We start from the raw sequence: 115343 nt of genomic DNA, 5'->3' as shown, positions 1-115343 counted from the left end.
CGCTATGGATGGGTCTGGCTGCAGCGATCCCGGTCGGCTGGCCGCCTTTGCGCACCTATTTTGTCATTACTCTGATCGTTTCGCTGCTCGGTTGGACAAACCTTGCCCGTGAGGTGCGCGGCAAGTTTCTGTCGATGCGGGATGAGGACTTTGTGACTGCCGCCCGCCTCGATGGGATGAGCGAGATCGGCATCATCTTTCATCATCTAGTGCCGTCCTTTATGAGCCACATCATCGCCACGGTGACGCTCGCCATCCCGACGATGATCCTTGCCGAAACTGCACTATCCTTCCTAGGCGTCGGGCTGCAGCCGCCGATCATCTCATGGGGTGTGCTTTTGCAGGAAGCGCAAAACATCCGCGCTGTTGCGCAGGCACCTTGGCTTTTGTTCACACCAGCGGCGGCGATCGTAATCGCGGTCCTTTCTCTAAATTTCCTCGGGGACGGACTGCGCGACGCGGCCGACCCGTACGAGACGGTGTAATGAGCATGACAAACGGCACCATACTCAAGGTCGAAGACCTGAAAACCTATTTCAAAACCCGCACCGGCACCTTCAAGGCTGTCGATGGCGTGTCCTTTGAACTTCAGCGCGGAAAGACATTGTGCGTTGTCGGCGAAAGCGGCTCCGGTAAGTCGGTCACCGCCCGCTCGATCCTGCAGATCGTTGACAAGCCTGGCCAGATCGAAGGCGGCTCGATCCTGCTCACGCAGCAGGACGGTCGCCAGGTTGATCTCGCCAAACTCAATCCGCGTGGAGAGGAAATCCGCCGGGTTCGCGGCCGTGAGATCGCGATGATCTTTCAAGAGCCCATGAGTTCTCTTTCTCCGGTCCACCGGATCGGTGAGCAGATCGGTGAAGCGCTGCGTATCCATTTCGGCACGCCCAAGGCGAAGCGCCGCGAACGGGTGATTGAACTGCTGAAGCAGGTGGAAATTCCGCGTCCGGAAACCGCGATCGACCGCTATACATTCGAGTTTTCCGGCGGTATGCGCCAGCGTGTGATGATCGCCATGGCGCTTGCCTGCAATCCGCAGGTACTGATTGCCGATGAGCCGACCACGGCACTCGACGTAACGACGCAGGCGGAAATACTCGACCTCATCAAGCGACTGCAACAAAGCCACGGCATGGCAGTGCTTTTCATCACCCACGATATGGGTGTGGTCGCCGAAATCGCTGATGAGGTTCTGGTCATGTACCGCGGCAAGGTGATGGAACACGGCAGCGTCGATGAAGTATTCCATGCACCGAAGGATGATTACACCAAGCGTCTCATCGGCTCGGTGGTGCGGCTTGAGCGCAAAGCCGAGATTCGGCTGAAACGTGCCGAGATTGCCGCCGATGTGACACCGGTGCTTGAGGTTCGCAACATGTCCCTGACGTTTCCGTCTGGGCTGAAGGCGGTGGATGACGTGTCGCTGATCGTGAGGCCAGGAGAGACTCTGGGGATCGTTGGTGAAAGCGGATCCGGCAAGACAACGATGGGCCGTTGCCTCCTGCGCATCTACGATCCGCAGTCAGGCGAGATCAACTATCGTCGCGCCGATGGCAGCACTATCGATCTGCGCACTGCGGACAAGCCACAGCTGAAGGAGCTTCGCCGTGAAGTCAGGATGATCTTTCAAGACCCGGTCGGTTCGCTGAGCCCACGCAAGACTGTCGGACAGATCATCGCCGAACCTTTGAAGCTTGCCGGTATGCAGGGCAAGGAACGCGATGAACGGGTGGCAGAACTGATGCAGCAAGTGGGTCTTGAACCCGCCTGGCGCGAACGCTACCCGCACGCATTTTCCGGCGGCCAGCGCCAGCGCATCGGCATTGCCCGTGCCATCGCCGTCAAGCCGCGGCTGATTGTTGCCGATGAAGCGACCTCCGCGCTCGACGTTTCCTTGCGCTCGCAGATACTCGACCTGATGATGAGGCTTCAGGACGAGTTGGGCCTCTCATACGTCTTCATCTCCCACGATATGTCGGTGATCCGCTACATGTGCGATCGCGTCGCGGTGATGTATCGCGGTCGCATCGTCGAGGCTGGTGATACCGATCAGGTCGTCAATCGGCCGACCCACGATTACACCCGGGCCCTGCTCTCTGCCATCCCCCACCCAGATCCACGCGACCGCCGCATTCACAACCGTTTCCGGTACGTCGCGCCCACAGTTTTAGCAAACGGATAAGTCTATGAAAATCACCGATGTAAAAGTTATCGTCTGCTCTCCCGGCCGTAATTTTGTGACGGTCAAAATCTTTACAGACGAGGGTCTGACGGGAGTCGGCGATGCCACATTGAACGGTCGTGAAAAGGCCGTCGTCGCTTATCTAGAAGATCACCTTACCCCGCTTCTGATCGGTAGGGATCCGAGCCGCATCGAGGATATCTGGCAGTATTTCTACAAGGGTGCCTATTGGCGCCGTGGTCCTGTAACGATGGCCGCAATTGCAGGCATCGACACCGCCCTATGGGACATCAAGGCAAAGGCTGCCAATCTGCCGCTCTACCAGTTGCTGGGCGGTGCCAGCCGGGAAAAGGTATTGTGCTATACGCACGCGCAGGGCACCACCATCCCCGAGGCCGTCGAGGCGGTGGGCCGACGGATCGAGGAAGGATACAAGGCGATCCGCGTGCAGGTCGGAATTCCCGGCTTGCCTGACGTCTACGGTACAGGTGCCAAGACCGTGACCAACAACGCTATCGACGATGCCGTGCCGCATGAGGAAGTGTGGTCCACCTCGAAATACATGAGGCACATCCCTAAGCTGTTCGAGGCGGTGCGCGAGGCGCATGGATGGGACATCGAGCTTCTCCACGACGCACATCACCGGCTGACGCCAATCGAGGCCGCTCGCGTCGGTAAGGATCTGGAATTCGCCCGCCTGTTCTGGCTGGAGGATACGGTTGCTGCGGAACACCAGGAAGGATTTCGCCTGATCCGCAAACACACCACGACCCCACTTGCTGTCGGTGAAGTCTTCAACACGATCTGGGACGCGCGACTTCTAATGGAAGAGCAGCTGATAGATTACATCCGCACCACATGTGTGCATGCCGGTGGTGTCACCGCGCTGCGGCGGATCATGGACTTCGCCAGCGTCTACAATGTTCGCACTGCCTGCCACGGAGCGATGGACATGTCTCCGATTTGCCTCGGTGCCAACCTGCACCTCGACTTGTGGGTGCCCAATTTCGGCATTCAGGAGTATTCGGGCTATCTTCCAGAAATTCTTGAGGTCTTCCCAAGCGCGTGGAGCCTCAAGGATGGTTACCTGCATCCGGGCGATGCCATCGGCCACGGTGTCGATATCGATGAGACGCTTGCTGAGAAATATCCGTACCAGCGAGCCTACCTTCCGGTGAACCGTCTCGAAGACGGCACTCTGTGGCACTGGTAGAAAACTGGAGGGAGCGACATGAAGATCACTGCAATCAAGACCTATGCCGTCAAGGTCGGTATCCGTAACCAGTTGCTTGTCAAAGTCGAGACCGACGAGGGCATTTTCGGCTGGGGTGAAAGCGGCTTGTCCGGGCGTGAAAAGGCAGTCGTCGGCGCGCTTGAACATTATGCCGAGTTCCTGAAAGGACGCGATCCGTTCAAGATTGGTGCGCTGTGGCAGGAAATGTATCGCAGCCAGTATTTTGAAGGCGGACGCGTCTTGCAGGCAGCGATCTCGGCAATCGACATTGCCTTGCATGACATCAAGGGAAAGGCGCTTGGTGTTCCGGTTTATGATCTGCTCGGCGGTAAGCAACGCGATCGTATCCCGACATTCGCCACGACATTCGCGGCACCTGGGCCGGAAATGATCGACCAGGCAAAAATGCTGGTGGAACATGGATGGACGGCAATGCGGCTCTCTCCGGCCGGGCATGAAGAGAAGGAAATCTATGAGCCGCGCGAGCACATAGCGACCACAGCCAAATGGTTGGTTAAAGCGCGCGAGGAGCTTGGTGGAGATGTCGTGCTCGGTATTGATTACCATCATCGGCTCACCGTTGCGGAAGCAGCAAGTTTTTGTCAGAAAATGCCGTCCGGTACGCTCGATTTTCTCGAAGAGCCTATCCGCGACGAGTCCCCTAGCGCCTACGAGGCACTCCGACGGATGACCGACGTTCCCTTTGCCATCGGCGAGGAGTTCGCATCGAAATGGCAGTTCCAGCCCTACATTGAGCGTGACATCCATCAATTCAACCGGCTCGACGTCTGCAATGTCGGTGGTTTGACGGAGTCCATGAAGGTTGCGGCCTGGAGCGAGACGCACTACGTCGACATGATGCCGCATAATCCTCTTGGGCCGATATGCACCGCCGCAACTGTTCACTTCTGCGCCGCAGTGCCGAATTTTTCGTGGCTCGAGACCCGCAGTAGTCCTGCAGAAACGCATTTGGGTTTCGATAATTCCGATTTCTTCCCGGCACAGCCCCGGCTTGAAGGAGCATTCTATCCGGTTTCAGATACACCGGGCCTGGGGGTCGAGGTCAACGAGGAACTGCTGGCGAAACAGAGTTTTGAATTCTGGGAGGCACCGCATTTGAAGCGGCGTGACGGCTCTGTGACCAACTGGTAAGCGGCTGTCGTCGCAGAGATCATTTCGCCTTCCGCCACGCCACGATTTAACGCGGATTTGAGGGCATCAATCTCGGCTATTCGTAGGGCAAGCGGCCTACTTTACTAAGGGTCATCAAGCTGCCGATTGTTGCTTTGCACTTCTGGAGGTTCTGCTTGCGTGGGGATCGGATTCCTCTTCATCGTTTTGTGGAGCTCTACAAGGTAAGCCAGAGTACTTTCAGACCGTTACCGAACTTGGCCGCATGGGCTCACGTGAACTGCAGGACCTCGGCATCAACCGTGGGGACATTTAAAGCGTGGCTCGCTAGTCGGTCGGTTGCTGAAGCCTGTTATCACCACGGTTTTGTCTTTGCTTCGCACTGTAACTGTAAGAGATAATATCACGTGGCATCTGCTTTTAGAGGGAAAGATAATTGTACAGTCGTTCCCGCGCCAAGCCTTGAAAATATCTGCGCCTCTCCACCGCTTTGGCGAACGAAACCATAGACCATGGCAAGGCCAAGACCCGCTCCGCCCTGATCGCCGCGGGTTGTAAAATAGGGCTCGAACGCCTTGTCCATCACCCCCGGCGTCATGCCTGCTCCGTCGTCATCCACCTGTATCAGTAATAGATTTTCTGTTCGTCTGGCGCGAATGACGATCGACCCACCCTGCGGCATCGCTGCTGCTGAATTGAGACAGAGGTTGAGGATGGATTGTTCGAAAAGCGCCGGGTCCAGGGCGATTTTGGGCAGGCCCTCCTCAAGGTCGAGCCTGACGTGGCATTTCGCCCCGACGGCGATTTCCAGAATATCCGCCATCGTCCGCAACAGGTTGGCAACATCCATCGAACCGGGGTGAATAGGATGCTGACTGCCGACGGAGAGCATGCTGCTGGCAAGCGCACGCCCACGGTCTGCCGCCTTGCGGATGCGCGCAAGGTGGCGTTTTTGACGGTCGTTGAAGCCAGCTTCCCGCTCCAGCAGGCCAAGACTGCCCGTGATAATGCCGATCATGTTGCCGACCTCATGACTGACCTGATGCGTCATGCGCATGATGCCATCGAGCCGCTGCGCCTTGGACGCCTCAGCTTCCTGACGGTCCATGGCGGTCACATCCCGCGCCAGAAGCACGATACCCCTGTCTGGCTGACGTGACAGCGAGATCTCGATGACCTGCTGGTCCTCTGCGCGGTGGCGGACAACTGCCCGCTCCTGCAACGTCCCGGAGTGGGCATGGCATGGCAACAGGTCTGGATCGATTTCAGGAATGGCCTGCGCGAATTTTCGGAGTGGCGACTTCCTCGATGCGGCAGATTTTCCGATGAGGTCGATCACACGACGGTTCATCGTGATCGGGTGCCCTGCGGCGTCGAAAAGCGCGATACCCTCATTCATGTTGCGAAACGTCGACCGGATCGTCCGTGCCGCAGCTTCAGCGGTGCGACGCAAGCGCGTGACACGCTCCACGCTATCGTTAAAAGCCTTAAACGCATCCAGAAGCCTGATGAGCTCCGTCTCGTTGCCGCGATAGGACGGCGGACCGACATTCTTGTCGCCTTTGGCGAGGGCGTTCATGCCCTTAGAGAGGGAGACGATGCCGCGCGATACACGCATGACGGAGTGAATAGAGAACACAGCCACGACGAGAACCAGCAGCGAGGCCAGGGCAACGGTGATCAGTAGCCGGTAAAGCGCATTTGATGTCGAAAGCAGGTCGTCATTCAACCCTTGTGCTACGGTATCGCTCTGGGATTCGGTCGCATGTGAAAGGTCACGCGAGACATCATGGAGCTTCGACACCGATGCGCGAATGGCAAACATCCCCAGGAGGTAGTTGGTCTGCGCTTCGAAAACCCGCTCGTAGGGTAAAAGTTGCCCGGACGAAACCCTGAGATCCGGGGCTGCCCTGTTCTGCCGCATCTCGGTTTCTGAAACGTAGCGTCGGCGAAGTTCACCCAATTGGAAAAGACTATCTGATGTCGCCGCCGCCTGCACGATGCCGTTCAACTGGCGCCTCAGTGCGGCGTCTTCCACACCTTCGCCAGTGGCGATCTCACCCAACGCTGCGGCGGCCTTGGCTTTGTGATCCTGCGCTGCATCCGCATCCCGTGCCAGTTCTTGAGTCTGGGTGTGGATAAGGTTGAGCAGTTCCACGATCTGACCGCTTGCAAAACCCCGGATGACAGGGTCCTGCCCATCACGGCCGATCATGCTCAACAGCCCATCGACCTGCGCAACGACAGCGCGGCTTTCGCTGGACACACGGTATGGCGATGCGGCGTTCATCAGAAACGGCGCGCTCGATACCAGATCGGAAACCTGCCGTGAAATCAGCGATGCTTTCGCAAGGCTGGAAAAGGCTTGCAGCCCATAAGCCGCCATTTCGTTGCGCGCGCGCTGCAAGCCGTAGATTGCCGTTGCCGACAGGCTGAACACCAGACAGCAGATGAAGACGATGGCAAATGGCAGGCGGAAAGCGATGGACGAGAGGAACGAGCGACTGATCACGATAAAAGCTCTGACTCATCTGTGTGCAACACATAACCTTTGCCGCGCCGCGTTTTTATGTGCCGAGGCAGGTCGGGATTGAGCTCGATCTTTCTTCTCAGACGCAGCACAAGCACATCGACGTTGCGGTCGATATAGCGCTCACTCTCGGTCCCGAGCCGATCCAGAATCTGGGCTCGGCTGACAGGTTGATTGGGTGTGGCGGCAAGGATTTCCAGCAGTGCGAATTCCGCTGTCGTCAGCGTGCGGCTGCGGTCTGTGAGGCACGTCGCCTGCCGTCCATCGAGATCGACCGCCCAGTCTCCAAGCCGCAGCGAAGACCGCGCATGATCCTTATCGGTCTCCTTGTCATGCTTCAGTGCCGGGATGGTCCGGCGCAGAACCGCCTTCATGCGCGCCGTGAGTTCGATCGGCTCGAAGGGTTTGACCACGTAATCATCTGCCGCAGTTTCCAGCCCCAGAACACGGTCAGCCGCACTTCCAGCGGCGGTGACCATGACGATACCAATATCGGATTGAAGCCGCAGGCGCTGGGCAAATGTCCGGCCAGACGTACCGGGCAGATTATGATCGACCAGCACGAGATGAACCTGTTCCCGCGCCAATATTGCCGACGCCTCTTCCGCTGACCCGGCACAGATCGGTATCCAGTCCTCCGCCTCCACGAGATCGGAGATCAGCTCCGCCATATCTGGATCGTCCTCAACGATCAGAATTCGCACCTTCTGGTTCAGCAATGTGTCGTCCTCCCGGTGACACCATACGATTTTGCCTGTCCATGTTCAAAGACTAGCTGATGATGTGCCTCGACATATATGTAATAAATGTAATGTTCTTCGGCACTGCGGTGCAAAATTGGTAACCATTCTTCGATTGCGCCGACAGGCAAATCTGACATGCTGACTTCGGAGATTGGAACGGGGAAGTTCCAAGAGGGAGGCTCTATTGAAAGCATTGTTGGCGATTGCGGCGGGAATGACGGCATGGCTTTGCGCCGTAGCACCCGGCGTGGCCGACACCGGCCTCAACGTGTTGTGCGGCGCGGACGAAGCCTGGTGCATTCAGATGAGGCAATCCTTCGAAGCCAAAACGGGCATTCCTATTTCCATCACCCGCAAGAGCACGGGCGAAATCCTCGACCAGATCAGGTCGGAAAAATCAGCGCCGACCATAGATGTCTGGTGGGGTGGCACCGGTGACACCCACCTTCAGGCAGCGTCGGAAGGTCTGCTTGACGTTTACGTGCCGAAACATCAGACCGACATTTTGCCCTGGGCGCAGAATTTCTTCAAAATGTCCGGGCAGCACTCATCCGGCATTTACGCAGGCGCCTTGGGTTTTGCCTATAATGCGCAGGTTCTTGCGCAGAAAGGGCTTACGGCACCCACCTGCTGGAAAGATCTTTCCGATAATGCCTATAGGGGTCTTATTCAGGCGGGCAATCCAAACTCGTCTGGCACCGCCTTTACCATGCTCGCGACACTGGTTCAGCTTTTCGGAGAGGACGACGCCTTTCGCTATATCGGTGCGCTGAACCGCAATGTCGTAGAATACACCAAATCCGGCTCAGCGCCGGTCAAGGCTGCGGCCAAAGGCGAGACCTTGATTGGCATCTCCTTCATGCACGATGCGGTGACCCAGAAGGAAGAAGGCTTTCCGCTGGTAATCGTCGCTCCCTGCGAGGGTACAGGCTACGAAATCGGTGCCGTCAGCATCATCAAGGGCACGACGAATATCGAGGCGGCGCAAAGCTTCGTGGAATTTGCGTTGAGCCCCGAGGGACAGGCGACGGGTGCCGCAGCGGGCCAGAACCAGGTCCCCTCGAATGCCAAGGCACCGCTTCCGCCTGCGGCACCCGACATATCCCTGATCAAGATGGTCGATTATGACTTTGCCACCTTCGGCCAACCGGGCGAACGAAGTCGGCTTCTCAGGCGGTTCGATGCGGAAGTGACTGCCACGCAGTAATAGACAGCACGATTTTCGAAACAACTACCCAAAGGCGGCATGGAAGCCCATGCCGCGCAGGCAAAACTGCGCCTTTTTCATTCATATCCATCGCAAGCAACAGGAGGATAACGCATGCGACTTTCAGCTCTTTTCATTCTACTTTTTGCCGGGACATCCCTCGGGGCGGTTTCCGCGCAGGCAGCAGGTGAACTCAACCTCATCTGCTCGGCAGATGTGGTCATTTGCGAACAGATGAAGGGGGATTTTGAAAAGTCCCACGACATCAAGGTCAATATGGTGCGCCTGTCTTCCGGCGAGACCTACGCAAAAATTCGTGCCGAAGCCCGCAATCCCAAGACCGATCTATGGTGGGCCGGTACTGGCGATCCGCATGTGCAGGCGGCATCCGAAAACCTGACCATGGAATACAAATCGCCCATGCTCGACAAGTTGCAGGACTGGGCCAAGAAGCAGGCGGAAAGCACAGGTTACCGGACAGTTGGCGTTTACGCCGGTGCGCTGGGCTGGGGCTACAACACTACGATCTTCAAAGACAAGGGCTACAAGGAGCCACTGTGCTGGGCCGATCTTCTTGCCCCGGAACTGAAGGGCGAAATCCAGATTGCCAACCCCAACTCATCCGGCACGGCCTACACCGCACTGGCGTCACTCGTGCAGATCATGGGCGAAGATCAGGCCATCGACTATCTCAAGAAGCTGAATGCCAATATTTCGCAATATACCAAATCGGGCTCAGCGCCGGTAAAGGCCGCAGCCCGCGGCGAGACAGCACTGGGCATCGTCTTCATGCATGACGCCGTGGCCCAGACCGCCGAAGGCTTCCCCATCAAGTCCATCGCGCCTTGCGAAGGCACGGGCTACGAAATCGGCTCCATGTCCATCATCAAGGGTGCCCGCAATCTGGAAAATGCCAAGGTCTGGTACGATTGGGCGCTGAAGCCTGATGTGCAGTCCAGAATGAAGGATGCCAAGTCCTTCCAGCTGCCATCCAACAAGCAGGCTGAAGTGCCGAAGGAAGCACCGAAGTTCGAGGACATCAAGCTGATCGACTACGACTTCAAAACCTACGGCGACCCGGTCAAGCGCAAGGCGTTGCTGGAGCGCTGGGACCGCGAGGTTGGCGCCGTCGCTAACTGATCCCTTCTGTGCCTGGACCGGTGGGGCTCTGCACCGCCGGTCCATTTCTCCGGTGCCCGTTGCATCCTAATTTTCTATCTTGAAACAAGCGAGGTAAGCCATGAGACGTGGCAATCGCAGGCTGGACATCGTCCTTGCACTCGGGGCAGCGGCCCTCATTCTTCTGCCCTGGTACAGGATTGAACGCGGCTTTTTCGGCTTTGGCTGGCTGTCGGATTTCTTGTCATCCGAAACCTCGGCACCGGCTTTCTTGCAGATCGCCTCGCATGGCAAGCTCTGGCTGATCGGTGTCGTCGCCATGTTTCTGGCGGCGTGCCTGGCAAGAACCATACAGGAACCGATGAAACGCGGTCGGCTCATGTCGATCATCGGCATGGTGGGGTTGTTGTTTCTCTCTCTTCAGGGCCTTGCCATCGGCTTTACGGGCTGGACCTGGACAGTCAGCGAGACGCTCTTCGGACAACTGGCCAACGGCCAGCCCTCCATGGGCGCAGGTGCCGTCGTCATGGCAGTCGTTTTCGTGCTGCTCTTCGCCTTCGGTCTGGCGGAACGGGGCGTCATGAAAGGCGATGCCTTCATCGTGGCCTCCATATCGCTGCTAATATTTCTTGTCGCGATCTTCGTTTTCTATCCCATTGGCAGCATGTTCACCGCCTCGGTTCAGGACCTCGACGGCTCCTTCAACCCTGATGGCGTCATTCGAAACCTGCAAGACCCCGGCATCTGGAGCCTCGGCTGCGTCCCGGGCGAAGAACGATGCGGTGTGGCATGGCGCACCCTTGCACTCGCGCTGATGACGGCATCCGCCTCGACCTTGCTTGGCCTTGGCTTCGCACTTGTGGCAACACGCACGCGTTTTCCCTTCAAGAAAGGTCTGCGTCTTCTCACCGTCTTGCCGATCATCACGCCACCATTCGTGATTGGCCTTGCGCTTACATTGCTGTTCGGTCGTGCGGGAGTCGTTACCGAAGGGCTTTCGAGCCTGTTCGACATCGAGCCAGGACGATGGCTCTATGGCTTGACCGGCATCTGGATTGCGCAGGTCCTGTCATTCACGCCCATTTCCTTCCTCGTTCTCATCGGTGTCGTTGAAGGTGTCAGCCCATCGATGGAAGAAGCATCGCAGACACTGCGTGCAGATCGTTGGCGTACCTTCTGGCGCGTCTCGCTACCCCTGATGAAACCCGGCCTTGCCAATGCATTCCTGATTGGCTTCATCGAAAGCATGGCCGATTTCGGCAACCCGCTCGTGCTCGGCGGTAGCCATGGCGTCCTTTCGACCGAAATTTTCTTTGCGGTCGTCGGCTCCCAGAACGATCCATCCCGTGCGGCTGTTCTTGCCATGGTTCTGCTCTGCTTTACGCTTTCCGCCTTTCTGGCGCAGCGTTTCTGGCTGTCCGGGAAGAATTTCGCGACGGTCACTGGCAAGGGTGACAGCGGTGCGCATATTGCCCTGCCACGTGGCCTTTCCATCGGCGTGCATGCCGCTGTCGTGCCGTGGATGCTGTTTACCATCGTCGTCTACGGCATGATCCTGATCGGTGGCTTCGTCAAAACATGGGGTCTCGACAACTCCCTGACGCTGGACCACTACATCAGGGCTTTCTCCGTCGGCTTCAATAATGGCAGCATTGCCTGGACTGGCGTCGCCTGGAATTCGTTCTGGACGACCATGAAAATCGCGCTGATCTCAGCCCCGCTGACGGCTGCTGTCGGGCTGCTGACAGCCTATATCATCGTGCGCCAGAAATTTACCGGTAAGAACATTTTCGAGTTCGCGCTGATGATGAGCTTTGCCATTCCCGGCACGGTTATCGGTGTCAGCTACATCATGGCGTTCAACCTTCCGCCCATCGAGATGACGGGGTCGGCCCTGATCCTCATCGCCTGCTTCGTTTTCCGTAACATGCCCGTCGGCGTGCGCGGCGGCATTGCGGCCATGAGCCAGCTCGACAAAAGTCTCGACGAGGCATCGCTGACGTTGCGGGCGGACAGTTTTCGCACCATCCGCAAGGTCATCCTGCCGCTTCTCCGTCCAGCAATAACGGCCGCCCTCGTCTACTCATTCGTCAGGGCAATCACGTCGATCAGTGCCGTTATTTTCCTCGTCAGCGCGGAATACAACATGGCCACATCCTATATCGTCGGCCTTGTCGAAAACGGAGAATATGGTGTGGCGATCGCTTACTCGTCCATGCTCATCGTGGTGATGATCACCATTATCACGGGCTTCCAGCTCATTGTCGGGGAACGGCGCCTGAGACGCGAAAACCGCGTCGCCGGTGTCACCACGGCACCTAACGTTCCTCTCGTTCAGGAGAAAGCCGCATGATCAAGGTAAAACCCGGCTCCGTTACCTTTCAAAACGTTCGCAAGACATTCGGTGCCTTTACGGCCATCCCCGACCTGTCCCTTACCATAGAACCGGGAACACTCGTGACCTTGCTCGGGCCTTCCGGCTGCGGCAAGACCACGACGCTTCGCATGCTGGCGGGGCTCGAGCATCCAACCTCTGGCCGCATTCTGATCGGCGATACGGATGTGACGATGTTACCGGCGAATGAGCGTGACGTGTCCATGGTGTTCCAGTCCTATGCCCTTTTTCCGCACATGACGGCCCTCGACAATGTCGCCTATGGCTTGCAGTCTTCAGGTCTTCGCAAAAACGACGCCCGCGAAAAGGCGGAGGAAGGGCTGAAACTCGTAGGCCTCTCAGGCATGGGCCAACGACTTCCAGCAGAACTGTCCGGCGGACAGCAGCAGCGTGTCGCGGTTGCCCGTGCACTTGTGCTCGAACCGCAGGTCCTTCTGCTGGACGAACCGCTGTCCAATCTCGATGCACGCCTGCGCCGTCGCGTCCGCACCGAAATCCGTGAATTGCAGCAGCGCCTTGGTTTCACGGCAGTTTACGTCACCCATGATCAGGATGAGGCCTTGGCCGTTTCTGACCGCATCGTTGTCATGAAGGATGGGGAAATCGCTCAGTCAGGCGCTCCGCGCGAGCTTTACGAAGCCCCTGCATCGCACTTTATCGCCGACTTTATGGGAGAGGCGAACGTCATTCCCTGCGAGGTCATCGGCATCGAAGGTGAGCAGGCACTCATTCGCGTGGCGGGCGTCGATTACTCCGTCAAAGGCCGTGGGGCAAAGCCCGGTTCTGCGAAACTTGCCGTCAGACCCGGCTCCATCACCATCGGCGCGGCGGGCGGCAAGGGGCTGGCAGGACGGGTCTTGCATAGCGCCTATCTCGGCGGTCACATTGAATATGAGGTTGAGACTGGGGTCGGCACACTCTTCATCATAGACCACGCGATGGAAGCAAACCTGCCTGCGGCGAGCGATGTCACGCTGGGATTTAAAAATCGTGGTATCGCGCTGATCAACGGCTGAAACGCCGAACTTGCAATCAAAGGACATGACAATGACGACACATGAAAGCGCCATCGAACTGCGCTTTTCCCTCGCGAAGACTCTGGCGGAAAAAGCTAGCGCGATGGCGCTTGACTATTTTAACAGGCGCGACACGCTTGTGATCGAAACCAAGCGCGATCTTCACGACGTGGTTTCCATCGCAGACCGAAACGTCGAGACACTGTTGCGCGAACACGTGGCCGAAGCGCTGCCCGAAGACGGTTTTTTAGGCGAGGAGTTCGGTTACACCGAGGGACAATCTGGCTTTACCTGGGTCGTGGACCCCATCGACGGCACGGCACCTTTCGTCAACGGCATGCCGACATGGTGCGTGTCCATCGCCGTCCTTCATGACGGCATTCCCGTCGTCGGCGTCATCAAGGTGCCGTGTGAAGACGAACTATACGCCTCTGCCGAAGGCTTCGGTGCGACCCTCAATGGCAAGCCGCTTCGGCTTGATCCCGCACGCAACATTCAAAATGCGCTGACGGGCATTGGCAGCAATAATTACGTGACGCCGGACCGGGTGGGTGCCATCATAGCCTCGCTGCTATTCATCGGCGGGAATTTCATTCGTAACGGTTCCGGCGCGCTGATGCTGGCCTATGTCGCGGCTGGCCGTCTGGTCGGTTATTACGAGCCGCACATGCGGGCCTGGGATTGCATGGCGGGGTTCTGCCTAGTCAAGCAAGCGGGTGGGCAGTACATGCCGTTTCCTTGCGACGGGGAAAACCTGATGCTCGGCAGCCCTGTCCTCGCCAGCAATCCAACCGCTTATGACGAGCTTTTGCACATTCATGCTACAACGGCAGGAAGAGGTTCGTCATAGTCCAGACCTATTCTGCTTTGAAAAAGACGCCACAGGCTGACACGTTGTTTGGTCCCCAGGGTAAACCTTGAACTCAACACCCCTGGTCGCCGCTCTCGCAGCCCCGGGGTTGCCCGGCAGTTTGCCACGGGCCTTCGCCGCCTTGATCCCAGCTCTGGTTCGTTCGGCGATCAAAGCCCGTTCGAGCTGCGCGACAGCTCCGAGGACCTGAAGAGAAAACATGCCCTGTGGGGTGGAGGTATCGATCGGATCGCGGATCGATCGGAAATGAACGCCGCGTTCTTCAAGGTCCTCGATCACCTGCAACAGATGGCTGACCGATCGGGCAAGGCGATCCAGCCGGACAACGACAAGCACGTCGCCGGCAGCGAGCTCGCCCAGCAGTCTCGTCAGAACCGGTCTGGCCCGTGATGCACGGGATCCGTGTTCCTGAAAAATCCGCTCGCAGCCGGCGGCACGCAACTCGTCCATCTGCGCATCATGAACCTGATCGTCGGTCGAGACGCGTGCATAGCCGATAAGACGGTTGGGCGCCGTCCTCGGATTGGCGGCCTGTCGTTTTGCCATGGTTTTCTCACGCGCTTTTCAGGTGCTTTGTACAGATAAATCATGTGTGAGAAAATGACGAGTTGCAAACGTCTTTTAAAGGCCAAATGCAGCCCCACCAGATTCAAAGAATGACGTGGAATGGGCATCGGCTCGTAACCAGCGTCCAGCGCGATCTGGTGGCCATCTGCGGCGGAGATGCCTGAAAATAAGTAGATCGGAAGAGGGGAGCGCCATTGAAGCCGGTTCACGCGTAAAGACGATGGAGCATTCTGGCCCCTGACCATTATAAGGGGCACAGATATACGGTAGCTGGTTGCTCCATCCTGCTATGTTTCGCAGGCCAAGATCTTCAGACTTACGCTTGGTATTGAACATGAATAGCGATTTCACAAGTTATAGCGGAACTTTTTGCGTACTTCCATGCTTTTGCCACAATGATTGATTGCATTCGTTTGAGATTTTGACAGCTGATTGATATTTGTCCCATCCGATCACCGGGGTTCCCCATGACCGACCAGCCTTCGTCCGCCGATTTTATACAAGCTAGCCGTGTTTTGAAGGTCAAGTCGCCGCTCGGCGAAGACCAGTTGTTGCCCGAGCGGATGATCATCAACGAAGGCGTATCGCAACTGTTTGAGATACAACTGAATGTCCGTGCCAAGAAGGAATCCGTGAAGCCGGAAGAACTGATCGGCCGTCTGATCGATGTCTCGGTTGAGGTGCAACAGGGGGATGGCGAGGATGGAAGCGGAGTGCGCCGCCCGTTCAACGGTCTGGTCACCGACCTACACGAGGGACCACCGATTACCCGTGGCCTGCGCTCCTATGCCATGACAATCCGCCCCCAGATGTGGTTGCTATCCCGCCGTTCCGATTGCCGTATCTGGATGGATAAGAACTCGGTGGAGATTGCTGACACGCTATTTTCCGAACACGGCATACCAGCCCCGGATACTTCGGGCATCATCAAACTACCCCCTGTCCAGGGCTATAGCGTACAATGGAACGAAGATGATTTATCCTATCTTCTCAGACGGCTCGAGGAAGATGGGATTTTCTACTGGTTCAGCCACGAGGACGGCTCCCACAAGCTTAACATGGCCGATAATTCTTTTAGTTGGCTTGGGCCATCGCTTTCCGCTCAGGGCGAAGGCAGAGTGAGACTGGCACAGGGGTCGTCGGATCGCAACCACATTAACGACTGGGCCCGTCGCTTTTCCTATGTGCCGGGCCAGCGCGCTGGGGCCGACTGGAATTTCGAGACGCCCGGCATGGTGCCGGGCACGATGACGCCATCGCTGGTACAGATGCCTGACGCGACCAAGCGCGAGCTTTACGAATACCCGGCCCGCATCAAGACAGTGGAAGAGGCAGAGCGTGCCCAGAAGCTGCGGGCACAATCCATCGAAGCCGACCACGACCGCGTCTTTGGTGCCTCCACTTCGCGCATTCTTGAAGCCGGTCGCCGCTTCAAACCCTACGAGGAAGCCCACCCTGAGCACGAATACGAAGAACATGTAATTATCCGGGCGAGCCACACTATCGTGGATCGCTCCTATGAGACCAACAGCAACGAACCGGAATACCGCAACGCCTTCGAGGCTATTCCAGCCCGCGTACCCCTCACCCCGCATCGTACGACCAAGCGCCCGAAGATCGAGGGCACTCAGGTCGCCATTGTCGCGGGGCCAAAGGGCGAAGAAATTCATCCTGACCAATACGGCCGCATAAAGCTATGGTTCCCATGGGACCGCAAGGCCAAGAAGGATGGAACCGATACATGCTGGGTGCGTGTCGCGCAAAGTTGGGCTGGCTCGACTTGGGGCGGGCAGATCATACCGCGAGTGGGCATGGAAGTCATGGTCGCCTTTGTCGATGGCGACCCAGACCGTCCGTTGGTGACAGGTGTCGTGCCCAACCCGGCCAACGGCGTGCCTTACGAGCTTCCTGCCCATAAGACGCGCTCAGTATTTAAAACGCAGACATATAAAGGTAATGGTTTTAATGAGTTAAGATTTGAGGATGCAACTGATCAGGAAGAGATCAGAGTAATAGCACAGAAAGATCTTAATACCCTTGTCCGTCACCATGAATCCAAAATCGTGATGCGGAATTCGGCCGAGATGGTTATGAATAACAAGTTGAGTGAGGTGGTGGGAGATGAAATACGCTCAACTACAGGCTCATTGACCATTTACACTGGTCCTTCTGGCGTTACAGCTCTTTCCCCAAATGCCGTCGGGTCTACTGTCAACATGCTTTCTTCGTCTGCATATTCACTCGATATCGAAGGTATGTTCGCTAGTGATGCGTCTCCAGGCGATCTTAATATAATTTCAGACGGCGGCCACAATGTAATTGTAAGGGGTTCTGCCCAGCATCATGTCGAAAATAACTTCGACATAGCGGTTGCCAAGAACCATTCAGTGAGAGTGGCAGGTAATTACACTCTGAAGGTTGGTGGGAGCCAGGATGCCTATGTAGAGAAGTACCGAACAGAAATGGTGGGAGAAAAGTACATATTGATTTGTGGCGACAGTCGCATTGAGATGCTCAATGATGGCACCATTAATATTTCAGGTAAGACGATCAATATTGACGCAGATACTGAAGTTAATATCAGGTCGGCCAAGGTCAATTTCGAGAAAAAGTAGGAGCTTGAAATGGACGGACCTTCGCAAGGGCGTTTGAAAAACCTCTGTGCAGTTTTTAAAATACCGCTTTCTGATTGCGAAGCAAGTCCAGAGGCAGCTCTAGCCTTGCTTAGCTACCTTTACGCGATGCCGCTCATAAAAAATAAAAATGATCGGCACAATTATGGAAATCAAATCCTGGCGAATACCCAGGGTCACTTCGCTTCCAACTCAAATTTTGTCGGACGCCTGGGCACTCACGTTATCATGATGCAGGAACTTCCAGCCTGGTATCAGAATCTAAATAAATCCACAGATGTGCTCGTTGAACAGTATTTAGATATTGAGCGCACAGTAAATTTTCTGAACAAAGTGGGCTATGGGAGTGCCGGAGGCGCAGCAGCAGCCGGAGCTGCGGAGATGATCAAAAAAGGCAGTGTTAAGGAGGCCGCGAAAAAAACTGCCGAAAGGCTCGTAGGAAAAGGCGCAATTCAGGAGGCAATTGTAGGGCGTATCGGACAGAGAGCTGCAAGCGCAGCACCTTGGGTTGGCGCTGTTATCATCGTTGGCGGAAATCTCGCCTATCATGGAGGTCTCGAGCAAATGGAGGAAATAAAAAACATTTTGAGGGATCGTTTCCAAAAGGGGGACATGACCAACGAGCAATATAAGAAGGTTTTCGGCTCGCAAATCGATCCAGATGATGTAAAAAAATACTGGGAAATGTGACATGAGGAAGAAATTTTTCAAATTAACTCACCGGACGGGCTTTATGATTTTCATACCATTGTCCGCAGCGATATCATTTTTATATTCGTACTTCGCAGGAACCTATACCTTTAATTGGTACTTTTTGCACCTTATCACATTCATACCACTTTTTTACTTTGTCAGAAATAATATCGAGTGGATCGACAAGGAAGACATGTGAGAGGTCAATATAATGCCCCAACCAGTATCTCTTAAAGGTCACCAACATAAGTGTCCCGTTCATAATCATCAGGGCGGACCAATCACGGCAACACAGCAAAGCTTTGTAACCGTGAATGGTGTAGCAATTGCCACGGTCGGTGACGTGTGTGTCTGTACTGGTATTCCGACAGACGACCAAATAGCAGAAGGCTCTGCTTTGGCTTTCATTGAGGGAAAAAAGGTTGCGCGCTTAAATGATAAGTGTGCCCACGGCGGCGAGATTGTCGAAGGGGTCACTTGGATAAAGTTCGACTAGCTGCGAAAATGGACAAATCTGAACCACAAAGCCGACCATTGACCGCAAATGCTGATCGTCTAATCACATGCCATAACAAGGCCATGTACGCGATCAACCGAGTCGATGCGAACCGTCACGGCCAGAATGCCTGGCACGTTAACTTTTCCCGTGGCGGCAAGACGTTTCAGATGACATTCAGTGACGGCACCTATGGCGGGAATGAGCAGGCGCTGACCGTCGCAAAGGCTTACCGAGATGCTGTTTTGAGCGTTGTTTCGCCTCTGACGAACAGCGACATGCGCATGCAGGTTCGCAAGAACCGCTCCGAGGGAAGCAATCTGCCTGGAGTCTATTACGTACAGCCCGGAAATCATTATAAAAAAGGCGCATGGATCGCCCGGATTGAGTTGCAGGTTGAGGGCCACGAAAGTGACCCTGCAACAAAGAGACGCCGCAAAGCGCTCACCCGGACGTTCAACGTTGGCAGATATGGTTACGACGAAGCCAGACGGCTGGCAGAAGAAGAGCGGATCCGCATGGTGCTGGCTGTCGAGAATGGCGACGAACCCGCTCTTCGCAGTCCAGACGCTCTCGCGCTGCATCGAAAATTGAGCAACACTGAAGACTGATATTAGAAGCTCCTATTTCTTGCTCGTCTTGGCGTTCAGGCGTTCGCCATCTGCTCGCAACTCACCTTTCGGTTCGACAAATCGATAAAGCGTCTACGCGGTATACCGAGTTCAGCGCGGATCGGCCACCTTCGTTTCGGACTGTCCCAACGTTCTCCGTCTGATCGCCTACCTGTTCAAACGGTGTTTATAGCTGAAATCCAGCTCTGCCATACTCGAAATCCGGTGTCGAACGGGCATCGGAGGTTATGAATCGGCAGGGGGTCTCTATGCCGATACGCGCGATAACGCCTTGTTATTTTTCACGTTGACGGGGTCATTTCTGTATGGCTAATCGCAAGAAGCGTTACTCATTGGACGCCTTGGTTGATTTTGAAGGGAATGTATTGAATGAAAGGCTTGGACGGATCGAAATTTGTTTGTCTTGGGAACAGCAGACAATAAAGCTTTTTGTGATACACCACTGCCAAGGGATAGCATGCGTCGGCTTTGCTCATTTCGCCAGCATTGCATTTCTGTAAATCTTGCAAAATTTCAGAAGAACGGCACTTATCCTCGCTGCACTCGTATTGAGTGATACGCTCATAGCCGTTGGAATAAAATATCTGGGATTTCTGATAGCTCTCTAAGGATTCAATAGAGTTAGAGAGCGCGTCATACGCCTTATCGACGTCCTCTCTCATTCCAATATTGAAGGTAGAGGGACTATCTGAAGTGAATTCGAATTTCGCCGGATCTACTTCACAGGTTAGCGCGTTTGAAGACGAAGTGGCGGCCGTGAGTGCCGCGCAAGCTGCAGCAAGAGTTTTCATTTTCTGCATAGTCAATTGAGGTCGATCTTTCCGCCGCTGATTACGACGCGCTGATCTCCATTGATTTCAATCTCATCGAAATCAAGAAACAGTTACTACCGTTGATTGCTACCATGTCGTCTTCACGCATAAGGACATTGGCTTTTGCGCAGGTAAGATGGAGCTCTCCGCCGCTATGCACCGTTGTACTGTTTTGAGCGGTGAACGACATGGTATCGTTGCACATAAGATTTACACGATTACGGGCATTGACGCTGTATGACATACCGACGTTTGTCGGCCATCCCGATCCACGCCGCGGCGTCAAGTTTTTCTTCGGCAAGGTTGGCTTGAATGGTGTCTGAATCGAGGTCGTGATATTGGAGAGCTCGGTTGGATTTTAAACGTTAATAATTTCGGCAGCTAGGGTGTCGCAGTTGGAGGAGCTGTCGAAAGGGAACGCGGCGCCACGTTTTCGCCAGCGGTGCGACGCTTCTGCCGCACCGCTTCCGCAAGAAGTCACAGGCGGACATTCAGCCAAAATAAATACGGCAGTTGTGTAACCTCCGTTCTCAATCTGGCGTTTTTGAAAACTCATCAAGCGACCGGATGATATCACGGACTTGTTGGAGCAAAGGATTCAAATCCGAAGTTTGGCCATTGTTGACGTAAGACATAATGCCGATCCGATAGCCTTCAACCAGCGACCAGCCACCCACGGTAGCAGTAGGCGTTTCCGCTCCAGTGGCGATATCAGTCAGAGACGCCACCCAAGCCACATAGATTGCAAGACCATCAGGACCGATGATCTGCTTCTGCCCGATCTTAAGATCGTGCGCGATAAATTGGCGAGTCTTCTGCTTTGCCCGCTCAATGCTTACTGCAGCTTCGGAGCCAGGCGTGTCCATTTTATTAAACGCTTCAGCCCACCGTCCTAAGGCATAGGCGCGTGTGATATTCTCCATGGGACCCTCACCACCATCAGGGGCTCGCTGCAGAATTGCCATTATCCATCGCCGAGGTTCCATGGTCTCGCCACCACGCATCCGTTCAAGATCTTCACAAAGTGTCCACATACCGACCAGCTTGCCAGTGAGGCTGCTCGAAGTAAGCTCATACCATCTGCGCTCGGATTCTGGATCTACCCGGCAAAAACCGTCGGGCGCTTTCATTTTAAGTGTCGTCCGTTGTAAATGAATGGCATCCAAGCGGGGGGCATCGTCAATCACGCGTTCCTGGGCTATTCCCGAATTCGGAAAGAATATCTGCGAAAGCAGCGTTGCCAAAGACATCAGCAGTAAATTACGCACTGTGCTTCCTTTCATCAGAGCGAACATATTTGCGAGTTTTGCACGCGGAATTCGTGAAGTCAGCTTTACCTACCGGCTCCAAGCTTCCCATCAAAGCATCCGTGCTGCGCGACCGCTCCGCCGCGTGGCATTGTTATAATAGCTGGATGCTTGTTGAACAGAGCGATGACGAGATTGCTCCATCGCTTCCGGCAGCGGAATCCCACGGTTGGCAGCCTCGGTCAGATAGCCAGACCTTAGCCCATGAGCGGAAAACTCCCCCGGCTCCAACCCTGCCATCTCCGCTCGCTGTTTGAGTATTGCATTGACCGACTGCGGATCAATCGCCCGCTTGGACACCGTTCGGGCCTGTCGCAAATTTTCGGGCTTAAAGGTATATTGACCATAGGCATGAAATTTGCCGCTCCGAAAATTGGAGCGAGCCATGATTCTGAATACCATTGCCGAGAAGCTGAAGCGCCAGTCGAAGGTTGATTTCAAAGGCAGGCATTTCGAGGCATGGCTGATTGTACAGGCGGTTGCCTGGTACCTGCGCTACCCGCTCAGCTATCGGGACTTGGAAGAGATGTTTCGGGAGCGGGGCTTCGAGGTCGATCATAGCACGGTCAACCGCTGGGTATTGGCTTATGCGCCGATGATCGAGAAACGGCTTCGGCAATTTCGGCGACCCCACTGCGGCTCGGTCCGGATCGATGAGACCTACATCAAGATCCGCGGTAAATGGCGCTATCTGTACCGAGCCATCGACAAGCAAGGAAACCCGGTCGATTTCCTGCTGTCGGCAAAGCGTGATCTTGATGCGGCCAAGCGGTTCTTCCGCAAGATGCTTAAAGATGAACCCTTGTTGTCGCCGAACAGGATTGGGACGGATGGGGCCAACACCTTCCCGTCAACGATCAAAACGTCGGTTGATGATGGGCTTCTACATCCCGATCCCGTCCACTATGTCACCAAACACCTCCAGCAAGGCATCGAAAGTGACCATTTCCGGGTAAAGAAGAACATGCCAAAGATCGGTGGCTTCCAATCCTTCAACACGGCGCGGCGAACCATCGCGGGTTTCGAGGCGATGCTGTGGTTGAGGAAAGGCTTTGGCTTTTCCGGCGGCTGGACTGTCAACGACCAGAACGATTTGCTTGCGCGCCTCTTCGGGCTGCAAAAAGTTAATAAAGCATGAAAATGAAGATGCAGAGGGGGTAATCGCGCCCTCCGAAAATGTTTGCGACAGGCCCTTCTCGATCCCCTTTTCGGTCGCGAACACCGTTGCTTCCGCCGGTGCGCCAGGCTGCTTTTCGACTTTGAGAAGCGTCAGCCCGCTGGCGTTCAGGCTCTTTGTGACCATCACCTCATGCGGTCGGCCTTCGATCGCAAGATAGACACCCGGAAGATTGTTCGCAGCAATATTTGGAAGGTGGTCGAGTGCTGTCAGCAGCGCCTGTGCATGCGCCTCACGGTGGTTGACATCACTCGGATGTTTTGACGATCCGCCGGTTTTTGCTGCGAACGGGCGTGCTTTTCCGATTCCGCTCAGTGTGAAGTGGCGCCGATCTCGAGCCATGCTTTTCTGTTCCTATGCCTTGCAGCGAACGCCTCCGCTCCAGCGATGCCACCACGGCTGAAGTCTCGACGGCGCCCGAATCGAGAATGACAGCGCGGCGCGCCGCGTCTTCAGCAGCCGCGATCACGTCGGCCGTCGACAGGCCATCGGCGCAGCCGGTGATCTGACTCCAATTGATCGCACCGACGTCGAAGCCGTGCAGCCGGCGGCGCATCGCCTTTTCGATCGCGTCCTCGTTAGGCAGATCGTAAGACAGGACCAGATCGAAGCGGCGCAAAACCGCGCGGTCGAGCAGTTCGGGAAGATTTGTGGTCGCGATGATGATCGACGGACCAGTGTCTTCGTCCAGGAACTGCAGGAACGAGTTCAGGACGCGTCTTGCCTCGCCAATATCGTTCTCATTGCCGCGACTTGAGGCCAGCGCATCGATTTCGTCGAAAAGGTAGACGCCGCGCGTCGTCTTGATCGCGTCGAAAACCATGCGAAGCTTCTGGGCAGTTTCGCCCATGAACTTCGTAATTAGCCCGTGCAGAAGAACGGTAAAGAGTGGATAGCGAAGTTCGGCAGAGAGAGCCGCGGCCGTCAAGGTCTTGCCGGTCCCGGGTGGGCCGGCAAGCAGCACCCGCCGCCGCGGCCGCAGGCCGCGCTCTTCGAGTTTTTCGGCATGGTGGATCTCAACGACCAGATGCCGAAGTTCGTCTTCGATAACAGGCGGCACGATCACATCGGCCATCCGAGCCGTCGGATAGCTGGCCCCGAGGAAGCCTGACAGCTCGCCGCGCGGTGCGGCAAGCGGCATCAGGTTGGGTCGCTTCTGCTCGGGCGCGCTGGCGCCTGCCTCTGCCCATTGGCGAAGCTGTTCGGCAAGACGGCTGTGGCCCTTCTGGGATTCGGCGGCGGCCATCTGCATCGCAAGGTCGTAGAAACGATCCTTGTCGCCTTCAGCATGGCTCTTGACGAGCCCTATGATCTGTTGTGCCGATGCCATGGTCTTAACTCTAAGCGTGTTGCCTGATTTAGGAAGCCCCAGAACGATTATATGGGAACTTTCTGAACAGATTTACTCGTATCCTGCCCGAATTGGCTCGCGCGGACCTTACGGTCCGGAAGGAGCCGCAGGCATAACGCTCCGCCCCCGATAGTTGTTCGCAAGCTCATAGCAGTCAGGGTGGGCCGACACCACCCGATTCAGAGAAGAGGCGAAGAAAGGCGGGAAGGAACATGGTCACAGAGCTTCAGCGTCGGCGTCGGTTGCGCTCCCCGATCGCCCTGTGTTTGGGTGTCTGTCTTCGAAGGACTGAAAAGGGAGCAAGAGTGACCTCACCCGTCATTCGGTAATCGGTGCGTCAAGATAAATAAAAATCTTTTTCTTTCAGTTGCTTGGCTGCTCTGGTTGAATACGCCAGCTTATGGGGCAGAGGGTTCGAATCCTGTCAAGAGCTAGCCTTGTGCATGCCTGTTTCGAATCCATAGCTCGCAGTGCAATCAGCGGCAAAGCAGTTCTCGCTGGATCAGTGGATCTAATCACGGAAACGCTGGCGATGTTTGCGGCATCGCCAGCAACTTGTCTTCAAGCCGCCTCCCAAACCTGGTTTAGTATTTTTGCCGCCAGCGCTGCTTTGTCTTGCGGCAAGAAACGACCATAATGTTATTGAGCCATTTCCGGCGTATCCTGAATGGCGTAGCTCGCCTGTTCATATGAGCCGGTGAGTTTCAGAATGTGAGTTGCCAACACGTCCCGAACATTGTGTGGGCCGTGCGGCAGCAAGCCACTGATCGCTCCACGACCGGTGTAGGGGTTATAGATGCCGTAGCGTTGGATGACGAGACGCCAAGCCTCATAAAACGTGGTCTGGTTATAGGCAGCATCAGCGCTCGATAGCTTGACGGTCTTGACGAAGAACGTCCCCGGATCGGTAGCGTGACCGAGTAGAATCTTTCGGTGACGTTCGATGTAGGCGTTGATGTAGTGGTAAAGGTCAAGCAGATCAGGCAGGATCAGCCTGAATGGCTTCGATCCGAAGAAGGACGAGTTGGCATTCTTGAATGCGACCGATGGGATCAATACCTCCCAGCCATTCTCTCTGTCGTTCCACCGAATTTCTCCACGCCGCATTTCTTCAAGTCGTCTTTCAGAAGTTGGGAAGTGGCCGCGTGGGCAAAACAGCAGTTGCCGCAGGTTCTTTTGCCGCAGGCCAAGATGAAGCCCTAGCCGTAGCATGAGAAACGAGCGTACGGATTCTGCTGCAGCTCTCGGGTAGCGGTCTTTATCGGGCATACGGAGAAGGATTTCGTCTGTGATCTTGCGGTATTCGGCAAGAGGGCTCGGTGCCTCAAGCACGCACATGATTGGCTCGAACGGGTCTCGATGGACGCGCATGACCCGCTGGATTTCCCTGATCCGGTTTCTTGCATGGGAATGGAATGCATCGCAGCAAGCGTGCCAATCACGTCGGGCGAAGGCAATCTCTTCCTTTGTAACCAAGCCACTTACCGGCACCACGCGCTCAATGAGTTCAGGATGCTGCCTGATCCAACCGGTTTCCTCACGGGTGAGCGATAACGAGATGCTGAGCATGTCCGCTTCCCAGGCCGTGTAGAAGCCGCGTCGCCGCTCACGCCAGTGTAGATACCAATCCCAGACACCCGGAAAAACCAAGAGGCCGAAGGTCAATGCGCTCAGTGGCACGCCTCTGCCAGCGACTTCGCCCTCAGGTGACGCAGCAAGAGCACCAAACATCAACCCGAGATGTTCGAGCTTCTGAGATGCCGTCTCCTCGCCCCATACTCCATTGCGTTTGAAGCCAACTGCAGTCAGGGTAGTGGTCTTGAACGACATGAGATTAGCCATTTCGAGCGCGAGTTGAACAGGTGCGTCGATTACCCCGGAAAGCATATCGGGGTCTTCCAGCTCGTCTTTACATTCATCGACCACCTTACGGGGTGACGTCATCGGTCTGTGAGAACCGCCGTAGGTTACGCCAGGAAAGCGGATGGCATAACGTTGTTTCGTCGCCAGCGCCTGATAACGACGATAGTCCGTCGCACCGGTTAGAATAACCCGCCTTACCCATTCAAGGATTTCCGCACGCTTTTCCTCCGGCAATAAGTTGAAATCATCTGGCAGATGCCATGCGAGACGTCGACGCTCTGCGGGCGAGATATCGTCACCAACGTCATATCCGACCCCGGCGCGAGACTGATGCGGAAGCTTCTCCTTGAAATAACCGATTGGCAATCGGTACCGCCGCTCTATTCGATTGAGGATTTCCAAGTTAGCCACGCTCCGTGGCACTTTCGTTCCTTTCAGCCAGCTCAGCAAGGTTGTTGCTTCAAGCGCATCACCGTCCCGGAATATGGCGCGATGCAAATGGTAATAGCTCTCACCGAAACGGTCGATATGGAATTGGAGAGCAGCCTGAAAAGATACCGGTTCGTCGTAAGTCTCGAAGAGTGGTTCTGGGAACTCTTCGATGGGCTTGGGCTTCGGACCGGTTTTTGATCGATAACTGGTTTTGGCCGCATCAGGCGTGCTTTTATTCGAAAGGCTTTTTGCGCGGCTGCGTGTCTTTGTTGCTTTGCCTGTGGCCGAGGGTCTTTTATGACTTCGCCCGGTTTCAGCGAACCACCGTGAGATGGCATCGAAACCGTACTGACCGACCCTCCTGAGTTCTGCTGATATCTGCTCAAGACCGCATGCCAACGAGATTTCTTCCCAATTGACATGCCTGCCGAGCATGGGAGGAGGCATCCGGTCGTCAATCAGACCGATCATGTATTGTGAAAGCGCGCGAAATTGCTTTGCGTCCGTACGCGTTGCCACCTTCATCTCGCAGAATCTGGAAATCTTGCGCCGAAAGACGATTGCCGATTGATCTATGCTCATTCAGGTTTCCCTTGCAGATTACAGCCCAGCCCGGGGGCGGCTTGCTAAGGGAATTGGGTTGACGAGATATTAACGCTCAAAAAATGCGCGCATCAATATGTCTGGCGCGCGTAGTTCGTTCAGGGGACTTCCATTCAAGTGAATGTTCGGATGTGTTATCTTCCGAATTGTTGGCAGGAGATACGAAATTACGACGCGAGATATGGTTCTGATCAGAGAGCTTCTGCTCAGGTTGGACGCCATAGAAATTGATGGCACCGGCGGGCTATTGTTGACCGGCAGCAGTCCTGAGGTCGCAATTGAGGGGTACCGGGACGAGGTTATCCATTATCATCTGCACCTACTGGATGATGCAGGTTTCCTTATGCCGTTGAGGATCAAAAAGCAGCCTTCGATTTCAGTAAGCTTTCGGGGACTGAGTTGGAGCGGCCATGAGTTCCTAGACAGTGTCCGACGCAAAGATGTTTGGGATCATACCAACGCTATTATGAGAAGGGCGGGAGGAGGCACCTTCGAGATCGCGAAGGCAGTTGCTGTCGCTTATATTTCCGAGCAACTGTCGTCGCAGTTTGGTATCGCACTTAAAAAGTAGATTGGCGAAAAAACGAATGCTAGATTTTGTAATTCAATTGCATTACTATTCCATACCAATCTGGAGATAGTTATGGCTGCAAATGCGCTCGTTCAAACTCGTATCGATGCTGACGTTCGTGACCGGGCGTCCCTAGTTCTGGAAGGTATGGGACTTACGGTGTCAGACGCGGTTCGCATATTGCTTACGAGGACCGCCAATGAGGGCATGTTGCCGCTTGAACTTTTTTCAGGCAGCGAGGCTCACGATACCTGGTTTCGCGCCAAGGTGCTTGAGGCGCTCAATGATACAAGACCGGATATTTCCGACGATGAAGTCGAAGCTCATTTCGAAAAGCGTCGGCAGGCTGCGCGCAACAAGGCGGCGAGTATGACGTCTTGAGACTAACTTGGTCTGCGTTTGCCTTATCGGATCGCGATGCAATTTTTACGTTTATCGAGTCAGAGAACCCGGCCGCCGCCGTTTTGGTTGACGAACGCCTCGTCGTTGCAGTCCGTCGCCTGATCGATTTTCCAGCAAGTGGCCGGCTTGGCAGAATTGCCGGGACGCGCGAGCTTGTAATCAGCGGAACGCCTTACGTCGCGGCATACGCAGTTAGCGGAACTAAGATCCGCATCCTACGCGTATTACACGGGGCTCAGGAGTGGCCTGAAGCTTTCTAAATCAGTTAGCCTCGCCTGATAGCTTCCGGATCAAGGTGTTTGCGGTTCAAGTCCTTTCGAAGCAACAGAACACCATAGACTAAAGTCGGTTCAATCCACTTAAGAGATTGAGAAACAAGCTTTAATCTTCCAAGCTAAAAAAGTCGGAATCAGGTGCTGTCATCTGTCGTCGGTTTCAGATTGAGAGGAACCCATGATCGCACTATGAAGCGCAACTGCGAGCGCCTTTTCCGCAACAGGCTTGCGCACGACCGGAACATGCTTGAATTGGTCTGGAATATGAATCCCATCCCGATAGCCCGTGGCGAAGACGAAAGGAATGCCGATTTCTCCAAGTTTCGCCGCGACCAGTTCGGACGACGAGGAACCGAGGTTAAGGTCCAGCACTGCGCAGTCGGGTGCCGCTAGCTCAATCGAATTCAGCGCGGCCTCTACAGTTGCTTCGATCGAAACCTTGATCGCGCCGAGTGTAGAAAGAAGCTCTTCTGTATCCATGGCAATCAGCGCCTGGTCTTCGACAAGTAAGACGCTTAGACCCTGAAGGATCTGCTCATCGATGACGTCGGCCCCGTCCTTCGGAGCATCAGGTTGCGCCACAAAAGCATATAGGTGTTCCGCCGGGATAATGATCTGCGCTTTCAAACCGTCTTTGGCAAATTCGATTTCGACTTCACCACCGAGGTCGTAAGACACCGTCTTCTCGATGAGCTTCGATCCAAAACCGCGACGCGTGGGGACAACGACTTCCGGGCCTCCGTTTTCAGCCCAGGTGATCCAACAGTCGCCACTATCCTTTATATCCCAAGCGATATCCAGACGACCAGACGGAACCGAGAGGCTTCCATATTTTGCGGCATTGGTCATCATTTCGTGCAGAAGGAGGGCGACGACACCAAATGCGCGTTCCGTCAGTCCGACGGGTTGACCCGAGATCGCTACCCGATCCGGGACAGGGCCGAAGCGATGCATATCAGCTTCCGCTTCGATAAGCTCGCGCAGTCCTCCGCCGTCGCTTCCCGCAAACGACTGGTCGTGTGCGTAAGACAATGCACGGAGGCGACCTTCGAAGGCGTGCGTGTAGTCTTCTACAGATGCGGCGCTGGCGCCCGTCTGGAGCGCTATCGATTTCACCAGAGCAAGAATGTTCTTTACGCGGTGGTTCAGTTCGGAGTTGAGAAGCTTGCGCTGCTCGTCTGCCTTGCCGCGTTCTTGCTCGGTCGCGTCATTGTGCGAAAGCATCATGTCACGGACGTATCCCCTGATAGCGTCGGCGACGACAAAGTCGGCGTCGGTCCACGGGATCGACTTATGGCGCACATCTTCGCGCCAGGTCTCGAAGCTGCCGCGTGGCGACAGTCGATGACCCTTCTCCGTCAAGGTCTCGACCTTTTTCGGCTCACCTGCCCATTCGATCTCGTGGGCCTCTTCGCTTCTGAAGAAGACCAGAAAATCGGGCGAGGATATCGAAATCGGAATTGCGAGAATTCCAGCGACACTTTTTCCGTACTCTTCGACGTCTCCGGTGACGTCCCGAAGGTCTTGCGTCGCCCAGATCGATCGTCCCGCTTTTTGGGTGACCATTCTCATAAGTGTTGGAACCGCTTCGTCTGAAGGGGCAGTGCCGGTACTCGCCCACTCCCCACTGATCCAAAGTCCGGCACCGTCGCTGGCGACCAACGACATGAACTCATGAAGCCGTTGTTTGAGAGCAGTTTCGACCGGAGCGTTGGGATCGACACCAGAGATAATGGCGTCCAGGCGGGTGCGGGCGCTAAGCGCGGCTGCTTTCTGGTCGCGGTGCTCAATGCCAGCAACATGAAGCGAAAAATACTGAGCGAAGAGTTCAGTCGCGACACGGAGCGGTATCGACAGCCATTTAGGCGTGTTGTGATGACAGGCGATCAGACCCCAGAGTTTTCCGTCGACAACGATGGAGATCGACATCGATGCGGCGACGCCCATGTTGCGAAGATATTCGCAGTGGATCGATGACACGCTGCGCAGTTGCGCAAACGACATGTCGACAGGCGTGTCGGTATCGGAAATCCGAGGCTGGAGCGGGACGGGAACGAACGAGACGTCGCCGATGACGCGAACCCAGTTTCTGACGTAAAGCTGGCGTGCCTGAACGGGAATATCCGAAACTGGAAAGTGCTGGCCGAGAAAACTGCCGAGCGCAGGGTCTTTCGCCTCGGCCACGACACGGCCAGTTCCATTGTGCAGAAAGCGATAGATCATCACGCGGTCGTATCCGAGCATGGCACGGACGAGTTTTGCTGTTCCCTTGAAGAGCGCGTCGAAATTCCTGTGCTTGTCGACCCGGCGAACCAGAGACTGAGTCAGGTGCAAGGCAACTTCTGTGTCTTCAGGAGTTCCGGGCTGTTCGAATTCAAAGAAGGTCCGTCCATCGTAGCGATGCACGGTGATGTCGGCGGTCTTGCCCTCGCCAAGCTCGGCCTTGAGAACGACACCCGCTATCTGACCGGCACCAGCACGCGCAGCGGCATTTGCGACGTTGTGGGCGACACTGGTCCCGACCAGTTCTGACAGTTCCGCTCCGACATAGTCGCGGTTCGTATCTCCGAGATAATTTCCGATGTTCTCGGAGACAAACGACACGAGGCCTGTCTTGTCGTCCAGCACGACCATCGCCCCATTAGGTTGGATGGTTCCAGGAATGTGGATCGGTTCGCGATCGCAATTTGTAAGATCAACTTGGGATCGGTCGTAGCTCAACGATTATTCCTGACTTTCACGGGTTGGGCAGCCGAGGCCGTTTTGTCACAAGATTTCTGACCCCGCAATATGTAGGGAGCTTCGCTTATTTTACGAGGAGAAAGGTTCTATGGATCAATAAAAAACGTTGGAAATCACGTATACGAGGATGTTTAGACTGGCGAACGCGCAAATTTAAAATAAGCTGTGCTTCGAATTATGTCGCGGAACCTTTTCTTCGAAAACGAGCTCCAAATGATCGATCTAAGCGAAAGAAAAAGAGTTTTAGAGTTGAACGTACGTAAGGCAGGCCATCTTTCGCCCCGCATCCTCTGCATGGCGGAGTTCTCATCCATTTGACCGTGACACAACGCACAGCCGACTTCGCTGCCATTGTGCGGGGGATGCCGCAGCCCTACCTCATCCTAGACCATGATTTGAAAATCGTGGGCGCAAGCGACGGCTACCTCCGTCTGACCGATCGGGCGCGAGATGACATCGTTGGGCGTCATATCCTTGAGGCTTTCCCCGAAAATCCCGACGCCGTAGGCACAGTAGAGCAGGGCCCTCTGGAAGTCTCTCTGCGACATGTCCTGGCTACGGGCAAGCCACACGAGATGGCTGTCATCCAGTACGACATTCCTCGACCAGAGGGCGGTTTTGTCCAGAAGTTCTGGACTCCTGTTCATACGCCTGTTGCCGGGGACACCGGAGCCATCGAATATATCATTCAAAACCCGATGGATGTGACGGAGAGCGTCGTCAAATCGCGCGAAGCCGATGCTCGGTTGCGCATCGCCCATCACGCCGCAGACCTCGCATCCTGGGAATATGAACCCGAGACCGACATCTGGCGGCGAAGCCATTCCGTCGATGAATTGTTCGGGTTTGAACCGGGCACCGGCGGGCCTGTCGCTGCGCCGTATTTTGCAAGGATGCATCCCGACGATCTCCCGCGAGTGAGAGCGATCGTTGAGAGCGCGATCGGCAGCCCTGATTTGACGGTGCTGAATTTCGACTACAGGATCGTTTTGCCAACGGGCACCATCCGCTACGTCGCCTCGCGAGGAGAGGTTTTGAGAACGTCCAGCGGCGCAGTCCGGATGATCGGCGTGTTGATGGACGTGACTGCGGATCGTTCACGAGAAGCCGAGCTCTCAAACTCGGTAAAGACCCAGAAGGAACTTTTGCAGCAGAAGGATGTCCTGCTGGCGGAAGTGAACCACCGCGTCAAAAACAGTCTCCAGCTTGTCGTCAGTACGCTTCGGCTACAGGCCCGCCGACTGGAAAACCCTGATGTCATCGAAGCCTTCGAGCAGGCCATCGGCCGGGTTAGGGCGATCATCTCGGTTCACGAGGGTCTCTACCGGACAGACAATTCCCTTTCGGTGGATATTGCCGATCACCTCACTAGGCTGTGCCTCGATCTGACCAACTCGGTCGACAGTCGGCAAATCGAAGTCGATGTCGATCCGATTGCGCTGACGACCGAACGCGCAATACCGGTATCTGTCATCGTGAACGAACTCATCGCCGAGCGATTACGGCGAACCGAGGGAATCCCGTCTCCCGTCCATCTATCGCTGAAGCAGCTTTTCTCGGGTTCTATTGTATTGATGGTCCAAGATCAGCATGCTTCTCCGGCAGATGCTCCAGCGAGCGAACTGTCATCAAGGCTCATTGCAAGCATGGCAGCACAGATCGAAGGTGAATTCCACGAAGAGATAAGCGATGATGGTCTTCGAGCAACCGTGACTTTTCCAGGGAAAGGCATCTGATGCCTCTACGGGTGATGATCGTCGAAGACGAAATGCTGCTGGCGCTTGATCTGGAGGATATGCTTCTCGATGCGGGCTATACGGTGATCGGGCAGGCTTCCGACATGCCGCAAGCCATCGCGCTCGCCGAGAAGGTAAACGGAAGCGTGGACGTCGCCATCATGGACGTCAATCTTGCTCGAGGAACGAACGGTGTCGAAACCGCAGCGGCTCTTCGACGGCGATGGGACATTCCATCCCTGTTCGTCAGCGGCAACCTCGACGAACGCACGCGCGCTGAGGCGCAGCAGTGGCATCCCATCGGTTTCGTTGGCAAGCCCTATTCGGAACGCGAAGTCCTCTCTTCGCTGATGCAAGTCGCCAAATGAGTTTGTGTCATTTATATTTGCGGTAACGGGAATATTCCTGTTATTGAAAATAGAGATATGAGATCATCTCTTTGAATCCGCGGCGTATGCCGGAAAGGCGATGATCGATGGATCAACGCACCAGACCTTCTACACCACTGTCTTTGCTCTCCAGGGCTCTTGCGAAAATCGCGCGCGCCCGGAGTGTGGATGAGGCTGTCGACACGATCCGTACCAGCGCGCGATCCCTTATCGGCTGCGAAGGCATTGCGGTGATCCTTCGGGATGGCGACCTCTGCCACTACGTCGAAGAGGATGGGATCGGTCCGCTCTGGAAAGGCCAGAAGTTTCCAGCGGTCGCCTGCGTCAGTGGCTGGGCTATGATCAACAGGAAGACTGCTGTCATTCCCGACATCTCGACTGACCAAAGGATACCGCAGGAACTGTATGCGAACACGTTCGTGCGGGCGCTAGCAATGGCGCCTGTTCGTGCAGAGCAGCCGATCGCTGCGATTGGCGCTTACTGGTCGCAGTCATATTCTCCCGCAGAGTGGGAGATCGAGATACTGGAAGCGCTTGCCGAAGCCACAGCGGCTGCTTTCGAAAATGCCGCGTTCATCGAGACTCTCACCAGACCGCTCAAGCCCGAAATTCCGCAGCTTCTGGCGCAGCCGGGCGACTATTCCGAAGACATCAGCCGCGTCTCCGGAACAGCGGCGGTTCCAACGATCCTCGACGTCGTGCTGCAAATGACTGGGATGGGATTTGCGGCGGTAGCCCGCGTGACCGAAACCCGCTGGATCGCGTGCCAGGTCCGCGACCCCATCGGGTTCGGGCTAAAACCGGGCGACGAGTTGCCGATCGAAAGCACCCTTTGCAATGAGATCAGAGGACATCGGCAGACTATCGCATTTGATGATGCCGCCGAAGATCCCATGTACCGCGACCATCACACCCCACGGATTTACGGCCTGAGGGGATATATATCCGAACCTATCATCCTCTCGAATGGCATGTTCTGGGGAACCCTTTGTGCAATCGACCCAAACCCCGCGAAGGTGAAAACCCCACAGGTTCTCGGGACGTTCAAGCTGTTTGCAGAACTCATTGCCCATCATCTCGACGCTGAGGAACGGCTGGGAGAGACAGCGGCATTGCTGGAGAGCGAGCGTGAAGTCGCCGAACTGCGCGAACAGTTCATCGCCGTTCTCGGACATGATTTGCGTAATCCGATCGCTGCCTTGAACGCGGGGACCAGCCGCCTCATGAAAGAGGGGTGGACCGAACGCAGTCCGGTCGTTCTCAAACTCATGAAAACGAGTATATCCCGTATGTCGGGACTGGTTGACAACGTCATGGACCTGGCAAGAGTGCGGATGGGTGGGGGTCTCACGCTGACGCTGTCAGAAGGCAGTCTGGCTGAGACGCTTCAGCACGTCGTTGATGAGCTGCGCGTGGCCCATCCCAACCGTGAGATATGCGCGTCTTTCGCCTTTCCCGACGCCATCACGGTTGATCATCCGCAAATGGCCCAAATGGTTTCAAATCTGCTGTCAAACGCTGTCGTACACGGCTGTGAAATGATGCCAGTGAAGATCACGGGCGAGGATGAAGGTGGCGTCCTGACGATTCGCGTCGCCAATGGCGGCCCCGCAATTCCGCCCGGCCAGATCGACAGTCTATTTCTTCCGTTCAAGCGCGGTGAAAGTCGGTCAGGCACACAGGGGCTGGGTCTCGGCCTGTATATAGCATCTCAGATCGCGCATGCACACGACGGGCAAATTGAAGTGATGTCAAACGACGTCGAAACCCGTTTCACATTTAAAGGCAAGCGTCAGAGCTAAGTATATAACCAAAGCGTGATCGGATTTTGCGGAAGGGGGGTACGTTCGTATCCTTTCAATAGCGATGAGTACTGGAGTCCGAAGGATAAGGTTTCAAATAACTCGGCTATCTGCTGAGAAAAATCGCAAGCTCTCGTGCAACCGCTTCCGGATCCTCACGTTGCGGGAAATGGCCGACATTTTGAAGGGCGATGCGTTGGAATGGCCCGGAGAACTTCTCGTATAGACGTTCGGACAGTTCAGGCGGATTCACACCGTCCTCCAGACCTTGGATATAGATGGTTGGCAAGGAAAGTGATTTTGTTTCTTTGATCCTTTCCTCCAGCCAATGGCTCGCCGGATCAACGTCGGCCTCTCCCCATCTGGCCCGATAGCTATGAAGCGTGACTGCGACCCAGTCTGGATTGTCGAAGGATTTCGAGACGGCATTGAATGTGGCCTCGTCGAACCAGCCATCAGGACCCCAGTTCTCCCACTGAATGCGAGCGAAACCATGCGGGTCCTCGGCAATCGCTTCGGCTCCGCGCTGCGTCGCCATGAACCAGTGATACCAGTACCGCTGCGCCTGATGGAATGCCGGAGTTTTTAACCCGCCCATCCGGGGCAGTGAGGATAGCAGAGCCATTCTTTCCACTCGCTGCGGCCAGCCAACGGCCAACCCTTCCGCAACGTTCGATCCCCAATCATGTCCCGCAACCGAAAAGGTATCGATCCCCAGACCATCCATAAGAGCAATCGCATCCATTGCCAGAATGCCCCCGTTGGCTGTTCGTAAAGCATTAGGATTGCGGAATACACTGCTGCCGTACCCTCGCAGATAGGGCGCAATCAACCGCAGGTCATGGCCAGCAAGTTGCTTTGACACATCATCCCACGTCGAAGCATCGTCAGGCCAACCGTGCAGCAGCAAAACCGGCTGACCGTGTTTTGCACCGGTCTCGATGAAATTGATCCGCAGGTTCTCGGTATCGACATGGGGCATGATGGGTCCTTGTTTTGCCAGTAACATCGAAAATCCAGAACTGGTTCCGATGCTCCTTTATCGCTTCTCGATGCAGTGGTCGGGCTTGTCCGCGTAAGGCTCTTTCACCTTATGCAAGGTCAGAGAAATTTCATTGCAGCATTGAGGGCTGTCGCTTGTCGCTGGATTTGAGCTCGGGTCATTGAGCGGTTCGTCACAATCATGCGCCAGTAAAGAGCCGATGGAATCATATCCAGTGCCATTTCGATATCGACATTTGCATTAAGCTCGCCGCGTGCGATAGCCCGTTCGATGATTGCAGACCCTGCAGCGCGACGCGCCTCGGCAAGTCTCTTCAAGGCGACAACAAGTTCGCTTTTGCGAGCGGCTTCCGCATAGATATCCGGCAAAATCCTGCGCACGAGCCGGTGACGAAGCGCGCGCCGCATCATAAGCAGGTAACCTTCGAGCTCCTCGATAAGGCTCCCCCGCGCTGAAACATCAGTAAGCTTCAGACCAAGTTCCTCTATCGCATCTGAGGCCATGGCAAGCTTCGATGGCCAGCGGCGGTAGATGGCCGCTTTCCCCGCACCCGCCCGTGTTGCTACCCGCTCAAGGCTTATTCCGCCATAACCATAGACAGCCCAATCTTCAAAGAAAGCTCGAACCAACGCATGCGTCAGATCGGTGCGCATGACCGCAGCGCCGCTGGGCTTACGCCGATTTTCTTCGTCGATACTCTTGCGTTCCATCCATGGCGCTCCATATATGTTGGACGGAACGATAGCGTTCCATTCATTTGGAGTAAAGCACTATGACCCATAACATTGAAGCGTTCCCCAGCCTTTCATCTCTTTTGCAACAGGCTCTTGGCGATCTGGTTTCTGCCGAGGCAACATCGTTTCTTGATATGTGCGATGACAATATCGTTTTTGAATTTCCTTACGCGCCTGATGGATTGACCGAGCGTCTTGTCGGCAAGGCAGCACTCGAGGCCTATCTTCCGACGGTCGCCGACTTGCTGACAATTGAAACGATGAGCCTAAACCGGGTTATCATTGCCGCCGGTTCTGAGGCCGCCACGATCGAATTTAGCTGCAAGGGATATTCCAACGAGACTGGCGCACGCTACGATCAAATCTATGTCTCGGTGATCGATTTGAAGGGCGGGCTCATCACGCGCTACCGCGACTATTGGAACCCGGTTATCCTTCTCTCGGCAACGAAACCTTCAACTGTCACGACGGAGGCTCAATAATGGAGAACGATGAGTCAACGAAGATTCTCGTGACAGGCGGAACCGGAACGACCGGACGATTGGTTGTCGAGGGACTGAGAGAGCGTGGGATCGTTCCGAAGGTAGGTACGCGCAATCCGTCTCGCGAAAGCGAGGTTCTATTTGACTGGCAGCAGCCGGAAACTGCGCGGAGAGCTTTTGATGGGGTAGATGCGGTCTACATTGTCGCGCCGACAAATACGAGCGACCATGGTGCAGTCGTACTGCCGGTCCTCGATATTGCGCGCTCCTGCGGTGTCCGGCGCTTTGTCCTGCTCAGCGCGTCTTCGTTGGAATCCGGTGGACCGATGATGGGGCAGATCCACAAGTATCTTAAAGGCAACGTGCCGGAGTGGACAGTTTTGCGCCCCACCTGGTTTCTGCAGAACTTTTCAAACCAACAGCACCAGATCACCATCCAGCAAAAGAATGCCATTTACTCGGCAACTGGATCGGGCCGGGTCGGCTTTATTGATGCATCCGATATCGCCAGAGCGGGTGTCAGCGCTTTGCTCGAAGGCCGGGCTTGGAACCGGGATTTTATTCTGACTGGTCCTGAAACCTTGTCTTACGCGGATGTTGCGTCCAAGCTAAGCGGCATTCTTGGCCGTACCATCCGACACGTGAATCTCGACGTCGATCAACTGGCCGAGCGATATCACGCGGGTGGTCTGGATAAGGATTATGCGCAGACGCTTGCTTCAATGGATAAGTGGATAGAGGACGGGAATGAAGACCGCGTCACCGACTGTGTGTTTGTGCTGACGAAACAAGCACCGAAATCAGCGGACGTGTTCATTCGAGAAAACCGTCAGTGTTGGCTGTCGTGATGTCGACTTCCATAAGGCCATCCTACAGAACCAGTTGGATCAGGATGAGAGCAGCGCGTTCCGGTGGTTCGAACCCTTTTTCAAGATTATTCCACATCTGACTGCTCAAAAGCGCCACTGCTGCGGTCGCTGGTTAAGAGTGGACCCGCGCGCCGGGGCTGCCAGTCCCGGTTTCCGGCTTATTGCCAGCGCTAATCTAAACCTCCTGCGGCAACCCTATTAACCGGTCTTGCGGAAGGCGAACGGCTTTCGCAGTTCATGCTACAGCTGGTATTCCCGTCCTATTTTGGACGCTACTGCCTAAAGACCCAAGAGCTTACACTGCGTGAAACTGCGCGGTGAACCTTTCTTGCCAGATGGCTGAAATCAGATCCCACAAACAAGGTTGATCTGAAGATGGTGCCGTGGTTTGAAGTAAGCAAATTGGCGGCGAGGCTTTGACAACGGGAATGGCAGAACAGTTTGACATGTTTTCGGAGCAGGCTCCGCGGGGCCAGGTGGTCACGTGTGGTGCCTCCAAATCCGCCAAGGTCGAAAAGCATGTCATCCCCGTGAGCGAAGAGGACATGGTCCGTCATCTGTCGGAGACAGGCCGCTACCGGATCCTGCAGAAACTGACCCCACGCGCAGTTTCACCATTCTCACGCCCAGAGTACCCCCTGAAGGGCATCATTCTCGACACCGAGACCACGGGCCTCAATGCTAGCAAGGATGAGATCATCGAAATTGGCGTGATCGCTTTCACATTCGATGCGACAGGAAATATCGGTGATGTGACCGGGATCTATGGAGGGCTTCAGCAGCCGAGCATTTCCATTCCGCCTGAGATCAGCAAGCTTACCGGGATCACAGATGATATGGTGGCCGGGCAATCAATCGATATAGCTGCGTTGCGGGCGCTGATCGAACCAGCTGATCTGGTGATCGCCCACAATGCCGGTTTTGACCGGCCATTCTGCGAGGCGTTTTCTGATCTGTTCTCCGGTAAGGCCTGGGCTTGCTCCAACTCCGAGATCGACTGGGCTTCGCGCGGATATGAAGGCACCAAGCTCGGCAACCTCATCAGCCAGGCGGGCTACTTCCATGATGGTCATCGGGCTGTCGATGATTGTTTTGCGCTATTGGAGGTCCTGGCCCGTGACGTGGATGGATTTGCTTCCACCGCGTTCGCCGAACTCTATGAAGTAAGCCAGCGGTCGCGTGTCCGAATCTTTGCGGAGAACAGTCCCTTCGACATGAAGGACCACCTGAAAGCGCGAGGCTATCGCTGGTCTGACGGAAGCGACGGCCGTCCCAAATCTTGGTGGATCGAGGTTGGAGAAGAGGCGATCGATAATGAACTCCGCTATCTCAGAGACGAGATATACCGCTATCCGGACGCCGATCCTCCAATCAAACGCCTCACTGCCTTCGACCGGTTCCGGGCTTGATCGCCCCATAAACTCATTTCTTGTTGGACCCTTGCTTTGAGCGCATGGCCGATCTGAGACCTTGTGCCTTATAGACGGGTGAGCAAGGGCATGGTCTCTGCAAGCTCCCAGCATCTTGTCGACTTCTAAGACGACTCATGTGGCACGAGCGCACGAAAGTTAGAATTCACTAATATGTTGATCTCGTTTGATTTTCCTCAGTTCAAAGCGCCGAGCTCAACACTTGGGAAATCTTCCTCACGTATTGTCTGCGTACGAGAGGTGGACTCTATGACCGGTATTCAAATCAGGCTTGCGGAAATTATCGAGGCATTAAGCAAAGCGCTCGATATGACCGAGGGACAGCCGGAAGGCCATTGTATCCGATGCTGCTATATCGGAACACGTATCGGACGGGCGATCGGACTTAACGAAGACGACCTGCGCGATCTCTATTATACGCTTCTCCTCAAAGATCTGGGTTGCAGCAGCAATGCCGCGCGCATCTGCGAGCTCTATCTTGCCAATGATCTGAGCTTCAAACACGACTTCAAATTCGTTGATGGAAGCCTAACCCAAGTTCTGCGCTTTGTGATCGGCCATACGGGCATGCAGGCGGGCCTTGCCGAGCGTTTCCGCGGCCTTTTAAACATCCTGCAGAATGGTGGAGAGCTATCGACCGAGCTTATCCAGACACGCTGCCAGCGCGGTGCCGAAATCGCCCGGCAAATGCGTTTTTCTGAAGGTGTCGCACAGGGAATTCTTGGCCTTGACGAACATTGGAATGGCGGGGGAAAACCTGACGGTACTGTCGGGGAGACTATCCCTCTTTTTTCCCGGATAGCCTTGCTTGCCCAGGTCATCGACGTCTTTCAGGTCAGCGGCGGACCCAAAAGCGCGTTGAAAGAGATCACCAAGCGCAAAGGAGACCGGTTTGATCCGTCGCTGGTAGACGCTTTCGTCGAGTTATCCAAGGAAACGGATTTTTGGAAGGCGTGGGCCTCACCCGATCTTGAGGCGATTGTGCTGGCCTCTGAGCCTGGCCAAACGGCTGTGATGGCGGATGACGATTATCTGGACGATATTGCCGCTGGCTTCGCCAGGGTCATTGACGCGAAAAGTCCTTACACATCGGGACACAGCGACCGTTTCGCGCTCTTCACCGACCTGATCGCCGAGGAAATGGGTGTTGGCGGCGAGGCACGAAGGCTTCTCAGGCGTGCTGCTCTTCTCCACGATATAGGCAAGCTCGGGGTCAGCAACAGCGTCCTCGACAAACCCGGAAAACTGGATGATGAGGAATGGCTCCAGATGCGACGCCACTCTGAACTCTCGGAGCACATTCTTGCGACGATTGGTGCATTTTCCGACGCGGCCCTGATTGGTGGAGCGCATCACGAACGCCTCGATGGCAAGGGTTATCCACGTGGCTTGAGCGCTAATGATATTCCGATGGAAGTCCGTATCGTCTCAACCGCCGATGTATTCGATGCACTCACGGCGGATCGACCCTATCGGGCCGCCATGCCGATTACCAAGGCGATCGCGATCCTGTGGGAAGGGGCAGGGCAGTCGCATGACCCTATCTGCATCGAGGCGCTAGAGCGTGCGCTGGCTAAGACTGCCATGATGCATGGAAGCGCTTCCGCGCAGACGGCAAAGGCGAAGGAGCGTCCCGAAGAAGCGGCATAGCGCGATGCTCCGGGACTGATAAAAACCGTCAAGATCATAGCTATGGGTCAATCTGCATTCACGAGGTGCACCAGTTTAGGCCTTCATTGACAGCTGCGTGCTAAAAGCATCGCGAGACACGGCAATAAGGGAACAGGGGATGTCTATACTTTACCGAATGGGTGTGCGGTCGCGCATGGTCACGCTGATTTCGGCGGCCATTCTTCCCTTTCTGGCGTTGATTGCTGCAGGGATTGTGTTTTCGTACGACGAGGCGGACCGGGCCGCCAGGAGAAATGTTGCCTCGGACGCGCAGCTGAGTGCGGCCAAGTTCTCGCGTATCTTTCTCGATGCCAAGGTCGTGCTCGGAACCCTGCGGGGTATGCCGCCTCTCCAAACCGCCGATCGTCCAAGATGTGACAGCTTTATCCAAAAAGTTCTCGCCAACCAACCGATGTTCGTGACCATGGGTATACTGGATGCGGACGGAAACATTGTCTGCCACAACAAGCCCGAAGCGACGGGCAAATTCGGGGATGCAGAGCTTTCAAAGCGCATGGCGCAGGCTGGTCTCGACGAGCTCCTGGTCGGGCGGTTCATGATTGGTCCCGTCAGCAAGAAACCGATTGTGGCTGTTGCGATGCGACTGCCGTCGACACAAGGCGGCGAGCAACTTTCTTTGTTTGGCTCGCTGAACCTCGATGTCTTCAATCAGCTGGCACAGTCTATCGCAGTAGGCACAAACCATACAGTCGCGTTGATCGAGCCTTCCAACCAGCGCGTGTTGGTCCGTTGGCCGGCTATTGTGCCTTTCGGAACCGCGTTTCCGGATCATCCACTCATCCAAGCAATTGCTCAGAACCCGCAAGGCGGAACAACGCTCTCGATCGGGTTCGACAACGTACCACGGTTTTTCGGATATGCGCCGGTAATCGATGCAACGGGCAGTTCGCTCGCCGTCTCGCTTGGACTTCCTGAGAACGAAGCATTTGCCGGCGTTCAGGCAAGGTCAAGCTCTGCGATAGTCTTGTCTGCGCTCGCTTTCGTCATCGCTATTCTGCTATCTGCGACTATGGCCTACTGGACGCAATTGAAACCGCTTGTGCGTCTGGTCCAGAAGTCAGAGCGCATTGGTGACGGCGAATTTTCGAACCCGGTCGTCATCGAAACCTGGCAGGCTCGAGAATTTCAAGGTCTCGCCGGAAGCCTCAATCAAACAGCTGGCAAACTGCTCGTGGCCCAGGAAATCGAAAAACGGACTATGGAAACGGAACGTCGTTTCCGCCTCGTCGCGGACAATACCGCTGATATGATCACGGTCGTTGATCCTGCAGGCCTGCGCACGTTCGTATCCGGTGCCTGCCGCGACATTCTAGGTTTCGAACCCGAGGAGCTTATCGGCCAGAATGCGCTCCAGCTTGTAGTTGCGGAAGATCGCGACCGAGTGAAAGAACTGTTCAGGAAGACAAAGACGTTCGATGATGGTAGCAGCGAACAATATCGTGTTGCGCGCAAGGACGGATCACAACTATGGGTTGAGGTGAGTGGTAGACGCATGCCTGGCACTGGCGACCTCGTCTTCACGATGCGTAACATCTCGAAACGCAAAGCGGTCGAGGCGGAGCTGGAAGCCGCAAACGACCGACTTTCAAGGCTGGCGACGACTGACGAGCTCACGGGAATCAGCAATCGACGCGAGCTCAACAGAGTGCTTGATCTCGAAACAAAACGCGGCGCGAGGGAAGGACTACCGCTTTCCGTGTTGCTCATTGATGTCGATCATTTCAAGGCGTTCAACGATACCTATGGCCACGTTGAAGGGGATCGTTGTTTGCAAGAGGTCGCAGCTGCCATTTCGAAGGCAATACGACGACCCGGGGATACCTGCGCGCGGTATGGCGGGGAAGAGTTCGCGGTGCTTCTGCCCAACACGTCAGAGGAAGGAGCGTGGGGCCGTGCGGAAATCATCAGAAAGGCCGTTACCTCATTGAACCGTACACATTCCGGCAATGAGGCTGGACATGTCACGATCAGCATTGGTGTTGTTACGAGCACTGGGGAGTTCGAACCGCCTGAGCTTCTGAAGCTGGCCGACGATGCTCTTTATTCCGCAAAGCAAAGTGGCCGGAACAAGGTGGTCGCTTCGGCCGGAGCGCAGACTTTGGGAGTTTATGCTATTCAAAAGCGCTAGCACTGATGTCTAGGGTTCATCTTTAGACAACGGAGGCTCAGCATCAGAGCGTTATTACGACTTTGGGTAGCGCCGCTTACAGTGGCCATGCCCTAAATGTAGTCCGAACGAAAAAAGGCGAGATTGGCGACTGAGCGAATTCATACGCATAGCGCTTGTAATTATAGGGCCTGCGGTTCGACTCCTATCAAGAGCTATGGCTCTAACTTTTTGGATAGCGGTGACGAAGAGCGTTGGATGGATCGCTGAACTGGATGCCTATATCTGCCTTTCTGAATCGACTCTCAGACAAAAGCCCGTTGCCCAAATTGAAAGCTTATGGACCTTCTAACGCACTAGGGAACACCATGATCGAGTGGATTTCCCGGAATTTGCAAGGACGAAAGCATTTCGGCTCCTTACCCCCGATGATGTGCTATAAAGGCTCTCACTGCAGGTTTGCTCTCAGTTTTCCGATAAACGACCGCCAGGTCCGTCATTACATCGTTGTCTATCAGTTGCAGATAACGGATGCCTGGAAGGCACAAGCATTGCAGGCTCTCCGGAACGAGGGCAATGCCGATCCCCACTGCAACCATGCTAGCGATTGTCGTAAAGTCACGACCGTTGGCGTTTATTTTTGGTTTGAATCCTGCTTCACCGCAGGCATCCAAGGTGTTCGCGTGGAAGCCGATATCCACGGGCTGTCGCGGTGTTATGAATGTGTCCGAACGCAAGTCCGATAGGTGAACCGCTTTTTTTGCGGCCAGATTATGCCCGCTCGCTAGGGCGACGACGAGCGGTTCGCGTAGAACGACCGTGGAGTTAAGTTCTGAGGGGATGGGAGCTGGAGGGCGGATATAGCCGAAGTCGACCTCTCCGTCCTTGATCCTCTGAAGCTGCTGACGCATTTCCATCTCGACCAATTGGAGTTCAACGTCAGGCAAGCCGCGTCTGAACGACGTAAGCGACTCCGTTAAGACGCCGGAGTAAGCCGCCGAGGCGACATAGCTGATTGTGATCCGTCCAGTCTCACCGCGCCCAACCCGCTTGAGCTGCGCCAACGTCGCGTCCGCTTGCGCAACGATTTTCACGGCGTCTTCATAAAGCGCTTGTCCGGTCGGGGTCAGATTGACCGACCGCCTCGACCGATCGAGCAATGGAAGCCCCACGATCGATTCCAGTCCAATGATTTGCTGACTCAAACCCGGCTGCGCTATCCCAAGCCTAGCCGCCGCCCGTTCAAAATTTCGCTCCTCAACTACGGCAATAAAATATCGCAAGTGCCTAAGCTCGAAATTCGTTGTGCGCTGCCTACCGCGTTGTTTCATTGGAAATCCTCGTCCGAATACCTTCAAGGTGTCCATAATAGAAGTCAGTCTTCTGAAAAAAGACGCTTTCATCTATTTGATTTGTCGCCCCCGTGTCGATAGAAAGATGATTAATTTTGTCTAGTTTATACGCGCGGGGGCAGCATGCGTCTTTTTCGATCCAATCTCATTATAACGACATCGATGGTCTTGACCGTTTCCCACTTTGAGGTGGCCCGCGCTCAAGAGCAGCAATCCACGACGCTCGAGACGATCGTTGTACAGGGAGCAGGGAAGGGGGATCCGCGTGGCCCAGTTGATGGATATGTGGCACAAACCAGCGCAACGGCTTCAAAGACCGGAACGCCTATTCTTGAAACGCAGCAATCGATATCGGTGGTGACCCGTGATCAGATCGAGGCACAAGCAGCTCAAACCCTGGGTGAGGCTCTGAATTACTCAGCGGGTGTGGTCGGTCAGCCGTTTGGGTCGGATCCTCGCTTTGATTCCCCCATTGTTCGCGGGTTCGATGGTAGACAGCTTCAATATCTCAACAGCCTTAAACTGATGAGTACAGCGGGTGCGCCAACTGTAGAAATCTACGGACTTGAGCGAGTCGACGTGCTTCGTGGCCCTGCGTCGGTTATGTACGGACAGGGCAACCCAGGTGGAATCATCAACCAAGTCAGCAAACGCCCTCAGTTCGAGAACTTCGGTGAAGTCGGCACTCAAATAGGTAGCTATGACAATTACGGCGGATTTTTTGACCTTGGTGGCGTCATCCCCGACCATGACGAGTTTGCTTATCGCCTGACAGGTCTTGCGAAGACTTCAGGTGCACAAACAGATTATCTGGATAACGACCGATATTTCATAGCGCCGGCTTTGACTTGGAAGCCTGACGACGACACGTCGCTGACGATTCTCACGAGTATTCAACACGATAATCCCAGCACCCCATCAGGCCTGCCTCCGCAATACGTGCTGGGAAACTCGAACTTCAAACTTCCCCGCGACTTTTTTGTCGGTGACAAAAATTTCGATGACTCCAGCAGGACGCTCACGAATTTTGGATATGAGTTCGAGCACCGGTTCAACGAGGTCTGGGCCTTTCGTCAGAACTTTCGTTACACAGATTTCGACTGGGAATATCAGGCCCTCGGTATGGGGTCGGCAGGGCTCGGGGCTGACGGTCGAACGCTTGCCCGTACGGCGACCTTCCAAGACGAAAATCTGAAGACATTCAACATCGACAATAACCTGACAGCGGAATTCTCGACCGCAGCAGTCGATCATAAGGTGTTGTTTGGTTTCGACTATCGCTATTTCGACAATGATGTCCGGACGCGATTTTTCCGAGCGACGCCGCTTGATGTTCTCGATCCCATTTACGGTGGGCCAATCGGTCTGCTTGCTCCCACACTCAACACGACGGTTAAGAGCGACCTTTCGCAAATCGGTGTCTATGTTCAGGATGAGTTGGCCTACGACAACTGGCGCGCAACGCTTGGCCTGCGACAGGACTGGGCATTGACGCGAGGTTCAACGACGAATGGTTTGACGGGCGTATCGCGTTCCCTCGATCAGGACGATCAAAAACTGACTGGCCGGGCGGGCCTTAGCTACCTGTTCGATGGAGGCATCGCTCCCTACGTTAGTTATGCTACCTCTTTCGACCCGATCGCCAGTTCTGCAGGAGCAGACTTCAAGCCGAGCGAAGGAGAGCAGTGGGAAGCTGGGATCAAGTACCAGCCAGAGAATTGGAACGGTTTCCTTTCTGCAGCGGTGTACGATTTGAAGCAAACTAACGTCCTGCGCACTATTAATGGCGTCACAGAGCAAATCGGTGAGGTTCAGGTCCGGGGCGTCGAGTTGGAGGGGGTCGTCAGCCTGATTGAGGGCCTTGATCTGCGGGCAGCTTATACTTACACAGATGCCAAAATTGGAGCAGGTGCTGATGATGGCAATCGTGTCGAGAATGTTCCGCGCAATGCGACGAGCCTGTGGATAAACTATCGCTTCCATGAAGACACCATTCTCAATGGCGTAGGTATTGGTGGAGGCGTCCGCTATGTGGGCCAACGCTTTGGCAACAGTGCAAACACCTTTGACCTTGACGGCGTTACCCTCTTCGACGTGGCGTTGACATACCAGAGGGACAACTTCAAGGGTTCCTTGAACTTCCAGAATATCGGCGATGAAAAGTACGTCGCGAGCTGTAGTACGTTCGGCTGCTATTACGGCGATGGCCGGACAGTCATAGGGAAGCTCAGCTATACCTGGTAATCATAGAGTCCCAATCACTCCTGTCTTATTACGACGTCGAGATGTCATTCTCGGTGTCGCTGCGGCTATGTTTGTAAAGCCTGCGATCGCCGATGACATGCCGCGTCTGGCCGCAATCGACTGGGCGATGATGGAAACGGCGATCGCTCTGGGAGTGACACCCATCGCTGCAACGGAACTGATCCAGTTTCGTCTGGACGCCGTGGAGCCAGTGATCCCGAGTTCCGTTGTCGATTTAGGGCTTCGCGGAACACCAAACTTCGAACTGCTTCATTTGTTAAAGCCCGAGCTGATCCTAATCTCTCCTTTCTACACCCGCCATCAAGCGGCGTTGGAGCGGATCGCACCGATTATGTCGCTTCCGTTCTATATCCGCGGAGAGGCGCCCTTCGCGAAAGCGACTGCAGCCGTTACTGCCCTTGGTGAAAGACTTGGCAGAACGAGCAGAGCGACTTCGGTATTGGCCGATGTAGACGTCCGGTTATCGTCCTATCGCGACAGCTTGGAATCTTTTTCAGAAAGGCCTACTTACCTCGTAAACGTGGGCGATGCTCGGCATGTTCGTGTCTTCGGATTGGACAGTATGTTCGGCGATATTCTATCTCGCCTGGGCCTCACCAATGCCTGGCCGGATAAGTCGCGATACACATTTGCGGCTCCCGTTCCGATAGAGCATCTGGCAGACCAAGAGGATGCCCGCATCATTATCATCTCCCACATACCGGTCGAGGCAAGAAGCACGCTGAAGAGCAGCATGATCTGGAACTCCCTGAAGCCGGTCAGAGAGGGTAGGGTCATAATGCTTGACAATATCAACCCATACGGCGGTGTCCTGGCCGGTATGCGCTTTGCTCGCCTTTTGAGCGAAGCTTTGTTGTCGAAGCGTGAGGCAGTGAGATGAAGCAAGCTTGGGGGCTGGTTGTTTTAGCCCTGTTCGCCGCCGTGATCTTATTCGCTGTGAGCGCATCGGATCGCGTCGCGCTACCGCGATGGCCCAACGCGATATTCGGTGCAGGCTCATCCGATCTAGACGAAATCATATTGCTTTATGGCGTTTTTCCCCGAGCGGCCGTCGCCATCCTGGCTGGCGCGGCGCTTGGCTTATCCGGTGCGCTCTTGCAGCAATTGCTTCGCAATCCGATAGCAGATCCCTCGACGCTTGGCATCTCCGCTGGAGCGCAGCTCGCAATCGTCGTCGCGACACTCTTCTTCCCCCAAGTCCTAGACGGATCACGCACCGTAGTCGCACTCGCAGGTGCTGGATCTGCCGCTTTGGTTGTTTTCGCTCTTGGTTGGAGATCGTCATTCGAACCGGTGACGATGGTGGTATCGGGAATGCTAGTCGGTGTGACAGCCGCGGCCTTCTCGGCCGCTTTGACGTTGGCACAGGGTGAGTATCTCATGTCACTGGTGACATGGAACGGGGGATCGCTGAGCCAGCAGGACTGGGGCGTCCCCAAAGAACTGGCAACCGAGCTCGTGGTCGCTATGGCACTTTCAGCGTTAGTGATCAGGCCGCTCCTCGTGCTTGGACTGGGCGATGAAAGCGCGCGTTCGCTTGGTGTGGACCTTCGTTGGATCAGGCTTTGTGTCGCTGTCCTCGCAACTTCGTTAGCCGGGGTTGTAGCAGCAAACGTTGGGCTCATCAGTTTTGTAGGGCTTGCTGCCCCTGCGTTTGTCAGGGGTTGCGGCGTGCACCGACCTTCAACAAATCTTGCGCTTTCGCCATTAGTAGGCGGGCTTTTCCTCTGGCTGTGCGACGGGGCGGTTCAAGTTTTCTCAGGCGCAACGGGCGAAACGTTTCCGACTGGTTCCGTTACTGCGCTGGTGGGTGGTCCGATCCTGCTGTGGTTACTTCCCAGGGTGCGTTCGATCCAATCCCAGGACGCAAACCGGGCGACCACTAGGCGGATCCATTTTGGGAAGGGCTTGTCAATCCTCTTAGCGATTGTACCAGTCGTCGTCGTACTTGGATTGTTCTTCGGTAATGATGGGAAAGGCTGGCTTCTTTTATCTTACGCAGATGCTGCCGATCTTTCGTCTTGGCGCTGGCCCCGATTACTTGCGGCTGCCGCGGCGGGTGGGTTGCTGGCACTTACCGGAGCAATCCTGCAGAGATTGACGAGTAATCCGATGGCAAGCCCGGAGGTTATCGGTGTGAGTGGTGGGGCGGGTCTTGGTTTTGCTGCTGTCGTAACGCTCGTTCCAAACGGAGGCCCGTATTCACTCGTCGGGGGGGCTACAATAGGCGGTCTGGCGACGATGGCGGTTGTCCTGGCATTCGCACGCCGAAAGACCTTGCCTTCAGAAAAGCTATTGCTTGCTGGGATTGCCGTAAGTTCGCTGAGCTCATCGGTATTGGCGATCCTGATGGCGGCGGGTGACCAACGATCTTGGCAAATCCTTGCATGGATTGGCGGTACTGCTGCCTCGGCGACACCCGGAACGTCAATCGTTCTCAGTGGGATAGCGATTTTGTTACTAGTCGCGTCCATGACACTCATCAGATGGTTGACGCTCCTTCCGCTTGGGCAATCGACTTCACAATCGCTTGGTGTTCCGATCGGGACGAGCAGGGTTGTTGTCCTTGCGCTATGCGGCCTAGCTACCGGGGCGGCGTCGGTTCTCGTTGGCCCATTAAGCTTCGTGGGACTCATTGCGCCTCATATTGCCGTACGTGCCGGGTTTGCGACAGCACGCGATCATCTTGTCGCCTCGTTCCTGTTAGGCGCGTTGATCATGGCATTCGCGGACCTGGGAGCTCGGACCGTTACATTTCCTTATGAACTTCCGTTGGGTTTGTTCGCCGCCATGATTGGTGCGCCGTATCTAATTTGGCTTATCGGGCGACGGTGAAGCGCGGAAACATCCTTGCAGGCAGTCCGGCATAGTTGGTCAGGAGCTTCCCGCTAGGTTGCCGTGCTCCGGCTTTCGCTGAGTACTGATCAGGCGCCGGTGCGGACTTACGGGGAGATCGAGGATACGGCCACACATGTTTCCTCATCGACAATCGCCGTCCTTGGCTTCTGAACTGTGAGGTGCTCGTGTGATACTTGAGGCGTCTCCAACTTGCGTGGGTTAGTGAAGAAAGGGACAATCGGAGCATCGAGTTAGCCGTCGACTTTGGCAATGGGGGAGCAAATATCCTCTGCAGCTAAATCGACCGATAATTTCCGGTGAAATGATATCCTTATCGTAGCAATTGAGAAATTGGGGATCGAATGACATCGTGAGTCATTTGGCGCTCCTTGCGAGGACAGCAGGCGGCAAGCGCGAAAACTGGCCCCTTCAATGCTCGGATGTCCTGCGCAGTGGATCGAGACCAATTATCAATCTCCTCAGACATGAGGATTGTTGTCGCTACTGCAACAAATTCGAAATTATTCGAGCAATTGTGCCTCTGACGGCTAGCAGCAATATTGGTCCTGTCAGACGAACACAGCGTCGCCTGAAGTTTTCAATCACGAAATCGCAGGACGCGAGATGACCGAAACATTCTTTTCCATAACCCGTCGGGGAGCCCTTCTCTCTGCGGGTGCAGCAGCAGCGGCATTAGCAATTTCTCCCTCATTCAGCTTCACATCCGAAGCTGCCCAAAACAAAACCTCAATCGAAGGAAACAAGACCATGGGATATGTGACCACAAAGGACGGAGTCGAAATCTTCTACAAGGACTGGGGTTCGAAAGACGCACAGCCAGTCGTCTTCCACCACGGCTGGCCTCTGTCATCCGACGACTGGGATGCCCAGATGCTGTTTTTCCTTTCCAAGGGCTATCGTGTCGTCGCCCACGACCGGCGCGGTCACGGCCGCTCGGCGCAAGTCTCCGAGGGTCACGATATGAATCATTACGCTGCGGACGCATTTGCAGTCGTTGAGGCGCTTGATCTGAAGAACGCCGTTCATATCGGCCACTCCACGGGTGGTGGCGAGGTTGCCCGCTATGTTGCAAAGCATGGCGAGCCGTCCGGTCGCGTTGCCAAGGCCGTTCTCGTGTCGGCGGTTCCACCGATCATGGTCAAGACAGCAGCGAACCCCGAGGGTCTCCCGATGGAGGTCTTCGATGGCTTCCGGTCGGCGCTTGCAGCCAACCGCGCGCAGTTCTTCCGCGATGTTCCTGCCGGTCCTTTTTACGGTTTCAACCGTGATGGCGCGACAGTTCATGAAGGCGTCATCCAGAACTGGTGGCGGCAGGGCATGATGGGCGGAGCCAAGGCGCATTATGACGGCATCACAGCGTTCTCGGAGACCGACCAGACGGAAGACCTCAAGGCGATCAGCATTCCGACACTGGTGCTGCACGGTGAGGACGACCAGATCGTTCCAATCGCAGACTCTGCACACAAGTCCGTCAAGCTGTTGAAGAACGGCACGCTCAAGACCTACCCCGGCTTCTCGCACGGAATGCTGACAGTCAACGCAGATGTCCTGAACGCCGATCTGCTGACTTTCATCCAGTCTTGATCATGGTTGCGACGGGTGCTGCCTCCCACTCACCTGTCGCCTCGGGCACCACTCGATTCAATAGGGCCTTTGATCTTGCCCAGCTACACGAAGGAAACCACCATGACGAACAACAACTCCGCCAAGAAGGTAGCAAACCACGGTGTGGCGTGGGAACGCGCATTTGGATACGTGCAGGCCGTTCAGGTCAAAGACACGATCTACATCTCCGGCCAATTGAGCCACGATGCAGATGGAAATCTCGTCGCCCCTGCAAATCTGGATGCCAATGGTCGGCCCGCAGATTTCTCGCAGATGGAAGACCAGATCCGCCAGACTTACGTCAACGCCAAGTTGCTCCTCGCCGAGTTCGGGGCCAGCCTCGAAGATGTCGTTGAAGAGACACTTTTTGTTCTGGACGTTCCTAGTGCATTCGCAGCCGGATCGAAAGTCCGCAAGGAAATGTACGGCGCCGAGATGCCCCAATGCGCCAGCAACCTGATCGGAGTGAATGCACTGGCCTTTCCGGAACAGATCGTTGAGATCACATTCCGCGCAGTAATAGACCGCGCAACTGTCTGACAAGGGGAACCCTAGCCCAAGATCCGCCGGATGCGACATTGCTCCGGCGGCTATCTCCATGAGAATGGTCCGCAAGATGCCGCAAACATCCATAGCCAGCACATCCCGTCTGCGCTCTCTGCAACTAACACCTGACCTGGTCTCCAGAACGCTGAGGGTCGTTGAAGAAGAAGGCCCGGAGCCCAACTGGACCCCGATTTCTTCTCCGCAGCTTGATGCGCTCGTTAACAGGGTCGAGGAGGAGGCGCGCGATGACGAGATATGGGTGTTCGCTTACGGATCCCTGATGTGGAACCCGGGATTTGAAATCGCTGACAGTGAACAGGCTGTCGCATTCGGATGGCATCGCGCATTTTCGCTGAGGATAGAGCGACTGCGGGCGACCTCCGACACCCCGGGCCTTATGCTCGCGCTGCAGCCGGGTGGAAGCTGCTCTGGTCTCATCCTCAAGTTACCTTGCGCAACGAAAACACAGGACCTGCGTAAGCTTCTCGCGCGAGAGATACGCTATGCCGAGGTATGCGACATGGTGAAATGGGTTTCGGTGAAGACATCGAGTGGCACACGCCGGGCGTTGACGTTCTGGGCGAGCCCGAGGCAATCTCAGCTCACGCAGAAGATTCCTCTTGATGAGGCCGCTGCATTGATCTCGCAAGCATGCGGACCGGCGGGATCTTGTGCGGAGTATCTCTACCGGACGGTTGTTGATCTGGCAGAACGCAAAATCTTTGATCGAAACCTGTGGCAGTTGCAGAAGCTCGTCGCCGCAAAGCTTCAGGCCCTACCGCAAGTTGGCTGATCCCGCCGACTTCGAACGCTCTTTGTCCATCAATCCAGCATGACCATGTGAGCCGCAACCTGCTCCTCGAAGAATTTTGAGAATGAGGCAATCCTTGGAGGCAGCGCCTGATATGGAGGATAGTAGAGGGTCAGCCACAAGTCCGGCGGTGCCCAGCCCTTGAAGACGTGGACAAGGCGCCCGCTCCTGATGTGATCGGCAATATTGAACCCAGGAAGCAGGGCAACCCCGGAACCATCGGCAGCCATGTCCGCGAGAAGCTCGCCACTGTTGGCGCTGAAGGCGCGGCCTGCAGAAATGGTCATGCTAGACCCACCGTCCGAAAGGACCCAGTTCTCGCGTCGGCTCTCGCCGCTATAGGCCAGGCAGTCGTCGGGTTTCAGCTCGTTCGGATGCTGCATATCCACAAACCGGCTTCCCGGAGCCGCGACCAGGATGCGCGGCACGACCCGGATTTTTCTCCAGATCGTGAACTTGTCCGAGGGTTGAGACGAGATGCGGATTGCCAGATCGTAGTCATCATCGACGATGTTGACGAGCCCGTCCGAGAGGGAGATCTCGAAACTCATCTTGGGAAAGCGTTCCTTAAACCCCGACAGGATCGGAGGCAGTACGGTCTTGCCAAACCACGTTGGCGCACTGATGCGCAGCCGCCCCTCATCACCCTTGTGGGCGTTCATCACATCACGCCGGGCGTCTTCCAGCGTCTTCACAGCTGGTTGAATCTGTGCGGCGAAGATCGCGCCGTCCGTGGTCAGCGACACCTGCCGCGTGGTGCGCACGAAAAGCTGCACGCCGAGTTCCGCCTCAAGAGCAGCAATTGCACGGGTGACTGCCGCAGGAGTCATGTCAAGTTCGCGGGCAACCTGCGCAAAATTGCGTTTCTCGGCAGCAAGTAGAAAGGTTCTGAGGGCTTTATAATCGTTCATTTGATTGTTTCACAAATTGCAATTCAATCACAAGAAATATTGCAATTTCCTGCCCCAGGCAACTGGCGTAAGTTCTTATTAACACCTGAACAAAAAGCCAGTTGAAAGGCACCGACATGATCAAGGATATCAAAGGACTGCATCACGTAACCTCGATGGCATCGGATGCAAGGCGGAACAACCGCTTTTTCACTGAAACGCTAGGCCTTCGCCGGGTAAAGCAAACAGTGAACTTCGACGACCCGAGTGTCTACCATCTTTATTATGGCGACGAGAATGGCTCTGCAGGCACCGTCATGACCTACTTTCCATTTCCGAACATGATGTTCGGCCGACCTGGCGTCGGGGAGGTTGGCGAAACTCAGTTCTCAGTCCCAAAAGGCGCGCTGAAATTCTGGCAGGACCGCTTCACCGATCAAGGTGTGAATGGACTGAAACTCGACACTGTGTTTGGTGCAAACAGGCTTCGCTTCATGGGGCCGGATGGAGACGGTCTTTCACTGATCGAATCCTTTGATGACGCGCGCGCTCCATGGGTCTCGGATGCAATTCCCGCTGAAGCGGCGATCCGCGGATTTGCTGGAGCGCGCTTCAGCCTGCATGATACTGCTGCAACAGAGGAGTTGCTAGGCTTCATGGGTTACCAGCGAGCCGAGAAGGAAGGTGACGTCACCCGCTTTATCATTCCAAACGGAAATGGGGCTGACACAATTGATCTGCAGGCATTGCCGAAAACAGCAATCGCACGGCAGGGTGCAGGCTCTGTCCACCATATCGCCTTCGCTGTCGACGACCGTGAGAAGCAGCTCGAAGTCCGTAAGGCATTGATGGACACAGGATATCAGGTGACACCTGTAATCGACCGCGATTATTTCTGGGCCATCTACTTCCGCACACCCGGCGGCGTGCTGTTCGAGATCGCCACCAACGAGCCAGGTTTCAATCGGGACGAGGACACTGCGCATCTTGGCGAGGCGCTGAAGCTGCCTGGCCGATACGAGGAATTTCGTGACCAGATCCAGGCAAACCTGGTGCCGCTCGCTGCATAACCAGCGCGAAACTATTGAAAGCAAGAAATCAGAGCGCCGCGGATCGAAATCCGTGGCGCTCTGATGTGTTCTGTGCGCCTAATTCCGCCAGGCGTGCGGCAGAACCTAAGAATACCAACCCGTGTAGCGACCAGGTACCACGGGCGGGAAGGCTCGTGCCAGACATCAATGCATCGCTCCCAGACGTTGCAATCTTGTATGGTTCTCGGACCGGAGCCATGTCCCACGCGCCTCGGCAACCTTCGTGGGCAGCCAGCCTGGGATCGGCCGTTGAACGCCTAAAAACGATTCTCCTATGATGACCTCGGGACGGACAGATGGATTTCCCTGTCTCAGGATATGTCGTTTCCCCGCCGCGTATACCGTGCGCGAAGCGTTATAGGGAGCATGTGGTCTTGGCTTCTCGACCACGATGCGACGACCGAATTTATTGTTGCAGAAAGTGAAATTCATTCGCAATTAATATTGCAATTCTGCTTCGCAATCCGAAGCGATAGATTTCTATTCAGCAGCCAAGACAAAGAGTGAGCGGCCCAGACGGGACAGACACTCCACGGATTGCAGAGCGAACGTCTTGCCACGGCGTTCGATCAACCGCAGCTACCCATTTATTCACCGCTGAGGCGGCCTAATCGCAAAATAGGAAAACGACTATGTCCAAGCTCGAAGTTCTGACCCCTAAAAATAGCCAGCTCATCTTCATCGATCAGCAGCCACAGATGGCCTTCGGCGTTCAGTCGATCGACCGCCAGACGTTGAAGAACAATGTCGTTGGTCTGGCCAAGGCCGCCAAGGTGTTCAACATTCCGACGACGATCACAACCGTTGAAACGGAAAGCTTCTCTGGCAACACCTTCCCGGAACTGCTGGCGGTCTATCCGGACAACGACATTCTCGAACGCACCTCGATGAATTCCTGGGACGATCAGAACGTTCGCGACGCTCTTGCAAAGAACGCTGCCAGCGGCCGCAACAAGATTGTCGTCTCTGGTCTATGGACTGAAGTCTGCAACACAACGTTCGCGCTCTCGGCTCTTCACGACGTTCCGGACTACGAAATCTACATGGTCGCCGATGCCTCCGGTGGCACATCCGCCGATGCTCATAAGTACGCGATGGACCGCATGGTGCAGGCGGGTGTCATCCCCGTCACCTGGCAGCAGGTCCTGCTAGAGTGGCAGCGCGACTGGGCACATAAGGAGACTTATGATGCCGTCACCACCTTGGTGAAGGAACATTCTGGCGCCTACGGCATGGGTATCGATTACGCATACACCATGGTCCACGGCGCGGAAGAGCGCGTCAAGCACGGCAAGCGCATCGGCCCCAACCCCGCAAAGTAAGGGTTTGATCAGGACGCTCCGACAAACCCGTCGGGGCGGCCTTTCCGCAAAATTCTGGAGGACATCCCTGTGAAAGTCTATCTCCTGTCCCTCGGCGCTGGCCTGCTGGTCGGCGTCGTTTACAGCCTTCTCAACGTGCGCTCACCAGCACCTCCCGTCATCGCGCTGGTCGGACTTCTCGGCATTCTCGTCGGCGAGCAGATCATCCCACTTGCAAAAACGCTCTGGAGCAAAGAACCCGCCGCCCTCTCGTGGCTTCATCAGGTCAAGCCACACATGTTTGGTCACCTGCCAAAGGGTGGAAATTCTCCCGAGATTGCCCATCGCTTGCAAACGAATATAGAGGAGCGGAGCTGATGACTGTGTGCCGAACCTTCCTTGGGGCGGCATCAAGTCTGGCGTTTTCGAACCCCTCTTCTCAACGGCCACTGCCGCCGATCCCCACCAGACCGGAGTAGACACCATGCATCCAGACCTGATCCTCCATAACGGGCGCTTCACGACACTTGACCGCACCAATCCAAACGCGACCGCAGTTGCCATCAAGGACGGTCTGTTTCTGGAAGTTGGTTCAGAAAGCGAAATATTGGCTTTGGCCGGACCCGAGACGAAGATCGTTGACCTCAAGGGCAAGCGGGTTCTGCCGGGGCTGATCGATAACCATACCCACGTCGTACGGGGTGGCCTGAACTATAATATGGAACTGCGCTGGGACGGTGTGCGCTGTCTAGCCGATGCTATGGACATGCTCAAGCGTCAGGTGGCGATAACACCCGCGCCGCAATGGGTGCGCGTCGTCGGCGGTTTCACCGAACACCAGTTTTCCGAAAAACGGCTGCCAACGATTGAGGAGATCAACGCGGTAGCCCCCGATACGCCCGTATTCCTTTTGCACCTCTATGATCGTGCACTTCTGAATGGTGCAGCGCTTCGTGCAGTCGGTTACACCCGCGACACGCCCAACCCGCCAGGCGGTGAGATTACCCGTGACGCTAACGGCAACCCGACGGGCATGTTGCTGGCCAAGCCGAATGCAGGAATCCTTTATTCGACCTTGTCGAAAGGCCCTAAGCTGCCCTTTGACTACCAGGTCAACTCCACGCGCCAGTTCATGCGCGAACTGAACCGCCTTGGCATCACCGGTGTGATCGATGCAGGCGGCGGCAACCAGAATTATCCGGATGACTACCAGGTGATCCAGAAGCTTTCCGACGAGAACCAACTCACCGTTCGTTTGGCCTACAATCTGTTCACCCAGAAGCCGAAGGAAGAGAAGCAGGACTTCCTCAACTGGGCGTCCTCGGTCAAATACAAGCAGGGCAACGACTATTTCCGTCACAATGGGGCGGGCGAAATGCTCGTCTTCTCAGCAGCCGACTTCGAGGACTTCCGCCAGCCGAGACCCGAAATGGCTCCGGAGATGGAAGGCGAACTCGAAGAAGTCGTACGGATCCTCGCCGAAAATCGCTGGCCCTGGCGCATGCACGCCACCTATGACGAAACCATTTCGCGTTCTCTCGATGTTTTTGAGAAGGTGAACAAGGATATTCCGCTTGAAGGCCTAAACTGGTTCTTCGATCACGCTGAAACCATTTCCGACCGTTCGATTGATCGTATCGCCGCACTCGGTGGCGGCATCGCGACCCAGCACCGCATGGCATATCAGGGTGAGTATTTTGTTGAACGCTACGGCCATGGAGTTGCTGAAGCGACCCCGCCGATCCGGAAGATGCTCGACAAGGGCGTGAATGTATCAGCCGGGACGGATGCTACCCGCGTCGCCTCCTATAACCCCTGGGTTTCGCTGTCCTGGATGGTGACTGGCAAGACGGTGGGTGGCATGCAGCTTTATCCACGCGCCAACTGCCTCGACCGCGAAACGGCACTGCGTATGTGGACTGAAAAAGTCACCTGGTTTTCCAACGAGGAGGGCAAGAAGGGCCGCATCGAAAAAGGCCAGTTCGCCGATCTTGTCGTCCCCGACAAGGACTTCTTCTCCTGCGCTGAGGACGAGATTTCGTTCCTCGTATCGGAACTCACTATGGTTGGTGGAAAGATCGTCTTTGGTGCTGGCGACTTCAAGGCGCTCGATGAGAGCGACTTGCCCCCGGCGTTGCCCGACTGGTCACCTGTACGCAAATTTGGTGGTTATGCCGCTTGGGGTGAACCGGAAGGTGCGGGCGCCCGCTCGCTACGCCGTACGGTTATCTCGACCTGCGGCTGCGCCAGCGATTGCGGTGTTCATGGACATGACCATGCCGGCGCATGGACTTCCAAACTGCCGATTGCTGATCTCAAGGGCTTCTTCGGCGCGCTTGGATGCTCTTGCTGGGCTGTATAAGCTTTTAAAATTGATCGGGTGACCTGTTGGTCGCCCGATTTTTATTATTGTATATTTGACAATTAAATCTGAATTATTGATGCAATTGTTGTTGGCGGATTTCGAGATCATTATCGCTCTATCAAAGGAACACAGCGCCGCAACGCGGTGACAACAGCTGGAGCAAGCCATGAACCTTCTTTCCTCCTCTTCACTCCGGCCGCAGGGACGTCTTGTCGACGTCATAACTGCTCCGGCTACACGAACGGTGGCACTGCTTGCCCTTTGTGCCGCCTATATTCAGGGACCTCTGACCAAGATTTTCGACTTCTCCGGCGCGGTTGCCGAGATGGAACATTTCGGTCTCCATCCTGCATCGGCCTTTGCAGTTTCCGTTATTATTTTTGAACTGGTGGCATCTGCCATGGTGGTGTCCGGTCGCCTTCGTTGGGCTGGGGCATTGGCGCTGTCAGGCTTCACACTTCTTGCAACGGTCATTGCCCTGCGTTTCTGGGAAATGGCGCCCGGCATGGATCGCATGATGGCGACCAATGCCTTCTTTGAACATCTCGGCCTTGCTGGCGCATTCGTGATCGTTGCAGCACTGGATCTGACAAAGGGAGAAGGCAAATGAGCAGCACAAAATCCTCCAGCGGCAGCTTTGCCCCACTCGCGCAACCGGTTTTCGCAGTTCTGTGGGCTGCCACGGTTCTTGGCAACACCGGCAGCTTCATGCGCGATGTCGCCAGCTCCTGGCTGATGACTGATCTCTCGGCATCTCCGGCTGCTGTCGCCATGGTGCAGGCGGCAGGTACTCTGCCGATCTTTCTTCTCGCCATTCCTGCCGGTGTGCTCACCGACATTCTGGATCGCCGCAAGTTTCTAATCGCCATTCAGCTTTTGCTCGCCTCTGTCAGTCTCAGCCTGATGGTTCTGGCGCAGACCGGGATGTTGTCGGTCAGTGCTTTGATCGGTCTGACATTCCTTGGTGGTATCGGTGCCGCGTTAATGGGGCCGACATGGCAAGCCATCGTACCGGAACTGGTAAAGCGCGAGGATGTCAAAAGCGCCGTTGCCCTCAACTCGCTCGGCATCAACATCGCTCGTTCGATCGGTCCCGCTGCCGGCGGCCTGCTTCTGGCAGGGTTTGGAGCCGGGATAACCTACGGAGCCGACGTCGCGAGTTACATATTCGTGATCGCCGCACTGGTCTGGTGGCCGCGTGCGAAGAATGCCAACGATGCCTTGCAGGAGAACTTCTTCGGCGCGTTCCGGGCTGGTCTTCGTTACACAAAGGCAAGTCGTCCACTGCATATCGTCCTGGCGCGTGCTGCTATCTTCTTTGCTTTTGCCAGTGCGATCTGGGCTTTGCTTCCACTGGTTGCCCGTCAGTTGCTGGGTGGCGACGCAAGCTTCTACGGTATCCTGCTGGGTGCAGTTGGTGCCGGTGCGATCGGTGGTGCCTTGGTTATGCCAAAACTGCGTGACCGCTTGAGTGCCGATGGATTGCTGCTTGGTGCGGCCATCATTACGGCAATTGTCATGGCTGTGCTGTCACTCGCCCCACCGAAGTTTGTCGCGATTATCGTTCTGCTGTTCCTTGGTGCTGCATGGATCACCGCCTTGACGACGCTTAACGGCGCTGCACAGTCAGTGTTGCCAAACTGGGTTCGTGGTCGTGGTCTTGCCGTTTACCTGACCGTGTTTAACGGTGCGATGACGGCGGGTAGCCTTGGATGGGGTGCGGTTGGTTCGGCTGTTGGTATTCAAGCCACCTTGTTGATTGGCGCAGCCGGATTGCTGATTGTCGGTTTGATCATGCACCGCCTCAAACTGCCTGCTGGCGATGCTGACATGGTGCCGTCGAACCACTGGCCAGAACCACTCGTTGCAGAACCTGTTGCTCATGACCGTGGCCCTGTTCTGATCCTGATCGAATACCATGTTGAAAAGCAGCACCGCCGGGCTTTCCTCAAAGCACTCGACACGCTGTCCCAAGAACGCCGCCGCGATGGTGCCTATGGCTGGGGTGTAACGGAAGACTCTGCCGATCCGGAGAAGATGGTCGAATGGTTCATGGTTGAATCCTGGGCTGAACACCTTCGCCAACACAAGCGGGTTTCCCACGCCGATGCCGACCTGCAGAGCAAGGTGCTGGACTACCACACAGGACCGGAGAAACCTGTGGTCAGGCACTTCCTGACGATCAACCGGCCCGGCCAAGCCTGATTACGGTCGATAATGACGAGAGGGGCGCCGGGCGCCCCTCTTTCAGTAAGTGACCCTGTTGGCGCAGGGCCAAATCCCATCTCTTTTTAAGAAGGATTATGAAAATGGACATTGGTAGCGAGGCCGACGGACTGACAAGTCTGATTGCACCGATCCTGAAGCCACTGGCACTGGGTTTGGAATTTTTCGGGGTTGGTGTGATTTTGGTTGGCGTTGCGGTTGCAACGGGCATCTATCTTCGTGACCTGAGATCGGCGGTCAAACAGGAGGCCTATGATCGTTACCGCGCCAATCTAGGGCGTGGTATCCTGCTGGGTCTCGAAATTCTGATCGGTGCCGACATCATCGCAACGATCATATCGCCGTTGACCTTTGAAAGTGTCGGTCTTCTTGGGCTGATCGTGCTCATTCGTACATTCCTGAGCTTTTCGCTTGAAGCCGAAATTGACGGTCAGTGGCCCTGGACGAAGAATTCGGCATAACGGCTGTGAAGATCACAGGTCAAGACGTTGATGGGGTCGCGGAGATAAGCGTGACGAACGGCGGACCAGCTGTGTCCTCGAGCTAGTCGTTGGTCCAGCTCGTCACAGCGAGGACGCCACCGTGTTCGTCACGCATGAAATCGAGGTCGGCCAGCGGCACGGCAACAGGCTCTGTACCGATACCAAGAAATCCGCCGACTTCGACAATCGCCTGGCTTCCGGCACCCGCGTCATGACTATGATCGACCGTGCCGATCTTGTGATCATCTACCGTAACCGGTCGCACCTTCCAAAATAGTCGGAGTTAGTTAGGTGGAGCTGACGCGGGTATGATCGCTATGATCCACAGTCGTTTTCTCTCGTTTTGAAATTATGAAAGATAGACCCGGTCAGGTGCCAGGTGTTCCATAAGAATTCCGTTTCCGCATCGAGAGTTGGTGCCGTCCTGCCTTGTGCAGCCGTCCAGACGCCTTATCTCTGGATAAAATCTCACACGATATTCAGGAGCACCGCAATGGAGCGACGCAACGTTGACGTGCTGTCGGAATGCATCATCGAGATCCCACCGCCTGCACGCAAAACTCCTTTGGGGCGCGATACCATTATTTGTCCATGTTGCCGGAAGGTCAGGAGCAAGTCCGACATGGACGATGATGGGTGCGGCATCTGCGACGAATGCTTGGCGCCATGACTGGGAGGTCACCGGACTTAACCCAGCCACTTCCTACATCATTCGAACATGCACTTTCCAGGCTGCCTGACGGCTATGTGGGCGGTCGTTTTGCCGGTCGGCCATGGGGCGTGACGACGAAACGATCGGCGGATGGCAGGCGAATCTGGCTTTACGGCGAGGAGCTTGGCGGAACGGACATCGTCAGCTTCAACCTCTACAGGCTTTCGACTGACGGTATGGTTTTGAAGCCATGCGAAATGTCATCGGCGAAGGTCATTGATTTTGTGATCGGGTTCGAGAGGGGATCAGTTTGAGAATGGTTCCACACGCTGTTGATCGCGTTCAACGGGAAGCGATCTATGTGCCTGTGTGCGGTGCGCGGACTGACTTACGTCAGGTCTGAACTGTCCAGATTGCCCGCGTGGCGGGAACTTCAATCATCTTGCCGGTTCGTCGCTGGCGAGATGCTGGAATAGACCTGGTTGATCGATGGTCTCGCCTTCCTTTGTTACGATCGACGATCCATAGGGCTCGCGTGACGAAATAATCAGCGCATCGGCCGGTAGAGGGCGGGCAAGGTCCTTCGCCTCACCCCACGGAGCATTCATCCAGACATCGGTTTCCTCATGTGTCAGGAGCAGGACCGGCATCGCCTTTTCATGGATCGCTTTCACCACCTGGTTCGGGTCGGTGGTGAGAAAACCATAGAGGTCATCGGTGGTCAGGCCATCCTTCACCTTTCTGACGCTTTGCCATTGCGGCACCTGAATACCGGCAAAGAACATCAGAGACCTTTCTTCGTCCCGGGCGAACCATGCGTTTGGCACCTTTCCACCATTCTGCTGGCTGACGGGATCTGGCTCTGCAAAGCTGGTGACCGGCACAAGGCATCGGTGTTCGACACCGAACCAGCGTTTCCAATGGGGCAGGGTGAGCTTGCGGACATTGGTCACACCGCGATCCGGCTCCATCCGGATTAACTCATCCACGTCGATGGGCTTCCCTTTAGCCTTCAGCTTTTCGGCGCGGGCCTCGGCCGCTTTCTTCTGGACGAAGATAGGTGAGGGCAGGCCCCAGCGCGCATGCACCAGTTGTTTCTTCCCGTCTGCGGTGTTGCGAACGATCGGCCCCATCTGGTCTGGGTTCATCTGGTAGGCGGGCATGAGGTTGATCAGGCTCTCGGCGTCCTGCGCCCACTTTGAGACCCAATCCCTGTCTTCCATGCGATAAAGATTGCACATATCACGCTATCCCGACTGTTTAGACCAGATGGCGGATAACCTGGCGCGTCGCGCGCAATCCGCTAGTCAAGCTTGTAAACGTCGGCATTGTCCTGACGTTCCCGCAAACCTTTGTAGGCCGCATGGCGCAGCTTGCCATCGCTCGTCCAAGCACGAAACTCGATCTCGGCAATGAGGGTCGGATGCACCCAGACGATATCGGCCTCTCCAGAGTAGGGAACGGGCGGCTGCATCTGCTTCCAGCGCAGCTTGTCCAGCATCTTGCGCAGCTTGATAGCCTCAGCGTGGCTGAACCCTGTCCCGACGCTGCCAACATCGACGATCGTGGCATTGCGGTACGCGCCCAGCAGCAGTGAACCGAAGCCGGTCGGCGACGCGCTCGATGGCTCAAAGCCGATAATGAAAAACGCCTCGCTCGCAACGCACTTGACCTTCACCCAGTCGCCGGTGCGCCCGGAACGATACGGCGCATCGCGGTGCTTGCCGACGATCCCTTCCAGTCCAAGGCGGCAGGCATGTTCGAGTAGGACAGTGGGATCGGCGTCGAGGGTTTCCGATACCCGGATGGCGCCATCCTGACCCTTCACCGTGTCCTCCAGCAGATGCCGCCGGGAGCGATACTCGACGCCGCGCAGATCATGGCCATCGAGATAAACCAGGTCAAAGGCATAGAGGATGGCATCGGAGGCGCGCGTGCCGGGTCTTTTCCCCGATGCGCCAAGAGACTGCTGCAGCAACCCGAAATCCGATCGCCCTTCTTCATCGAGGACGACTGCCTCACCATCAATGATCATTGTGGCTGGCCCCAGCGCACGTGCCGCCCGTTCGATCGCAGGAAACCGGTGTGTCCAGTCATGGCCACCACGGGTCAGAATTCTGACGCCCTGCGGTTCGATATGGACAGCAAGGCGGTATCCATCCCATTTCACCTCCCAGAGCCACTCGGGCTCTTGAGGCGGATGTGCCTTCAGCTGAGCAAGCGCCGGCTCAACACGCTCCGGCATGGGATCGAACAGCAGCTGTGGCTGAGCGGGGTTGCGCTTCCGGCGCAGCTTCGAGCGGATCTTTGCTTCGGTATCACGAAGGAGCGGTTTGGATCTCGGAGTCTTCGTCATGCCATCAGTTCAACAGAAAAACCTTAAGGACATTATGACGATCCCGATATTGTCCCCGCTATCCACCGAGCGGCGGCATAAGGGCGAAATTTCTTTGTTGTCGCTACGCAACTGATTCCCATGAGGATTCTCTAATTTCTAATGTTTGGAGCAGTCTTCGAGCAAATTCGCTGGCTTGACTCTTTGTCTGCGTAGGAACAAAAAAAGAACATCTACACTTGCACGACATGACGTCGGCCTGCCAACACGACCTTGAAGGGAGCCGTGAACGATGACTGCTGCCCGCGCCGCAAGGGTGTCCGACGGTGTGATTGCTGATCTGCGTGAGCGTATCGCCTCGCTCGAAACCACGACGGTCAAAAAAGCCGGGTGTCTGGCGTTTGGCGTGCCTGAAATGGATGCCGCTCTGCCAGGCGGAGGTCTCGCCTACGGTGCGCTTCATGAGTTCGCCGGAGGTGGATCGGGGACTGTCGATGGTGCGGCCGCAGCCCTGTTCGTGGCTGGCATAGCAGCACGCACGAAGGGTCCGATCGTATGGTGTCTGACGCGACCGGATCTGTTTTTCCCGGCTCTGGCGCAGGTCGGCCTGCATGCCGATCGGGTGATCTTTGTCGAGTCCGACAGGGAGGAGGACGTGCTTGCCAATATGGAGGAGGGACTGTCCTTCGGAGGTCTTGGCGCCGTCGTCGGTGAGCTCGTCCGCTTGCCGATGGTCGGCTCGCGCCGGCTGCAGCTTGCGGCAGAGCGCACGGGCACGATGGCACTGGCCGTTCGCCGTTGGAGGCGGCAGACCGAAGCCAATGATTTCGGGCAACCAACGGCCTCGACCACCCGATGGAGGGTGAGCGTGATGCCGTCGGACGAGCTGCCGGTTCCCGGTGTTGGAAGGCCGCGCTGGTTTGTGGAGTTGATGCGCGTGAAAGCGGGTGAGTGTGCTGAGTTTCTCGTGAGGGCGTGTGATGACAAGGGTCGTCTCGATCTATCTACCCGATTTGCCGACCGATCGCATTCGCCGCGACGATCCGTCCATTCCGCCTGAACAGGCTATCGCCGTAATCGCCAGAAGCGGATCGAAACGATGGGTGTCGGCTGCCGATGCGGCTGCAAAAAAGGCTGGGGTTCGTGTCGGTATGCCGGCGGCAAAAGCGCAGGCGCTGTTTCGCGGACTGATGATGGTCGATGCAGATCTGAGTAAGGACGCCGCGGCGCTGGAGCGGATCACGCTTTGGGCTTTGACACTCTATTCCCCGATAGTCTCGGTCGACGGTGCAGATGGGATTGTCATGGATACCGAGGGTGCCGATCACCTGCAGGGTGGTGAACTGCCGATGGTGACGAGGATCGCCAACCAGTTCATGGCAAAGAAGCTGACAGCCCGCGTGGCGGTTGCCGATACATGGGGTGCGGCGCACGCCTGCGCGCGTGCCATCAGCCGGGAAACCGTTATCGTGCCGATGGGTCAGACCGTGAAGGCCGTCGAAAAGCTGCCGATTACGCTATTACGTTTACCACCGAAGATCGTCAGTGACCTTCACACACTTGGGTTCCAGTCCATTGGAGAGTTGGCAAACACTGCGCGCGCGCCATTGACCTTACGCTTTGGTCCGGAAATCGGTCGCCGTCTCGATCAAATGTTCGGACGGGCCCCCGAACCGATCGAGCCGATCCGGACCGTCGATCTGATCGAGGTCAGCCGCGCCTTTGCCGAACCGATCGGTGCTGCCGAGACGATCGACAAATATGTCGGTCGGCTGATCATCCAACTGATCGACGAGCTTCAGAAAAAGGGGCTGGGTGTGCGACGTGCCGACCTGATCGTCGACAAGGTCGATGGCGTCAGGCAGGCGATCCGCGCTGGCACGGTCAAACCGGCTCGTGATGTCGCCTGGCTGACCAAGCTTTTCCGCGATCGCACGGAAAAGATCGAGCCGGGGTTTGGTATCGAGAAATTGACACTGGTCGCCGTCATGGCCGAACCACTTGAAGAGATGCAGAAATCATCGGGTCTGGTGGAAGAAGAGGTCACCGACGTCTCACCGCTGATCGATATCTACGGCAACCGCGGCCACAGGGTTTTTCGGGTGGCTCCGGTGGCATCGGACGTCCCTGAGCGTTCGGTCCAACGCATCAGTGCGGCGGCCGATCCTGTCGGAGTGTCGTGGGTCCATCACTGGCGACGGCCGGTGAGGTTGCTTGTGCGACCGGAACTGATCGAGGTGATCGCCCTTATGCCGGACCATCCGCCCGTTGCGGTTACCTGGCGCGGCAAGCGTCGCAAGGTGAAGCGAGCAGACGGGCCTGAGCGGATCTTTGGTGAGTGGTGGCAGCGTGACAGCGAAATGGACGCGGTGCGCGATTACTTCGTTGTCGAGGACGAGAGCGGCGAGCGCCTGTGGGTGTTCCGATCCGGCGACGGCGTCGATCCGGAAACTGGAAACCACCGTTGGTTCGTGCACGGAATATTCGCATGAGATACGCCGAGCTTCAGGTAACGACACAATTCTCCTTTCTGCGCGGGGCAAGCTCGGCGCAGGAACTGTTCGAAACCGCCAAAATCCTTGGCATCGATGCTGTCGGCGTTGTTGATCGCGCCAGCCTGGCGGGCATCGTTCGAGCCCTGGAGGCTTCGCGCGGAACAGGTGTGCGGCTGGTCGTCGGCTGTCGTCTGGATCTTGCCGACGGCATGTCCGTCCTGGTCTATCCCATGGATCGCACAGCTTACTCCCGACTGACCCGGCTGATCACGCTTGGTAAGTCGCGCGGCGGCAAGAACAATTGCATCCTGCACTGGGATGACGTGATTGCCTATTGCGAAGGCATGATCGGCATCCTCGTGCCCGACCTTGCCGACGATATCTGCGCCGTGCACCTGCGAAAAATGGCTGATGTATTTGCCGACCGTGCCTATGTTTCGCTCTGCCTGCGCCGGCGACCCAATGACCAGATGCGGCTCCATGAGATTTCCAATCTGGCAGCACGGTTCAAGGTTAGGACGGTGGTCACCAATGACGTGCTGTTTCATGAACCGGGCAGGCGGCAACTCCAGGACATTGTCACCTGTATTCGAACCGGAACGACCATTGAAGATGTCGGTTTCGAGCGCGAGCGCCATGCCGACCGCTACCTGAAACCACCGGAGGAAATGGAGCGGCTTTTTCCCCGTTATCCTGAAGCTTTGGCGCGGACCATGGAGATCGTGCATCGGTGCAAGTTCTCGCTCGAGGAACTGACCTATCAGTATCCAGAAGAAGCGATCGTGCCGGGCAAGGATGCCCAGGCATCGCTGGAACATTATGTCTGGGAATGTGTACCATCGCGATATCCGGAAGGACTGCCGCCAGACGTCCTGAAAACCGTGCGGCATGAACTCGATCTCATCCGCACCATGAAATACGCACCGTATTTCCTGACGGTGTTTTCGATCGTGCGCTTTGCACGGTCGGAAGGGATCCTGTGTCAGGGGAGAGGGTCGGCTGCCAACAGCGCCGTCTGTTATATTCTTGGTGTCACCTCGATCGATCCATCCACCAATGATTTGTTGTTCGAGCGTTTTGTCAGCCAGGAACGCGATGAGCCGCCGGATATCGATGTGGATTTCGAGCATGAGCGGCGCGAGGAGGTCATCCAGTGGATTTACAAGACCTACACACGAGAAAAGGCAGCACTCTGCGCTACCGTCACCCGGTACAGGGCAAAAGGCGCGATCCGCGATGTCGGAAAGGCGCTTGGTCTTCCCGAGGATGTCATCAAGGCCTTGTCATCGGGCATGTGGTCATGGTCAGAGGAAGTCCCTGACCGCAACATACGCGAGCTCAATCTCAATCCCGACGATCGTCGGCTCGTCCTGACATTAAAGCTTGCCCAGCAGTTGATGGGCGCGCCCCGGCATCTCGGTCAGCATCCCGGTGGTTTTGTGCTAACCCATGATCGGCTCGATGATCTGGTCCCGATCGAACCCGCGACGATGAAGGATCGTCAAATCATCGAGTGGGACAAGGATGATGTCGAAGCGCTGAAGTTCATGAAGGTTGATGTTTTGGCGCTCGGTATGCTGACCTGCATGGCCAAGGCCTTTGAACTCATTCGTGAGCACAAGGGTCATAATCTCGACCTGTCGAAAATCGAGCAGGAGGATGCGGCCACCTATGCGATGATCCGCAAGGCCGACACGCTCGGAACGTTTCAGATTGAATCCCGTGCCCAGATGGCCATGCTACCGCGCCTGAAACCCCGCACTTTCTATGATCTGGTCGTTCAGGTCGCAATTGTCAGGCCCGGGCCGATCCAGGGGGATATGGTGCACCCCTATCTGCGCCGACGTGAAGGCAAGGAGCCGGTCGAGTATCCTACGCCCGAACTGGAGGCGGTCCTTGGCAAGACGCTTGGCGTGCCGCTGTTTCAGGAGAGCGCTATGCGCGTCGCCATGGTCTGTGCCGGTTTTACCGGTGGTGAGGCCGACCAACTCAGAAAAAGCATGGCGACCTTCAAGTTCACCGGCGGTGTCAGCAAGTTCAAAGACAAGCTCGTATCCGGCATGGTGAAGAACGGCTACTCGGCAGAATTTGCAGAAAAGACCTTCAGCCAACTCGAAGGTTTCGGCAGTTATGGCTTCCCGGAAAGTCATGCAGCCTCGTTCGCGCTGATCGCTTATGCCTCCAACTTCATCAAATGCCACTATCCGGATGTCTTCTGCGCGGCACTGATCAACTCACAGCCTATGGGCTTTTATGCGCCAGCCCAGATCGTCGGCGATGCCCGCGCACATGGCGTCGAGGTCCGGCAAATCTGTATCAATCGATCCCGGTGGGACTGCACACTTGAACCGATCGGCAACACCGGTCGGCATGCTGTCCGTCTAGGGTTTCGGCAGGTAAAAGGACTGGCGATTGCTGACGCGGCCCGCATCGTCGCCGCACGTATGAACAGCGACTTCGTGTCGATCGACGATATGTGGCGCCGTTCCGGTGTGCCAACCGAAGCGCTCGTCCAGATTGCCCAAGCCGATGCCTATAATCCGAGCCTGAAGCTTGAGCGCCGTGATGCACTCTGGGCCATTAAAGCCTTGCGTGATAAACCTCTACCCCTCTTTGCCGCAGCGGCAGAACGCGAGATGGCAACGGTCGCCGAGCAGCAAGAGCCAGAGGTTGCGCTCAGGCAAATGACCGAGGGGCACAATGTCATCGAAGACTATGGGTATACGGGGCTGACGCTGCGACAGCACCCGATGGCCTTTCTGCGCAAGGACCTTCAGCACAGAAATATCATTACCTGCAATGAGGCGATGACGGCGCGTGACGGCAGATGGGTTTACACGTCCGGCCTGGTTCTCGTTCGCCAGAAGCCGGGTTCTGCCAAAGGCGTCATGTTCATCACCATCGAGGATGAAACGGGGCCTGCCAACATCGTTGTCTGGCCCCGCCTGTTCGAGAAGCGCCGGCGCGTGGTGCTTGGATCAAGCATGATGGCGATCAACGGCAGAATCCAGCGCGAAGGGGAGGTCGTCCATCTTGTCGCGCAGCAACTGTTCGACCTGTCCGCCGATCTGTCAGGGCTTGCTGACCGTGATACCGACTTCAAGCTGCCAACGGGGCGAGGAGATGAGTTCGCGTATGGCGGCGGACCGGATTCCAGAGATAGGCCGAAGTCGGTAGTGGCTCCACGCGATATGTATGTCAGGGACCTGCATATCGATACACTGAAGGTGAAAAGTCGGAATTTTCAATGATCTACAGGTTGAGGGCCAGTGGTTTCAGGTTCTATTTGGTTCAAGGCGTCTGTATCTAAATTCCGTGTTCTAAATGCAACTTTACAACACTATGGTGGCGAAGCCCGGTGATGTTATGCAGCTCAACCCACGCGAATGCGGTGCACAGTCTCGGCTGAAGTCAAAATAAGACTGCTGAGCTGCATCTCGTACCGTAGGCTAGCAATCAAACGACTCCTTTACTGAAAATGAAGCAGCCATAGGGTCCGGGATCGGAAGTGCGTACGATGGCAAACGAGGCTTTTGCGGCTTCGTAGAACGCGAAGCGTTCCAGTGGTTCTACCAAAACGGGGTGGCCCTCGGAACGGTCGATAACCGCCTGCATGGCTGCGAATATTGGAACCTGGCCGTCAGGGTCGCCGACAACCTGCATTCGTTTGACTGGTGCATCGACGAATGTGTCCAGCGGGAAAAGCTTTAAAATGGCTTCTGCGGCGCGCTCCAGGCCGCAGCCGGAAACATCGATCAGGCGGCCATAGGTCGTTTGACGCGCGATGGTTTGTGCAGGATGATTGATATCGCATAAAACCAACTGATCGCCGTGTCCCATCAACATCAGGGCATGAATCAGTTCTGCGTTGATAATGGGGTCGATACCTTTGAGCACTGCTTTCTCCTCCCAGGAAGTGCAGACCTATTCTTCACGAGTTATATCATATTTGTAATGTCTGCAATTGCTTCGGGTCAAGAGATGTAAGCAAGAGTCGCAATTTCGCGCTGCGTGACAATATTTCCCGTTTATTTTCCGATAAAACCTCTGATCTCAAGCTAGTTTGAAGAATTCTCAAAAAATTAGCGAAACTCTAATTTACAAAAATATAAATATGTGTGAAGTTCGTTTAACGGATGTGTCCTCCCAAGGATAACGTGATGATGACGAGTGCAGCTGGCGGGCTGTACTCGCCCATTTACAGAGAGGCGCAGTGTCGCGAGGAGTGCGCGATGCCGCGGGAGGAGAACAGCTTTTGGCATCGATGAATATCGTCAATGTCGGAAAAGCCTATGGAAGCCTGACGGTGATCCATGGCGTTTCCGTTGAAATACCCGACGGCGAATTCGTCGTTCTGGTGGGGCCGTCCGGCTGCGGAAAATCGACCTTGCTGCGCATGGTCGCTGGGCTCGAACCAATTACATTTGGAGATATCCAGATCGACGGAAAGGTCGTCAACGACCTGCCGCCGAAGGATCGCGATATCGCCATGGTGTTCCAGAGCTACGCGCTCTATCCACACAAGACCGTGGCCGAGAATATGGGCTTTGCGCTGAAAATGCGTGGAGAAACAAAGGCGGATATCGACGCCCGCGTCCATAAAGCGGCTGAGATCCTCGATCTTACGCCTTATCTGGCCCGCTACCCGCGCCAGCTTTCCGGTGGCCAACGCCAGCGTGTGGCGATGGGGCGTGCCATCGTTCGCGATCCTAAAGTCTTCCTCTTCGATGAGCCACTGTCCAACCTTGATGCCAAGCTGCGTGTGCAGATGCGGGCGGAAATCAAGGAATTGCAGCGACGCCTAGCGACAACGATGATCTATGTGACGCATGATCAGGTCGAGGCCATGACGATGGCCGACCGGATCGTCGTGCTGCGCGATGGGCGCGTGGAGCAGATCGGCTCGCCGCTGACGCTGTATGATAAACCCGCCAACACCTTCGTTGCCGGTTTCATCGGTTCTCCATCCATGAACCTCATCAAAGGCCATATTCGCAGTTCCGCGGAGCCCTGTTTCGAGACGGATGATGGCATTCGCCTGCCGCTGTCACGCGCGCCTGCCGGGTCTGATGGCAAGTCTGCCTTTTACGGTATTCGGCCGGAGCATTTCACGCTCGGCGGTGCTGTCAGCGCGCAGGTGACGGTGGTGGAATCGACCGGCTCTGAAACGCAGGTCTTTGTTAAGCTCGGCCAGCAGAAAATCATTGGCGTGTTTCGTGACCGCGTGGAAGAGCCTGCGGGCGGCACGATTGCGATGACGCCGAATGTTGCGCTGGTCCATCTTTTCGATGGGGAAAGCGGGCTGAGGCTGGAATGAAATCTTTTCGTCGCGGCGAGGAGAAACGCGACGATATCTAAATCAACGGGAGGAGAACCGCATGAAAGTCAGTGATTTCGAGAGAATGATGGCGATCGGCTTGAGCCGCCGTGCCATCTTGAAGACGGGCGCAAGCCTGGGGGCCGTGGCCGCCGCAGGCAGCATGCTGGGTCCGTTTGGAGCAGCGTACGCGCAGGATGCATCCTTGCGCACGCAGATCTTGCAGGTGCCGGGCGTTGGCAAGGGCTCTCCAACCGATGCCGATTGGCAAAAAGTTGGCGAAATGTGCCTGGAGGCGACGAAGAAGAACGTCAAGCAGGGCGAGTTTGCCGGCGTCGAGCTGTCCTTCATGGGCCTCAACAACCAGAACCTTCACAACGTTCTTTTCCGCGGTTTTCTGAAGCCATGGGAAGAATATACCGGCGCCAAGATTACCTGGATCGATCTGGCGCAGGCAGATTACAATCCACGTCTGCAACAGGCCATTGCCACGGGCACGGTCGATTTCGATATTCTGGAAATGGGCGCGCCGTTCGAGGGGGATGTCTGCGGCAAGGGACTAGCTTCTGAAATGCCGGATTGGGTCAAGGCCCAGATCGACATGGACGACTATGTCGATTACCTGAAAGCACCCGTCGGGACTTGGGATGGCAAGACCTACCGCGTGTCCGTCGATGGCGACTGCCACAACTTCAATTATCGTACCGACTACTTCACCGATGCCGACCTTGCTAAAGCCTGGAAGGACGAGGGCCATGAGGGCGAGTGGGGCGTGCCGAAGACCTGGCAGAAGGTTCAGGAAGTCACCAAATTCCTCAAGGGCAAGACGGTCGCCGGTGGGGATGCCATCGGTTATCTCGATGCGCCAAAGGCATGGGGTGGTTTCGGCTTCTACTTCCTTGGCAGCCGTGCAACGGCCTATGCCAAGCACCCGGATGACAAGGCATGGCTGTTCGACGCTGACACAATGAAGCCGCGCATCAACAACCCTGCCTGGGTCCGCGCCATTCAGGACGTTATCGATGCCCTGCCATCGGAAGCTGGTGACCAGTTGAACGCTGACCCCGGCACCACCGCATTCCAGCAGTTTCTGGCTGGAACCGGTTCCATGGTGTCGTGGTGGGGTGATGTGGGGGCTGCCGCACGCACCAGCGATAGTTCTGTTGTGGGCGATACCATCGGCTTCGACATCCTGCCGGGTTCTGACGATGTCTATAATTCGAAGACCGGCAAATGGGAAAAGCTTGCCAGCGGCCCGAACCATGCGCCGAACATGGCCTATCTCGGCTGGGGCGTCTACGTCATGTCGCGGGTCGATAGTGATGAGAAAAAGAAGAAGGCAGCCTGGAGTGCGGCGGCCCATCTGGGCGGCAAGGATATCTCGCTGTGGACAGCAGCTTATCCATCCGGCTTCCAGTGCTATCGCAAGAGCCAGTTCGACATCAAGGAATGGGTGACGGCGGGCTATGACGAGGCCTTCATCTCGAACTATCTTGCCTCGCAATCCAACTCCTACAACCACCCCAATGCTGCGATTGAGCCGCGTATTCCCGGCATCTTCCAATATTACAGCATTGCGGAGGATGAGCTTGCGAAGGTGTTTGCCGGCCAGGCCAGCGCGCAGGCGGGTGCGGATGCCATTGCTGCCGCTTGGGAAAAACTGACCGATCAACTCGGCCGCGAAAAGCAGATTGCACTCTACAAGGCATCGCTCGGCGCATGAGGCGCCGCTAGAGGCTTCGAGTTTGCTCTATCTCAGGCGGCGGGTTTTTGCCGCCTGAGTTCATAGTTTCTGTTCTACCTGATGGCCCCGAGGTCTACCCATGTCGCATACAAGCACGCATACCATCAGCCCAGTGGAGCGAACCGTCGTTCCACCAAGCTCTGCGCAGCGCGGCAAGCTTTTGCTTGTGGCCGCTACGGTGCTGCTTTTCGGCGTGCTTCTGCTTCAGATAACCGAAGCCGCGGGCCTGACAACTTTGGGGCTTGTCAGTTGGCAGCCGCTGCTGTTTGCCTACATCATATGGGCGGTGGCGCTTTGCGCAGCGCAAGTTATGATCCGCGGCGAGGCGGGCCAGCGTGCCGCTTTCGTGCTTCCCGCCGTGCTCTTCACCGTCGCCATGGTGGTGTTTCCCACCGTTTTCGGCCTTTACATTGCATTCACCGACTGGAACCTGAGTGCGGTGGCAGGCCGCCGTTTCAACGGGCTGGATAACCTGCGCACGCTGTTTGCGGATCGCTATTTCTGGAACGCGCTGCTGAACATGGTCTATTATGTTCTTTCGGTGCTGGTGCAATATGCCATTGCCTTTGGGCTGGCACTGCTGCTCAACGCGGAGATCAAGGCGCGCAAATTCTTCCGTGTCGCCTTTCTGCTGCCGCTGATGCTCAGCCCCGTTGCAGTCAGCTGGATGATTGGCAAATCGCTGATGGAATATCGCTTCGGACCGGCGGCGACGCTTGCGCGACACCTCGGCTGGGACAATCCCGCATTCTTCTCGACACCATGGCTGGCACGGACCTCGATCATGGCCATGGATGCCTGGGTCTCGATTCCCTTCATGATGATCCTGCTGCTGGCGGGTCTTCAGGCTTTGCCTTCCGAAATCAAGGAGGCGGCGAAGGTGGATGGTGCGTCCGGCTGGCAGAGCTTCAAGGAAATCACCTTTCCACTGATGTTGCCGGTCAGTATCACCGTCATCATTCTGCGCATCATCTTCCAGCTGAAGCTCGCCGATATCGTCATCAATGTGACAGCAGGCGGGCCGGGCGGGGCGACCGATACCGTGTCCAGCTTCATCTTCCGCGAATACCGCGACCGTTCCAATGTCGGCTACGGCACCATGCTCGCGGAATTCTATCTCGTCATCATCATCATTTTCGTCGCGCTCATCCTCAAAGGGGCGAGCCGATGGATGCAACGCGACAATTGAGGCTGAAGCCGATGGCAACACATGTTGAAACATCCACCCCACGACCAAGCCTCTGGTCCCGCCGCCCGCAGTTTCTGACCAGCAGTCTGCTGATCTATGCTGCCTTGGTGTTCTGGGCTTTCGTGTCGCTGTTTCCAATCTACTGGACCATCACCACATCCTTCAAGACGGCAGTGAATGTCACGCAGGGGCATCTCATTCCCTTCGTTGACTTTAAGCCGGATTGGAAAGGCTGGCGCTCGCTGGGTCTCTCGCCCGATACGATCTTTGCGCAATCGACGGTTCGCGATGAATTCATTCGCCGCTTTTTCAACAGCATCGTTGCCTCGGCTGGCGCATCGTTTCTGGCCGTGCTGATCGGCTCACTGGCGGCCTATGGACTCAGCCGGTTTTCCTACAAATTTCTCTGGATGAAGAACAAGGACATTTCCTTCTTCTTCCTGTCGCAGCTCATTCTTCCGCCCGTTGTGTTGGCGATGCCGTTTCTGGTTCTCTACAAGCATCTCATGCTGCTGGATACGCTGATCGGCCTCATCCTCGTCTACACGCTGATGGTGCTGCCCATCGTCATCTGGATCATGCGCGACCAGTTCGACACCATTCCTGTCGAGCTTGAGCAGGCAGCACTGGTGGATGGTTGCTCGATCTGGGGGGCGTTCATGCGCATCGTGCTGCCCATTGCCTTGCCCGGAATGGTCGCGGCTTTCATTCTTTCCGTCATTCTCTGCTGGAACGAATATTTCTTCGCAGCCTTGCTAACCAGCTCGAATGCCAAGACATTGCCGGTCATGGTAGCAAGCCAGACGGGGTCTCAGGGCATCAATTGGTGGTCTATGGCGGCCATCGCGACGGCTGCCATCATGCCGCTCGTTCTCGTTGGTGTCTTCATGGAACGTTACATCGTAAAGGGCCTCACCGCAGGCGCTGTCAAATGAGGTCTTGAATGAAATCTGGCGTTTCCATCCTCGGCATTTTCGTTGCCGACACCGCCTATCTTGCGCCGCGTATGCCTGTTCTGGGTGAAACCATCACCGGTAGCGGCTTTGCGGTCGGCCCCGGCGGCAAGGGCTCCAATCAGGCGGTTGCGGCGGCAAGGGCCGGGGGGGAGGTGTCGTTCATTTCCAAGATTGGTCGCGACACATTCGGGGATCTAGCGCTGAAGACCTATGAGGCGGCAGGCGTTACGGCAAAGCTGACAATCATGGACGACCAGCCCACCGGTGCTGCCTTCATTTACGTCAATGACAAGACCGGCGACAACGCCATCATCGTCTATGCGGGAGCGGCGGGCACTATTGGCATCAGCGATGTGGAAGCGGCGCGCGATACGATCGCGCAGTCGTCCGTTTTCGTCACGCAGCTGGAGCAGCCTGTCGAGGCCGCCCGCTATGCGCTGGACATTGCGCGCGCTGCCAATGTGACAACAATCTTCAATCCCGCTCCGGCGGAGACGTTTCCGGCGGAGATGTACGGCCTTTGCGATTTCGTCATACCCAACGAAACGGAAGCCGCCGCACTTGTTGGTTTCCCCATCGATACCATCGATGACGCAAAACGAGCCGGTGACGTGTTCCTGTCACGCGGCGTCGGCGTGGCCATCATCACGCTCGGCGCGCGCGGCGTGTTGTTTCATGCGCCGGATAGGTCAGTCCATGTGCCCGCCTTCTCCTGTGGTCCCGCCATCGATACGACCGGTGCCGGAGATGCCTTCGTCGGAGGTTTCGCTGCCGAAATCTCGCGCGGCGTAGAACCGCTTGAGGCTGCCCGGTTCGGATGCGCCACCGCGGGCATTGCTGTCACAAGGCGGGGAACAGCCCCGGCAATGCCGACGTGTGCCGAAATCGAAGCCGTTCTGGCGCGCTGAAGCGGCCAGCTCGGGCTGAACGACGAATAGACTTTTCATGCGCAAACATCGCGGGCTGCCGAAATCCGGGCAGCCGGCTTTGCCACGTCTTCGGGGTGGCAAATAAGGTCTGATAATGACGCCTCCCGCAGCGAATTGATGCGATGCACAACATATAGCGCTTTACAAAATAGTTTTAATTTGTGAAGTTGCGTCAACAGTTACCGAAGTGAGCAAGATCCGTGACCCAATTGAAATTCGCCACCCGACTGAATTCATTCGCCTCGAAGCCTGCTGCCGAGTGGCCTGATCTTTCAGGCAAACCGACCATGCTGCAGATGGCGAAGCGTGCTGCGAAGGTTGATGGTCTGACGGATCTCGATCTGAATTATCCCGACCATGTGGCCGATGACCCGGCACTTCTTGCGCGCCAGATCGGCGATCTGGGGCTTGCAATCAATGGCTTTGCCATGCGCTATTACACCAATCCGGCTTTCAAGATCGGTGCCTTCACCAATCCTGACGCAGCTGTGCGGCGTGAAGCGATCGATCTGACGAAGAAGGGTATCGATGCCGCGCGCGCTGCTGGCAGCAATCTGATGACGCTGTGGCTGGGGCAGGATGGTTTCGATTACGCCTTCCAGGCCGATTATCACACTCTATGGCAACACGAGATTGATGGAATTCGTGAAGTTTGCGCGCATGACGCGGATTGCCTCGTCAGCATCGAATACAAGCCGAACGAGCCGCGTTCCTACAGCCTGATGCCCGATTGCGCGACCACGCTTCTGGCCATCAAGGATGTGGATATGCCCAATCTCGGTGTGACGCTGGACTTCGCTCATGTGCTCTACGCCGACGAGCAGCCTGCATTCGCTGCAGCCCTGATCGCCCGCTACAGCCGCGTTCTCGGCGTCCACCTCAATGATGGTTATGCCAAGCGTGATGACGGCCTGATGGTTGGTGCTGTTCACACGCAGCAGACGATCGAGCTTCTGCGACAGATCCGCAAAGACGGCTATGACGGCGCAATCTATTTCGACACTTTCCCTGACATGACGGGCCTCGACCCGGTTCACGAATGTGAAGTCAACATTCAGACAGTCAAGCGGATGCTGAAAATCGTGGATCGGATCGAGCAGGACAATCGCCTGTCCGGTGCCATTGAACGTCAGGATGCCGTTTCCGCGCAGGCCGTCATTCAGGAACTGATGCTCGGCTGATCTGCGCAAAAAATCCAAAACCTCGTCACAATGCATGCCGAAGGCGTGCGGACACATTCCATCTGGGAGGAAACCGATGAAGACCTTTTTGAAGACGACACTCGCTGCCGGGCTTGCCGCCAGCTTCCTGTTCAGCGCAGCCTTTGCGCAGGAACTTGCGCCACTGAATTCCGACACGGAAAAGGACCGCATGGACTGGTCGCAGCTGGAAGCCAAGCTCGGGCCGTTCCCGAAACTGCCTGAGGGCACAAAGGCCGGTGCGGTTTCCAAGACGCTGACCAATGAATACTGGCGCTCCCTGGGTCTGGGATACGAGGCCTTCGGCAAGAAGGTCGGCGTTCCCGTCGCCTATCAGGCCGCGCAGAGCGAAGGCGACCAACTGGGTCAGCTGACGATTGCCGAGGGCATGATCACGCAGGGCTACAATGTTCTGCTCGTTTCGCCGCAGACGGATGCCAATCTTCAGCCGGTTATCGAGCAAGCCAAGGCCGCCAATATTCCTGTCGTCAACGTCAATGATGCCGTTATTCCGCAGGCTGAACATTATGTCGGCAACGTTCAGCGCGATAATGGTGTGCGCGTTGCCAAGTGGTTTATCGAAAACCGTCCGCAGGGCGGCAAGGTGGCCATTGTCGAAGGTCAGGCTGGCGTTTACGCCGCCGTGCAGCGCACCGATGGCTTCAAGTCCACCATTACCCAGAACGACAAGTTTCAGGTTGTTGCCAGCGTCCCTGGCAACTGGGATCGTCAGACCTCCTATGACGCCGCCACCAACATCCTCAACCAGCATCCTGACCTGATTGGTTTCTATGCCAACAATGACGGCATGGCGCTGGGTATTGTCGAGGCGGTCAAGGCAGCTGGCCTTGCAGGCAAGGTCGCGGTGTTCGGCACCGATGGCATCTCCGACGCTTATGCCTCCATCAAGGCGGGCGAACTCACCGGCACCGTGGATAGCTTCCCAGTTTTGACGGGCGAAGTTGCGCTTGAGACAGCGCTTCGTCTGGTGGCCGGACAGAAACTGTCCCGCGTTGTCGCCACGCCGCAGGCCCTTATCACGAAAGACAATCTCAGCCGCTATCAGGGCCAGGGCGTCGATGTGCGCGCCGTGCTGATGGAAGACGCCAAGACTGCCAAGTGATCAATGCTCAAGGAGATGCCGACCTATCCTCGGCATCTCCATCCAGCCTAAGAGGTGGAACGATGACGCCACGACTGAGATTCGAGACGATTTCCAAAAGCTTTCCCGGCGTCAACGCACTGACGGACGTTTCGTTTGACGTGGCTCCCGGCGAAATCCATGGGCTTCTCGGTGAAAACGGTGCTGGCAAATCCACGCTTTTGCGCATTCTTTCGGGCGTATTTCGCCCCACATCCGGCACCGTATTCGTAGATGGTGAGGCGGTTGCCTTCAAAAAGCCGATGGATGCGCGTGCCGCCGGTATCGCCATGATCCACCAGGAACTTCAGCAGGTGCCGCATTTGAGCGTCGCCCAAAACATGTTTCTCGGACATTCACTAACGCATATGGGCGGCATGTTCGTGTCCCGCCGCGAGCAGGAAGCCCGCGCCGCCGAAGCTCTTGCGATGATCGACAAGACCATCGACCCCTCTGCACCAATATCGTCGCTGAAGGTCGCGCAGCGCCAGATCGTTGAAATCGGTCGCGCGCTTCTCGACAAGGCGAAGGTTATCGCCATGGACGAGCCGACATCGAGCCTGACACCCAGCGAGTTTGATCGTCTGGCAGAGGTCATCGCCAGCCTGTCGCAAAGCGGCGTTTCCATTATTTATGTGTCGCACAAGATGGATGAGGTGTTCCGCATCTGCCAGCGCTCCAGCATCATGCGCGATGGCAAGCTGGTGGACATTGTCGATCTTGCCAAGGTTTCGGAAACCGACGTGATCGCCAAGATGGTCGGTCGTGAATTGATGCAAGAAGAGCATAATTCCTTCGTCACCGAGACCGTCAAGCTTGAAGCCAGAAACCTGTCTTCAGCCACCAGAATTCGCGATGTGTCCTTCACATTGCACAAGGGTGAAGTTCTCGGCATTGCCGGGCTTGTCGGCTCTGGCCGCACGGAACTCCTGCGGCTGCTGGCAGGTGTCGACCGCTTAAGCGCGGGATCGATCAGCATCGACGGCAAGGAGCAGAGCTTCGCCAATCCGCGCGATGCCATTGCCGCCGGTATCGGGCTGGTGCCGGAAGAACGCAAGCGTGAAGGCATCATTCCCTTGCGCCCCGTCGCCACCAATATGGCGCTTGCCTCCCTCGGCAGTTTCTCGTCTGGCGGTCTGATCAACAATTCGAAACTCCGCACGACTGCGCAGGATTTGTTGAAGCGCGTCAATCTACGGCCCTTCCAGCTGGATCGCCCGATCCGCCTGTTCAGCGGCGGCAACCAGCAGAAAGCGATCATCGCGCGCTGGCTGGCGGCGAAATCGCAAATCCTGCTGTTTGATGAGCCGACCCGCGGCATCGATGTCGGCGCCAAGTCGGAAATCTATCATCTGATCGAAGACCTCGCCCGCGAGGGCCATTCCATCATTGTCGTCTCTTCCGAACTGCCGGAAGTCATCCGTCTGTCTGACCGCGTGCTGGTCATGCGCGAAGGGCGGATTGCCGCGACCATTGAACGTGATCAACTGAGCGAAAGCGCGATTGTCGCGCATGCCATTCCAGGGGCGAATGCCGATACGGATGACGCGCGCATGGCGCGACCCGTGTGAACCGACAGGACATTCCATGACCAGCACTTCCAATGCACCCGCCACCTCCGCTCCGGCCTTCCGCCGCTTCTCGTTTTCGCTGCGCGATGCGGGAACGCTGATCGGCCTCATCGTCATCATGGCGGTGTTTGCCGCACTGGTTCCCGGTTTCATTTCCGAGAGAAACCTCGTCAACATTCTCCAGCAGTCTAGCATCAATGCGTGCCTGGCGCTTGGCATGACGCTGGTCATCATCTCCGGCGGCATCGATCTGTCGGTCGGCCCGACGGCTGCGATCTCCGCGGTCGTCACTGCCAGCCTGCTCGTCGCTGGCACACCGATACCGCTGGCTATCCTCGCGGGTTTGGGCGTTGGCGTCCTTTGCGGCCTCATTAATGGTGGCCTTGTTGCCTATGTCGGCCTGCAACCTTTTATCGTGACACTCGGCACGCTCAGTACGTACCGCGCCATCGCGCTGATCTACACCGGCGGCAATCCAGTTCTCGGTATTCCCGCAGGGTTCCGCTCTCTCTTCAACGGCAATTTCTTCGGCATTCCAACCCCTGTTTTGATCGTCGCTGTCGTTGCCATTGCCGCATGGATTCTGCTCAAGAAGACACCGATTGGTGAATATCTGATGGCGGTTGGTGGCAATGAAGAGGCGGCCTATGTCGCTGGTGTTCCCATCGCGCGCACCAAAATCACGGCCTATGTGATTTCCGGTGGTTTGGCCGCACTTGCCTCGCTTATCCTCATCGGTCGCCTTGGCGCTGCTGAGCCTATTCTTGGGAACCTGTGGGAACTGGATGCCATCGCGGCAGCGGCCATCGGCGGTGCATCGCTTATGGGCGGCAAGGGCAGCATCCTCGGGACCATTCTGGGCGCGATCATTCTGGGTGCAATGCGCAATGGTTTGACGTTGATGAATGTTCAGGCCTTCTATCAACTGCTCGCCACTGGCCTTATAATCCTCGTTGCCATGATGATTGATCGTGCGACAAGGGGAAGAGAATGAATTCGGAAAGCTTCGACACAAAGGCCGTCGGCCCACGCATCCGCATGATGATGCCATTGCTGACGCCGCTCGAAGCGAAGGTTGTCGATACCGTGTTCGCCATGCGTGATTTCAGCGATGAGACATCGCTGAAACAGATCGCAGACGATGCCGGTGTGTCCGAAGCCATGGTGGTGAAGATCACCAAGAAGCTGGGCTTTGCCGGTTATCGTGATTTCCGTACCGCCGTCAGCCAGTATAACCGCCAGCCCACAGCGGAAATGCACCAGGAACTCTCGGTCGAAGACACGTCTCAGGAAATCGTGCAGAAGGTTTTCCGCACATCGATCCATGCCCTGGAAGAAACCCTTTCGATCCTCGATATGGTGGCGTTCGACAAGGCCGCAGACCTCATACATGGCGCGAAGCATCGGGATTTCTACGGTGTCGGCGGTTCGGCGCAAATCGCACGGGACGTCGCCCATAAGTTCCTGCGCATCGGCGTGCGCGCCAGCGTGTTTGACGATGTGCACATGATGCTGATGTCTGCAGCCCTGTTGTCCGAAGGCGATATCGCCATCGGCTTTTCCCATTCCGGCAACACGACAGCTATCATCGAAGGGCTTCAAGTCGCCAAGCGCAATGGCGCGCAGACAATCGCGGTAACCAATTACAACTCCTCTGCCCTGGCACAAGCCGCAGATGTTGTCCTCTGTTCCACTGCGCAGGGCTCGCCTCTCATGGGCGAAAACGCCGCGGCTCGCATCGCGCAGCTGAATATCCTCGACGCCGTCTTCATGGCAGTCGCGCAACGCGACTATCAAGCGGCCGAACGAAATCTTGACCGGACCATGTCTGCCGTCAAATCCAAACGGAAAGATAAACCTTCATGACATCCTCGCCTCTCGTCACCGTTTTCGGCAGTCTGCATTATGATATTGCCGTTATGGGGCCTTCACGGCCACGCAAGGGCGAGACGGTAACGGGCACGTCATGGCATCCCAAAAGCGGCGGCAAGGGCGGCAATCAGGCGGTCTCGGCAGCGCGCACGGGCGTGGCGACCTCGATGATCGGAGCCGTCGCGGATGATGATTTCGGGCGCTTCTTGCTTGCCAATCTGAAACACAAAGGCGTCGATCATACCTTCGTCAGGCGCGACTCATCCCTATCCACCGGCATGAGCGTTGCGATTTTTGATGACGAGGGCGATTACGGCGCCGTTATCGTCTCCGGCAGTAACCTGACCCTCGGTGAAGCCGACGTGAACGCTGCTCAAGAGCTGCTGTCCAAAACAACTTTGCTTGTCCTTCAGAACGAGATTCCCGATGCAGCCAACATCGTTGGTGCAAAAGCCGTCAAGCAGTCCGGCGGACGTGTGCTGATCAATGCCGCGCCCGCGCGTACCCTGTCCAACGATCTCCAGCAACTGATCGATATCCTCATCGTCAACGCCATCGAAGCGGAAATGCTTGCAGGCGTTCCGGTGGTTGAGACACTTGATGGCGCGCTTGAAGCCGCACGGAAGCTTGCGAAGGTCTATCCAGAAGTTGTTGTCACCGCTGGCGGTTCAGGCGTTGCCTATGTAAATCACGGTGGGGAAGAAATTGCGATGGAAGCCGTCAAGGTGAAGGTTGAAAGCACGCACGGTGCAGGAGATGAGTTCATTGGCGTCCTCGCCGCGCAAATTGCGTGTGGTAAAGCGATGAACGACGCGCTTCAAAAAGCAAATGCGGCCGCAGCAATCCTTGTAGGCACACCAGAAGCCAACCGGGCTTGAGGCCAGTCCACTAGCCGGTTCGGAAAATGCGTAGCCTATCAACGAGACGAGCGTCGAATCTGCTTAAAAGACAGGAGTTTATCGAATCTATCATACGTGCGGAGGTTCGTATTTCATCAAGAGCTAGATTGCTTGAGAGATAAATCTGAACAACCTGGCACACATATATTCATTGCCTAACAGCTCGGAGAAAGAACGACACCCCCAGTCTTGGCTGTCGTCCTCTCTCGACTGCGCTGCTTGCCTCGTTGCCTAGAAACCGTCCGCTTTGCAAAGAGGTCACTGGACGACTAGCGCAGGTTTAGGGGAGGTCGCGCAGCGGTGTCTGACTGTCTGAATTTCGCGGATCGGGTTAGGCTTTCTGGCCTGCAGCTTCCAGGATAAGCTCCGCGACCTCGTCCGGGTGCGAGATCAGCGAGAGATGGCTGGCTTTCAATTCGATTGCCTTTGCGTCCATGCGTTTGGCGAGAAAGCGCTGCAGGTCCGGGTTGATCGTGCGGTCCTCGCTCGACACCGCGTAATAGCTGAGCTTGTGGCGCCAAGCGGCTTTGGTAACTTTGCCTGAGAGTAGCGTCTTCTGGAAAGGATACTGCGTTGCATACAGCACCTTCGCGCGGGCCGTGGGAATGTCACCGGCGAAGTCCTCGAGGAACGCCTTCTCGCTAAGTCTTCCTTGCTCACCGTCGAAAACAATTCCGGCAGAAGCGGGGGGAGTAGGGAAGGTTTTCGCTAAAGCGCCGAAATCCTCGTTTGCGTCGGGTGCACGGGCGGCGACGTACACGAGAGCCGACACATTAGGATGCATGCCGGCCTGAGTTACAATCATTCCCCCAAATGAGTGCCCTACCAATACTGTTGGCCCATCCTGCCGCGCCAGTACTCGCTCCGCAGCAGCAACCGATTCCGAGAGAGTAGTCAGAGGGTTCTGCACGGATGTGATGTTCAAGCCCTCGGGCTGCAGCCTCGATATCACTTCGCTCCAGCAGGAACCATCTGCGAATAGCCCATGGACGAAGACAACGTTACGGGCCTTTTCTGGGTGGCCGGCCGCCGATGCGGCCATGCCTTTGGTTGAAAGCATTGATGCTGCCGCGCCGGCAAGCATAGCAGTGGAAAATGTGCGCCTGTTCATGATCATTCCGGACTTCCTTTCATCGTAAAGCACATGCTTCGGAGGAGTCTTTCGTTGGGAATTCCCCAATCTTACATCGTCACGACTATGTGATCGGCGCGTAAATTCGAATAAATTCGCGATACGACGTAACAACGGGTCTCGTCCAACCGAAAGCATGGGTGCATGGACACACGGGAAGACAGATGGGCGAAAGCGATGCGCGCAGAACGCACTGGAGATAGCGCTGCCTACGAGGCGTTTCTCAGGGCTTTCGCCGCTTCGGTGCGGCGGATCGCCGAGGCGCATTTGCGATATATGGGCTTCAGTCTCTACGAGGCAGAGGATGTCGTACAGGAAGTGCTCATAGCAGTACATACCCGTCGCCACCAATGGGATACGAAGCGGTCTCTGCTTCCCTGGTTGAACGCAATCACGCGCTACAAGATCATTGACGCCAGCCGGCGCTTGGGCCGAGACGCACGCATGCGCGTCGATTTGACCGAAGAGCAGTGGGCCGGATTGTTCTCATCTGAGGGGGTCGTCGATCCTGAACGCAATCCGGCAGATGTCGAAAAACTAATCTCCGCCTTGCCCCCTGGCGAACAGGCTGCTGTCCGAGCCATCGGGCTTGAGGGTGCCTCTACCAAAGAGGCCGCGGCGCGCATCGGTTCCACCGAGGGAGCGGTGCGCGTCGCCTTCCATCGCTTGTTGAAGAAACTAATGGCGGCAACACAGAGAAGGGGCCCCGGGCATGAATGACAATCGACAGCCAACGGACGATCTTATTCGAGGGCTTGCAGCGCAAGCTGGTAAAGGTTCGTCACTTTTGCTCCGTCTCTCGATCGTCCTTCCTGTCGCGCTGGTCTTTTCGATCCTGGCAGCGACTGGCGTCGTGGTGATGATCGCCGGACCTCGCTCCGACCTCATGCAGATACTCCCGACATGGACGTTCCTGTTCAAAGTCATCGGCATGGTTCTTGTAGCTGCCGGCGGGTTTCAGCTTGTTTTGACAGTGGTCCAGCCGGGCCAGGCGCCTCGCACGGTTCTTTTTCTTGCTCCAGCACTGATGTTCCTGCTTACCGGAGCTCTGTTTGATCGGAGCGGCTTTCCCCTGCTTGGGGTTCACACCTACTCCGTGCCAAAATGTGCGGGTACTATCATCATGGCTTCCACCCCGGCGCTCGCCGCTATTTTTTCTGCGATGCGAGCCGGAACGCCCACGCGCCTCAGCCAGGCTGGCGCTTTTGCCGGTTTCCTTGCAGGTTCCGTGGGTGGTCTCGCCTATACCATCGCCTGCCTCAACGATGGCGCTGCCTTTGTGGCGGTATGGTATTCGATCGCCATTGCATGTGTAACGGCACTGGGAGCGTTAATCGGGCCCAAACTGTTGAGGTGGTAACAAGGTCAGTTTGGTAATAGATGCTATTCTCCCTTCAACGCAATGGGATACAGTCAGTCATCTGGCTGCGGACCCAAGCGCCAATCTGAAGCGATCTCATGTCTCGGGCCGATCAGCTAAAGTCGACAGGCCAGACCGGCGCCCGGATTCGAGAAAAAATCGTCATCGCTTCGTTTCATTACAGAGCAAGAAATGAGCAATTCCTTACGCAGTGCAGCCGTCCCTTCACGGATAATTCAGGTCCCACAGTCCATCAGCGTCGAAGCACAAGCGGCACTGTCGCGCCTGGTCGACAAGGACGGCAGCCCTATCAATGCGCGGTTCGAAATGCCGTCCCCAGAGGATTTTTCAGGCTGGATGATGATGAAAGCCGCAGTAGATGCGCATTACGCCGCCGCGGCCAAAGATCTTGCCGGGAGTCTGCAGTCTACCGTCACCACAATCGTAGTCGAGCAAGCAACGATCCATGTCGCGACGCCGTACGGAGCATTTCATGAGCGTGGCGCACTCATCGACCTGCATGGCGGCGCATTGGTGTTCGGAGGCGGTGAGGCCTGTCTTGTCAGTGCGCGACGTCAAGCTCACCAGCATGCCGTGCGATGCTACGGCGTCGATTACCGGATGCCGCCTGAGCATCCCTATCCGGCCGCTCTTGATGACTGCTTAGCCACGTACCGTCATGTCTTGGCAGGTCACTCCCCCGACAAGATAATCATCCTGGGGAGATCGGCGGGTGGCAATCTCGCGACCGCCATGCTGCTGCGGGCGAGAGATGAAGGTATGCCAATGCCTGGCAGATTAGTCTTGCTCTCGCCACAGGTTGACCTCACCGAATCCGGTGACAGCTTCCAGACCAACCAGATGATCGATCTCGTTCTGCCCCGCCCGCTAAGACCAAACAACCTGCTCTACGCCGGTGGTGCCGATCTTTCCAATCCCTATCTATCGCCGCTCTTCGGCGATTTGGCGGGCTTTCCGCCGACATTCCTGCAGACCGGCACGCGTGACCTGTTCCTATCGAACACGGTGAGGATGCATCGAGCCTTGCGAAAAGCTGGCGTGGAAACCGAATTGCACGTCTTTGAAGCCATGCCCCATGGTGGCTTCATGGGTGGGACACCGGAAGAGCAGGAACTCGAAGCGGAGATCCACCGGTTCGTCATGGCAAACTGGAACTGAGGCCGGAAACCCACAAAGTTTTGGCGCTGCCCCTCTGTTGTCCTGCTACATCCCTGGCCACATTCCGCCATCAAGTCGGAGGTTTGCTCCTGTGATATAGCCAGCACGGGGGCTCGAGAGAAATGTAATCGCATCCGCAATCTCCTCGAGGGTTCCTACCCGTCCAAGGGGCACCTGAGCAAACAACGGCAGGATTTCTCTCTCTACGTCATTCCAAGGGGCGTCGATGGCCATGCCCCTCTCAATGGCTTTCTTACGGAACGCGGTATCCAAACTGATGCTATGCACTGTTCCAGGCGAAACGGTGTTTGCGGTAATGCCTTGTGCAGCAACGTCTTTTGCGAGCGACGCCGTCATCGCGATCATGGCTGCTTTGGCGGCAGAGTAGTCCGGTCGACTTGCAGGCGGCATCAGGGTCGCCAGGCTTGAGATGTTTATGATCCGACCCCACCGCGACGCTTTCATTGCGGGCAGAACGAGCGAGACGATCCTCACAGATGCGAGCACGTTTCTGTCATAGACAGCGGCCCACGTTTCAGAGTTTGTCGAGGTCCAATCCTCCGCCGGGGCAGATCCGCCAGCATTGTTGACCAGGATGTCGATCGACCCTGCTGCGGCCTTGGAATCCCTAACAAGACGATCGACCTGATCCGACACTGTCAGGTCACCGACTACCGCGAATGCCCGACCTCCAGAGGATATGATGTCATGCGCGACTTCCTCCGTTTTCATTCTGTCGCGACCGTGGACAAGAACGGTTGCCCCTTCCTTTGCGAGGCCTCTGGCCACACCCTCGCCAATTCCCTTGCTGCTTCCCGTGACCAGCGCAACCTTGTTCTGGAGTTGTAAGTCCATGATATTTGGTCCGTGTTATCGTCTCCGGCAGATATGAGGTTCGTCGATGAAACAGGCAATTACGCACTTTAAAGTGCCTGTCGAGGACAGGGCGACATGCCTCGGAGCCGACGGTTCTGTCTCTCATGTCAGCAGGGTGCTTCGGATGATCACAGGACGTTGGAAACTGCCGATCCTTTTCCGATTGTTCGCCGAACCATCATTGCGGGCATCGCAGTTCATGAGAGACATACCTGGCATATCCCAGAAGATGCTAACGCAACATCTCAGGGAACTGGAAAATGACGGCCTCATAAGCCGACACGACTTTCAAGAGCAGCCTCCTCGAGTCGAATACTCGCTGAGTTCAGCAGGCCACGGGCTTATGCCGATTTTGATGGCGGTCAGGGAATTCTCTCGGGATTATCCTGTTGATCGGCGTCGATAACTAACTTGGGTGCCGACGCTTGGCGCGATCCCGAAAATATCGCTTGCATTATGGACCAAATGGTTCCATATAGAACTTATGGTCAAGCGCACTCAAATATCCGCGTCCGTTGGTCGCCCTAGAGAATTTGAACTCGATGAAGCAGTTCGAAAAGCAATGCACGTATTTTGGGATCGTGGATATCACGAAGCATCCCTTCCCGACTTGCTTGAGGGTATGAAACTTTCCAGAGGCAGCTTTTATAAGGCTTTCGTCGATAAGAGAGGCGTCTATCTGCGCGCCCTCGACGCTTACATTGAGGACGCGGTTCGCTCGGTCGGTGAAGCGCTTCATTCCAATCCGTCGCCCAAAGCCGCGATTTTAGAAGCTTTTTCTCAACAGGTGGATCAAGCATCGGGACAGGACGGTTTGCGTGGATGCTTTGTCGTCTTTGCAGCTGTCGAGATGCTCCCAAAGGATAAAGAGGTCGCACCACGTATTTCCCGGCTGTTCAGGCGGCTGCAAGATCTTTATGCGGCGGCGATAATAAGAGCGCAGGCCTTGGGCGAAATCGATCCCGAGCTGGATGAACGAACGCTTGCGAGGTTCCTCGTGTGTCAGATTCAGGGCATGCGGGTCCTTGCCAAAGCAGGAGCGGATCGCGCTGAGACGAGGGCCATGGTCGAACTGGCGCTGAAGGCGCTTGGCTAACTTCAATTTGGAACCAATAGGTTCCCAATTTTTATCATTTCAAACCGTCGATCGATTTTTTGGTCGATGTGGAGACACTTATGAGAGACGCGAGCAATCCCGATGACAAACTCGATCCACGTCGTTGGATTGCACTGATCATCCTTTTGACCGGCGCCTTTTTGCCACCGCTTGACTTCTTCATCGTCAATGTGGCGCTGCCCTCGATCCGGGCAGATTTCAGGGCTTCTGCGTCAACGATGCAGCTGATTATCTCCGGTTACGCCACCACCTATGCTGTGATGCTTATCACTGGCGGCAGGCTTGGAGATCTCTATGGTCGACGAAATGTCTTTCTGGCTGGAATGGTCGGGTTTGCAGCCGCATCTGCCTTATGCGGGTTTGCCTGGTCTCCAGCCGCGTTGGTCGCCGGCCGTATCCTTCAGGGGTTTGCAGCGGCAATTATGGCACCGCAGGCCTTGGCTTCGATCAATGCCATTTTCCCAGACCAAGAAAAATCAAGAGCCCTCAGCTTTTATGCCCTGACATTCGGGATGGCATCGATGGTTGGTCTGTTTCTTGGTGGTGCGTTGATTGCGCTTGATGTTCTTGGTCTTGGATGGAGAGCCATCTTCCTCATCAACCTGCCGGTTATTGCAGTCGCTGCGCCGTCGGCCTTCATCATGTTGCGAGAAACCCGATCTGCGCACCCAAGCAAACTGGATCTTGGCGGAGCACTGTTGATCGCGATTGCGCTATTTGCACTGATTGCGCCGCTGATCGAGGGCCGGGAGCACGGGTGGCCGATCTGGCTTATCGTGATGCTTGCCACATGTCTTCCGTTTTTCGTCTTGTTTTGGCGGCATGAGAAACATCTGGAATCGACGGGGAAAGATCCGATTCTTGCACCGAGCCTGCTGCAAAACCGTGGGCTACTGCGCGGGCTCCTGGCTGCCTTGTTCTTCTACGCCGTTGCGGCCTTCTGGCTGATATTCTCGGTCTATGAGCAGGGTGGCCTTGGTCGGACGCCTTTCGAGGCCGGGCTGGCGATCCTTCCTGCGGCTGTCGGCTTCGTCCTTGGTCCTTTTGCAAGCGAGCGCATCCTCAGCGTCTTCGGGAGATTTTCCGCTGGCGCCGGCATGGTGCTGCAGGCTGCAGGATTGTTTGGAACGGCGGCCTTGATTTCTACTGGCCTTCCGCAATTCCTTTTTGCTGCGCTCTTTCTTATCGGTGCGGGGCAGGGGATCGCCCTTCCAAACCTGGTGAAGAGCATCGTGCAAAGGGTAGACCGGACGCAGTCAGGATTGGCTTCTGGTCTGGTCAATTCGATGTTTCAGATTGGCGGTGCGTTGGCAGCCGCAATCGTTGGCGGCTTGTTCTTCTCGATCTTGGGGCCGGCCACAGACGTTCAATCCATTGGCCAAGCATACAGCGTTGCAGCGGTTGCAATTGCCATTTGTCTTCTCATCGCGGGATGGCTTTCCGTCAGCCTGACATCGACCCAACCGTTGCGTCGATAAGCGGCGCCATCGCAGCGCATCATCAGCCGATCGCGCGGAAACGGGGTAAAACTCCCCAGCAAAACAGAAACATTCAGAGGTAATCTCCATGAACAACATCTCCACACTACCTCTTGCCGGCAAGTGCGCGCTGGTCACCGGTGCGGCACGCGGTATCGGTGCGGCAATTGCGCTGAAACTGGCCGAGGACGGTGCCGACCTTGCGATCACCTATGAGAAGTCGGTCGAGAAAGCGGAAGCCCTCGTTGCTGAGATCCGCGCCATGGGTCGCAAAGCGATCGCCATCCATGCCGATGCCGCGCGTACAGAAGCGGCAAGGTCCACTGTCGAGCAGACCGTCGCCCGCCTCGGCAGCCTTGATATTCTGGTCAATAATGCCGGCGTCCTTTTCGCAAGTGATTTTTCCACGCAGCCACTTGAGGAGATTGATCTGCAGCTGAACGTCAATGTTCGCGGTGTCTTTCTGATCACCCAGGCAGCGCTGAAATATATTCCCAACGGAGGTCGCATCATCAGTACCGGCAGCAACGCGGGTCTGGCTGTGCCGTTCGCGGGGATCGCGGTCTATGCCGCGACCAAGTCTGCGCTGGAAAGCTTCACGCGCGGTCTCGCACGTGAGCTGGGCTCTCGGGAAATTACTGTCAATCTGGTTCGACCAGGTCCGATTGATACTGACATGAACCCTGCCGATGGCGCGCTCGCAGCCGCTATCCTGCCAAACCTCTCGATTGCTCGATACGGTAAAGCCAGTGAAGTCGCAGAGGCCGTCGCCTTTCTCGCAGGTCCCGGTGCAGCCTACATCACCGGCTCAGGCATTCTCGTCGATGGCGGCATCAGTGCCTGAGCATTGATACGAGGCGGTGCCTCGCCGCTCTGTCCTGTAGGTGATAATGCGGAATTTAAGCGCGAATGGGCTGCGGAGTTCCCTCCGCTGCACTGTGCGCGTAAATTTGGCGAAGCGGGCGGTGGCCATCATCCAGGAATTTCTCCACTCCGTTGGTGGTTTTCCTGCGTTGCGATCGTAGCAAAATAGCAAATATGGGTAGCCTGGTTTCTGCTCAAGCGCCCGTTGAGCGGTAGCAGACCTAACGTATGAACATGGAGAAGAATTTGAAGACCATCGGCATACTTGGCGGAATGTCCGCGACGTCAACCCAGATTTATTACCGAGAACTCTGCAGGCTTACCCGCGAGAGCCTGGGAGGACTCCATTCTCCCGAGCTTCTCATACGGTCTGTCGACTTCGACGAAATCGAAAAGTTGCAGGCATCCTCCGATTGGGACGCGGCGGGCCGAATCCTCAATGAACATGCTATCGCGCTGCAGCGCGGAGGTGCCGACCTCCTCATTCTGGCGACGAATACCATGCACAAGGTGGCGGACAAGATCGTGGGCAGGGTGTCGATCCCGTTCGTGCACATCGCGGACGCGACTGCAACCGCTATCCTCGACCGCGGTTTCCGGAGACCGGGTTTGATGGCAACGGCTTTCACCATGGAGCAGACCTTCTACACCGACCGCCTCATCGCTCAGGGGCTGTCGCCAACGATCCCTGAAGCTGATGATCGAACAGAAACCCATCGTATTATCTATGAAGAGCTGTGCCGCGACATCGTTCGCGAGGAGAGCCGCTTGACCTATGAACGGATTGCGCAGCGTCTGGTCGAAAAAGGCTGCGACTGTCTTATCCTCGGCTGTACCGAGGTGGGTATGCTGTTAAACCAGGATAACGTAGGCGTTCCCGTCTTCGACACGACCCTCATTCATTGCAAAGCCGCCCTTCAAACCGCTTTACAATGACATGTTGTGTTCTGACGGTCGATCGATCGTCATAACGGTGAGGGGCAATGGTCAAACCTGTTCGCCCAGGTGATGCCTGACCCACTTCGCTTCTTCCGATGCGGTACGCCCGAAATGCCGTCTGAAGTCGCGGCTGAATTGCGCCGGGCTGACATAGCCCACTGACGCCGTCACCTCTGCAATTGTCGCCGTCTGGCGGGCGATCATCAGTCTCGCTTCATGGAGCCGCATCGCCTTCACGTATTGCATCGGACTTGAGCCTGTCAGCTCCTTGAAATGGACATGGTATGAAGGAATGCTCATGCCCACCGCTCTGGCAAGGTCCGCGACGGTGATTTCAGAGCCGTAGTTTTTGCGCAGCCATGCCAGGCTCTCGATCAGTTTTCCCGACGTCCCTTTCCGCTGCAGGGCGGCGATCACTGCGCCGCCTTGCGGCCCTGACATGACCCGGTAATGCAACTCACGCAGGATGGAGCCGCCGAGGACGGCGACCTCAACCGGACTGCCGAGCACCGTCAGCAAGCGCAGCAGGACGTCTTCGATAGTGCTGTCCATCCTACTCGAGAAGAGCCCTTTTGGCCTGACGCTTGCAGGACCCGCGAGCTTTTCAAGCTGCGTGGCGATCTCGGCCGCCATCTGCATGTCGAACTCTAAATAGACCGCGAGCAGTGGCCGCCGTGGACTGGCTGTAGATGTCATCCTAAAGGGAACGGGCACCGAAACGGCAAGATAGTGGTGCTCGTCATAGAGGTAGATTTCCCCGTCCAGAATTCCGTGTTTGCTCCCCTGCAATACGAACACGGCGCCCGGCTTATAAAGAACCGGAATGTCGTACAGCACTGCTTCCGTGCGTAGGATACGGACACAACTGAGCCCGGTCTGGTTGTAGCCAAGACGAGGAGCGAGTTGTCCGGCCAAGGCGGCAGACTGGTCATGTGTAGAGGGCGGCATTTTATAGTTCATAGGAATTGGCAAAAATTTAAGAGGATTCGCAATCGAACCCGCGTTGTCTCCAGATTATCTGTCACATCAACGGGTAATCAAGGAGTTTCAGAAATGTCGAGCAAAACGTTTTTCATAACAGGGGCGAACTCGGGTTTTGGGCTGGCGATCGCCACTGCTGCAATCGAAGCCGGTCATACCGTCATCGGGACCATCCGCTCCGAAGCCTCGCGCGAAGCGCTGGCAAAGACCCTCCCGGAACTGCGCCCGGTCCTCTGCGACGTCACCGATTTTGATCGTATTCCGGTCGCGGTGCAGCGAGCGGAGGAAGAGCACGGCCCAGTCGATGTGCTGATCAACAATGCCGGATATGGGCACGAGGGTGTGCTTGAGGAATCGCCGATCGAGGAGATGCGCCGCCAGTTCGACGTGAATGTGTTTGGCGCCGTTGCAGTCGCCAAGGCGTTCCTCCCGAGGTTCCGTGAGCGCCGAAGCGGCTTTATCGTCAACGTCACGTCGATGGGAGGCATGATCACCATGCCCGGCATCGCCTATTACTGCGGCAGCAAGTTCGCGTTGCAGGGTATTTCAGAGGTCATGCGGTCGGAAATGGCGCCGTTTGGTGTGCACGTAACAACCCTTTGCCCCGGCTCGTTCCGGACGGACTGGGCAGGCCGTTCTATGGTCCGCACAGAGCGTTCCATTGCTGACTATGATACCCTGTTCGATCCGATCCGAGAGGCGCGTCAGGCAGTGAGCGGCAAGCAGCTCGGAAATCCGAAAAAGCTCGCCGACGCGGTGCTGACCCTCATCGAATCTGAAAATCCCCCGCCGCAACTTCTCCTTGGCAGCGATGCGCTTAGACATGTAACGGCGCGGATCGAACGCCTGACCCAGGAAATCGAAGCTTGGAAGAGCGTGACTGTTTCCACAGACGGCTAGCGCAAACCCAAAATTTGCTATTGACGATCTGCCTACTAGAAGGTAGACAAGCTGCATGAGCAATCTTTCGACCACCTCGGACGACATTCTGGCGTCCACCCGACACCTTCTGATAAGCGGCGGCTACAATGGCTTCAGCTACGCCGATATCTCGGAGATTGTCGGTATCCGCAAGGCCAGCATCCATCATCATTTTCCCAGCAAGGTCGATCTGGTGCGTGAGCTGGTCAAGCGTTATCGAGAGGATGGCCAGGCAAGCGTGGCAATCCTTGAGCAGAAGGTTCCGAATGCTCTGGACATCCTCAAGGCTTATGCTAACCACTGGGCTGCGTGCATTGAGGATGCCAGCAGACCCTACTGTGTCTGTGCTATGCTTGCCAGTGAACTGCCATCCCTCCCCACGGAGGTCGCAACCGAGGTAACGAACTTTTTTCGCTTCATCTCCTCGTGGCTGGCTTCGGTCATGGAGCGAGGTTCCAAGCAGGGCGAGCTGAGTCTTACCAGTGCGCCGCATGTCGAAGCCGAAACATTTCTGGCAACCGTCTACGGGGCAATGCTTTCGGCGAGAGCCAATGGGAAGCCGGAAGTGTTCTCAATGATACTCGAACCTGCCCTCAATCGTCTCACGCCGACGGTTTCTCACTAATCCTGCGTGGCAAGGCTACTCGGGTGAATCGCGTCCATCGAAACTACCAACTAGTAGGAAGATAAAATGAGAAATACTTTCCCAGCCTTAGCCCTCGGGCTGACAAGCATCCTTTCTGTGACTGTCCTTTCGGCACCCGCATCTGCCGAGGATAAGAAAGCCGCGCCGATCCATGTCCGCGGGAGCATCGTCGACTACCAGGGGTCAACGCTCAAAGTGAAGACCCGCGAAGGGGAGACAATGGACGTCGCGCTTGCAGACGACTGGAAGCTGGCAGGCGTCGCGAATGCCAAGGTCACCGACATCAAGCCGGGCGATTTTGTCGGCATTGCATCCCTACCAAAGGCCGATGGTGGCGATGGCGCACTTGAGGTCCTGATTTTCCCTCCGGCAATGAAAGGCACAGGCGAGGGGAGCTACGGTTGGGATCTGAAGCCGGACAGCAGCATGACCAATGCGACGGTCGCGGATGCCGTTAAAGGCGTCGATGGCCGGACTGTCACCGTGACCTATCATGGCAAGGAAAAGAAGATCGCTATTCCGGATGGGACACCGGTCGTGACCATCGCCGCGGCCACCAAGGATGATCTCGTTCCTGGTGCCGTGGTCTTCATCACAGCTGAAAAAGCTGCAACAGGCCCGATCGCCCACCAGGTGGTCGTCGGCAGGAATGGCGTGGTTCCCCCTATGTGAAGAGCACGCCGCCATTGGCCGGAGCAGCCGCCTTACTGCTTCGGCCAGTGACTAGAAATCGGCGACGCCTGATCTGCAGCCGTAAAATGTCAACGATGAAAGACGCTGAGATGAGCGCAAACGCTTCCAACGACAATGTTGAATATCCACGGACGATCTTTATCCGCCGGCACTCGGTTGTGACCCGTGTCACGCACTGGCTGAACGTGCTTTGCCTGAGTTTCCTTCTTTTGAGCGGGCTGCAGATCTTCAATGCCCACCCAGAGCTTTATTGGGGTCATTATGGCGCGAACGGCGATCCCGCCGTTCTGACAATAGGCTCCGATGACGGCGGCCGTCAGCCGCGCGGTTTCGTACGTGTTGCCGGGTTGAAGATCCCCACGACGGGCGTGCTTGGCGTTTCTCAGGCTGATGGCGAACAGGTCTCACGCGCTTTTCCCTCCTGGGCAACCATCCCTTCATTCCAGGATCTTGCCGCCGGACGTCGCTGGCATTTCTTCTTCGCCTGGCTGCTTGTGATCAACGGCATTGTCTATCTCGGCTTCAGCGTGCTCAGCGGACATTTCCGCAAAGACCTGGCGCCAAAGCCCCATGAGATCTCGCCGCGCCACCTCGGCCGCGAAATCCTCGACCACGCTCGGCTCCGCTTTCCAGAAGGGGAGGAGGCCAGGCACTACAACGCGCTTCAAAAGCTCACCTATCTCACCGTTATTGTCGTCCTCCTGCCTCTGATGGTTTTGACAGGCCTGACCATGTCACCGGGCGTCGATGCCGCTCTGCCCGCCTTGATCGAGATTTTTGGCGGACGTCAGTCCGCGCGCACCATCCACTTCATCACAGCGTCGGCGCTTGTCATCTTCGTTGTCGTGCATGTGGCAATGGTGGTCCTGTCCGGGACCTGGAACAACATCCGCTCGATGATCACCGGACGCTATGCGATCCAGGAGAAAGGCCCGAAATCATGAGCAAGCTTTTCACCCGACGCCGCTTTCTCATCGGCGGCACGCTCGGGGCCAGCGCCCTTACTCTCTCGGGTTGCGACCTCTTGGACCAGAACGCAGACGTCGCAAAAGTCCTTCGCTCAGCTGAGCATCTGACCATAAAAGCCCAAAGACTGCTTCAGGGGCGCGATTCACTGGCGCGCGAGTTTGACGAAAAGGACATTTCCCCCTCCTTCCGTGTCAATGGAACGAGTGCTCCCGACAGCGATGAATATGCGGAGCTGCTGGAAGGCAAGTTCGCAAACTGGCGACTGAAGATCGACGGTCTTGTTGATCGACCTCAGACGTTTTCACTCGCTGATCTGAAGGCGCTTCCTTCCCGCACCCAGATTACCCGCCATGACTGCGTCGAAGGCTGGAGTGCGATCGGTAAATGGAAAGGCGTCCCGCTCTCCCACTTGTTGCGCCTCACCGGGGTCAAGCCAACGGCGCGCTACGTCGTATTGCATTGTGCCGACGAACTCGAAAAGACGCTCGACGGAAGCGGTCGTTACTATGAGAGCATTGATCTCATCGATGCGGCCCATCCTCAAACCATCCTCGCCTACCAGATGAACGGCCAGGATCTCAGCGTCGGCCACGGCGCGCCCTTGCGCCTCAGGGTCGAGCGACAGCTTGGCTACAAACAGGCAAAATACATCATGCGTATCGAACTGGTCGACAGCTTCGCCGGGCTGTGGGGTGGGAACGGCGGCTATTGGGAAGACCGTGGCTACGAGTGGTACGCCGGCATCTGAGGTAATCGAAATGGTGAACCACAGGAAAACAATCCATGAGCCTTCGGAAAGGCATGGGCATCAAGGGTTGCCCACGGCGGCGGGACGACGGTTTCTTCTCGCGACGGCCAGGACCTCGATAGTCCCGAAATGTCAGCCGGGAAACTCTCCGGCAAAGCGATCGGATCCGCCGTACTGAATGGGAGGAGAACACCCTCTTGGGCAAGCGTTTCGCCTTCATCTGACGACGCTTGCGCGAACCATTAAACAACTAGTTCAGAAAGTGAAAGAAAACGATGTCGAACAACCAGACCTCCCGTGCCGCGCGCGGCAACGACCAGTGGCTCAAGCAGTATTACTTTACCAGAGCGGCCTTCTCATCGCTGTGGGTCGCGACTGCGTTGACGGCCGGACAACATTCCTTTGCGGTGGCTGCCGCTCTGCTGATCATTTACCCCGCTTGGGATGCAGTCGCCAACGTTATCGATGCCGCGAGGAGCGGCGGTCTTGCCGCCAACCGGAGCCAAGCGATCAACGTCGCCGCGAGCTCGGTTATGACGATAGCCGTGATCCTGGCGCTGACAATGAACATGAACTGGGTTCTCGGCGCTTTCGGTCTATGGGCGATCTTTTCAGGCCTGTTGCAGCTTGGAACTGCCGTGCGGCGCTGGAGAACGAGTGGAGGTCAGTGGGTGATGATTTTGAGCGGAGCCCAATCCTCTGTGGCCGGTGCTCTCTTCATCTTTCAGGCGCAAAGGCCTCAGGAGCCTTCTATCGCCACGGTTGCGGGCTACGCTGGCGTCGGCGCATTCTACTTCCTGGTTTCGGCAATTTGGCTGACGATCGCCCTGTCGCGTCGCAGTATGCATCCCATCTCATAAGCTCTACCTCGCGCCTACGAAACGACTTGGAAGATATTCAAATGATGACAGATGATGTGGCACAGCAACTCGCTTCCTACCGGAGGACCATCGACAATTTGGATTCCGCTCTCCTCTATATTCTGGCCGAACGCTTTCGCTGTACCGAGCATGTCGGCCACTTGAAAGCCGAACAGGCGTTGCCGGCGGTCGATAATGAGCGAGAGCGACGCCAATTGGATCGAGTGATGAGTATCGCCAATGACGTTGGCCTCAGTCGGCACTTCGTCGAAGGGCTGATGACAATGATCGTGGGCGCTGTGGTGGAGCGGCACAGGGAGATTGCGGCCAGCAAGTAAGTTGTCTGTGGCGGCTGTCCTACCGCAGCCGGGGATCGGCGGGGAGAATCGATCTTCTTCGCGCGGCTTACCATGCAGGGGCATTTGTGATGTGGTCCGAGACGGCCGAGATAAACGCCCGAAGACGCTGAAGACGTCGCAGGTCGCGGTGATATCCCATCCAGATGTCTCGCGCCGGCGGGTGCTTGGGTAGTTCTAGTCTGCGGATACCCGGGATTTGATTGCCTACTGCGCGGGGCAGGACGGCGATCCCAACGCCTTGCCTGCACATTCGCCCCTGGACGTTTCGGTTGTTTGATCGCAGCACAGGTCTCGCGTTCGGAAAACTCTCGGCGAGCCAGGCTATGTCGGGAAATTGCCCTGTCGAAGTGTCGTGGGTGATCAGACGGAAACCAGTCCCGTCGCCATATTTAGGGTCAGGCGACTCCTCGGCGATGTAGACGCCGTATTCGAGCCTGAAGAGCCGCCGCTGAATGACATCGGCAGTGTCGAACGGAACGATGCGAAAGGCAACGTCGGCCTCTCTTTGGGCGAGGTTGAACAGGCGAGTGCCCGTCAGGATCTCGACGTCTACATTGGGGTAGGCTTTCGAGAAATCCGCCACGATGGGAGGCAGGACATAGGCCCCGAACCAGTCTGCCGATGAGATGCGCAGATTGCCTTTGAGGTTTTGCTCCTGCCCGGCGAGCCGGCGCTCCATGGCCAGCGCGCCTTCTTCCATCTGCTCTGCCAGGGCGATGATCCCATGGCCCTCCTCGGTCAACACGAGACCGTCCGCGGTCCGCTGGAAGAGTGTGTGGCCGATGGCATCCTCAAGGGCACGCAGCCGTCTGCCGACGGTCGGATGGCTTGTATGAAGAGCACGCGCAGCACCGCCGAGCGTGCCGGATCGCGCAATCGCAAGGAAGATTTTTACGTCGCTCCATTCCACGGCCCAAGCCCTTACAAAAGTGAACGGTGAAAATACAAAACTGTCACTTCAAGTACAGATCTAAACATCTAGATTCAAGTCATGTTCGAAACCAAGCGGAGAAACGTTATGAAAACATGGTTCATCACAGGCTGCTCAAGCGGCTTCGGCCAGCGGCTTGCGCTCGCCGCGGCACAGCGAGGCGATCAGGTTGTCGCAACTGCCCGCAACGTCAACTCGATCGAAGAAATGGCTGAGCCTTTCGGTGGCCGCATGATCACCTTGCCGCTCGACGTGACGGATGTGGCGGCAGTCAAAGCCGCAGTCGCTAAGGCGGTCGAGACATTCGGCGGCTTTGACGTCCTCGTCAACAATGCCGGCTACGGATTGTTTGGCGCGCTCGAGGAAGGCACGCCGGAAGAATATCGACCGATGTTCGAGGTGAACGTTTTCGGTCTTATCGAAACCACCAGAGCAGCGCTGCCGAGCTTGCGACGTTCGGGCGGAATGATCGTCAATATGTCGTCCGGCGCAGGGATCGCGGGCAGCGGCGGCGCAGCATACTACAATGCCGCCAAGTTTGCGGTTGAAGGGGTTTCCGAGGCGCTCGCCGGTGAGCTGAAGCCGTTCGGCGTCCGTGTGCTGATCGTCGAGCCTGGCCCGTTTCGCACCGATTTCCTCGGCCGTTCGATCACGATGGCGGCCAACGAGATGCCGGAATACGCCGCGAGTTCGCGCAGGCACTATCGGGAAACCAACAACGGCAATCAAGCAGGGGATCCCGACAAGGCGGTTGCAGTGATCCTGCAGGCGGTCGACGCCGATAATACCCCGCTTCATCTGCCGCTTGGGCCCGTCGCGCATTCAATCGCTGAGCGAAAGCTGGCTTCGTTTCGCCGCGATATCGACACCTGGCGCGACATCTCGATTGCCACCGATTTCGATCAGCCCTGATCTGGCAGCTAGCACTGCTTGAACGTCACATCGATTGGAAAGTCATCATGATCCCAACATTGAAAGGGTTTACCCAGCAATTGGTGCCGGTGAACGGCATCAAGATCAATGCCGTCACGGGCGGCTCCGGCCCCCCGATCCTTCTGCTTCACGGTTGGCCGGAAACATGGTGGGAATGGCACCATGTGATGCCGCTGCTGGCGGAGCAGTTCAGCGTGGCGGCGATTGATCTACGCGGCGCAGGCTTTTCCGAATGCCCGCTTGACGGCTACGATAAGGCGACGATGGCGCGCGACGCGCACGAGGTCATGATTACCCTTGGGCATCAACGCTATGCCGTATGCGGCCATGACATCGGCGGAATGGTAGCGCTTCCGCAGGCCGCTATCTATCGAGATGCGGTTACTCACCTTGCCGTCCTCGATGTTCCGCTTCCTGGCTGGAGCCAGTGGGAGGCGACGACGGCGAAGATCTGGCACTTCGCGTTCCATGCTAATCGGGATCTGCCGGAACGCCTGATTTATGGCCGCGAACATGACTATGTTTCGACCTTCATGGCGGAGCGGTTTTACGATCACAGCACCTTTAATCCTGAAGATATCGACATTTATGCGAAAGCAATGGCACTTCCTGGTCGCACGCGCGGTGGCATGGAATGGTACCGCACACTGACCGCCGACCATGCGGCCGCGCTTGAATACAAAAAACAACCGCTCCGGATTCCGGTTTTAGGTCTCGGCGGCGAGCAGCGTTTCGGTGCTCATATGGTCGCGATGCTCAAGGAGTTCGCCACAGATGTAACTGGCGGCTCGATTGCCCGCTGCAGTCACTATGTGGCGGACGAGCGCCCGGATGAAGTGGCCGCTGCTCTCATCGATTTCCTCAAGGCCAAGTGAACTCTGCGATGCGGGCAAATTGAGCTCGATCGCGTTCATTGATTTAACAAGAAAGGAAAATTGTCATGACCGCACCTGTCATTCGCGGCGTCAATCACATCGGCATCACGGTGCCTGACATCGAAGCGGCAAAATCGTTCCTGGTGGAAGCCTTTGGCGGCCAGGTGATCTACCAATCGTTCGGGCCGCAGGATCCGGCCAGGCAGGGACCCGAGTTCGAGCGGGCCACTGGTGCTTACCCGGGAACGGTTGTGCGTGCGCAGGCGATGGTCAAGATCGGAACCGGGCCTGACATCGAGCTCTTTGAAATGCACGGCCCCAAACAAGCGCAACCGGTTACACCGAGCGACTTCGGCATCACGCATTTTGGTGTCTATACCGACGACATCGACGCATCGGTACAGCGCTTTGAGAAGGCTGGCGGAACAGCCCTTACGGCACCACGAGCTATTCCCTACGCAACCGAAAAAGGTCCTGGAAACAGGGTCTGCTATTGCCGAGCGCCGTGGGGCACGATGATTGAGTTTATCACCACGCCTGATCGCATGCCGTATCATGGCCAGACGGATCTGCGCAGGTGGCAAGACAAGGATTGAGCATGAGCTTTGATACCTCGTTATCCCGCCGCAGCCTCCTGTCGCTTTCGGCGATGGCTGCGGTCTCGGCCCTGGCAGGGTGCGTCTCCACCCCCGGCACGGGCCGGATGGTGGGGCGACAGTCGACGCCTCTCCAGGAACCGATCGGCTCTGTCCACATCGCTCGTGCGCCGACAGATGCCGAACTGGCTGTCATGTACGGTCCTACCGAGGATGGCGGCTTTCTAATCCCGGCGGTCCCCTACAAGCAGATCGATCCGCGCTACTATCGCCAGCAGGTCCTCGACCCGACTGGCGAGGCGCCCGGCACGATCGTCGTCGACACCCCCTCCCGCTTCCTCTATCTCGTCCAGCCGGGCGGGACCGCGATGCGCTATGGTGTCGGGATCGGGCGCGATGGCTTTGCCTGGCAGGGCAACGGCATCATTCAGTGGCGTCAGAAATGGCCGCGTTGGAAGCCGCCGAACGAGATGGTCGCCCGCCAGCCGGAATTGGCCAAATATTCGATCGAAAATGGCGGCATGGAGCCGGGCCTGAAAAATCCGCTGGGTGCTCGAGCGCTGTACATCTTCTCCGGTGGCCACGACACACTCTATCGTCTGCACGGCAATCCGCAATGGCGCTCGATTGGCAAGGCAGTTTCTTCCGGATGTGTGCGCCTGCTCAACCAGGACATTATCGACCTCTATGAACGCGTGCCGATTAAGGCTCCAATTGTCGTCAAGCAGTAAGCGCAAGCGATCACGTTCGTCTCTCCTTCGGATAGGGGGAGAGACATGTCCTTCAGGCGATTTCAAAGCCTCAGTTATTTCACGCACAAAGCTCAAGGAACAAGCGACCATGTCGAACTTCAGTAAAGCGGCCGCTGGCCTCATTGCCGCGCTTTTGTCTTCCGCTGCCCTAACAGCCCCAGCCTTAGCGGACGCGCGCAACATCGTGCTTGTGCATGGCGCGCTCGTGGATGGTTCGGGCTGGCGCGGCGTTTATGACATCCTGACCCGCGACGGCTATCATGTCAGCATCGTCCAGCAGCCACTGACAAGCCTGGATCAGGACGTTGCAGCCACGAAGAGCGTGCTTGATCAGCAGGACGGGGACGTCGTTCTCGTCGGCCACAGCTATGGGGGCACGATCATCACGGCAGCAGGTGATGATCCCAAGGTCAAGGCACTAGTCTATGTTGCGGCACTGCAGCCAGAAAAGGGCGAGAGCACCGCACAACTGCTCCAATCGATGCCGTCACCCACCAACGATATCAAGCCGACAAAGGATGGCTTCCTGCTTATCGACCCGGCAAAGTTCGCAGCTGATTTCGGGGCGGATCTGCCCAAGGAAAAGGGCGAGTTTATGGCCCGGTCTCAGATGCCTGTCGCCATCGCGGCCACCAGTGCACCCGTGTCTATTGCCGCTTGGCACGATAAGCCCAGCTATGGGATTGTCGCCAAGAACGATAAGACCATCAACCCCGAACTGGAGCGCCGGATGTACAAGCGCGCCGGATCAAGGGTGACAGAGGTAGAGGGCAGCCACGCCATTTATATAACGCAGGCAGCCGCAGTTGCAAAGGTGATCGAGGAGGCCGCGGAAGCTGTCGACTGACAGAAAAGGACCGCGGTAACTCTGCAAATTCACAAGCCGCGGCGTTTTGCGAGTTTGGACTCGTGCCTTGCTAGTGATGTGATCGCTGCATCGGATAAACGTTGTCATCAGAGGGTCCCCGCGATCCAACATCGAGCTTCGAAGCCTGGTGTCGTCGCGGGCCTTCAATGCAGATCGCCATGGAAGGTACAGCAGGAGCGCACTCCTTACGAATGTAGGATGGCTCAACTTCTCAACCTCGTTGAAACGGTGCTCTGCATATCTGTTGCCCGGGAGCACTGTACCCGATAACTCCGTCTCGACTCGAACTCCTTCGTATGATTCAGGCCGGAAAACGGTCGGATGCAGTACGCTCTAATTGTGCCCAAACCGCAAGGTCGTTGCCATGTCCATCCCTCTGCATCAATACCTCATATTTATCTCTATCGTTACCATGATCGTGGTGACACCGGGACCCAACCTGGCTTTGCTCCTAGCCAATTCGCCGAGCAACACGAAGCTGACCGGCTTCGGGATGGTATTCGGGTTCGCCGCAGCCATCGTTTCTCATGCCACGTTGGCACTTGTTGGAGTGGGGGCAGTGATCGCAGCGTCGGCAATCTTGTTCACAGTCATGAAACTGTTGGGTGCAGCCTATCTCATCTGGCTGGGGATCAAATCTCTCTTGTCGCTGCGCGGTCTGGATGCATCTGTCATAAATCCAAGCCGGGTTCCAATGAGCCTGACAGCTCCGAAAGCCTTCGTTCGCGGATATCTCAGCAATTTCCTCAATCCCAAACCGGCGATCTTTTACGTTGCGGTCTTCCCCCAATTCTTGGAGGGCCACCAACAGGAGGTGCTTGCAAATGGCGCCGCGCTTGCACTCACACATGCTCTGATCGCTGTAGGTTTTTACGGCGTAGTTGTCCTCCTTATCGGCAGCGTCACCGGTTTCCTCAATCGCCCGCACATCGCCAGAAGGATCAAAACAGTTTCCGGGGCGGCTTTGATTTTGCTAGGCGGTCGCTTGTTATTGGCAAAGAGCCCTGCCTGATCGTCTCAACCTAATCCGGGGCTAACGCGCCTTCAATACAACGACCCCATCGCATCAGTGCATTCACTTAGCTAATTTGGCTCGGCCTATGCGGACGAAGAAAGGATCATTTGTGAATCGCAAAATTATCGTGCCGCTGGCAATGAGGCCCATTGTGGAGCGGGCAGGCTATGCCCCTGCAGTACGCTTCGAAAACCTGGTTTTCTGCGCGGGGCAGGTTGGACGTGATACCAACATGAATGTTATCAACGACCCAGAGAAGCAATTCGAGGCTTGTTGGGACAACTTAGCTACCGTTTTGTCAGCGGCAGGTTGCAGCTTCGAAGATGTTGTCGAAATGACTACGTATCATGTCGGATTGCAGCAGCACATACATACCTTTCGCAAGGTAAAGGACCGAATTTTCCCCCGCGGAACATGCGCGTGGACTTGCATTGGCGTCTCTGAACTTGCCCATCCCGGTCTTCTTGTGGAAATCAAAGTTGTGGCAGCTATACCTTCGCACCCGTTGGAACAGAGCGGCAGTTGATCCCCGCCGAAGTCGAAAAGTGCTCAAATTCGACCGGACAGCTGGTGTAGAAGACATAACAAAACGACGCAGCTGGTGGACGACCAGCCGCGGTTTGTATCGCGAATGCCGCGGCTGCGACAGGTTTGTATTCTCTCCATAATATTCCTTGGTCGGCTGGAATTAGCGGTTCCATAAGCTCCGGTACGCCGCACCACCGATCCGCATACGCTTAGTAGTCGAAGTCTCAGTCACTTAGAGGTCTGATGAGCAGATCGCGAGTTGGTATCCGTTCAAGAGCTTAGATCGATCGATTGGCCCTCAAAAAGTTCAGAAAAGCCCGCATCCCCGCTCCGATATGGCGGTGTCTGGGATAGTAAAGGCAGAGGCCAGGATAGGGCGGCGTCCACTCGGCTAACGCCTGCCGGAGTCTCCCGTCCGCAAGTGCTTCCTCGGCCATCCATCGAGTGACATAGGCGAGGCCGCAGTCGTCCAGAGCCGCGGCCAGAAGAAGTCGGGACTGGTCGACCACGAGGTTGCCGGTCGTCGCCACGACGACATCCTCGCCCCGGCGCTGAAACTCCCAGCGATAAATCGACCCGCCCGCCATGCGGAGCTGGATGCACTGGTGAAGCGAGAGATCCGACGGACTTTCGAGAAGCGGCGCATTGTCGAGATAGGCGGGCGATGCCACCACGATGTGCTGCTGGTCTGGACCGATCGGGATTGCGACCATCTCGCCGGGGACGAGTTCCGCCTCGCGGATGCCGCAGTCGAAACCTCCTTCGGCGATATCGACCAGTCGCCCTTCGGACCGGATTTCGAAGCGCATTGCCGGCTGCAGCTTCACGAAGCGCGTCAACAGCGGCATTAGCACCTGCTCGGCGGCGTTGGCGTCGCAGTTGATCCGTACAAGCCCGGACGGCGAGGCGGCTTGGTCGTGAAGCTCCTCGACCGCCATTCCGATTTCGCTAAGCGCCGGCATGAGCCGCTCCGCAAGTCTCCGCCCAGGCTCCGTCAGCGAGACGTTCCTCGTCGAACGGTGGAAGAGCTTCACTTTGAGACGTCTCTCCAGTCCGGCGACTGCGTGGCTCAAGGCCGACGCCGTCTGGCCCAAAGCTCGGGACGCAGCGCGAAAACCTCCGTGCTCGGCGACGGCAAGGAAGGCCGCTAGCTCGCCAGGAGGGAGCAAGCCCACTGTTCGAATTATCTCATCATTGCGTGTAACGGTGGTCATCTAGTTCATGAATGCCATGCGCTTATCTTTGGGACAAGTCGATTACTGAAGGAGTACAACCATGACTTTACCGATACCGTTCGGCTTTTCATCTACGGCCGCCGACGTTCTGGAAGGCGTCGACCTCGCCAGCCGGAACGTCATCGTAACCGGTGGCGCCGCTGGCATCGGGCTGGAGACGAGCCGCGCTCTCGCGGCCGCGGGAGCTGCTGTGACGATTGCAGCCCGCCGCCCGGATGAGGCGGAGAAGGCAGTCGCTGAGCTGAAAAAGAGTATGCCCGAGGCTCAACTGCGCGTTCGGCGCCTCGACCTCGCGGATCTGTCTTCCGTGCAGGAATTCTCGGAGAACTGGAACGAGCCTTTGCACTTTCTCGTCAACAATGCGGGCGTCATGGCCATTCCGGAATTGCAGCGGACTGCGCAAGGGCGGGAGATGCAGTTCGCCACGAACTATCTGGGGCATTTCGCGCTAGCCCTTGGCCTGCGGCCGCATCTGGCCAAGGCAAATGGTGCCCGTGTCGTTTCCGTCGCCTCGACCGGCAACCTGTTCGCGCCCGTGTTCTGGGACGATCCAGACTTCCGCTTCATTCCATACGATCCGCTCCTTGCTTATGGGCAATCGAAGACAGCCTGCATCCTGCTGTCCGTTGGGATCACCAAGAACTGGGCCAGCGACGGGATAACGTCCAACGCGCTCAATCCCGGAGCGATTGCCACGGGGCTTCAGAAGCACACCGGAGGCCTGCGAACCCCCGAGCATTTGCGCAAGACAATAGAGCAGGGGGCAGCCACGTCGGTGCTGCTGGCGGGTTCGCCGCTCGTCGAAGGCATTTCCGGTCGATATTTCGACGATTGCCAGGAGGCCTCGGTCGTTGACGAGCGGGGACCTGGGCCCTTCAAAGGCGTGGCGAGATACGCGGTTGATGAGGACAACGCGGTCCGCCTCTGGGAGATCGCGACGCGGTTACTGGGATTGCCTCTGTGAGCGGAACACCCTGTCGACCTGTCTGGAACTGAAGGGTGCTCGTCGAGCGATGACCGGACGCTGGTCAGGCCTTGGCCGCCACCGGAAGCCGGAATGGCGCGCCCAGGCGGTTGAAGGCGTTCATCGCGGCGATCGTGATCGTCAGATCGACGAGATCCTTCGGTTCGAAGGCTGACGCGGCCGCGGCATAAGCCTCGTCCGAGGCGTGGGTCTGGCTGACATTCGTGACTTCTTCAGCCCAGGCCAGTGCTGCTCGTTCCTGGTCGCTGAACAGGTGAGGCACCTCGTCCCACACCGGGACGAGCGTGATCTTGTCTACCGACATTGTCTTGCGTAGGTCGCGGCTATGCATGTCGATGCAATGGGCGCAGCCGTTGATCTGCGACACGCGCAGGAAGACGAGATGAATCAGCTCCCCAGGCAGGTTCGTTTTCTTGGTGACGTAGTGATGGACGCCGAAGAGCGCCTTGGCCCCCTCGGGGGCGACTTCGGACCAGTTCATGCGGGACATATTGTTTTCCTTTCTCGTGGACACGGTTCTCCGTTCGCCGGAGAAACCGTCGTTGCTTGTGCTAGGTGAGGGGGTAGGTCTGGTAGGTAGCGCTACGGCTTTCGCGGTGTCGTCAGGGCGGTGTCATCGGTATCGACGACGAAGACGGCAAGCAGCTTCGCCGGCTCGGTCTTGCTGGCGTTGGCGCTGACGTCGTGGCGGTCGCCCGGCAGCTCGGTGAAGTTCTGCCCGGCGATGAAGGTCTTCGTCTCGCCACCGTTCACGGCACTTTGGATGGCGCCTTCGAGAACCGTCGCATAGATCAAGGCGGATTTTGCATGCGTATGAGCGGAACTGTAGCCGCCGGGGCCGTACTCGACGAGGACGCCCTTCACGCTCTTTCCGGGAACGTCCGGGAGGGGATGCTCGTAAACCAGCGTCACCTTCGCGTCCTTCGTGTCATATGCAAGTCCAGGCTTGGCAACGTCATGAGCGGAAGCTGTGGCCAGAGAGACCGCAAGGGCTGAAGCGGCATGGAGGATGGTCTTCATGATTGTTTCCCTCCTATGTTCTGAGCCACTCGGCGATCGTGATCGCACCCTTGACGTAGTCTCCGTCGGGAACCAGTGAGCCGGCGACAACTGGAGCGCCGAAGCAACTTCAACACCTACTTTGAGCCGCTCGGAAAGCCAGGATATCATCTCCTCGAAACAGACGAAGAGAGACAAGCATACGACGAGGTTTGGAGCCGATATGTATATGCAGGCGTGCTCCTTATGTATTTCTCGCCATATGCCCTAATGGCAGGCAGCTATGAACCGCCACCGCTGCCAATCCCTGTCGGAAAGATGGAGGACGCGGGTTACGTCGTCCCAGACGCTGTGAAGGAGATCACTGGGTATCGCGAGCTTTTGAAGGTTCTCGAGAACATAGCGGTCGAGGGATTGGCAGAGCTTCGAAAGGTCAATCCCATCACTAGAGGCCGGGATCCTGAGACTATCCATCGGGACGAATACCCAGAAGAATAGGCAAGGGCTTAGTTTGTGCTGCCAAGCTAAAAGTCCGTCGAGCATAAGTATCACCACGTTCTCGGCTTAGACACCACCATTTTCGATACCCATAAATTCATATGTCGTTAGCGGGTCACCAACGTATGAGACGTCAGAAAAGAAACCCGCACCGATAGCCTCCGAGACCCGTTGACGTTGCATGAATGAAGTGCGGTCATTCTTGCCACCATTCCATCCAAGTTTATGCGAATTGTTGGCATCCATGATCGTCTCTAAGACCGGATGGCGTCCCCTAACCTAAGTTTGATATGCTCCTATTCGCCACAGCGACGTCTTTTCAGGGACTTAGTTAAACGAATTGCGAGGGTCGACGGTTCGAAGCCGCTCAAGGCGAGGTAAGATAGTCGATTTGCGAAGTTGTCGATCCTGGTTTGTAAACTGCGTTCACCGGCGGACCCGGGGCATGAGCTCGTTAGGGACGCTCCGCGTAGATGGTGATGCGGGCAAAGATTTCTTTCAGGCTGGGCCGGCCATGATAATAGAGAGCCGAGGTCCGCTCATATGCGCGCTCATAAAGCCCGAACGTCTCGGGGTCCGAAAAGCTGAAAGCGGGGTTGCTGCTTATGTTTTGATCGTCAGCCTTCGGGAAACGTCGGTCCTTGTGCTCGAGATAGGCTTCCGTACCGATGAAGTCTTGCACTTCCCGCTGGTTCAGTAGGCAGAAGACGTCGTAATAGTGCCGCAGGAAATTAGCGGGAAACTGGCCGGTTTCTTGCTGCTTGCGATATTTGGTGGAAATGGTCTGGAGCTTCTCGACCAGCGTGTAGCCAGGCTCGTAGCAGGGAACGGCCAGTGCGCGATTATCGATCAGCTCGACGCGCGATGCCGCGTAGTCATAGGCCTAGGAGCTGATATCCTTGTTGGTATTGGGAGCCACCGTGTCGAAGCCGGCTTCGACCAACACGCCGTCCTTGAGATCCGATTTCGGGCCGGTCGTCTCGTGATAGTATAGGCGGATGCCGCCGCTGCGATACGTCTCGTTGTCGAATTCGGTATCGCGCTCGATCTTTTGGATTCCGTCGATCGTGATTGTCTCGGTCAGCCAGTCATAGAAGGCCTTCCGGCTTTCACGATGCGCCGCCTTGTCGTGATTGGGGCCGTTTTTTACCTCCATCGCCTTCGGCGCCTCGATACGGATATCGATATCCTCCGAGAAGCGGTTGATGAAGCGGTATCCTTTCGAGAGCGAGGTACCGCCCTTCAACTCGAACGCCATCTCCAACTGCTCCAGGCTGTACAGGCAATGCATGATCCAGTAGTCTTTTTCGACCAGCACCGGCTGCACCTTCATCTGGTCAGCGACGATGCGCAGCAGGGAAGCAAAATCCTTTTGCCTATGGTGGAAATCAGCTGGCATGTGGATATCCGGCGAGGGTGTTGAAGAATTTCTGAGTGCGCACCATGCCGTATTCCTTGGCAGCACGGGTGATGGCGGTGCGATCGCCTTGCAGGGCACGTTCCGTCACGCTGGCCAGCACCTGATCGCGGTCCTCGGCCAGCTGGCCGAGATTGTTGACCAGATCGATCAGTAGGAATTCTTTGGTCAGGGTTTTGGGGAAGGTTGGCAGTCCCTTCACGAACAGGTCAGGCGCTTGGTCAGGATTTCCGATGGATTGAAACGGGCTGCCGAACAGCTTGAGAACCTTGAAAGCGAGGCCGTCGGTGTCCAGGATCGCCCTACGTCGATCACCTTGTCCGTGCGTAAACACGAGCAAGCCTTCGCCGACATCACGGACCAGGCTCGGCGACACGAACAGAGCCGCGCGGGATTCGGCTTTTCAGGGCCGCTGCGCATAAGGAGTGGGTTGAGAGAAATGAGGACATAACCTCGACGCGAGAGCGTACACGTCAGTCTCTGTCGTCGTTGAAGTCTCAAGCAGGCGCAGTGGCCACAGAATTGCAGAACGTCAGACGATCGATTGATCAGGTGAAAGCCAGCCTTTCGTCGCTCGGAGATGAACGAAACTTCCTAGAGAAGGAAACGAAACAGGCACGATCTTCATCACGCGCGCAAATTCCTGATGCCGGTTTTTCGCGCAGCCTCACGAGGATATTCAAATCCTCAATCTCTGGTTCAACGACGAAACCAGTCGTCTACGGGATCAGGATTTTGAGGACGCAATGCGCCTCCACCGCGCGTTCATAGATGCCTCTGCGGAACGCCTCCGTCAAAACCTTTCCGTGTTTATGGAGACCTTCCGCACCCGAACGCTTGGCTCCCCGGAGAGGGACGCACTGATCCCAGACTTGTGGTCATCGGTCCGCATGTTCGAACAAAGCGGAGGCGGCGGATTTGTAGAGGTGAATGTTGGCGGAGAGGGGGATGATAAGGGCGGCGATGAATGGGGTCCGCCGCTTCAGAATTCCTCGCAGGGGACGTGACATCGCGTCCATCGCAAGACGTGTCGGGAGATTGGGTTCACGATTAAGATCAAGGTGACGTTCGTGTGCGTTGTAGGGTTTCATGGAGATGACCTGGTGCTTGCGAATGAGGGCTGCCACTGAAGACGGGTCAACCTCGTATTCGGCGCACGGCGGTTTCCGGTCCGAGGAGGTCGGTATCGAGATCGACGTCGACAAAACCGCGCAGGATCATCTGAGCCAGACCCGCGATGGGAGGTCTGGTTTCAATGAAAATCGTCAGGCATTCTGAAACCGTCAGGCTGCCTTCGTCATTCAAGACGGCGAGGACCTTCAGTCTATCGCCCAGCGCCAGTTGGACGCTGCCGTAGCGCAAGAGGTCTCGCGCGTTTTGAAGCCGCGGTCCGTCATAGATTTCCTCCGGGGAAACCAATCGATATCGCAGGCCGATGCCGTCGGCCGATTTCTCGATTAAAGCCGCATCGCACGGCAGCAGCCTATCCGGCGCATCCATTAGAACCTCCGATCCGTCGCTGTCGAGGACAGCAAAGTCAGGAACGTGCGCATTTCCGAAGAGCTCTAGCGACAGTGGCATGCAACGCCATGACGTGACGGAGGGATTGAGATCGAGGATGCACGCGACATCGCGAGATACCTGTGATCGGTAGAGCGCAGGCCCGTCACATTTGATGGAAGCCGCGGGCGGAAACGACCTGATAGATGCAGTGCTACGGCTCGAGCGAAGCGACTTCGCGCGCTGTGCGATACCCATTTGAAAACCTCATGGAAAACGGTTGATCGTCGCCGCGGTGTCGCGGGGGGCGGATATCAACGTATTCGTATGAGGCGGGTCACGTTTTGCATAAGAGAACGATTAGGGAGCAAACAATCGGGCATCAACTGCCGCTTCGGAATTATTTGAATGATTTCGATAGCCGCACTCGTTACCTGACGGAAGCAAACCCGTGTTTGGAAAAATCTCCGGGGCCGATATGTGAAATATGCAAACCTGCAGCGTTCATTCAACAAACCGAATCGCTTCGTCTTGTTCGCTAGTGCCGGGTGGAATGCCTTTCCGATCCTCGCCAGCAACCATCCACGGGTAGAGCAAGTCACGGTTACTTAGAAACGATCGTCCATCGGGGGGCGTACTTCGGCGCGATATCCCTTGAGCGCCCTCCAACGGTCACCGTTCTGCTATTATCAGAACACTACTCCCGCCCGGTATAATTCTCGGAAAACAGGCTCATTCATTCAGTCGATTCTAACCGATCCAACGCCCTCGATAATCACACCGCCGTGATCAGTTGCGTCGCCCAAACGTGCGATAGGTTGCCCGTTTATACGCGCGATACCAGAGCCTCCGACTATTTTGTCGATACAGCCGCAGCCCGTACAGACGGTGGAATCGCCAATTACCGAAACTGGGACACCATTGATCCGTACGAATGTCTGGCCAGTAATGATAGGGCCGCCACCATGTGGCGTGGGGCCGGGATCAATTTGCGGGCAGGTATGCATCTTCCCGATTGTCGCGGTAGGGTTTGCCATGGTTTGCTCCAACGTTCACGTCCTTGGAAGACGTGGTTTTCACTGCAAGTCCGTCCAGCGTTCTACGTTGCTCTCAGCCAGAATATTCTTTTCGATCAGGTTAAGGCGTTCCGTTTCCTCGATGGAGGTGTTGAGGACAACACGATAAAAATACTGGTTATCGTTGTCGCTCATTTCTGACTGCCTTAGAGTGAAACGATAGAAACGAAACGTGTTTCGAGGACTGTGAATACGAATTCGAGCCAGGCCCTCGTGAAGTTTTTTTAAGTGAGCCATCAGGCGCTGATCAGATTCAGTGACACCCTCGTCACGCAGATGGCTGATCATCTTCGGCAGAAATCGCTCTTCGAAGTAAATTGTCTCCAAAGCGACGAGTTGCTCGTCAGAGAGCATAGGCGCACCTCTTACACATACGACAGCATTATGTCCGGGCTTGGAAGCTGGATCGGTTTCGGGTTAAAAGAGTTTAGTGCAGAGAGGGCTTTCTGGAAACTCTCCTCATCTCCATACTCGGCCCGCATCATCTTCAGGTCCGCTTCGTTCATAGAGCCGTGCATCCGGCTCCAAACATCCGATCCCAACTGCCAAACAAGCTGCTTCTGAGCAGCAGAGAGGCTTGTGGACGCATGTTTCCAGAATTGGCAAAGGCGAAGCCTGTCGGCACCCATGATTAGGGGGGTGAAAAACTCAGATTCGGACATCAAGTCCTCGTTCGCGTACCGGCTAAAACAGGCCTTATCCCATTCACTCAGTGGGTCAGCGAGGCGTCCCTCGAGTTTTTGGTCAAAGGTCTGGTTTCGCACTGCCGAACGGTAGTCAGAAGCGAGGCGGTCGCCCCACGGAGCGACAGACGGAGACGAGCGGAGCGTATTCACAAGATCAGGCCAAGTTCGTTCCCACGCGTCAAGTTCACGCAGAACAGCATCGGAGTCACAGGGAAAACCGGAGCCCCACTGTTCGAAATCACTGCGAACCCTGCGCCCTAGCGTGGCCTCTATCTTTTGCAAAGCGTTGTCCCAGAGAGCGTACGAAGTATTGGAATCGAGATCGCTTTCCTTAATGGTGTTTCGGAGTTCAGCTTTCAGCGCGGAATAATTCTCGGTTTGGAAGCACAGGTCGTTCATCATGTCAGAACTAATGACGTCCATGCTTGGCAACACTATCAGGTTTCGCCAAATCAAACTTTCTGGTGGTCTCGTATTCATGGCTAACCTCAAGGAATTGGGACAAGGTTGCGGGGAGGAAACAAACGCGATCCTTCAGAAATGATCACATATGCTACAAGTGCCGCCCCTGTTAGGCCAGTCACCTTCGATATATAATCCATACTAAACATTGATGGTTCCTCAGGTACAGCCTCCATTTTGAGTTCGTCTATTGTCGGATTAGGCCGATTGATCCACTGCTTTGCATCGTTTCCGATCGGTGCTTTGTCTCCGCAGTTATTGTCTGAGAAGTCCTTCATGACCTTTGCAATTTGACGTTTCAGATTGGTGATCGCCTCATCGTGACCCGCCCAGCCTGCACGTGTTCCGTTTAACTGATCCATAAAGCGCTCTGCCAGCCCACGAGTGCCAGTTTCCGCTTTCTTTTGGAAAACCAGCCTTCGTACGACTTTGCGCAGCTCTTCACATATGTCATCCGGAGGGCAATTCGGACAAAATTTGCTTGATGCAGTGGCCGCCATTAGGGCACCTCTCCGTAAGCATGTTGGTTAGAATGAAATCTGCCTGTTTCGTGGCTGTAGTTCATGGTTTCAAACTCGGCATCGCGCGGAATAACCACGCGCTGGGTTACTGCACCCAACATCCGCAATTGGTCCTCGTTTGCAATCTTCATGAAAGAGGAGAAGTACATAGCGTCGGCAATACGCGCGTATGCATGATTTTTACCTTTTCGCCAGTAATAGAATTTGAAAAGCCTTGATCTCATTTTCTCTATCGGCTGATCGGAACATAGCCAGATCAGTCCACCCAAGGAGATGGCATCGTTGACCAGCTTTTCCAATCGTGGGGAGCTAGTTTGAATTTCGGCGATAAACGGTGACACTCTGAGATAGGCCTCAGCCGATCGGCCATTCAGAAGGCTTAGGAAGCGAGCATCCGACGCTTCGAGGCGGCTGTAGAGGTTCGCAATGCTTGCTCCATCTAACAACGCGAAGGATGGCATACCGCCACTTGCGGCCAAGAGACTTTCAAGATTAGTCGCCAAAAACGATACCTCTCGATGTCTTCATGCAGCTTTCGCTTTTCAGCCCGTTCTCTATGTCAAGCGAATTCGTGATTATACGAACGCGCTTGCCAGAAATGATGATGCCTTCCTCATTTAGTTCGATCATTCCCCCCGGGGTGGAGAGGAGTATCTTCTCTTCCGAAACCAAAACGCTTTTTGAAGAGGTAATCTGAACAATCCTCGTCGCGTGGATATCTATATCTTTCCCCGACTCCATCGAACGGTACGTACCTGTGATCTCTCGGTATTCCGTACCTACGGTCGTCTTCTTCGCCGTTCCAACGTGCTCCATCGAAGTCTGTCCGACGTTTGAGACCTTGCTCATGCCGATCTGCTCTGTTTGCGCGACACCTACGGATGTGGACTGAAATGAACCGATGATCGTATTCATAATGCCGGGGAGCGGAAACAGGCTTGACGCATCTGATCCAACGCCCGTGCCGGAACCGGCCAGCGCCGTGCCTGCGTCCGCTCTCGGGTTTGCCCCTGACACAACACCT

Annotated in this window: 106 protein-coding genes and 7 pseudogenes (1 of these 113 only partly in view); 78 read left to right on the top strand and 35 right to left on the bottom strand. The window is 56.3% G+C overall.

Annotation, left to right across the window (positions count from 1 at the left end; genetic code table 11):
- From ASF69_RS04865 to ASF69_RS23525, 5 genes and pseudogenes are all read left to right on the top strand, one after another.
- Positions 1-485, top strand: partial view of an ABC transporter permease gene (locus tag ASF69_RS04865; protein ID WP_062585909.1) — the 3' end only. It extends 664 nt beyond the left edge of the window; the window shows 485 of its 1149 coding nt (coding positions 665-1149); its start codon lies beyond the left edge, outside the window; the stop codon is at positions 483-485.
- Complete coding sequence (locus ASF69_RS04860; protein WP_062585907.1) at positions 485-2182, top strand: ABC transporter ATP-binding protein; 1698 nt, start codon at positions 485-487, stop codon at positions 2180-2182. The genes ASF69_RS04865 and ASF69_RS04860 overlap by 1 nt, the downstream gene beginning before the upstream one ends.
- 4 nt (positions 2183-2186) lie before the next feature.
- Positions 2187-3395, top strand: a complete 1209-nt coding sequence (gene manD, locus ASF69_RS04855; protein WP_062585906.1) for a D-mannonate dehydratase ManD — start codon at positions 2187-2189, stop codon at positions 3393-3395.
- An 18-nt stretch (positions 3396-3413) separates the two neighbouring features.
- Positions 3414-4568, top strand: a complete 1155-nt coding sequence (locus ASF69_RS04850) for a mandelate racemase/muconate lactonizing enzyme family protein (RefSeq protein ID WP_062585904.1) — start codon at positions 3414-3416, stop codon at positions 4566-4568.
- 211 nt (positions 4569-4779) lie between these two features.
- Positions 4780-4863: pseudogene (locus ASF69_RS23525) on the top strand (DUF1127 domain-containing protein); the annotation flags it as partial.
- A gap of 87 nt (positions 4864-4950) precedes the next feature.
- Here ASF69_RS23525 and ASF69_RS04845 read toward each other — a convergent pair.
- The gene (locus ASF69_RS04845; protein WP_062585902.1) at positions 4951-7059 is read right to left on the bottom strand and encodes an ATP-binding protein; all 2109 of its coding nucleotides are present in this window, start codon (positions 7057-7059) and stop codon (positions 4951-4953) included.
- Positions 7056-7796 carry a response regulator transcription factor gene (locus ASF69_RS04840; protein ID WP_062585900.1) on the bottom strand — a complete coding sequence of 247 codons (741 nt, stop codon included), beginning with the start codon at positions 7794-7796 and terminating at the stop codon, positions 7056-7058. The genes ASF69_RS04845 and ASF69_RS04840 overlap by 4 nt, the downstream gene beginning before the upstream one ends.
- A 238-nt stretch (positions 7797-8034) precedes the next feature.
- On the opposite strand from ASF69_RS04840, the gene ASF69_RS04835 reads away from it, so the two are divergent.
- From ASF69_RS04835 to ASF69_RS04815, 5 genes are all read left to right on the top strand, one after another.
- The gene (locus ASF69_RS04835) at positions 8035-9027 is read left to right on the top strand and encodes an ABC transporter substrate-binding protein (RefSeq protein WP_062586256.1); all 993 of its coding nucleotides are present in this window, start codon (positions 8035-8037) and stop codon (positions 9025-9027) included.
- A 114-nt stretch (positions 9028-9141) separates the two neighbouring features.
- Complete coding sequence (locus tag ASF69_RS04830; protein WP_062585898.1) at positions 9142-10167, top strand: ABC transporter substrate-binding protein; 1026 nt, start codon at positions 9142-9144, stop codon at positions 10165-10167.
- A gap of 100 nt (positions 10168-10267) precedes the next feature.
- Positions 10268-12499: an iron ABC transporter permease gene (locus ASF69_RS04825; RefSeq protein ID WP_062585895.1), complete on the top strand. Its 2232-nt coding sequence runs from the start codon at positions 10268-10270 to the stop codon at positions 12497-12499.
- Positions 12496-13557, top strand: coding sequence for an ABC transporter ATP-binding protein (locus tag ASF69_RS04820; protein ID WP_062585894.1), 1062 nt, complete (start codon positions 12496-12498; stop codon positions 13555-13557). The genes ASF69_RS04825 and ASF69_RS04820 overlap by 4 nt, the downstream gene beginning before the upstream one ends.
- 31 nt (positions 13558-13588) lie before the next feature.
- Complete coding sequence (locus ASF69_RS04815; protein ID WP_062586254.1) at positions 13589-14407, top strand: inositol monophosphatase; 819 nt, start codon at positions 13589-13591, stop codon at positions 14405-14407.
- 83 nt (positions 14408-14490) lie between these two features.
- Here ASF69_RS04815 and ASF69_RS04810 read toward each other — a convergent pair.
- Positions 14491-14974: pseudogene (locus tag ASF69_RS04810) on the bottom strand (recombinase family protein); the annotation flags it as partial.
- 488 nt (positions 14975-15462) lie between these two features.
- Here ASF69_RS04810 and tssI point away from each other — a divergent pair.
- The 4 genes from tssI to ASF69_RS04785 all read left to right on the top strand — a co-directional run bounded on the left by tssI (position 15463) and on the right by ASF69_RS04785 (position 19428).
- Positions 15463-17610 (top strand): type VI secretion system tip protein TssI/VgrG, encoded by a 2148-nt coding sequence (tssI, locus tag ASF69_RS04805; protein WP_062585892.1) that lies wholly within the window; start codon positions 15463-15465, stop codon positions 17608-17610.
- Between the two features lie 9 nt (positions 17611-17619).
- Positions 17620-18318, top strand: a complete 699-nt coding sequence (locus ASF69_RS04800) for a hypothetical protein (protein ID WP_062585890.1) — start codon at positions 17620-17622, stop codon at positions 18316-18318.
- 214 nt (positions 18319-18532) lie between these two features.
- Complete coding sequence (locus ASF69_RS04790) at positions 18533-18817, top strand: PAAR domain-containing protein (protein WP_062585887.1); 285 nt, start codon at positions 18533-18535, stop codon at positions 18815-18817.
- Positions 18818-18987: 170 nt separating this feature from the next.
- On the top strand, positions 18988-19428 hold the full coding sequence (locus ASF69_RS04785; protein WP_244475397.1) for an AP2/ERF family transcription factor: 441 nt from the start codon (positions 18988-18990) through the stop codon (positions 19426-19428).
- A 350-nt stretch (positions 19429-19778) separates the two neighbouring features.
- On the opposite strand, the gene ASF69_RS04780 is transcribed toward ASF69_RS04785, so the two are convergent.
- The 3 genes and pseudogenes from ASF69_RS04780 to ASF69_RS04770 form a co-directional block, all read right to left on the bottom strand.
- Positions 19779-20255, bottom strand: a complete 477-nt coding sequence (locus tag ASF69_RS04780) for a hypothetical protein (RefSeq protein WP_156461992.1) — start codon at positions 20253-20255, stop codon at positions 19779-19781.
- Between the two features lie 536 nt (positions 20256-20791).
- Complete coding sequence (locus ASF69_RS04775) at positions 20792-21529, bottom strand: hypothetical protein (protein WP_156461991.1); 738 nt, start codon at positions 21527-21529, stop codon at positions 20792-20794.
- A gap of 90 nt (positions 21530-21619) precedes the next feature.
- Positions 21620-21871 (bottom strand): annotated as a pseudogene (locus tag ASF69_RS04770) (tyrosine-type recombinase/integrase); the annotation flags it as partial.
- Between the two features lie 82 nt (positions 21872-21953).
- On the opposite strand from ASF69_RS04770, the gene ASF69_RS04765 reads away from it, so the two are divergent.
- On the top strand, positions 21954-22706 hold the full coding sequence (locus ASF69_RS04765; RefSeq protein ID WP_062585876.1) for an IS6 family transposase: 753 nt from the start codon (positions 21954-21956) through the stop codon (positions 22704-22706).
- Positions 22707-22992: 286 nt separating this feature from the next.
- Here ASF69_RS04765 and ASF69_RS04755 read toward each other — a convergent pair whose 3' ends face one another.
- Both ASF69_RS04755 and ASF69_RS23235 read right to left on the bottom strand, forming a co-directional pair.
- Positions 22993-24075 carry an ATP-binding protein gene (locus tag ASF69_RS04755; RefSeq protein ID WP_062585873.1) on the bottom strand — a complete coding sequence of 361 codons (1083 nt, stop codon included), beginning with the start codon at positions 24073-24075 and terminating at the stop codon, positions 22993-22995.
- A gap of 582 nt (positions 24076-24657) precedes the next feature.
- Positions 24658-26973: pseudogene (locus tag ASF69_RS23235) on the bottom strand (hypothetical protein).
- A 202-nt stretch (positions 26974-27175) separates the two neighbouring features.
- Here ASF69_RS23235 and ASF69_RS04745 point away from each other — a divergent pair.
- The 3 genes from ASF69_RS04745 (at position 27176) to ASF69_RS04735 (ending at position 28227) form a co-directional block, all read left to right on the top strand.
- Complete coding sequence (locus tag ASF69_RS04745; RefSeq protein WP_062585871.1) at positions 27176-27565, top strand: DUF2513 domain-containing protein; 390 nt, start codon at positions 27176-27178, stop codon at positions 27563-27565.
- A gap of 72 nt (positions 27566-27637) precedes the next feature.
- Positions 27638-27946, top strand: a complete 309-nt coding sequence (locus ASF69_RS04740) for a type II toxin-antitoxin system RelB/DinJ family antitoxin (protein WP_062585869.1) — start codon at positions 27638-27640, stop codon at positions 27944-27946.
- Entirely contained in the window at positions 27943-28227 is a 285-nt protein-coding gene (locus ASF69_RS04735) for a type II toxin-antitoxin system mRNA interferase toxin, RelE/StbE family (protein WP_062585867.1), read from the top strand. Before ASF69_RS04740 ends, ASF69_RS04735 begins: the two co-directional genes overlap by 4 nt.
- Positions 28228-28386: 159 nt before the next feature.
- Here the strand turns inward: ASF69_RS04735 and ASF69_RS04730 are convergent, their stop codons facing one another.
- Entirely contained in the window at positions 28387-30963 is a 2577-nt protein-coding gene (locus ASF69_RS04730; protein ID WP_062585865.1) for an HWE histidine kinase domain-containing protein, read from the bottom strand.
- A gap of 341 nt (positions 30964-31304) precedes the next feature.
- Here ASF69_RS04730 and ASF69_RS04720 point away from each other — a divergent pair, with 341 nt between their 5' ends.
- From ASF69_RS04720 to ASF69_RS04710, 3 genes are all read left to right on the top strand, one after another.
- Positions 31305-32720, top strand: a complete 1416-nt coding sequence (locus ASF69_RS04720; protein WP_244475407.1) for a histidine kinase dimerization/phosphoacceptor domain -containing protein — start codon at positions 31305-31307, stop codon at positions 32718-32720.
- Positions 32720-33088, top strand: coding sequence for a response regulator (locus ASF69_RS04715; RefSeq protein WP_082469631.1), 369 nt, complete (start codon positions 32720-32722; stop codon positions 33086-33088). The genes ASF69_RS04720 and ASF69_RS04715 overlap by 1 nt, the downstream gene beginning before the upstream one ends.
- A 107-nt stretch (positions 33089-33195) precedes the next feature.
- Positions 33196-34911 carry an ATP-binding protein gene (locus tag ASF69_RS04710; protein ID WP_062585858.1) on the top strand — a complete coding sequence of 572 codons (1716 nt, stop codon included), beginning with the start codon at positions 33196-33198 and terminating at the stop codon, positions 34909-34911.
- Positions 34912-35017: 106 nt separating this feature from the next.
- On the opposite strand, the gene ASF69_RS04705 is transcribed toward ASF69_RS04710, so the two are convergent.
- Both ASF69_RS04705 and ASF69_RS04700 read right to left on the bottom strand, forming a co-directional pair.
- Positions 35018-35893: an alpha/beta hydrolase gene (locus ASF69_RS04705; protein ID WP_062585856.1), complete on the bottom strand. Its 876-nt coding sequence runs from the start codon at positions 35891-35893 to the stop codon at positions 35018-35020.
- A 119-nt stretch (positions 35894-36012) separates the two neighbouring features.
- Positions 36013-36624: a TetR/AcrR family transcriptional regulator gene (locus ASF69_RS04700; protein WP_062585854.1), complete on the bottom strand. Its 612-nt coding sequence runs from the start codon at positions 36622-36624 to the stop codon at positions 36013-36015.
- A gap of 62 nt (positions 36625-36686) precedes the next feature.
- On the opposite strand from ASF69_RS04700, the gene ASF69_RS04695 reads away from it, so the two are divergent.
- The 5 genes from ASF69_RS04695 (at position 36687) to ASF69_RS04675 (ending at position 43249) form a co-directional block, all read left to right on the top strand.
- Positions 36687-37130 (top strand): nuclear transport factor 2 family protein, encoded by a 444-nt coding sequence (locus tag ASF69_RS04695; RefSeq protein WP_062585852.1) that lies wholly within the window; start codon positions 36687-36689, stop codon positions 37128-37130.
- Positions 37130-37978 carry an NAD(P)H-binding protein gene (locus tag ASF69_RS04690; RefSeq protein WP_062585850.1) on the top strand — a complete coding sequence of 283 codons (849 nt, stop codon included), beginning with the start codon at positions 37130-37132 and terminating at the stop codon, positions 37976-37978. The genes ASF69_RS04695 and ASF69_RS04690 overlap by 1 nt, the downstream gene beginning before the upstream one ends.
- A gap of 449 nt (positions 37979-38427) precedes the next feature.
- Complete coding sequence (locus tag ASF69_RS04685) at positions 38428-39408, top strand: 3'-5' exonuclease (RefSeq protein WP_062585848.1); 981 nt, start codon at positions 38428-38430, stop codon at positions 39406-39408.
- 270 nt (positions 39409-39678) lie between these two features.
- Positions 39679-41079, top strand: coding sequence for an HD-GYP domain-containing protein (locus tag ASF69_RS04680; protein ID WP_062585846.1), 1401 nt, complete (start codon positions 39679-39681; stop codon positions 41077-41079).
- 139 nt (positions 41080-41218) lie between these two features.
- On the top strand, positions 41219-43249 hold the full coding sequence (locus ASF69_RS04675; protein ID WP_082469630.1) for a diguanylate cyclase: 2031 nt from the start codon (positions 41219-41221) through the stop codon (positions 43247-43249).
- A 398-nt stretch (positions 43250-43647) separates the two neighbouring features.
- On the opposite strand, the gene ASF69_RS04670 is transcribed toward ASF69_RS04675, so the two are convergent.
- Positions 43648-44559: a LysR substrate-binding domain-containing protein gene (locus tag ASF69_RS04670; protein ID WP_062586252.1), complete on the bottom strand. Its 912-nt coding sequence runs from the start codon at positions 44557-44559 to the stop codon at positions 43648-43650.
- A gap of 183 nt (positions 44560-44742) precedes the next feature.
- Here ASF69_RS04670 and ASF69_RS04665 point away from each other — a divergent pair, with 183 nt between their 5' ends.
- From ASF69_RS04665 to ASF69_RS04640, 6 genes are all read left to right on the top strand, one after another.
- Positions 44743-46824 (top strand): TonB-dependent siderophore receptor, encoded by a 2082-nt coding sequence (locus ASF69_RS04665; protein WP_244475406.1) that lies wholly within the window; start codon positions 44743-44745, stop codon positions 46822-46824.
- A gap of 97 nt (positions 46825-46921) precedes the next feature.
- Positions 46922-47725 carry an ABC transporter substrate-binding protein gene (locus ASF69_RS04660; protein WP_348271367.1) on the top strand — a complete coding sequence of 268 codons (804 nt, stop codon included), beginning with the start codon at positions 46922-46924 and terminating at the stop codon, positions 47723-47725.
- Complete coding sequence (gene fhuB, locus ASF69_RS04655; RefSeq protein WP_062585838.1) at positions 47722-49680, top strand: Fe(3+)-hydroxamate ABC transporter permease FhuB; 1959 nt, start codon at positions 47722-47724, stop codon at positions 49678-49680. Before ASF69_RS04660 ends, fhuB begins: the two co-directional genes overlap by 4 nt.
- A gap of 627 nt (positions 49681-50307) precedes the next feature.
- Complete coding sequence (locus tag ASF69_RS04650; RefSeq protein ID WP_062585836.1) at positions 50308-51288, top strand: alpha/beta hydrolase; 981 nt, start codon at positions 50308-50310, stop codon at positions 51286-51288.
- Positions 51289-51390: 102 nt separating this feature from the next.
- On the top strand, positions 51391-51849 hold the full coding sequence (locus tag ASF69_RS04645; protein ID WP_062585834.1) for a Rid family hydrolase: 459 nt from the start codon (positions 51391-51393) through the stop codon (positions 51847-51849).
- A gap of 64 nt (positions 51850-51913) precedes the next feature.
- Entirely contained in the window at positions 51914-52648 is a 735-nt protein-coding gene (locus ASF69_RS04640) for a gamma-glutamylcyclotransferase (protein WP_156462000.1), read from the top strand.
- Positions 52649-52677: 29 nt separating this feature from the next.
- Here the strand turns inward: ASF69_RS04640 and ASF69_RS04635 are convergent, their stop codons facing one another.
- Positions 52678-53577, bottom strand: a complete 900-nt coding sequence (locus ASF69_RS04635; protein ID WP_062585830.1) for a LysR family transcriptional regulator — start codon at positions 53575-53577, stop codon at positions 52678-52680.
- A gap of 116 nt (positions 53578-53693) precedes the next feature.
- On the opposite strand from ASF69_RS04635, the gene ASF69_RS04630 reads away from it, so the two are divergent.
- The 7 genes from ASF69_RS04630 to ASF69_RS04600 all read left to right on the top strand — a co-directional run bounded on the left by ASF69_RS04630 (position 53694) and on the right by ASF69_RS04600 (position 61000).
- Positions 53694-54626 (top strand): VOC family protein, encoded by a 933-nt coding sequence (locus ASF69_RS04630; protein ID WP_062585827.1) that lies wholly within the window; start codon positions 53694-53696, stop codon positions 54624-54626.
- Positions 54627-55279: 653 nt separating this feature from the next.
- Positions 55280-55969 (top strand): hydrolase, encoded by a 690-nt coding sequence (locus ASF69_RS04625; RefSeq protein ID WP_062585825.1) that lies wholly within the window; start codon positions 55280-55282, stop codon positions 55967-55969.
- Between the two features lie 69 nt (positions 55970-56038).
- Positions 56039-56326, top strand: coding sequence for a XapX domain-containing protein (locus ASF69_RS04620; RefSeq protein WP_062585824.1), 288 nt, complete (start codon positions 56039-56041; stop codon positions 56324-56326).
- A gap of 106 nt (positions 56327-56432) precedes the next feature.
- A complete protein-coding gene (locus ASF69_RS04615) occupies positions 56433-58310 on the top strand; it encodes an amidohydrolase (RefSeq protein ID WP_062586250.1) in 1878 nt (625 codons plus the stop codon).
- 169 nt (positions 58311-58479) lie between these two features.
- Positions 58480-58923 carry a DoxX family protein gene (locus ASF69_RS04610; protein WP_062585822.1) on the top strand — a complete coding sequence of 148 codons (444 nt, stop codon included), beginning with the start codon at positions 58480-58482 and terminating at the stop codon, positions 58921-58923.
- Positions 58920-60518, top strand: a complete 1599-nt coding sequence (locus ASF69_RS04605) for an MFS transporter (protein WP_062585820.1) — start codon at positions 58920-58922, stop codon at positions 60516-60518. Before ASF69_RS04610 ends, ASF69_RS04605 begins: the two co-directional genes overlap by 4 nt.
- 104 nt (positions 60519-60622) lie before the next feature.
- Positions 60623-61000, top strand: a complete 378-nt coding sequence (locus ASF69_RS04600) for a DUF1622 domain-containing protein (protein ID WP_062586249.1) — start codon at positions 60623-60625, stop codon at positions 60998-61000.
- An 82-nt stretch (positions 61001-61082) separates the two neighbouring features.
- On the opposite strand, the pseudogene ASF69_RS22680 reads toward ASF69_RS04600, so the two are convergent.
- Positions 61083-61296 (bottom strand): annotated as a pseudogene (locus ASF69_RS22680) (PRC-barrel domain containing protein).
- 379 nt (positions 61297-61675) lie between these two features.
- Here ASF69_RS22680 and ASF69_RS04595 point away from each other — a divergent pair.
- On the top strand, positions 61676-61987 hold the full coding sequence (locus tag ASF69_RS04595; RefSeq protein ID WP_062585818.1) for a hypothetical protein: 312 nt from the start codon (positions 61676-61678) through the stop codon (positions 61985-61987).
- Positions 61988-62110: 123 nt separating this feature from the next.
- Here ASF69_RS04595 and ASF69_RS04590 read toward each other — a convergent pair whose 3' ends face one another.
- Entirely contained in the window at positions 62111-62914 is an 804-nt protein-coding gene (locus ASF69_RS04590; RefSeq protein WP_062585816.1) for an SOS response-associated peptidase, read from the bottom strand.
- A 62-nt stretch (positions 62915-62976) separates the two neighbouring features.
- Positions 62977-64029 carry a non-homologous end-joining DNA ligase gene (ligD, locus tag ASF69_RS04585; protein WP_062585813.1) on the bottom strand — a complete coding sequence of 351 codons (1053 nt, stop codon included), beginning with the start codon at positions 64027-64029 and terminating at the stop codon, positions 62977-62979.
- A gap of 271 nt (positions 64030-64300) precedes the next feature.
- On the opposite strand from ligD, the gene ASF69_RS04580 reads away from it, so the two are divergent.
- From ASF69_RS04580 to ASF69_RS04570, 3 genes are read left to right on the top strand one after another with little or no spacing between them, the layout of a single operon-like run.
- Positions 64301-65068 carry an ImuA family protein gene (locus ASF69_RS04580; protein ID WP_062585811.1) on the top strand — a complete coding sequence of 256 codons (768 nt, stop codon included), beginning with the start codon at positions 64301-64303 and terminating at the stop codon, positions 65066-65068.
- A complete protein-coding gene (locus ASF69_RS04575) occupies positions 64989-66500 on the top strand; it encodes a DNA polymerase Y family protein (protein ID WP_062585809.1) in 1512 nt (503 codons plus the stop codon). The genes ASF69_RS04580 and ASF69_RS04575 overlap by 80 nt, the downstream gene beginning before the upstream one ends.
- On the top strand, positions 66497-69754 hold the full coding sequence (locus ASF69_RS04570) for an error-prone DNA polymerase (protein ID WP_062585807.1): 3258 nt from the start codon (positions 66497-66499) through the stop codon (positions 69752-69754). The genes ASF69_RS04575 and ASF69_RS04570 overlap by 4 nt, the downstream gene beginning before the upstream one ends.
- Before the next feature lie 205 nt (positions 69755-69959).
- On the opposite strand, the gene ASF69_RS04565 is transcribed toward ASF69_RS04570, so the two are convergent.
- Complete coding sequence (locus ASF69_RS04565; protein WP_062585806.1) at positions 69960-70400, bottom strand: RbsD/FucU domain-containing protein; 441 nt, start codon at positions 70398-70400, stop codon at positions 69960-69962.
- 358 nt (positions 70401-70758) lie between these two features.
- On the opposite strand from ASF69_RS04565, the gene ugpC reads away from it, so the two are divergent.
- The 11 genes from ugpC to ASF69_RS04510 all read left to right on the top strand — a co-directional run bounded on the left by ugpC (position 70759) and on the right by ASF69_RS04510 (position 83299).
- Entirely contained in the window at positions 70759-71820 is a 1062-nt protein-coding gene (gene ugpC / locus ASF69_RS04560; protein WP_062585803.1) for a sn-glycerol-3-phosphate ABC transporter ATP-binding protein UgpC, read from the top strand.
- A 61-nt stretch (positions 71821-71881) separates the two neighbouring features.
- Entirely contained in the window at positions 71882-73543 is a 1662-nt protein-coding gene (locus ASF69_RS04555; RefSeq protein ID WP_062585802.1) for an extracellular solute-binding protein, read from the top strand.
- 100 nt (positions 73544-73643) lie between these two features.
- Positions 73644-74753: a sugar ABC transporter permease gene (locus tag ASF69_RS04550; protein ID WP_062585799.1), complete on the top strand. Its 1110-nt coding sequence runs from the start codon at positions 73644-73646 to the stop codon at positions 74751-74753.
- An 11-nt stretch (positions 74754-74764) separates the two neighbouring features.
- The gene (locus ASF69_RS04545; RefSeq protein WP_062586247.1) at positions 74765-75688 is read left to right on the top strand and encodes a carbohydrate ABC transporter permease; all 924 of its coding nucleotides are present in this window, start codon (positions 74765-74767) and stop codon (positions 75686-75688) included.
- Between the two features lie 8 nt (positions 75689-75696).
- Positions 75697-76617 (top strand): ribokinase, encoded by a 921-nt coding sequence (gene rbsK / locus ASF69_RS04540; protein ID WP_062585797.1) that lies wholly within the window; start codon positions 75697-75699, stop codon positions 76615-76617.
- Between the two features lie 230 nt (positions 76618-76847).
- On the top strand, positions 76848-77819 hold the full coding sequence (locus ASF69_RS04535) for a sugar phosphate isomerase/epimerase family protein (RefSeq protein ID WP_062585796.1): 972 nt from the start codon (positions 76848-76850) through the stop codon (positions 77817-77819).
- 76 nt (positions 77820-77895) lie between these two features.
- Entirely contained in the window at positions 77896-78960 is a 1065-nt protein-coding gene (locus ASF69_RS04530) for a substrate-binding domain-containing protein (protein WP_062585794.1), read from the top strand.
- 62 nt (positions 78961-79022) lie between these two features.
- A complete protein-coding gene (locus ASF69_RS04525) occupies positions 79023-80549 on the top strand; it encodes a sugar ABC transporter ATP-binding protein (RefSeq protein WP_062585792.1) in 1527 nt (508 codons plus the stop codon).
- Positions 80550-80565: 16 nt separating this feature from the next.
- Complete coding sequence (locus ASF69_RS04520) at positions 80566-81543, top strand: ABC transporter permease (RefSeq protein WP_062585790.1); 978 nt, start codon at positions 80566-80568, stop codon at positions 81541-81543.
- A complete protein-coding gene (locus ASF69_RS04515; protein ID WP_062585787.1) occupies positions 81540-82415 on the top strand; it encodes a MurR/RpiR family transcriptional regulator in 876 nt (291 codons plus the stop codon). The genes ASF69_RS04520 and ASF69_RS04515 overlap by 4 nt, the downstream gene beginning before the upstream one ends.
- Positions 82412-83299, top strand: coding sequence for a ribokinase (locus ASF69_RS04510; protein WP_062585786.1), 888 nt, complete (start codon positions 82412-82414; stop codon positions 83297-83299). The genes ASF69_RS04515 and ASF69_RS04510 overlap by 4 nt, the downstream gene beginning before the upstream one ends.
- Before the next feature lie 352 nt (positions 83300-83651).
- On the opposite strand, the gene ASF69_RS04505 is transcribed toward ASF69_RS04510, so the two are convergent.
- Positions 83652-84437, bottom strand: coding sequence for an alpha/beta hydrolase (locus ASF69_RS04505; protein WP_062585784.1), 786 nt, complete (start codon positions 84435-84437; stop codon positions 83652-83654).
- Positions 84438-84596: 159 nt separating this feature from the next.
- Here ASF69_RS04505 and ASF69_RS04500 point away from each other — a divergent pair, with 159 nt between their 5' ends.
- The 3 genes from ASF69_RS04500 (at position 84597) to ASF69_RS04490 (ending at position 86991) form a co-directional block, all read left to right on the top strand.
- Positions 84597-85172: a sigma-70 family RNA polymerase sigma factor gene (locus tag ASF69_RS04500; protein WP_062585781.1), complete on the top strand. Its 576-nt coding sequence runs from the start codon at positions 84597-84599 to the stop codon at positions 85170-85172.
- Positions 85165-85812 carry a DUF1109 domain-containing protein gene (locus tag ASF69_RS04495; RefSeq protein ID WP_022557124.1) on the top strand — a complete coding sequence of 216 codons (648 nt, stop codon included), beginning with the start codon at positions 85165-85167 and terminating at the stop codon, positions 85810-85812. Before ASF69_RS04500 ends, ASF69_RS04495 begins: the two co-directional genes overlap by 8 nt.
- Before the next feature lie 192 nt (positions 85813-86004).
- On the top strand, positions 86005-86991 hold the full coding sequence (locus ASF69_RS04490; RefSeq protein WP_034499610.1) for an alpha/beta hydrolase: 987 nt from the start codon (positions 86005-86007) through the stop codon (positions 86989-86991).
- Positions 86992-87036: 45 nt separating this feature from the next.
- On the opposite strand, the gene ASF69_RS04485 is transcribed toward ASF69_RS04490, so the two are convergent.
- Complete coding sequence (locus ASF69_RS04485) at positions 87037-87846, bottom strand: SDR family NAD(P)-dependent oxidoreductase (protein ID WP_062585779.1); 810 nt, start codon at positions 87844-87846, stop codon at positions 87037-87039.
- A 46-nt stretch (positions 87847-87892) separates the two neighbouring features.
- On the opposite strand from ASF69_RS04485, the gene ASF69_RS04480 reads away from it, so the two are divergent.
- The 5 genes from ASF69_RS04480 (at position 87893) to ASF69_RS04460 (ending at position 92262) form a co-directional block, all read left to right on the top strand.
- On the top strand, positions 87893-88273 hold the full coding sequence (locus ASF69_RS04480) for a helix-turn-helix domain-containing protein (RefSeq protein WP_034499614.1): 381 nt from the start codon (positions 87893-87895) through the stop codon (positions 88271-88273).
- Positions 88274-88429: 156 nt separating this feature from the next.
- On the top strand, positions 88430-88963 hold the full coding sequence (locus ASF69_RS04475; RefSeq protein WP_034499616.1) for a TetR/AcrR family transcriptional regulator: 534 nt from the start codon (positions 88430-88432) through the stop codon (positions 88961-88963).
- Between the two features lie 80 nt (positions 88964-89043).
- Positions 89044-90462 carry an MFS transporter gene (locus ASF69_RS04470; RefSeq protein WP_062585777.1) on the top strand — a complete coding sequence of 473 codons (1419 nt, stop codon included), beginning with the start codon at positions 89044-89046 and terminating at the stop codon, positions 90460-90462.
- An 88-nt stretch (positions 90463-90550) separates the two neighbouring features.
- A complete protein-coding gene (locus tag ASF69_RS04465) occupies positions 90551-91306 on the top strand; it encodes an SDR family oxidoreductase (protein WP_062585775.1) in 756 nt (251 codons plus the stop codon).
- A gap of 266 nt (positions 91307-91572) precedes the next feature.
- A complete protein-coding gene (locus tag ASF69_RS04460) occupies positions 91573-92262 on the top strand; it encodes an aspartate/glutamate racemase family protein (protein ID WP_062586245.1) in 690 nt (229 codons plus the stop codon).
- Between the two features lie 51 nt (positions 92263-92313).
- Here ASF69_RS04460 and ASF69_RS04455 read toward each other — a convergent pair whose 3' ends face one another.
- On the bottom strand, positions 92314-93225 hold the full coding sequence (locus tag ASF69_RS04455; protein WP_062585773.1) for an AraC family transcriptional regulator: 912 nt from the start codon (positions 93223-93225) through the stop codon (positions 92314-92316).
- A gap of 93 nt (positions 93226-93318) precedes the next feature.
- Between ASF69_RS04455 and ASF69_RS04450 the strand changes: the two genes are divergently transcribed.
- The 7 genes from ASF69_RS04450 to ASF69_RS04420 all read left to right on the top strand — a co-directional run bounded on the left by ASF69_RS04450 (position 93319) and on the right by ASF69_RS04420 (position 98421).
- Positions 93319-94146 (top strand): oxidoreductase, encoded by an 828-nt coding sequence (locus ASF69_RS04450; RefSeq protein WP_020808319.1) that lies wholly within the window; start codon positions 93319-93321, stop codon positions 94144-94146.
- 55 nt (positions 94147-94201) lie between these two features.
- Positions 94202-94792 carry a TetR/AcrR family transcriptional regulator gene (locus ASF69_RS04445; protein ID WP_020808320.1) on the top strand — a complete coding sequence of 197 codons (591 nt, stop codon included), beginning with the start codon at positions 94202-94204 and terminating at the stop codon, positions 94790-94792.
- 66 nt (positions 94793-94858) lie between these two features.
- On the top strand, positions 94859-95485 hold the full coding sequence (locus tag ASF69_RS04440) for a hypothetical protein (RefSeq protein ID WP_020808321.1): 627 nt from the start codon (positions 94859-94861) through the stop codon (positions 95483-95485).
- A 110-nt stretch (positions 95486-95595) separates the two neighbouring features.
- Positions 95596-96450, top strand: coding sequence for a cytochrome b/b6 domain-containing protein (locus ASF69_RS04435; RefSeq protein WP_031233276.1), 855 nt, complete (start codon positions 95596-95598; stop codon positions 96448-96450).
- Positions 96447-97223: a molybdopterin-binding protein gene (locus ASF69_RS04430; protein ID WP_020808323.1), complete on the top strand. Its 777-nt coding sequence runs from the start codon at positions 96447-96449 to the stop codon at positions 97221-97223. The genes ASF69_RS04435 and ASF69_RS04430 overlap by 4 nt, the downstream gene beginning before the upstream one ends.
- Positions 97224-97498: 275 nt before the next feature.
- Entirely contained in the window at positions 97499-98083 is a 585-nt protein-coding gene (locus tag ASF69_RS04425; RefSeq protein WP_020808324.1) for a DUF308 domain-containing protein, read from the top strand.
- A gap of 26 nt (positions 98084-98109) precedes the next feature.
- Positions 98110-98421, top strand: a complete 312-nt coding sequence (locus ASF69_RS04420; protein WP_020808325.1) for a chorismate mutase — start codon at positions 98110-98112, stop codon at positions 98419-98421.
- Between the two features lie 67 nt (positions 98422-98488).
- On the opposite strand, the gene ASF69_RS04415 is transcribed toward ASF69_RS04420, so the two are convergent.
- Complete coding sequence (locus ASF69_RS04415) at positions 98489-99352, bottom strand: LysR family transcriptional regulator (protein WP_020808326.1); 864 nt, start codon at positions 99350-99352, stop codon at positions 98489-98491.
- Between the two features lie 108 nt (positions 99353-99460).
- Here ASF69_RS04415 and ASF69_RS04410 point away from each other — a divergent pair, with 108 nt between their 5' ends.
- The 7 genes from ASF69_RS04410 to ASF69_RS04380 all read left to right on the top strand — a co-directional run bounded on the left by ASF69_RS04410 (position 99461) and on the right by ASF69_RS04380 (position 104938).
- Positions 99461-100285, top strand: coding sequence for an oxidoreductase (locus ASF69_RS04410; protein WP_020808327.1), 825 nt, complete (start codon positions 99461-99463; stop codon positions 100283-100285).
- A gap of 47 nt (positions 100286-100332) precedes the next feature.
- Positions 100333-101181: an alpha/beta hydrolase gene (locus ASF69_RS04405; protein WP_062585771.1), complete on the top strand. Its 849-nt coding sequence runs from the start codon at positions 100333-100335 to the stop codon at positions 101179-101181.
- A 65-nt stretch (positions 101182-101246) separates the two neighbouring features.
- The gene (locus ASF69_RS04400) at positions 101247-101777 is read left to right on the top strand and encodes a VOC family protein (protein ID WP_062585770.1); all 531 of its coding nucleotides are present in this window, start codon (positions 101247-101249) and stop codon (positions 101775-101777) included.
- A 2-nt stretch (positions 101778-101779) separates the two neighbouring features.
- Entirely contained in the window at positions 101780-102508 is a 729-nt protein-coding gene (locus ASF69_RS04395) for a L,D-transpeptidase (RefSeq protein ID WP_062585769.1), read from the top strand.
- Between the two features lie 109 nt (positions 102509-102617).
- Positions 102618-103376: an alpha/beta hydrolase gene (locus ASF69_RS04390; RefSeq protein WP_062585768.1), complete on the top strand. Its 759-nt coding sequence runs from the start codon at positions 102618-102620 to the stop codon at positions 103374-103376.
- Between the two features lie 385 nt (positions 103377-103761).
- Complete coding sequence (locus tag ASF69_RS04385) at positions 103762-104409, top strand: LysE family translocator (RefSeq protein ID WP_034499637.1); 648 nt, start codon at positions 103762-103764, stop codon at positions 104407-104409.
- Positions 104410-104521: 112 nt separating this feature from the next.
- Positions 104522-104938: a RidA family protein gene (locus ASF69_RS04380; RefSeq protein ID WP_200939034.1), complete on the top strand. Its 417-nt coding sequence runs from the start codon at positions 104522-104524 to the stop codon at positions 104936-104938.
- A gap of 280 nt (positions 104939-105218) precedes the next feature.
- Here ASF69_RS04380 and ASF69_RS04375 read toward each other — a convergent pair whose 3' ends face one another.
- Positions 105219-105902, bottom strand: a complete 684-nt coding sequence (locus ASF69_RS04375; protein WP_062585766.1) for a LysR substrate-binding domain-containing protein — start codon at positions 105900-105902, stop codon at positions 105219-105221.
- A 313-nt stretch (positions 105903-106215) separates the two neighbouring features.
- Between ASF69_RS04375 and ASF69_RS04370 the strand changes: the two genes are divergently transcribed.
- On the top strand, positions 106216-107139 hold the full coding sequence (locus ASF69_RS04370; RefSeq protein WP_062585764.1) for an SDR family NAD(P)-dependent oxidoreductase: 924 nt from the start codon (positions 106216-106218) through the stop codon (positions 107137-107139).
- A gap of 64 nt (positions 107140-107203) precedes the next feature.
- Here ASF69_RS04370 and ASF69_RS04365 read toward each other — a convergent pair whose 3' ends face one another.
- Both ASF69_RS04365 and ASF69_RS04360 read right to left on the bottom strand, forming a co-directional pair.
- On the bottom strand, positions 107204-107650 hold the full coding sequence (locus tag ASF69_RS04365) for a carboxymuconolactone decarboxylase family protein (RefSeq protein ID WP_062585762.1): 447 nt from the start codon (positions 107648-107650) through the stop codon (positions 107204-107206).
- 92 nt (positions 107651-107742) lie between these two features.
- A complete protein-coding gene (locus tag ASF69_RS04360) occupies positions 107743-108180 on the bottom strand; it encodes a cupin domain-containing protein (RefSeq protein ID WP_003517453.1) in 438 nt (145 codons plus the stop codon).
- Positions 108181-108255: 75 nt separating this feature from the next.
- Here ASF69_RS04360 and ASF69_RS04355 point away from each other — a divergent pair, with 75 nt between their 5' ends.
- Positions 108256-108657, top strand: coding sequence for a hypothetical protein (locus tag ASF69_RS04355; RefSeq protein WP_062585760.1), 402 nt, complete (start codon positions 108256-108258; stop codon positions 108655-108657).
- A gap of 66 nt (positions 108658-108723) precedes the next feature.
- Here the strand turns inward: ASF69_RS04355 and ASF69_RS04350 are convergent, their stop codons facing one another.
- From ASF69_RS04350 to ASF69_RS23510, 11 genes and pseudogenes are all read right to left on the bottom strand, one after another.
- A complete protein-coding gene (locus ASF69_RS04350) occupies positions 108724-108903 on the bottom strand; it encodes a hypothetical protein (protein WP_062585758.1) in 180 nt (59 codons plus the stop codon).
- A 208-nt stretch (positions 108904-109111) separates the two neighbouring features.
- Positions 109112-109948, bottom strand: a pseudogene (locus ASF69_RS04345) (nucleotidyl transferase AbiEii/AbiGii toxin family protein).
- A gap of 97 nt (positions 109949-110045) precedes the next feature.
- Positions 110046-110450 (bottom strand): hypothetical protein, encoded by a 405-nt coding sequence (locus ASF69_RS23520; protein WP_244475394.1) that lies wholly within the window; start codon positions 110448-110450, stop codon positions 110046-110048.
- Between the two features lie 502 nt (positions 110451-110952).
- Complete coding sequence (locus ASF69_RS23020; protein ID WP_156461990.1) at positions 110953-111165, bottom strand: hypothetical protein; 213 nt, start codon at positions 111163-111165, stop codon at positions 110953-110955.
- A gap of 46 nt (positions 111166-111211) precedes the next feature.
- On the bottom strand, positions 111212-111574 hold the full coding sequence (locus ASF69_RS23515; RefSeq protein ID WP_244475393.1) for a hypothetical protein: 363 nt from the start codon (positions 111572-111574) through the stop codon (positions 111212-111214).
- Between the two features lie 740 nt (positions 111575-112314).
- Positions 112315-112581 carry a PAAR domain-containing protein gene (locus ASF69_RS22675; RefSeq protein ID WP_348271370.1) on the bottom strand — a complete coding sequence of 89 codons (267 nt, stop codon included), beginning with the start codon at positions 112579-112581 and terminating at the stop codon, positions 112315-112317.
- A gap of 69 nt (positions 112582-112650) precedes the next feature.
- On the bottom strand, positions 112651-113004 hold the full coding sequence (locus ASF69_RS04325) for a hypothetical protein (protein ID WP_062585752.1): 354 nt from the start codon (positions 113002-113004) through the stop codon (positions 112651-112653).
- 11 nt (positions 113005-113015) lie between these two features.
- A complete protein-coding gene (locus ASF69_RS04320; protein ID WP_156461989.1) occupies positions 113016-113816 on the bottom strand; it encodes a hypothetical protein in 801 nt (266 codons plus the stop codon).
- 8 nt (positions 113817-113824) lie between these two features.
- Entirely contained in the window at positions 113825-114298 is a 474-nt protein-coding gene (locus ASF69_RS04315) for a hypothetical protein (RefSeq protein WP_062585748.1), read from the bottom strand.
- Positions 114298-114822, bottom strand: coding sequence for a DUF4123 domain-containing protein (locus tag ASF69_RS04310; RefSeq protein ID WP_156461988.1), 525 nt, complete (start codon positions 114820-114822; stop codon positions 114298-114300). The genes ASF69_RS04315 and ASF69_RS04310 overlap by 1 nt, the downstream gene beginning before the upstream one ends.
- Positions 114812-115343: pseudogene (locus ASF69_RS23510) on the bottom strand (type VI secretion system tip protein VgrG); the annotation flags it as partial. The gene ASF69_RS04310 and the pseudogene ASF69_RS23510, both read right to left, overlap by 11 nt.

The sequence above is a fragment of the Rhizobium sp. Leaf311 genome (genome assembly GCF_001423445.1).
Classification (GTDB): Bacteria; Pseudomonadota; Alphaproteobacteria; order Rhizobiales; family Rhizobiaceae; genus Agrobacterium.
This window is presented reverse-complemented; position numbering and strand designations above follow the sequence as displayed.

Coding starts and splice junctions, on each gene's coding strand:
- ASF69_RS04710 (WP_062585858.1), top strand. CDS start 33,196: ATGGATCAACGCACCAGACCTTCTACACCACTGTCTTTGCTCTCCAGG.
- ASF69_RS04470 (WP_062585777.1), top strand. CDS start 89,044: ATGAGAGACGCGAGCAATCCCGATGACAAACTCGATCCACGTCGTTGG.
- ASF69_RS04820 (WP_062585894.1), top strand. CDS start 12,496: ATGATCAAGGTAAAACCCGGCTCCGTTACCTTTCAAAACGTTCGCAAG.
- ASF69_RS04500 (WP_062585781.1), top strand. CDS start 84,597: ATGGACACACGGGAAGACAGATGGGCGAAAGCGATGCGCGCAGAACGC.
- ASF69_RS04815 (WP_062586254.1), top strand. CDS start 13,589: ATGACGACACATGAAAGCGCCATCGAACTGCGCTTTTCCCTCGCGAAG.
- ASF69_RS04695 (WP_062585852.1), top strand. CDS start 36,687: ATGACCCATAACATTGAAGCGTTCCCCAGCCTTTCATCTCTTTTGCAA.
- ASF69_RS04465 (WP_062585775.1), top strand. CDS start 90,551: ATGAACAACATCTCCACACTACCTCTTGCCGGCAAGTGCGCGCTGGTC.
- ASF69_RS04685 (WP_062585848.1), top strand. CDS start 38,428: ATGGCAGAACAGTTTGACATGTTTTCGGAGCAGGCTCCGCGGGGCCAG.
- ASF69_RS04755 (WP_062585873.1), bottom strand. CDS start 24,075: ATGGCATCGGCACAACAGATCATAGGGCTCGTCAAGAGCCATGCTGAA.
- ASF69_RS04455 (WP_062585773.1), bottom strand. CDS start 93,225: ATGAACTATAAAATGCCGCCCTCTACACATGACCAGTCTGCCGCCTTG.
- ASF69_RS23515 (WP_244475393.1), bottom strand. CDS start 111,574: ATGGATGCGCCGGATAGGCTGCTGCCGTGCGATGCGGCTTTAATCGAG.
- ASF69_RS04690 (WP_062585850.1), top strand. CDS start 37,130: ATGGAGAACGATGAGTCAACGAAGATTCTCGTGACAGGCGGAACCGGA.
- ASF69_RS04650 (WP_062585836.1), top strand. CDS start 50,308: ATGACCGAAACATTCTTTTCCATAACCCGTCGGGGAGCCCTTCTCTCT.
- ASF69_RS04410 (WP_020808327.1), top strand. CDS start 99,461: ATGAAAACATGGTTCATCACAGGCTGCTCAAGCGGCTTCGGCCAGCGG.
- ASF69_RS04430 (WP_020808323.1), top strand. CDS start 96,447: ATGAGCAAGCTTTTCACCCGACGCCGCTTTCTCATCGGCGGCACGCTC.
- ASF69_RS04575 (WP_062585809.1), top strand. CDS start 64,989: ATGACAAGGGTCGTCTCGATCTATCTACCCGATTTGCCGACCGATCGC.
- ASF69_RS04525 (WP_062585792.1), top strand. CDS start 79,023: ATGACGCCACGACTGAGATTCGAGACGATTTCCAAAAGCTTTCCCGGC.
- ASF69_RS04550 (WP_062585799.1), top strand. CDS start 73,644: ATGTCGCATACAAGCACGCATACCATCAGCCCAGTGGAGCGAACCGTC.
- ASF69_RS04445 (WP_020808320.1), top strand. CDS start 94,202: ATGAGCAATCTTTCGACCACCTCGGACGACATTCTGGCGTCCACCCGA.
- ASF69_RS04365 (WP_062585762.1), bottom strand. CDS start 107,650: ATGTCCCGCATGAACTGGTCCGAAGTCGCCCCCGAGGGGGCCAAGGCG.
- ASF69_RS04480 (WP_034499614.1), top strand. CDS start 87,893: ATGAAACAGGCAATTACGCACTTTAAAGTGCCTGTCGAGGACAGGGCG.
- ASF69_RS04530 (WP_062585794.1), top strand. CDS start 77,896: ATGAAGACCTTTTTGAAGACGACACTCGCTGCCGGGCTTGCCGCCAGC.
- ASF69_RS04670 (WP_062586252.1), bottom strand. CDS start 44,559: ATGAAACAACGCGGTAGGCAGCGCACAACGAATTTCGAGCTTAGGCAC.
- manD (WP_062585906.1), top strand. CDS start 2,187: ATGAAAATCACCGATGTAAAAGTTATCGTCTGCTCTCCCGGCCGTAAT.
- ASF69_RS04680 (WP_062585846.1), top strand. CDS start 39,679: ATGACCGGTATTCAAATCAGGCTTGCGGAAATTATCGAGGCATTAAGC.
- ASF69_RS23020 (WP_156461990.1), bottom strand. CDS start 111,165: ATGAAACCCTACAACGCACACGAACGTCACCTTGATCTTAATCGTGAA.
- ASF69_RS04325 (WP_062585752.1), bottom strand. CDS start 113,004: ATGCTCTCTGACGAGCAACTCGTCGCTTTGGAGACAATTTACTTCGAA.
- ASF69_RS04715 (WP_082469631.1), top strand. CDS start 32,720: ATGCCTCTACGGGTGATGATCGTCGAAGACGAAATGCTGCTGGCGCTT.
- ASF69_RS04860 (WP_062585907.1), top strand. CDS start 485: ATGAGCATGACAAACGGCACCATACTCAAGGTCGAAGACCTGAAAACC.
- ASF69_RS04835 (WP_062586256.1), top strand. CDS start 8,035: ATGACGGCATGGCTTTGCGCCGTAGCACCCGGCGTGGCCGACACCGGC.
- ASF69_RS04635 (WP_062585830.1), bottom strand. CDS start 53,577: ATGAACGATTATAAAGCCCTCAGAACCTTTCTACTTGCTGCCGAGAAA.
- ASF69_RS04385 (WP_034499637.1), top strand. CDS start 103,762: ATGTCCATCCCTCTGCATCAATACCTCATATTTATCTCTATCGTTACC.
- ASF69_RS04850 (WP_062585904.1), top strand. CDS start 3,414: ATGAAGATCACTGCAATCAAGACCTATGCCGTCAAGGTCGGTATCCGT.
- ASF69_RS04360 (WP_003517453.1), bottom strand. CDS start 108,180: ATGAAGACCATCCTCCATGCCGCTTCAGCCCTTGCGGTCTCTCTGGCC.
- ASF69_RS04450 (WP_020808319.1), top strand. CDS start 93,319: ATGTCGAGCAAAACGTTTTTCATAACAGGGGCGAACTCGGGTTTTGGG.
- ASF69_RS04375 (WP_062585766.1), bottom strand. CDS start 105,902: ATGCCGGCGCTTAGCGAAATCGGAATGGCGGTCGAGGAGCTTCACGAC.
- ASF69_RS04740 (WP_062585869.1), top strand. CDS start 27,638: ATGGCTGCAAATGCGCTCGTTCAAACTCGTATCGATGCTGACGTTCGT.
- ASF69_RS04390 (WP_062585768.1), top strand. CDS start 102,618: ATGTCGAACTTCAGTAAAGCGGCCGCTGGCCTCATTGCCGCGCTTTTG.
- ASF69_RS04765 (WP_062585876.1), top strand. CDS start 21,954: ATGATTCTGAATACCATTGCCGAGAAGCTGAAGCGCCAGTCGAAGGTT.
- ASF69_RS04555 (WP_062585802.1), top strand. CDS start 71,882: ATGAAAGTCAGTGATTTCGAGAGAATGATGGCGATCGGCTTGAGCCGC.
- tssI (WP_062585892.1), top strand. CDS start 15,463: ATGACCGACCAGCCTTCGTCCGCCGATTTTATACAAGCTAGCCGTGTT.
- ASF69_RS04320 (WP_156461989.1), bottom strand. CDS start 113,816: ATGAATACGAGACCACCAGAAAGTTTGATTTGGCGAAACCTGATAGTG.
- ASF69_RS04610 (WP_062585822.1), top strand. CDS start 58,480: ATGAACCTTCTTTCCTCCTCTTCACTCCGGCCGCAGGGACGTCTTGTC.
- rbsK (WP_062585797.1), top strand. CDS start 75,697: ATGAAATCTGGCGTTTCCATCCTCGGCATTTTCGTTGCCGACACCGCC.
- ASF69_RS04395 (WP_062585769.1), top strand. CDS start 101,780: ATGAGCTTTGATACCTCGTTATCCCGCCGCAGCCTCCTGTCGCTTTCG.
- ASF69_RS04800 (WP_062585890.1), top strand. CDS start 17,620: ATGGACGGACCTTCGCAAGGGCGTTTGAAAAACCTCTGTGCAGTTTTT.
- ASF69_RS04405 (WP_062585771.1), top strand. CDS start 100,333: ATGATCCCAACATTGAAAGGGTTTACCCAGCAATTGGTGCCGGTGAAC.
- ASF69_RS04570 (WP_062585807.1), top strand. CDS start 66,497: ATGAGATACGCCGAGCTTCAGGTAACGACACAATTCTCCTTTCTGCGC.
- ASF69_RS04350 (WP_062585758.1), bottom strand. CDS start 108,903: ATGGATGCCAACAATTCGCATAAACTTGGATGGAATGGTGGCAAGAAT.
- ASF69_RS04605 (WP_062585820.1), top strand. CDS start 58,920: ATGAGCAGCACAAAATCCTCCAGCGGCAGCTTTGCCCCACTCGCGCAA.
- ASF69_RS04495 (WP_022557124.1), top strand. CDS start 85,165: ATGAATGACAATCGACAGCCAACGGACGATCTTATTCGAGGGCTTGCA.
- ASF69_RS04370 (WP_062585764.1), top strand. CDS start 106,216: ATGACTTTACCGATACCGTTCGGCTTTTCATCTACGGCCGCCGACGTT.
- ASF69_RS04490 (WP_034499610.1), top strand. CDS start 86,005: ATGAGCAATTCCTTACGCAGTGCAGCCGTCCCTTCACGGATAATTCAG.
- ASF69_RS04475 (WP_034499616.1), top strand. CDS start 88,430: ATGCACGTATTTTGGGATCGTGGATATCACGAAGCATCCCTTCCCGAC.
- ASF69_RS04615 (WP_062586250.1), top strand. CDS start 56,433: ATGCATCCAGACCTGATCCTCCATAACGGGCGCTTCACGACACTTGAC.
- ASF69_RS04590 (WP_062585816.1), bottom strand. CDS start 62,914: ATGTGCAATCTTTATCGCATGGAAGACAGGGATTGGGTCTCAAAGTGG.
- ASF69_RS04640 (WP_156462000.1), top strand. CDS start 51,914: ATGGTCCGCAAGATGCCGCAAACATCCATAGCCAGCACATCCCGTCTG.
- ASF69_RS04580 (WP_062585811.1), top strand. CDS start 64,301: ATGACTGCTGCCCGCGCCGCAAGGGTGTCCGACGGTGTGATTGCTGAT.
- ASF69_RS04520 (WP_062585790.1), top strand. CDS start 80,566: ATGACCAGCACTTCCAATGCACCCGCCACCTCCGCTCCGGCCTTCCGC.
- ASF69_RS04505 (WP_062585784.1), bottom strand. CDS start 84,437: ATGATCATGAACAGGCGCACATTTTCCACTGCTATGCTTGCCGGCGCG.
- ASF69_RS04660 (WP_348271367.1), top strand. CDS start 46,922: ATGCCGCGTCTGGCCGCAATCGACTGGGCGATGATGGAAACGGCGATC.
- ASF69_RS04425 (WP_020808324.1), top strand. CDS start 97,499: ATGTCGAACAACCAGACCTCCCGTGCCGCGCGCGGCAACGACCAGTGG.
- ASF69_RS04830 (WP_062585898.1), top strand. CDS start 9,142: ATGCGACTTTCAGCTCTTTTCATTCTACTTTTTGCCGGGACATCCCTC.
- ligD (WP_062585813.1), bottom strand. CDS start 64,029: ATGACGAAGACTCCGAGATCCAAACCGCTCCTTCGTGATACCGAAGCA.
- ASF69_RS04675 (WP_082469630.1), top strand. CDS start 41,219: ATGTCTATACTTTACCGAATGGGTGTGCGGTCGCGCATGGTCACGCTG.
- ASF69_RS04510 (WP_062585786.1), top strand. CDS start 82,412: ATGACATCCTCGCCTCTCGTCACCGTTTTCGGCAGTCTGCATTATGAT.
- ASF69_RS04485 (WP_062585779.1), bottom strand. CDS start 87,846: ATGGACTTACAACTCCAGAACAAGGTTGCGCTGGTCACGGGAAGCAGC.
- ASF69_RS04440 (WP_020808321.1), top strand. CDS start 94,859: ATGAGAAATACTTTCCCAGCCTTAGCCCTCGGGCTGACAAGCATCCTT.
- ASF69_RS04545 (WP_062586247.1), top strand. CDS start 74,765: ATGGCAACACATGTTGAAACATCCACCCCACGACCAAGCCTCTGGTCC.
- ASF69_RS04705 (WP_062585856.1), bottom strand. CDS start 35,893: ATGCCCCATGTCGATACCGAGAACCTGCGGATCAATTTCATCGAGACC.
- ASF69_RS04515 (WP_062585787.1), top strand. CDS start 81,540: ATGAATTCGGAAAGCTTCGACACAAAGGCCGTCGGCCCACGCATCCGC.
- ASF69_RS04645 (WP_062585834.1), top strand. CDS start 51,391: ATGACGAACAACAACTCCGCCAAGAAGGTAGCAAACCACGGTGTGGCG.
- ASF69_RS04790 (WP_062585887.1), top strand. CDS start 18,533: ATGCCCCAACCAGTATCTCTTAAAGGTCACCAACATAAGTGTCCCGTT.
- ASF69_RS22675 (WP_348271370.1), bottom strand. CDS start 112,581: ATGCATACCTGCCCGCAAATTGATCCCGGCCCCACGCCACATGGTGGC.
- ASF69_RS04600 (WP_062586249.1), top strand. CDS start 60,623: ATGGACATTGGTAGCGAGGCCGACGGACTGACAAGTCTGATTGCACCG.
- ASF69_RS04315 (WP_062585748.1), bottom strand. CDS start 114,298: ATGGCGGCCACTGCATCAAGCAAATTTTGTCCGAATTGCCCTCCGGAT.
- ASF69_RS04625 (WP_062585825.1), top strand. CDS start 55,280: ATGTCCAAGCTCGAAGTTCTGACCCCTAAAAATAGCCAGCTCATCTTC.
- ASF69_RS04825 (WP_062585895.1), top strand. CDS start 10,268: ATGAGACGTGGCAATCGCAGGCTGGACATCGTCCTTGCACTCGGGGCA.
- fhuB (WP_062585838.1), top strand. CDS start 47,722: ATGAAGCAAGCTTGGGGGCTGGTTGTTTTAGCCCTGTTCGCCGCCGTG.
- ASF69_RS04700 (WP_062585854.1), bottom strand. CDS start 36,624: ATGGAACGCAAGAGTATCGACGAAGAAAATCGGCGTAAGCCCAGCGGC.
- ASF69_RS04785 (WP_244475397.1), top strand. CDS start 18,988: ATGACATTCAGTGACGGCACCTATGGCGGGAATGAGCAGGCGCTGACC.
- ASF69_RS04400 (WP_062585770.1), top strand. CDS start 101,247: ATGACCGCACCTGTCATTCGCGGCGTCAATCACATCGGCATCACGGTG.
- ASF69_RS04595 (WP_062585818.1), top strand. CDS start 61,676: ATGCTTGGCGCCATGACTGGGAGGTCACCGGACTTAACCCAGCCACTT.
- ASF69_RS04665 (WP_244475406.1), top strand. CDS start 44,743: ATGGTCTTGACCGTTTCCCACTTTGAGGTGGCCCGCGCTCAAGAGCAG.
- ASF69_RS04745 (WP_062585871.1), top strand. CDS start 27,176: ATGGTTCTGATCAGAGAGCTTCTGCTCAGGTTGGACGCCATAGAAATT.
- ASF69_RS04435 (WP_031233276.1), top strand. CDS start 95,596: ATGAGCGCAAACGCTTCCAACGACAATGTTGAATATCCACGGACGATC.
- ASF69_RS04630 (WP_062585827.1), top strand. CDS start 53,694: ATGATCAAGGATATCAAAGGACTGCATCACGTAACCTCGATGGCATCG.